Source organism: Variovorax endophyticus, from assembly GCF_025376855.1.
Lineage (GTDB): Bacteria > Pseudomonadota > Gammaproteobacteria > Burkholderiales > Burkholderiaceae_C > Variovorax.
The window spans coordinates 1-112,123 of record NZ_JAHUTH010000013.1 but is presented as its reverse complement, the minus strand read 5'-3'; the positions used below and the strand labels follow the sequence as shown (position 1 = coordinate 112,123).

Genomic DNA, 112,123 nt, shown 5'->3' with positions numbered 1-112,123 from the left:
ACGAGACCGGGTTGCCGACCTTGTTGCTCTTCGACGGATTGCTCAGCAGCCGGATCGTCGAGGGATCGAACTTCTGCGCCGCCTGCCGCTCGGTCGCCACCGTGCGCTGCACCGTCTGCATGGTGCTGGTGCGCGGGCCGCCGCGGGTGTTGGGCAGCACCACCGGGTCGACCTCGGTCAGCGAGTTGTTCTCGCCGTCCACGTCGAGGTCGAGCCGGAAGTTGTAGATGTGCTGGTGCGTGGTGCCGACGATGTGGTGGTCGAGCAGCGTGCCGTAGCGCGTGTCCTCGGCGGCGGTCGCGTCCTGCATGGTGCGCGACTTCACGCCCTTCACGGCCTCGATGCCGGTGGCGCCCGCGTTGATGCCGATGGTGCCGTTCTCGGCGAACACCCAGTCGAACAGGTAGTCGTAGTTGCCCACCGTGCTGATCCAGCGCACCACCAGTTCGCGCCGCTCGGTACTCACGTTGGGCTTGCCCATCTCCTGGTGCTTGAACTCGGGATCGGCATAGCGCTCGAAGACCGCGATCGCGCGCGGCACCTTCACGGGCGCGCCGGTGTAGTCGGCCAGCGTGGCATCGAGCAGCACCGCGTTCTGCGGCGCGTCCTTCTCGGGCTCGATCGGCGAGGTCAGCGTGCCCATGCCGTACTCGCCCGAGTCGAGGTAGGCCTTGAAGTACCAGCCGGTGTCGGGGTCGCCGTAGGGCACGATCATTCCGCCCAGCGAGCCCTCGTACATCACCTTGCGCCTGGTGCCCTTGTCGTTGTAGGTCACGGTCGAGAGCACCAGGCCCACGCGCGAGTCGAGCCGCAGGTGGAAGTCCCAGTTGCGCCAGTGCAGCATGTTGCCGGCGATGGTGTAGTTCTTGCCCTCGGGCTCGGTGATCTCCAGCGGCTTGGGCGCGGGCGTGCCGGCGCGGTCGCGGCCGTCGTAGGGCGTGGGCTTGAGCGGCACCGGCACCAGGCCGCCGTCCTCGATCTTCAGCACCTTCTTCTGCTCCAGGTCGACCACCGCCACCAGGCCCTCGATCGGGTGCGCCCAGTAGTTGCCGTCGCCCACGTCGAGGTAGCTCACCACCTTGAGCAGGCGGTCCTCCTGGCGCAGCGAATCCTTGCCGTCGAAGTAGCCCACGGTCAGCGGCGTGGCCACCACTTTCTTCACGTCGTCGATGCCACGCGTGGCGAGCGCCTTCGCATAGTCGGCGCTGGCCTCGATCGCGCTCTGCACGGTGGCGAAGTCGTCGAGCAGCACCATGCCGTGCGCGCCTTCCACCGGCTTCCACTCGAGCAGCCTGCGTGCCGCGAGGTCGATGCTGCCCTCGATCACCTTCTTGCCGTCGAGCGCGACGAAGCTCGCCTGCCGCGCGGCGCGCACCGGCTGGCCCGAGAGCGCGAAGGCCCAGACCTGGTCCTTGGGCGGGCGCTTCAGGGTGATTTCGGTGAAGCGCAGGCCGGGCTTGTAGTTGCCCGAGGCCTTGATCGTTTCGAGCGCGGCCTGGATCTCCTCGGCCGACAGCGGATTGAGCGGATTCGGCGTGCGCTCGACCACGAAGGTGCGGTCCAGGCTGGACTGGAACACCTGGTTGATGAAGTCGTGCGGCACCCAGGCCGCGCCCTTGCGCAGCACCACCGGCACGTCGAGCTGCAGCGGCTGGCCGTTGATCAGCGCGGTCTTCGAGCCGGGCTTGATGCGCACCAGCGTGCCGTTGCGCGCCACCGTGTAGACGTTGGCGAAGCTGTCGAAGCGCACGGTGGCGCCGAAATCCTCGACCGTCTTCTTGAGCGGCACCATGTGGGCCGCGCCGCCATGGGCCTGGGCGCCGCCGGCCGCGAGCGGGCCGAGGGCCAGCGCGAGCGCGGTGGCAAGAAGGGTGCGGGTGGTGCCGCGGACCGGCGTTCGATGGTGGCTGCTGCGCATGGCCTGCTTTTCCCTTTTCTTCGCGTGTTGTCTGAAACGACGACGAAGTTAAGGGCGCGACCCATACGGCGGTTAGCCGGATTCGGCAAGCCAGCGCGCACGCGTGGCGGAAGGCAGCTCGCCGAACAGCCGGCTGTAGTCGGCCGCGAAGCGCGACAGGTGCCAGAAGCCCCAGCGCGCCGCCACGTCGCCGATGCTGTCGCGCCGGTGCGTCTGCAGTTCGCGCCGCACCCGGTTCAGCCGCATCACGCGCAGGTAGGTCACGGGGCTCAGGTGCACCACGTCCTCGAAGGCGTACTGCAGCGCGCGGCGCGACACGCCGGTGGCCGCGCAGAGGTCGGGCACGCTGATGGCCTCGTCGGCATGGGCGCGCATGTACTCTCGCGCCAGCGCCACGATGTGGCGCCGCGCCACCGTGCCGGGCGGCAGCCGGGTTTCGAAGGCGTCGCAGCCGATGCAGTGCAGCACCGCGTCGGCCAGCGACAGCGACAGCATGTGGCGCGCCGCCGGCTGCTCGAGCTGCGCGAGGTTGCCGCGCGCCAGCGACAGCGCGGCGCCCAGCAGCTTCGACAGCTCGCTCTCGTCGAAGCCCGGCTGGCGCACCGGCGCCGGCTCGGGCAGGCGCAGCTCGAAGTCGGCGCCGAACAGCGTGGCCGCGAGCTCGGCCAGCGGCGCGGTGTCGATGCACACCGCCATCAGGTCCATGCCGGCGCCGGCCAGCAGTTCGAATTCGCGCTGCGGCGACAGCGCGATCAGGCGCCGGCCCTCGATCTCGTGGCCGCAGTACCAGCTGCCGCTGCCCGCGACCTCGGTGACGGCGAACGAGACCGTGCCCGGGCGGCCCTGGCCGTTCTGCAGCAGGGTCTGGTTCGCATGCTCGTGGAAGACCTGGACGAAGCCCAGGTGCAGGTCCTCGGACAGGCCCTCGAAGCGGCCGTTCGACAGCTGCTCGTAGTGCTGGTCCCAGTGGTCCAGGCTCGAGGCCTGTGCCTGGGCCTCGGCGTTCAGGTGGCGGGAGAAGTAAAGCTCGGTCATGGTCGGCGCGGACGCTGGCACGGCGGCCGTCGTCGAGCCGACGAGCAGGAACCGTGCCGATCAGCGCGCAGTCTGCGGGAAGCGGGGGCGCTTGACCATCTTGCTTACCCTCGGTTCGGCCGGTGCCTCATTCGGGCTGGAGCCCGATGTCCTTGACCAGCGCGCCCCAGTCGCGCAGGTCCTGGCGCAAGGTCGCGGCGAACTGCTCGGGCGTGTTCTGCGGCAGGTCGGTGAAGTTGAGCTCGCGCAGGCGCTGCACCACGGCCGGGTCCCGCAGCGCGCGGTTCACCGCCTCGTTGAGCTTCTTCACGATCGCCGGCGGCGTCTTCGCGGGCGCCAGCACGCCGTACCAGGCATAGGTGGTGAACGGGTAGCCGGACTCGGTCATCGTCGGCACCTCGGGCAGCATCGGGATGCGCGAGGGCCCGCTGTTGGCCAGCGCCCGGAGCCGGCCGGCGCGCACCAGTTCCACCGTCGAGGACATGTCGGCGAAGGCCGCCTCGACCTGGCCGCCCATCAGGTCCTGCACGCAGGGGCCGCTGCCCTTGTAGGGCACGTGCTCGATCACCAGGCCGGCCTGCTTCTTGAGGCTTTCCATCGCCAGGTGGCCGCCCGAGCCGTTGCCCCACGAGCAATAGCTGAGCTTGTCGGGCCGTGCCTTGGCATAGGCGACGAAGTCGGCCAGCGTCTTCACCGGCAGGTCGTTGCGCACCAGCAGCAGGTTGCCGCCGCGGCCGATCTGCGCCACCGGCGCGAAGTCCTTCACCGGGTCGTAGGGCAGCTTGCGGTAGAGGCTGGGGTTCACCACCATCGCGGCGGCGTAGGTGAACAGCAGCCGGTAGCCGTCGGGCGCCGCGCGCGCCACCTGCTCGGTGCCGAGGATGCCGTTGGCGCCGGGCCGGTTGTCGACCACGAAGGGCTGCTTGAGCGACTTGCCCAGCGCGTCGGCGACCAGCCGCGCGATGGTGTCGGTGCCGCCCGCGGCGGCCGTGGGAACGACCAGTGTGACGGGCTTGTCGGGATAGGCCTCGGCGCCCTGCGCGGCGGCCGTGGCCAGCAGGCCGGCGAGGCCGGCAAGGAACAGGCCGGTGCGGAGAAGGGATGCGGTCATGGGTATGCGGGTCCTCGGGAAGTCATTGGATACCGAAGCGCGCCTGCGTGCCCTGCTCGAGCATGTCGGCGCTCACGCGGTAGAGGTTGCGCGACACGTAGCTGGGCACCTGGCGCGCGCGCTCGCGCAGCCATTCGGCCTTGAGCGCGCGCGCCTCGGCCAGCTCGGGCGCGTCGCCGCGCGCGGTGGCCAGCAGGTCGATCACGTGCAGCGCGAGCTGCCATTGCCCTTGCTGCGCGAGCGCGCGCGCCCGCGCGATCAGGCCGGCCTTGTCGGTGATGGCCTCGGCCACGGCCTGGCCGATGGCCTCGGGCGGCTCGGGATGCAGGCTGGTCGGGTTGCGGTCCCACCAGCCGTTCTCCGAGCGGTAGATGTCGCGCACGATGTAGGCCGGGTCGCCGTAGGTGGGCTTCATCCAGTCGACCGCGAACAGTTCGTCGGGGCAGCGGATGCGCGCCAGCAGCTCGCGCTCGTTGAGGCCTTCGTTCATCAGCCGCACCACCTCGGCGCGCAGCCAGCGCAGCGCGCGCGCCGTGTGGGTGAGCACGTGCCGCACCTGGTCCTCGCCCTCGAGCGTGGCGCCGAACTCGCGCACCGCCTTGCGCGCGCCGAGCGCGGCCAGCGCCTCGAGCGTGTCGGCCCAGCGCACCGTGTCGCGCAGGGTGCGAAAGGGCGTGCCGATGTTGGGGATCGAGTCGATCAGCGCCGCGCCGCCGTAGAGCACGCGCTGCGCGGGGCTCCACAGCGCGATCGCGTCGTCGGTCTCCGAGGGCGCCCAGCGCAGCTCGACGGCGCGCTCGCCGTGCCCGATGACCAGCCGCTCGTCGAAGGTCTCGGTCGGCGCATGCATCGACAGCCGCTGCGCGAAGAAGCCCGCGGGCCGGTTGAACTGGATCTCGGCCATGCGGTGCTGCAGTGCCTCGGTCTCGCGGTAGCGCGCGAGGCGCCGCGGCACGTTGCGGTGCGCGATCACGCGCGGCGGCGCGTCGCCGCGCCGCGCCGCATGGGCGAGCCACATCGGCACGCCGGCGTTGTAGCCCACATGGCCGTGGCTGTAGCACAGCGCATGCAGCGGCGCGTCGCTGAGTTCGCGCACCGCGTCGATCATGCCCCGCGTCACCGAGCCGCCCGGGCCGGCGTCGATCACCACCAGGCCGACATCGGTCTCGGCCACGAAGGACTGTCCCTGCCCGCGCAGGATGTGCAGGCCCGGCGCCACCGTCTCGGTGCCGCTGCCGACGATGAGGAAGGGCTTCTCCTGTTCCTGTGTGTTGCTCATGCGTCGTCTCCCAGTCGTTGAAGCGGCGGCAGCGCATAGCGGCCGTCGAGCATTTCCGCGCGCGGCACGTAGGCGCGCAGGCAGAGGTAGAAGGCGCCCGCGGGCGCGGGCAGCCAGTTCGCGCGCGCCGCCTCGTCCGCGGGCGCCGCATGCTGGATGCGCAGCGTGAGGCCGCCGTCGGCGTCGTGGCGCAGCGCCGGCGTGCGGTCGCCGATGGCGTAGCGGTCGATCGGGTTGTCGACCAGCATGCAGTCGCGGCTGTCGTACAGGGTGAGCGACCAGAAGGCCTCGACCGGCGGCAGCTCGCCGGGCCCGAAGCGCAGCGTGTAGCAGTGGCTGCCGTGCAGCGCGCGGCCCGCGGCGTCGTGCCAGGCGAGCGGGTAGGTGGCCTCGCGGCTCTCGAGCATGCCGATGTACTTGAGCGCGACCAGCGCGCGCATCCGGTGGTCGTCGCCGAAGCTGGCCTCCACCAGCGGCATGGCCACCCAGCCGCTGGCGGCCGCGCGGCCCGCTTCCGTGGCGCGCAGCCGCGGCAGCACGCGGGCGATCGCATCCTGCAGCAGGTCGCGCTGCGTGCCGTCGAGCGCGCCGGCCTCGGGGTGCAGGCCGAGCGCGGCGTAGCGCGCGAGCCGGTCGGCATCGCGCGCGGGCGGCGGGTTCTCGCGCAGCGCGCGCTGCACCTGCGCCGCGAAATGCGCGGCATCCGGCGCCGCCTTCGGGTCGCAGGCCGGGTCGAAGGCCATGGGCCGGGGCGCCGCGCCGGCCTGCCAGTCGGCCAGCGTGCGCACCACGAAGCCGTCCTGCAGCGCATGCACCGCGGGCAGGTCGTGCGGCCCGTCGACCAGGATGCGGCCGATGACCCAGAGCCAGCGCGTGGGTGCCTCGATGCGCGCGCCGGGCGTGTCGAAGGCGGGCGGCAGCTCGCCGCGCCAGCCCGGCGGCACGAGCACGAAGGAACGCGCCGCCGTGCCCGTGAGCCGCTGGCCGATGTGGGCGAAGGGGTTGGTATGGAAGTCGAGCAGGCCCAGCACGTAGTAGCGCCCCGCGGTGTCGGGGACGTCGATCACCAGCGGGCCCGCGCCGAGGTCGAGCCAGGCGTTGGTGTAGAGCGTGTCGTTGTTCGGCGTCACGACGCGGCTCTTGCCCGGCCCCAGCAGCTTGCGCGCATGGGTGAACACGTTGCACCAGCGTTGCGGCGCCGGTGCCTCGCCGGCGGTCTCGCAGCGTTGCGGCGAGGTGGCCGCGCGCATGCGGCACATCTCGTACAGCGGCCAGGCGTAGACCACGGCCTCCTCGGCCAGGGCATCGAGCCCGGCGTCGATCGTTGCTGCCATGCCGTCAGTCCTCCCGCGGCTGCAGGGCCGGGATGCGCCAGGCGCGCACGCCTTCGCGCGGGTGGTACATGCGCAGGATCAGGTAGAAGCGGCCGGCGGGCGCGGGCAGCCAGTTGGCGGCATCGGCGGGCCGCGCATGGCCCAGCACCAGTTCCAGGCTGCCATCGGCACCGCGCGCGAGGCCCTGCGTGCGGTCGCCGATCGCATGGCGGCCGATCGCGTTGGGATAGAGGAAGCGGTCGCTGTCGTAGAGCGTCACCGACCAGAAGGCGTCGGCCGGCGGCATGTCGTCGGCCTCGAAGCGCATCGCGTAGCGGCGCCGGCCGTCGAGCGGCTCCAGCTTCGCGTCGTGGTGCGAGGCGGCGTACACGGCCTCGCTGGTGGCCAGCGCGCCCAGGCCCAGGTAGGCGGTGCGCGCGCGGCCGAGGAACTCGTTGCCGTAGCGGCCGGTGGCGGGCGTCATGGCCCAGGCCTTGGGCCGGTGGTGCCGGCCCACCGCGCCGACCGCGCGCACGCCCTCGGCGAAACCTTCGACTAGGCCCTCGCGCAGCGGCGCGTCGAGCGCGTCCCACGCGAAGCCCGCGTCGGGCCGCAGCCCGGCTTGGCCGAACCAGGCCACCAGGGCGCGGTCCTCGACGCGGCCCGGCGCCTCGGCGAGCGCCTGGCAGAGGTTGGCGAAGAAGCGCGGCGCGACCTGCGCGGCCGGCTCGCCGTTCTCGAAGGCGGCCGCCATGGCGTCGACCGGTTCGCCGACCCAGCGTTCGATCGCCGCCGGGCGGCCGCGCGGCACCGTGCCGGGCGCGGGCGCGAGCCGGATCTCGGACTGCAGCGCGCGCGCCGCGGGCCAGTCGGCCTCGTCGCCGACCAGGATGCGGCCGATCAGCCACACCAGGTCGGTCGGGCAGCGCACCACGCGGTGCGCGGCCAGCGCCTCGGGCACCGTGCCGCCCGGGCCCACGAGCACCACGGTCTCGCCCGCGGGATCGCAGTTGCGCGGCCCGAGGTTCTCGAAGTTCTCGGTGTAGGCGTCGTACAGCGGCAGCACGAAATAGCGCCCCGGATGGCGCGCGGCCGCGGGCACGCTCAGCAGCATCGGGCCGTCGGCCAGGTGGATCCAGGCGATGGTGTAGAGCAGGTCGTTGGCCGGCGTCACCACGTCGCGGTCCTCGTGGGTCGAGGGGCGCGGCGCATGGTGCAGCGTGTTGATCGGCGCGCGCACGTCCGAGCCGGCCGAGGTGCCGATGCGGCGTTCGGCGCGCGGCGCGGTCTGCAGCGCGCAGGTGCGATAGGTCTCGGTCAGCGGATAGCCGTAGACGAAGGCGGCGAGGCCGATCGAGCGCGCGAGCGCCTGGCGCGCGGCGTCGACGGTGGCCTGGGAGGCGGGAGCATTCATGGGGACGAAACCTCTTGGCTGGTGGCGATGAAGGAAGGGGAAAGAAATCAGTCGAGCTTCACGCCCGTGGCCTGCGTGAGCCGCAGCGTCACGGGCAGGAAGGCGCGGTAGGCGGCGCTGGCCTCGGCTGGCAGGTTGCCCACGGGCTCGGCGCCGAGTTCCTCGATGCGGCGCGCGACCTCGGGCTGGTGCACCACCGCGGCGACCTCGCGCCCGAGCCGCTCGACCACCGCGTCGGGCGTCTTCGCGGGCGCCATCAGCGAGGTCGGCCCGGTCAGCGCGTAGACCTCGTCGGCGAAGCCCTGCTCGGCGAAGGTCGGCACCTCGGGCAGCGCCTTGGCGCGGCGCGGCCCGGCGACCGCGAGCGCGCGCAGCTTGCCGGCCGCGATGTAGGGCTGCAGCGTGGCGATCGAGCCCACGGTCAGCTGGATCACGCCGCCGATCAGGTCGATCGCCATCGGGCTCTCGCCCTTGTAGGGCACGTGCAGCGTGCGCAGGCCGTAGGCGCGGTCCATGTAGACCTGGATCTGGTGCGGTTGCGTGCCCGGGCCCCAGGAGCCCATCGCGTACTTGCCGGGCGCGGCCTTCAGCACCGCGATCAGGCCGGCGACATCCTTGGCCGGCACCGAGGGATGCACCGCGAGCACGGTGCGCGTGGTGGCGATGTCCGAGACCATGCGCAGGTCGGTGCGCGGGTCGTAGGGCAGCTTGCCGTAGAGCACGATGTTGGCCGTGACCGGGCCCGGCACCGTCAGCAGCAGCGTGTGGCCGTCGGGCGCGCTCTTGGCGACGTAGTCGGTGCCGATGATCCCGCCCGCGCCGCTGCGGTTCTCGACCACCACGGGCTGGCCCAGCCGCTTCGACAGGCCCTCGGCGACCAGCCGCGCGAGGATGTCGGAGGAGCCGCCGGCCTGGTACTGCACGACGATGCGCAGCGGCTTCGACGGGAATTCGGCGCGGGCGCCGGCGGCCGCGAAGGCCGCGAGCGCGCACAGCAGCAGGCGTCGTTTCGAAAGCGTCATGCGATGCCTCCTTCCGCCGGCGACGGGTCGCGGCCCACGATCAGCGCATCGACCGCCACGCAGCCGCCCTCGGCCTGCGGCCGCGCGATCAGCGGATTGATCTCGGCGCTCGCCAGCGAATCGCCGGCGCGCAGCGCGAAGTCGGCGAGCGCGCACAGCGCATCGGCGATCGATGCGAGGTCGACCGGCGCCTTGCCGCGCGCGCCGTCGAGGATCGCGAAGGCGCGCAGCTCGCGCACCATCGCCAGCGTGTCCTCGCGCGTGACCGGCAGCACGCGCAGCGCCACGTCGCGCAGGGTCTCGACGTGGATGCCGCCGAGGCCGAACATCAGCACCGGCCCGAACACCGGGTCGCGGTGCACGCCCGCGATGCATTCGACGCCGCCGCTCGCCATGCGCGCCACCAGCGCACCGTCGAGCCGCGCCTCGGGCCGCGCGCTCAGCGCATGGTCGCGTGTGCGCTCGAAGGCCGCGCGCGCCTGCGCCGCGCCGCGCAGGCCGAGCGCCACGCCGCCGACGTCGGACTTGTGCGGGATGTCGGCGCTCACGATCTTCAGCGCCACGGCACCGCCGAAGGCCTCGGCCGCCGCCGCGGCCTCGTCGGCGCTGCGCGCCACGCGGTGCGCGACCACCGGCACGCCGGCCGCGGCGAGCAGCGCGAGCGCCGCGGGCTCGGCCATCGCGCCGGGCGCGAGCGCGATCGGATCGCCGGCCGGGCGCGTGTCGGTGGCATGCGGCGCATCCGTCTTCAATCCCGAGAGCGCGGCGATGGTGCGGATGCCGTCCGACGGATCGGCGAACACCAGGCAGCGCAGGCCTTCGAGCTCGGCGCGGCGTTCGGGCGAGAGCAGCGTGCTGATCGCGAGCAGCGTGTCGGGATAGGCCGCGCGCAGCGACGCCACCAGCGCGCGCAGCGTGGGCCAGAACGCATCCGACGCGCCCGCGGCCGCGAGGAAGCCCATCCACGAGGCGAAGCCGCGGTCGTCGAGCATCAGGCGCGCGCTGCGCTCGAGCAGGCTCATGTCGTTGGTCACCTGGCCCGTGATGTCGACCGGGTTGCGCGGCGCCGCGAACGGCACCCACTCGCGCAGCGTGGCCTGCGCGGCCTCGCCGAGCGGCTGCACGTCGAGGCCCTGCGCCGAGGCGTCGTCGGCCATCAGCGCGCCCACGCCGCCCGACAGCGTGAACAGCCCGATCGAGCGGTCGCGCGGCCGGCCGGCCACGGCGGCGCTGTGCGCCAGGTCGAAGAACTCGCCGAGGCTGCGCGCGCGCAGCACGCCGTAGCGGCGGAACACCGCGTCGTACACCGCGTCGTCGCCCGCGAGCGCCGCGGTGTGCGAGGCCGCCGCCTGCGCGCCCAGCGCGGTGCGGCCGACCTTGACCATCACCACCGGCTTGCCCGCGGCCTGCGCGAGCGCCAGCGCGGCGCGCAGCCGGGGGCCGTCGCGGCAGCCTTCCATGTAGCCCATGATCACGTCGGTGGCCGGGTCCTGCGCGAGCCAGGCCAGGCAGTCGGCGAACTGCAGGTCGGCCTCGTTGCCGGTGGTGGCCCACAGCGACAGGCCGACGCCGCGCTCGCGCGCCATCGCGTAGGCATAGGCACCGAAGGCGCCCGACTGGCTCACCAGCCCGATGCGCCCCGGCGCCACGCGGCCCACGCCGGGCGCGGGCGAGAAGGTGGCGTAGACCTTGTGCGCGATGTTCATGAAGCCCAGGCAGTTGGGCCCGATGAGCCGCAGGCCGGCCGCGCGGGCCTTGGCGCCGAGCCGCGCCTGCGCGGCCGTGCCTTCGGCGCCGGTCTCGGCGAAGCCCGAGGAGAACAGCACCACGCCCTTGACCTTCGCTTCGATCGCGTCGTCGAGCGCCGCATCGACCAGCGCGGCCGGCACCGAGAGGATCGCGAGATCCACCGGCTCGCCGATGGCGCGCAGGCTGGGCCAGGCCCGCAGCTCCTGGATGCGTTCGGCGTTCGGGTTGACCGGGTAGAGCGCGCCGTCGAAGCCGAAGCGGCGCTGGTAGTCGACCGGGATGCCGCCGATCTTCTGCGGGTTGGAGGAGGCGCCGACCACCGCGATGGAACGCGGCGCGAACAGGGCCGACAGGGATTCGGTCTGGGAGCTGAAGAAATCCATGGAAGAGGCGACGAGGGGTTTCAGAAGTTGTGGCGGATGCCGGTCGCGAGCACGCGCACGCCGTTGCCGCTGTCGGGCGCGACCGCGACCGTGGCGAGCGTGGCCGAGGCGCCATGCCGGTTGAGCAGCCGCAGCCAGCGCGCGTAGAGCACGGTGCGCTTGCTCAGGTAGTAGTCGTAGCCCAGGGTCCAGGCCAGCTGCGAACGCTCGCTCGCGTCCACCTTGCGCTGCATGGCCTCGAACATCAGGTTCGAGGCCGGCGTGATGTTGTAGGTGAGGCCGAGGCTCGCGAGCTTCGCGCTCGGCACGCCGGGCAGGCTCGAGCTGTTGCGCACGTAGTTGGCGTAGAGCTGCAGCCCGATCGCCTCCCAGTCGTAGGCCGCGCTCAGCGCCTGGTAGGTGCTGGTGCTCGGCTCGGCCACGGGCGCGGCGGCCGAGCCCGAGCGCGCGCGCTGGAAGGCATAGCCCACGTAGTAGGGCTTGCGCCCCCAGCTGAGGCTGCCGCCGTAGAGCGTGCCGCTGCTGTGGCTCGCGGCGCTGGCCTCGCCGGGCGCATAGGCGATGTCGGCGTAGAAATCGGCGATGGCCGGCGTGCGGTAGCGCACCATGTTGCTGGCGCGCGCCGCGAAGGGCAGCAGGCCGGGCTGCGCGTCGGTGGCGGCCACCAGGTTGATCGGCGAGAACACCGAGTTCACGCCATAGGGATCGGCCTTGAACAGCGTATAGAACATCGGCGTGTACATGCGGCCCGCGTCGATCTGGCCCCAGGGCGTCGACAGGCCGACGAAGGACTGGCGCGTGAACGCGATCTCGGGACCGGCCAGCGTGCCCTTGCCGGTGTCGGGCGCGAAGCCGGCCTCGAGCGTGAAGTGGGCGTCGAAGCCGCCGCCCAGGTCCTCCGCGCCGCGAAAGCCGAGGCGCGACGCGGTCTGGCCGCCGTCCTCGAGCCGCGTCGAGGAGCTCGGGCCCGACTTCGCGTGGGCCAGGTAGAGGTCGGCGGTGCCGAAGATCGTCACGCTGCCCTGGGCGAGCGCGAGCGAGGAGGAGGCCGCGAGCGCGAGGCCCGCGGCGGCTGTCTTCTTCATGTCGTCTTGTCTCCGGTGAGGCTCGCCGCCCGTCGAGGGCGGCTGCCGCTTGTGTGCTTGTCGGTGTCCGGTGCTTACGATAGAAACGACCGCCCCCCGAATCTGTCAATGCGTTGACAGATTCCCGAACATCGCCGCAGGGAGAACCCGCTGACCCGACCGCGCAAGACCGCCGAACGAGATGCCGAGGAGAACGCCGCGCTGCTCGAGCGCGCGCTGCGCTGGAACGAGCTGTTCTCGCGCTGGCCCGACGCGCGCCGCGCCGAGCTCATGAAGTCGGCGCGCCTGGAGCGCTACGGCCGCCGCACGCAGGTGCTCGCGCACGACCGCCATCGGCGCGAGCTGCTGGTGGTGGTGTCGGGCTGCCTCGAGATCAGCAGCATGAGCCCGAACGGCCGCAAGTACGTGAACGCGCTGCTCGGCCCGGGCCAGGTGGCGCCGCTGGTGCGGCTGCTCGACGAGGTGCCGCTGGCCTACGACTACCACGCGCACGAGGATTCGGTGATCGTGCACCTGCCGAGCGACGCGGTGCTGGCGGTGCTCGATGCCGAGCCGCTGCTGTGGCGCGACGTGGCGCGGCTGGGCCTGCAGCGCCAGCGCCTGAGCATCGTGCTGCTGCAGAACCAGATGCTCAACTCGATCCACGGCCGGGTGGCCGCGGCGCTGATGAACCTGGTCCACTTCTACAACGGCCAGGGCGAGGACGGCGCGCCGCCGCTGGTGCGGCTGTCGCAGACCGACCTCGCGGCCATGCTCGGGCTGTCGCGCCAGACCGTCAACAAGGAACTGGGCCGGCTGGTGGAGGAGGGCGCGATCGACATGCGCTACAAGCGCATCCGTATCGTCGACGCCGAGCGGCTCGCGCGCATCGCGGCCGGGACCTGAATCAGGGGTGGATCTTCTCGCCCCTGGCGAGCATCTCGACGAACTGCGCGATGCGCCGCGCGCGGGTCTCGGGCTTCTTCGCGCTCTGGGTGCGGAACAGCACCGCGAAGCGGTTGCGCGCATCGAGCGCGGCGAAGAACTTCGCGGCCTTCCTGTTGGCGTCGAGCGCGGCCCGCAGGTCGGGCGGCACGGTTGCCACGCTCGAGGCCTCGTAGGCGGCCTCCCAGCGGCCGTCGGCCTTGGCGCGTTCCACCTCGGCCAGGCCGCCGGGCTGCATGCGGCCTTCCTCGATCAGCCGCAGCGCCTTGGCGCGGTTGATCTGCGACCAGGTGCTGCGCTTCGTGCGCGGCGTGTAGCGCTGCAGGAAATGCGTGTCGCTCTCGCTCTTGCGCTGGCCGTCGATCCAGCCATGGCACAGCGCGAGATCGAGCGCCTGCGCGGTATCGACCGAGGCGATGCCGCTGGCCTTCTTCGCGAGCCGCAGCCAGACGCCGGCATGGCTCGCGTGGTGGCGCTCGTACCAGCGCGCGAGCGCGGCGGCGTCGGCGCATTCGACCGGCGTGTCGTCGACGATGCGCTCGGCCGCGGTGGACGCCTTCTTCGCCGGAGCTTTCTTTGCTGCCGTCACGGCACCCACCAGTAGCGCAGCGCGTGGAAGAAGATCGGCGCCGCGAAGATCACCGAGTCGAGCCGGTCGAGCATGCCGCCGTGGCCCTCGATCATCGACCCCCAGTCCTTCACGCCGCGGTCGCGCTTGATGGCCGACATCACGAGGCCGCCGAAGAAGCCCATCAGGCAGATGGTCAGCGACATCAGCGCGGCCTGCCACGGGTTGAAGGGCGTGGCCCACGACAGCGCGGCGCCGAGCGCGGTGGCGCTCGCGATGCCGCCGATCAGGCCCTCCCAGGTCTTCGAGGGCGAGAGCTCGGGCGCCACCTTGCGCTTGCCGAACAGCTTGCCCCAGATGTACTGCAGCACGTCGCTGCCCTGCACCACGATCACGAGGAAGGCGATCAAGAGCAGGTTGCGGCCCTCGAAGCCCGGGATCTGCAGGGTGAGCAGCGCCGGCACGTGGCTGATGCAGAACACGCAGACCATCAGGCCCCACTGGATCTTCGAGGTGCGCTCGAGGAAGCGCCGCGTGTCGCCGCCCACGGCCGCGAGGATCGGCAGCACCAGGAAGGCATAGACCGGGATGAAGATCGAATAGAGGCCGTACCAGTCGATCCAGACCAGGAAGTACTGCACCGGCAGGCCGATGTAGAAGGCGGCCGCGATCGCGTGGTGGTCGCCGCGCCGGGTGTAGGCCAGGCTGATGAACTCGCGCAGCGCGTAGAACGAGATCAGGTAGAACAGCACGATCACGCCGCCCTTGCCGAAGGCGAAAGCGAGCCCGATCGCCGCCACCATCACCCACCAGGCATTGACGCGCGCGTTGAGGTTGTCGATCACCGAATGCGGCTGGCCGTGCGCCACGCGCCACTTGAGCACGGCGCCGATGCCCGAGGCCAGCAGCAGCACGCCGAGCACGCCGCCGAACAATTGCAGGGTGGTCTGCGCGAAGGGCGAGAGCTCGATCATGCGGCGCTCCCCGGGGTCGGCTGCGGCGTCTCGTCGAGGCGGTCGTACTCGGGCCGCAGGTCGAGCATGGCGGTGCGCGCACGCGCCAGGAAGCTCGGCTTGTCCTCGCCCTCGGCCAGCACGATCGGCGTGCCGAAGCGCACCGTGCAGGCCAGCGGGATCGGCACCAGCGTGCCCTTGGGCAGCACGCGCTTGAGGTTCTCGATCCACACCGGCACCAGCCGCACGTTGGGGCAGGCGCGCGCGAGGTGGAACAGCCCGCTCTTGAGCGGCAGCAGGATCTCGTCGCCGGTGTTGCGCGTGCCCTCGGGGAACATGATCAGCGAGTCGCCGGCCTCGAGCGCGGCCTTCATCTGCTCGACCGGGTTGTCGCCCTGGCCCGAGCCGTCGCGCCGGATCATCAGCGCGTTGAACACGTCGGCGCCGATGAACTGGCGCAGCTTCGAGGCCATCCAGTAGTCCAGCCCCGCCACCGGCCGCGTGAGCGCGCGCAGGTCGGGGGGCAGCGTGGCCCACAGCAGCACGAAGTCGCCATGGCTGGTGTGGTTGGCGAAGTAAAGCGTCTGCTCGGCCTTGGGGCTGGTGCCCGACCAGATGGCGCGCACGCCAGTCAGGAGGCCCGCGGCGCCGATGATCAGCTTGCCCGCGACCACGGCGAGCGCGCGGCGCACGATGCCGGACGAAGGTTCGGGGGAGGGAGCGTCGTTCAAGTGAGGTCCTGTGTCATGAGGGCGAGCAGGAACATCGCGCTCTGGCAGGCGACCACGATGGCGTGGCGCTGCAGCAGTTGGCGGGTGCCCTGCGCGCGGTCGGCCAGCGGCCGCGCGGCGGAAGAAGCGTCATTGGCGCGCAGCCCGAGCCGCGCCAGCGCCTGGTCGAGCGCCTCGAGCGTGGCGATGGTGCCGCGCGCGAGGTCGTCGAACAGTGCCTGATCGAGTCGCAGCCGGAACGCGAAGTAGCGCTCGAGCACGCCGAGGATGGCGACGGCGCCGAAGGCCATGCTCGGCGTGGTGGGCAGCGAGCGCAAGGTGAGCGCGAGCACGAGTGCCGCGATCGCGCTGAGCGCGAAACCCCAGAGGGCCAGCACGCCGGCCGCGCGCAGCAGGCCGGCGAGCGCGGCGCAGGTGGCGCGGTCGGTGTCATTCATGGGGCGCTGCTCCGGTGGTGACGGTGGGAGCGCCGAGCGGCGCGAGCGCGGCGAACCAGGCCGGCCGCAGCACGATCTGCGGCCGCGCGCGGCGCACCGCGGCTTCGGCCGTCGCCAGCCCGTCGGCGGCACTGGCCACGCCATGCGTGCCGAGCCAGGCGATGGTCGCGGCCGCGCTGCGCGAGAAGCCGAGCGCGCAGCAGACCCAGACGGGGCCGCCACGCGCGGCGCGCCGCTGGCCCTCGATCGCCGCGGCCGCGCGCCGCAGCCGCTGCGAGGGCGGCACCACGAGGTCGAGCAGCGGCACGCAGCGCGCGCCGGTGGCATCGCGCGGCACCTGCAACTCGGCGCTGAGGCTCACCAGCCGCGGCCGGCCTGCGGCCTGCCATTCGGCCGCCGTGGGCAGGCGGCCGAGCCAGAGCCCGGGCACCACCTCGGCCGCGGGCGGCAGGCCGCGCGTCCACAGCCGCGCGTTGAGCGCCGCGCCGAGCCGGTAGGGCGCGAACAGCCAGCGCGCGGCCCAGCCCGTGCGGCCCTGGCTGTCCATCTGGAAGCCGCGCGCGCCGAAGCCCGCGTAGTTGAGCGCCACCAGCACCAGCGAGGCCGCGGGCCAGGCCAGCCACAGCGCCCAGCCGCCGCCCCACAGCGCGAGCGCGAGGCAGGCCAGCGCGCCCAGCGCGTAGAACGCCGCGAGCTTCCAGCGTTGCGGATCGCGCGCGAGCCGCCAGGCGCGCGGCATCGAGACCGTGCGCCGCAGCGGCCACAGCCAGATGCAGAAGAGGCCCAGCAGCGCGCCGGTCGGGATGTCGATGAAATGGTGCTGCCAGGTGGTCAGCACCGAGGCGCAGATCGCGAAGGCCCACAGGTGCAGCACGATGCGCGCCCAGCGCGGCCGGATGAACTGCCGATACCAGTCCCAGAGGATCACCGCCAGCGCGATGTGCAGCGAGGGCGCCTGGTTGTAGGGCTGGTCGAAGCCGCGCAGCGCCGCGAACAGGAAGGCCGGCGCGCCCTCGACCGCGGGCTGGCCGAAGCTGAAGTGCAGCGGCCAGAGCACGAAGCAGGAGCAGGCGATCAGCGTAGCGCTGACGAGCCGGGCGCCGTGGCGGTCGAGCGTGTGGCGGTCGCGCGCGAGGAACAGCGACAGCGCGTAGAAGACGTTGATGGTCCAGTAGGGAAAGATGGTCCAGGGCCAGAACGGCACCTGGCGTTCCCAGGCGAAGGCCATCGAGGGCACCTGCGCGCGCGTGGTGGCCCACCAGTTGGCGAGGCCGTAGGTCAGGTAGAACAGCGGCCCCAGCAGCGCCAGCCAGCCGGCGGCGCGCTTCCAGGGTCTGGCCGCGAACCAGGCGCGCATGGCGTCGCTCAGTGCTCGGTGCGCCGGGCCAGCGAGACGGTGAAGATGCCCCACTCGTCGCTGCGCTGGTCGATCTTGCGGAAGCCCGCCTCCTCCACCAGCTGGTCCATCTCGACCTGCGTGCGGCGGCGCATCACCCAGGCCTCGCCCTGGCGGTGGCTGGTGAGCGCGCGCGCGATCATCTCGAGCTGCGGATGCCAGGGCTGGCCGGTGTAGACCAGGTAGCCGCCGTCCTCCACCGCGTCGCCCACGCCCGCGAGCGAGCGCCGCACCATCTCGTTGTCGGGGAACAGCTCGTACAGCCCCGACACCACCGCCAGCGTGGGCCGCGGCGTGACGCTCGCGAGGCTCATGCGGTCGAAGGCGTCGGCCTGCACGAACTGGGCGACGTCCTCCAGCCCCTTCTCGGCGATCAGCGCGCGGCCGTCGCGCACGTTGATCTCGCTGTAGTCGCGCAGCAGGATCGAGCTGGCCTTGACCGGGCTCGCGAGCACCGCGTCGAGCACGTAGCGGCCATGGCCGGCGGCGATGTCCATCAGCCGCACCTCGCGGTGCATCTCGGCCAGCCGCTCCATCGCGATGCGCAGCAGCTCCTCGACATGGATCTTGCGCTGCCGGATGCCGCGCCAGCCGATGGCGTCGAGGTAGTTGCGGTCGATGGCGCGGCCCATGGCGCCCTTGCCCTGCGCGACGTTGCGGTAGACGTAGTCGAGCGTGCTGCCCGAGTCGAAGCCGGTGTCGTGGCCCAGCTTCACGCCCTCGGACAGGCCGCCGCCGAAGCGCAGCCCGGCGCGCGTGAGCGACCAGTAGAGGCCGCGCGGCGACAGCGCGGGCAGCGGCGCGGCCAGCGCGCGCGATTCCTCGGCGGTCTCGCCCTCGAGGTGGGCGCCGCGGCGGTCGACCGGCGCGGGCGCCTCGTCGAACAGGCGCAGCACGAATTCGCGGATGGCCTGCACCGCGGGTGCGCGGTCCTTCTCGCCCAGCGTGTCGTGGAAGAAGCCCGGCAGCACCGTCTTGGTCTTGACCGCGCTGCCCAGCCGTTCGAAGAACTGGTGCTGCGGCTTGTGGTGCACCACCCAGTCGGCGCCCGAGATCAGCAGCTGCACCGGCAGCGTGATCGCGTTGGCGTCGGCCACCACGCGCTCGGCCGCCTCGTACAGGCCCAGCAGGATGTTGACCGCGATCGGCCGCGTGATCAGCGGGTCGCTCTCGTAGCTCGCGATGCGCGCGGGGTCGTGCGTGAGGAACCTGGCCTTGACGTAGCTGTTGACGAAGAACAGGCCGCGCAGCTTGTGCATCAGCGCCAGGCCCGGCCGCGCGAAGGGCACGTAGAGCTTGACCTTGAAGGCCGGCGAGGCCAGCGTGAGGCCGCGCACCTTGGGCGCGTAGTCGTGGGCCCAGGTCGCGGCCAGCACCGCGCCCACGCTCTGCGCGATCACGTGGATGTCGTGCTCGGCCACGCCGTGCGCGCCGACGATGTGCTGCACGAAGGTCTGCACGTCGCGCACCGAGGTGCCGAAGCTGGGGCTGTAGCCGCGCTGGCCCGGCGAGCGGCCGTGGCCGCGCGCGTCCCAGGCGAAGAAGTCGAAGTCGGGCAGGTCGAGCTCGTCGACCAGGTGCGCCATGCGCGCGCCGTGCTCGTGGCCGCGGTGGAACAGCACGATGGCGCCGCGCCGCGCGGGGCCGGTGGCCGGCCAGTGGCGGTAGAACAGCGACTCGCCGTCGTGGGTGCGGAACTGGCGTTCCGCGAGCGGTCGCCGGGTGATGGAAGACGGCGAGGCGCCGGTGTCGAAATCGGTGGTGTTGTCGTTCATTGAATCCCTGTTGTTTCTTTTAGCGTGGCGGCGGTCGCGCCTTCGGCTTCGGCGAGCGCGCGGCGCACGCGGTTGACCACGGTCCAGGCCACGAGCAGCGCCACCAGCGGCATCAGCCAGGCGGTCCAGCCCGGCAGCGGGCCGCCGAGCGCCACGTAGAGGCCGAGCGCGCCGAACACGAAGGCACGGTCGCTCTTGCCGAGCGGCCCATCGTAGCGGCGCGAGGCACCGACCGTGGGGCCGAGCGCGCCGGCGAATTCGCTGAGCCCGGCCAGCACGATCACGGTGCCGACCCAGAACGGGCTGAAGGGCTGCACCAGCACGAAGGGCAGGTACAGCGCGGCGTCGGAGACCACGTCGGTGAGTTCGTTGAGGAAGGCGCCAAGCCGGCTTTGCTGGTGGTGCTCGCGCGCCAGCATGCCGTCGATGGCATTGAAGGCCATGCGCACGAACATCCAGGCCGGGATCAGCCCGAAGGCCGCGAGCGAGGGCGCGGCCAGGTAGAGCCACAGCCCGAGGGCCAGCGAGACCGCGCAGGCGCTCAGCGTGACCTGGTTGGCGGTGACGCCCCGTGCATGCAGGCCGACCACGAGCGGCCGAAGCAGGGCCTGGAAACGCGGCTTCAGTTCGTAGATCGACACCGTCGTGATCCCCTCTTCATTCTGGTCGGGGCATTCTGCCAGCGCAGGCGAGCGCTCCTGTAGGCGCAGGTCCCGCCTGCAAAAGCCCGCGGAAACCCGCGAAAGGCCCTCGTGGCGCCGTGGCCGCGGGCCGTCCGCGGCGGCGGGGCAGCCACTAAACTCGCCGCACCCCCCGCGCCCATGACCATCCAGACCGACGACTTCGCCCCCGCCCCGCAACGCGTGGTGTCCGCCGCGCCCGCCTCGCCCAACGAGGAGGCGATCGAGCGGGCCCTGCGCCCCAAGCTGCTCGACGAGTACGTCGGCCAGGCCAAGGTGCGCGAGCAGCTCGAGATCTTCATCGGCGCCGCGCGCAAGCGCCGCGAGGCGCTCGACCACGTGCTGCTGTTCGGCCCGCCGGGCCTGGGCAAGACCACGCTGTCGCACATCGTCGCGGCCGAGCTCGGCGTGAACCTGCGCCAGACCTCGGGCCCGGTTCTCGAGAAGCCCAAGGACCTGGCGGCGCTCTTGACCAACCTCGAGCCCAACGACGTGCTGTTCATCGACGAGATCCACCGGCTGAGCCCGGTCGTCGAGGAAATTCTCTACCCGGCGCTCGAGGACTACCAGATCGACATCATGATCGGCGAGGGCCCGGCCGCGCGCAGCATCAAGCTCGACCTGCAGCCCTTCACGCTGGTGGGCGCCACCACGCGCGCGGGCATGCTCACCAATCCGCTGCGCGACCGCTTCGGCATCGTCGCGCGGCTGGAGTTCTACACGCCCGAGGAGCTCGCCCTGATCGTGCGCCGCAGCGCCGGCCTGCTCAAGGTCGAGACCGACGAGGCCGGCGGCTTCGAGATCGCGCGCCGCTCGCGCGGCACGCCGCGCATCGCCAACCGGCTGCTGCGCCGCGTGCGCGACTATGCCGAGGTCAAGGGCGACGGCCGCATCACCGAGGAGATCGCGCACAAGGCGCTGGCCATGCTCGACGTCGACCCGCAGGGCTTCGACCTGATGGACCGCAAGCTGCTCGAGGCCGTGGTGCACCGCTTCGACGGCGGCCCGGTGGGACTCGACAACGTCGCGGCCAGCATCGGCGAGGAGCGCGACACCATCGAGGACGTGATCGAGCCCTACCTGATCCAGCAGGGCTACCTGCAGCGCACGCCGCGCGGGCGCATCGCCACCCTGGCCGCCTACCGCCACCTCGGCGTGGCGCCGCCCTCGGGCCGCGCCGAGGGCCAGGACCTTTTCGGAACTTGAGAGACTTTTCAGCATGCACACCCATGACCTGAGCGCGTGGCAGCACGAGCACCACTTCGGCACCGACAACGAACGCGCGGAGCGCAGCACCCGGCTCGTGATGTGGATCACCGCCGCGATGATGGCGGTCGAGATCGGCGCCGGCTGGTGGTTCAACTCGATGGCGCTGCTGGCCGACGGCTGGCACATGAGCTCGCACGCGCTGGCCATCGGCCTCAGCGCCTTCGCCTATGCGGCCGCGCGGCGCTATGCGCGCGACCCGCGCTTCGCCTTCGGCACCTGGAAGATCGAGGTGCTCGGCGGCTTCGCGAGCGCGCTGATGCTGCTGGGCGTGGCGGCGCTGATGGTGGTGGGCTCGCTCGAGCGGCTGTGGTCGCCGGCGGCGATCCACTATCCCGAGGCGATCTCGGTGGCGGTGCTCGGGTTGCTGGTCAACCTGGTCTGCGCGCGGCTGCTGGGCGGGGCGCATCACCACCATGGGCATGACCACGGGCATGCGCACGACCATGATCATCACCACGCGCACGGCGAGCATGGCCACGACCTGAACCTGCGCTCGGCCTACATCCACGTGGTGGCCGATGCCGCCACCTCGGTGCTCGCGATCACGGCACTGCTCGGCGGCTGGTTCTACGGCTGGGCCTGGCTCGATCCCGCGATGGGCATCGTGGGCGCCGTGCTGGTCGCGGTCTGGGCCAAGAACCTGCTGAAGGAAACCGGCCGCGTGCTGCTCGACCGCGAGATGGACCACCCGGTGGCCGAGGAGATCCGCGAGGGCATCGAGACCGGCCTGGCCGATTCGCTCACGCGCGTGGCCGACCTGCACGTATGGCGCGTGGGCCGCGAGGCCTATGCCTGCGCGCTCACGGTGGTGACCCATTCGGCCACGCTCACGGCCGACCAGGTGCGGGCCTGCTTCTCGATGCACGAGGAGATCCGGCACTCGACGGTCGAGATCCAGCGCTGCCACGACTGACGCGACCGCCGGCGCACGGCGTCAGTCCGGCGGCCGCGCGTGCCGCACGATCAGCGTCTGCGCCACGTAGTAGGTCGCGAGCACCCACAGCTGCGCCAGCGGCAGCGGCGCCACGAAGCGGTTGGTCGCGAGCAGCGAGTCGCTCAGCATGAAGAAGCAGGCGCCCGCCGCCACCCAGCCCGCGGCGGCGTCGCGCAGCACGAAGGCCCGGCCCAGCGCCTGGGCCGCCATGCAGGCGATCACCAGCACGTAGAGCGCGACCGGGATGCGCAGCGCGGCCGGCAATCCGCCCAGCCACAGGAAGGCGTACATCGCCGCGCCGATCGCCAGCGTGACCGCCAGCGCCGCCGGCCGCGGGAAGAAGCCCACGCCGAGGCGGAACACGCCGATGTAGGCCAGGTGCGCGAGCAGGAAGCACACGAGGCCGGGCACGAACAGCGAGGCCGGGCCCATCAGCAGCACGTCGCCCGCGAGCGAGCCGACCAGGCCCGCGACCAGCAGCGCGTCGAAGCGCGTCATGCCGCCGGGCCGCGCCAGCGCGCGCCGCGCGGCGATGAAGACCGCGATCGCGAGCGCCAGCGGCTTGGTCGCGTGGTGCAGCCAGGGCAGGCCGAGCGCGGCGCTCGCGGTGGCCAGCGCGGCGGCTTCCACCAGCAGCGCCTCGGCGATCGAGAGCCGCCCCTGCAGCACGCCGCCGATGGCCCACAGCGCGGCGGTGAGCGCGGCCAGCCACACGCTCGAACGCGAGAGCGGCATGCCGTCGGAGAACCACAGGAACACCGCCACGGCCGCGAGCAGCAGCAGGAACTGCACGCCCGCGAACCACTGCGCGCCGCGGCCCACTTCGGGCTCGTAGCGCCGCACCTGCGCGATGTCGAAGGCCGGCTTCGGAAAGCGCGCCGCCACGTCGGCCGGCCGCCAGCCCGGCGGCTTGAGCCACACGCGCAGCTTGTCGGCCCAACTGCGCGCATGCCACGAATCCCTGGCCAGGCCCCAGTAGACCTCGGCGTTGGCCCACAGCGGATCCCAGCTCGCGAGCGGGCTGCGCGTGCCGTAGACGCAGCGCTCGTCCTCTTCCTTGAAGCTGCCGAACAGCCGGTCCCACACGATCAGGATGCCGCCGTAGTTGCGGTCGAGGTAGCGGTCGTTGACCGCGTGGTGCACCCGGTGGTTCGAGGGCGAGCAGAACCAGCGGTCGAACCAGCCGAGCTTGCCGACCTGCTCGGTGTGGACCCAGAACTGGTAGAGCAGGTCGACCAGCGAGACCACGGCGAACACCAGCGGCGGCATGCCCGCGGCCGCCATCGGCAGGTAGAAGATCCAGCCCAGCAGCGCGCCGCTCGAGGTCTGGCGAAGCGCGGTCGAGAGGTTGTAGTGCTGGCTCTGGTGGTGCACCACGTGCGCGGCCCACAGCACGGCCGACTCGTGGCCCATGCGGTGCAGCCAGTAGTAGCAGAAGTCGTAGAACACCAGCGCCAGCAGCCAGCCGTACCAGGTGGTCCAGAAGTCGGTGCCGGGGAACAGCGCCACGGCCGAGTACACCGCGGTGTAGATGCCGATGCGCAGCAGGCCGGTGAGCACCGCGCTGATCTGGCTCAGCATGCCCAGGCCGATGCTGTTGACCGCGTCGGCGAGGCGGTAGGTGTCCTGCCCCGTGCCGCGGCGCGCGCGCAAGCGGCCGACCGCGAACTCGATCGCGATCAGCAGGAAGAAGACGGGGGTCGCGAGGACGATGATCTGGCCGGGGCGCATCGCGCGATTGTGGGCCGCGCCTGCGTGGGGACGTCATCGGGATGTCACGCACTTGCCATGGCCGGGTCATGCGGGACCGCCAATCTATCGGTCCATGCAACGCGACGATGCTTTTCTGCGCGCATGGCGCGACACCGCGGTCCAGCCCCCCGAGGCGGAGGACGAGGACGTTTCGCGTCCGGTTCAGCGTTTCAGGACGCTGTGGATCTCCGACCTGCACCTCGGAACGCCAGGCTGCCAGGCGCGGGCGTTGCTGGACTTCCTCAAGCACACCGAGTGCGAGACCCTGTTCCTGGTCGGCGACATCATCGACGGCTGGCAGCTCAAGCGGCACTGGTACTGGCCGCAGGCGCACAACGACGTGATCCAGAAGCTGCTGCGCAAGGCGCGCAAGGGCACGCGCGTGATCTTCATCCCGGGCAACCACGACGAGTTCGCGCGCAAGTACCTCAATCACAACTTCGGCGGCATCGACGTGGCCGAGGAATGGATCCACGAGACCGCCGACGGCCGCAAGCTCTGGATCATCCACGGCGACCTGTTCGACGGCGTGATCCAGTGCGCCAAGTGGCTGGCCTACGTGGGCGACTCGCTCTACGAATTCACGCTCAAGCTCAACCGCCACCTCAACTCGCTGCGCGCGCGCCTGGGGCTGCCGTACTGGTCGCTGTCGAAGTACCTCAAGGGCAAGGTCAAGCGCGCCGTGAGCTACGTCGGCGACTTCGAGAACGCCGTGGCGCGCGAGGCCCGCAACCGCGGCGCGCAGGGCGTGGTCTGCGGCCACATCCACCATGCCGAGATGCGCGACATCGACGGCATCCTCTACTGCAACGACGGCGACTGGGTCGAGAGCCTCACGGCGCTGGCCGAGCATGCCGATGGACAGCTCGAGATCATCGAATGGTCGGCGCACATGCCGGTGCCGTCGAAGGTCGCGCCGGCGCGCGAGGCCGTGGCGGCCTGAGACCCGTCCCGTTCAGGGATAGGCCGCTTCGCACAGCGCCAGCACCTCGCCGCGCAGCCAGCGATGCGAGGCATCCTGGTCGAGCCGCGGATGCCAGATCGCCGAGACGTTGAAGGGCGGTGTCGGCACGGGCAGCTCGAAGTGCCGCAGGCCCAGGGCCGTGGCATGGCCGGGCGTGAACGGATTGCCGAGGCAGGAGTGCGGGACGACGGCCAGCAGGTCGGACTGCCGCGCGACCTGCATCGCGTGGGTGTAGGCCGGCACCACCATCGCCACCTGCCGCGACAGGCCGCGCGCGGCCAGCGCGTCGTCGACCGGGTGGTCCATCTCGCCGGCGCGCGAGGCCACCACGTGGCCGCAGGCCGCATAGCGTTCGGCGGCGATCTCCGCCTCGTCGAGCAGCGGATGGCCGCTGCGGCACACGCCCACGTAGCGGTCGCGGAACAGCCGGCGCGTGCGCAGTTCGGGCGCCGTGGTTTTCACCGTGCCGAGCTCCAGGTCGATCCCGCCTTCGCGCAGCGGCCGGGCGTCCCAGTCCGGCTTGGGCGCGAAGCGCAGCCGCACCCGCGGCGCGGCCTGCCGGATCCGCGCCAGCAAGGGCGCGGCGAGCAGGTCGATGAAGCCCTCGCCGGCGCGCAGCGTGAAGCACTGGTCGAGCGTGGCGATCTGCAGCGCATGGTCGGCCGGGGCCAGCGCGGCCTGTGCCTCGCGCGCCAGCGCCGGGATGCGTTCGCGCAGCTGCATCGCGTAGGGCGTGAGCACGAGGCCGCGGCCGGCCTGCAGCAAGAGCCGGTCGCCCGTGGCCTCGCGCAGGCGCGTGAGCGTGCGGCTCATGGCGGACACGCTGAGCTCGAGCCGCCGCGCGGCGCCGGTCACGCTGCCCTCGGTCAGCAGGGCATCGAGGGCGGGCAGCAGGTTGAGGTCGACGCGGGGCATGGCGCCAGCATAGGGCAGGAGCGGCCATGCGTGGCGTCTGGCGCAATCATTGGTTGCAGTCCAGGCGTCTGGTGCAAATGACAGGGCGTTCCCAGAATTCGAGGCATCGCAGCCAACAAGGAGCACGCCTCATGTCCCACCCACCACACAGCATCCTCGTCGTCGGCGCCTCGCGCGGCCTCGGTCATGCCATCGCGGCCGAATTCCTCAAGAAGGACTGGAAGGTCATGGGCACGGTCCGCGGAACGGCCCGCACCCTGCTGCACGATCTGGCCGACGCGCATCCCGGCCGCGTCGAGATCGAGTCGCTCGACATCACGGACCCCGGGCAGATCCAGGCCCTGCGCGAGCGGCTGGCCGACCGCCGGTTCGACATCCTGTTCGTCAATGCCGGCACCACCAATCCCGATCCGACCCAGACCATCGGCGAGGTCTCGACCGAGGACTTCGTGAACCTCATGGTCGCCAATGCGCTGAGCCCGATGCGGGTGGTGGAAAGCCTCGCGGGCAACGTCCCGCCGGAAGGCCTGATCGGCGTCATGTCGTCGGGGCAGGGCAGCATCGCCGACAACGAGACGGGCCAGCGCGAGGTCTACCGCGGCAGCAAGGCGGCGCTGAACCAGTTGCTGCGCAGCTTCGCGGCGCGGCAGGCCGGCACGCCGCGCGCCCTGCTGGCGATGGCACCCGGCTGGGTGCGCACCGAGCTGGGCGGGCCCGAGGGCCGGCTGACGATCGAGCAGAGCGTGCCGAGCCTGGTCGAAGTGATGCTCGCGAAGCGTGGGCGGCCCGGGCTCGAGTACCTGGACTACCGGGGGCGCACGGTGGCGTGGTGAGGCGGGTGCGCCGCGCTAGGGTTGCGCGCTGCCTTCGTTGAGCCTGCGACGTCCCAGCGGCGTGATGGCAAAGATCACCGCGGGGCGGCCATCCGGCCGTTCCGGACTCGGCAACTGCGCCTTGATCATCCCGGCGGCCTCCAGGACGATGGCGCTGCGGACGTCCTTCTCGTCGGCGATGACCAGCGGGAACGAGGCGTCTTCGATGCGGCGAAGAAGCTCCATGGGCATTTTCAGGTCTCCAAGGCTGTGACACAGACCGAATGCACGAAAAGTGACTCGAGCGTCGCGAAACAGACTTTACGTCTGGATGGCATTCATGCCGTGACTTTTGTCACATGGTGGCGCAATAATACGGGTTCACCATTAATACGCAGGTATCAACAAATGTCGGTTTTTACCTGCTGCCAATGCAGTGTGACCCACCTGAACCGGATCCAGCGCAGCACCTGGATGCGTTTCTTTCCCTGGCTGCGCGCCTACCAGTGCAGCCGCTGCGGCAAGGTTCAGCTGCTGTCGAAGCGGGCGGTCGACGAAGCGCTGGCGGCGCATACCTCGAGGGTTGCGCGCCATTCGGGGGGACGCCCCGCCGATCGAAAATCCCAGGGCCTTGGCGATGCGTCGAAGCGCAGTCCCGACATGAGTTGACGCGCCGGCAGGCGCCGAGGAAAAAGCCCCCAAAGAACCCCTCAAAGGAAAAGCCCGCTTGTCCAATGGACAGCGGGCTTTGCTTTGTGTGGTGGCTCTTCACGGACTCGAACCGCGGACCTGTGGATTATGATTCCATCGCTCTAACCGACTGAGCTAAAGAGCCGAGCCTGCGATTATAGCCCAGGCTTTTCACACAGTTCAACCACCGCGCGAAGCTTGTGCGCCCGGCAGCTTGCCGAGCTCCTCGGACACCAGCCGCACCACCAGCTTGTCGAGCGTCTGCACCGAATAGTTGCCCACGTCGTGCACGGTCTGCGTGCCCGGGCCGCTCGCGGGATCGGCGGCGTTCCGGTAGGTCAGGAACACGAAGCGCCCGCCGGTGTATTGCGCGATCTGGCGCTGGATGTATTCGCCCTGCCTGTCGAGGCCCGAGGCGCCCACGCTCAGCACCTTGATGCCCTTGCCGAGCGCGGCGACCATGCTGTCGTCGTACTGCGGGCCGGGGTAGTCCAGGTGCGGCGGCGCGTCGGCCAGCAGTATCACGAGCCGCGTGGTGTCGTCGCCGCGCCAGCTCATGCGTTGCACCGTCTCGTGCAGGGCCTCGTTCATCGCCTCGGGATAGTCGCCGCCGCCCGCGGCCTGCAGCGCGTCGAGCACGCCCTGGAAGGCATCGAGGTCGTTGGTGAAGTCGTGCCGGCGCACCACGAACTCGTCGTGGATGTCTCGGTAGGCGACGAGGCCGAAGCAGGTGTCGGGCCGGCTCGGCAGGCGCGCGACCTGGCCGGCGATGTCGCGCAGCGTGCTGCGCAGGCGGGCGATCTCGTCGCCCATCGAGCCGGTGGCGTCGATCAGGAACACCAGGTCGAGCTGCGCGCGCGCGGGACGGGCGCCGGGGCGCTCGAGCACCACGTCGACCGCGTTCTTCTGGCCGCGGCGCAGGAACGAGCTCGCCTGGCGGCCGTTCTTGCGCACGGTCACTTCGTAGACCGCGCTCGGCTCGGCATCGAAGGCCCTGGGATGCAGCCAGGCGCGCCCGCCCGCATCGGTGCGGGCCCACATCGCGGCGCCGTTCGCGGCCTGCACGGCGACCTCGGCATCGGGCACCACGTTGCCCTGCGCATCGCGCACCTGCAGCAGGTAGCGCTCGCCGACGTCGCGCTCGCGGTGCGCGACCCGGGTGCGCTGGCGGAAGGCCAGGTACTCGCCGAAGTCGGCGTTGTCGTCGACCATGCCAGCCGTGACGGGCTCGTTCGCGGGGCGTGGGGCGACGGCGATCGGGGCCGGGGCGGGCGGCGGCGGGGCCTCCATGGTCGACGGGCTTGCCAGCCTGGCGCTGGCGTCGGCCATGGGCGCCGTTCTGGACGCGAGGGCTTCCATGGCGGGCGCGGACCGCAGCGCCGGCTTGGCGACAGCTCCCACGACGGGCCGGTGCTGCGCGATCCGGCCGGTGCCCGGCGTCTCGCTGGTCTGGATCGGCCGCGCGCAATGCTTCGCCGATGGCGCCTCGAAGTTCGGCATCGCCGGTTCGATGCGGCGCGCCGGGGTCGCCGCTTCGGTCGCCGGCACGGCCGGGGCCGGCCAGCGCGCGGCGGTGGCGCCGTCGTCGCGGCGGATGGGCGCTTCGGTGGCGCCACAGGCGCCCAGGAACAGCGACGCGCACAACAGCGCGACGAGGGGGCGGCGAAGGCGAGAGGCTCGGATCGGGATCATGAAAGCGGCTCCGTGGAGTGATCGGTGCAGGCTGTTACGGCCCGCCGCCGCCAGCGGGGTTAAGCCGTTGCATCTTTTTTCGGGCCGCGCCAACCCCGCGCCGCGCAGCCATGCGTACAAGTCGGGGTGAGAATCCACCGATGTCCGCGCTGCCCCGCGCCCGTTCCGCCACTGCCAGCCCGGCCGCGCCCGAAGCGACCGGCCGCGACGCCATGCCCGACGATCAGCTGATGCTGGCCTACGCGCGCGGCGACGCCGCCGCCTTCGACGTGCTCTATGCGCGCCACGAGGGCGGTCTGTTCCGCTTCGTGCGGCGGCTGCTGGGCGCGCGGCTCGCGTCGCAGGCCGACGAGGTGTTCCAGGACACCTGGGTGCGGATCATCACGGCGCGCGAGAGCTTCTCGCCGCAGGGCGCGGCCTGGCGCACTTGGGCCTTCACGATCGCGCACAACCTCGCGATGGACCGGCTGCGCGTGAGCGGGCGCGAAGTCGCGCTGGACGGCCACGCGGGCGAGGACGACGAGGCCATTCCGGCGCTCGAGCGCGGCGTGCACGGTGCTTCGGACGACGTGGCCACCCATCCCTCGGCCGAGGAGCTCGCGTTCTGGCGCGCCGCGGGCCGGCGCCTGCTGGCCTGCCTCGACGAGCTGCCCGCCGAGCAGCGCGCGGCCTTCCTGCTGCACCACGAGGACGGCCTGACGGTGGAGGCGCTGTCCGCCAGCCTGCAGATCGGGTTCGAGACGGTGCGCAGCCGGCTGCGCTACGGGCTGCAGAAGCTGCGTGGCTGCATGGAACGCTACCTCGCGGTGCTGGAGGGCGCGCGATGAGCACGGGATTCGACGACGACGAGCTGCGCGACGCGCGCCTGCGCCGCGCGCTCGAGCATGCGCCGGACGCCGGGGCGCTGCCCGATCCGCGCACGCGCGAGGCGATCCGCAAGATGGCGCACAACCTCGCGGCAGCGACGCCGCCGGCCGCCGCGCCCACGGCGCAGCCCTGGCGGCGGCGGCTCTTCGGCGGCGGCGGCCCGCGCGGTCGCATGCCATGGAACGCGGCCTTCGCGACCTTGCTGGTGGTCGGCTTCGTCACCGTGCTGTGGCGGCAGGAGCCGGTGCCCGATGCGCGGCTCGATGGCGAGGCGCGCGTGGGTGGCGCGGCGGTGGAAGCGCCGCCGGCGCCCCCTCCCGCGCATGCCCCCGCGCCCGTCGAGCCTGCCGCTTCCGTCGCCGCCCCAAGCCCGGCGCCCGAGGCACCGACCGCCGACGCGGTGCGCAAGCAGGCCGAATCGGCCGTGGCGCCTCGGCGTGCGCCGACGCCCTTGCCCGAGAAGCGGCGCGCACCGGACGAGCCGGCGGCCAAGCCGCGCGAACCGGCCGCCGAGACCGCTCCGCTGGCGGCCGAATCGTTCCGCAAGAGCGAGAGCGAACGCGCCGCCGTCCGTCGCGATGCCGATGACGCGGCCGGCGCCCTCGCGCGGCCCGCGCCTCCGCCGCCCCTGGCGTACGCGCCGGCGCCGCAGGCCGAACTCGCTGCGCCTTCGGCGGCGCCGCGAGCACGCCTGGCGGCCGCGCCGAACGCCGCGTCGAGCGCCACGCCTTTTGCCGTGCTGGAGCGCTGGACCACCTGGTCCACGACGGACGACCCCGCCAGCGGCCACGCCCGCGATGCCATCGAGGCCTTCCCCGCGCTGCTGGGCGCGGTCGCGCGTTCGGCCACCGCGCCCGATGCGCCGCTGGCCGCGCCGGTCGAGACGCGCATCGCGCTCCATCGCGGCCGCAGCCTGGTCGCGGTGCTCGAGATCGCGGGCGACCAGGTGCGCTGGTCGCCGCAGCCCGGCGGCGCGGCCTTCGTCGGCACGCCGCCCGCGCAGGCGCTCGCCTCGCTGCGCGCCGCGCTCGAGCGCGCACGCGAAACGGCTTCGACGCCGCGGCGTTGAAAGCGTCGGGCTTCGGGGCAAAAAAAGCGGGCCGTCCGGCCCGCCCGCCCTCAGGCGTTCTTGAAGTCCGGCTGGCGCTTGGTCAGGAAGGCGTCCATGCCTTCCTTCTGGTCCTGCGTCGCGAACAGCGCATGGAACAGCCGGCGCTCGAACATCACGCCGTCGCTCAGGCCGCTCTCGAAGGCGCGGTTGACCGACTCCTTGGCCGCGATCACCGAGATCTGCGAGAAGCCGCAGATCACCAGCGCGGCGCCCAGCGCCTCGTCGGCCAGCTTCTCGAACGGCACCACGCGGCTCACGAGGCCCGCGCGCTCGGCTTCGGCGGCGTCCATCATGCGGGCGGTCAGCACCATGTCCATGGCCTTGCTCTTGCCCACCGCGCGCGGCAGGCGCTGCGTGCCGCCGGCGCCGGGGATCACGCCGATCTTGATCTCGGGCTGGCCGAACTTGGCGTTGTCGGCCGCGATGATGAAGTCGCACATCATCGCGAGCTCGCAGCCGCCGCCGAGCGCGAAGCCGGCCACGGCGCCGATCACCGGCTTGCGGATCGAGCGGATGGTCTCCCAGTTGCGCGTGATGTAGTCGCCCTTGTAGGTGTCGATGAAGCTGTACTTGGCCATCGCCGCGATGTCGGCGCCGGCCGCGAAGGCGCGCTCGCTGCCGGTGAGGATGATGCAGCCGATGGCGTCGTCGGCGTCGAAGGCCTTCAGGGCCTGGCCCAGCTCGGTCATCAGCGCGTCATTGAGCGCGTTGAGCGCCTTCGGTCGGTTGAGGGTGATGATGCCGACCTTGCCAGCTTCGGTCCGCACTTCGATGTTCTCGTAGCTCATGGTGTCTCCGGGGAAGGGAAGAAAAACGCGCTTCACTATACCCACCGTGCCGTGCGCCACCGTGGCACGGGGCTGCTGGCCGGTGCCTTCGCCCTTCCCGCTTCATGGCTTTATTGAGAATTGTTCTCAACTAGAATCCGCGGCCATGGAGTTCCCGATGCAAGAACATGCCGTGTTGCTGCGGGCCTATGCCCGCGTGCAGGAACGCTGCTCGCAGCTGCTGGCCGAGCAGGCCGCGCTGGTGGAGCGGCTGGAGGCGCAGATCGTGCGCCTGCGTGGCGCGCTGGTGGCGCGCGATTCGGCGATGGCGATGGTGCGCGAGGAGCTGGCCGCGCGCGCGGCCGTCGGCGCGGCCCTGCCCAAGCGGCTGCATGCGCTGCTCGCGCCGGGCGCCGCGCGCCGCCTGGCCGTTCCGGTGCAGGCACCGGTGCCCGCCGACCTGCGCGAGAAGGCCGTGCTCTGCGTGGGCGGCGACGAGCGCACGCCCTCGCTCGCGCGCCAATTGGTCGAGATCGCCGGCGGCCGCTTCCTGCACCTCGAAGGCACGGACGGCACCGACGATCCCGCGTTCGAGGCCAGCCTGCGCGCGGCCGACCTCGTCATCTGCCAGACCGGCTGCCTGAGCCACGATGCCTGCTGGCGCGTGCAGGACCATTGCCGCCGCACCGGCAAGCCCTGCGTGATGGTGGGCGAGCCGCAGCCCATCCATTTCGTGCGCCGCGAGACGGCCGAGGAGGCCGCGGCCGAACGGGCCTTGCCCGCGGGCTAAGCCTTCGTCGCCGCGATCGCCACCGGCGCCAGCCACTTCGAGACCCGGCCCGTGTCCTGCGCGAGCAGGCGCCAGGTCGTGACGCCCGTGGGCAGCACCAGCGGCAGCTTCACCAGCTTGCGGTCGCGCGCGACCAGCGCGGTGCAGCGCTTGCCCGCGCCGAGGTAGAGCGCGAGATCGTCGAGCCGGCCGATGCGCCAGCCCTGCGCGCTCTTGCGTCCCGCGGCCGGCAGCTCGATGCCGATCCATTCGTCGCCGGCCGCGAAGCCGGCCTTCTCGGCCGCGCCGCCGCGCAGCACCACCTTGACCTGCACGCTGCCGCCGCTTTCCGCCACGCGCAGGCCCAGCGTCTGCGCGGGCTGCGAGGGATCGTCGAGCGTGGCCACGCCGTGCAGGCGCAGCAGCTCGGACAGCGGCAGCTCGGCGGTCGAATGCACCCAGGCCGCGAGCTCGGCCGCATACGAGCGGCCACCGGCGGCCTCGAGCGCGGCCGCGATATCGGCCTCGCTCACCGGCCCGCCGCCGCTCGCGTTCCACAGGTGGCGCATCGCGTCATCGAGCGTGCCGCGGCCTTCGGCGCGCAGCTTGAGGTCGAGGCACAGCGCGACCAGCGCGCCCTTGGTGTAGTAGCTGACCGTGCCGTTGGGCGTCTGCTCGTCCTGCCGGTAGTACTTGACCCAGGCATCGAAGCTCGCGTCGGCCACCGACTGCACCTGGCGCCCCGGCGTCTGCTGCACCTGGTTGATGGTCTTGTTGACCAGCCGCAGGTAGGCCGCGTCGTCGATCAGTCCGGCGCGGCGCAGCAGCAGGTCGTCGTAGTAGCTGGTGAAGCCCTCGAAGAACCACAGCAGCTTCGTGTAGTTCTCGCGGCCGTAGTCGTAGCGCGCGAACTCGGCGGGCCGCAGCCGCTTCACGTTCCAGGTGTGGAAGTACTCGTGGCTGATCAGGCCCAGCAGCGTGACGTAGCCGTCTGCGGCCTTCTTCATGCCGAGCTGCGGCAGGTCGCGGCGGTTGCAGATCAGCGCCGTCGAATGGCGATGCTCGAGGCCGCCGTAGCCGTCGTCGACCGCGTTGAGCATGAACACATAGCGGTCGATCGGCGGCTTCGCTCCGCCGCGCTTGCCGACCTTGTCGCCGTGCCAGAAGCGCATCTCGGCTTCGCAGATGGCCTTCGTGTCGGCCAGCAGCCGCTCGCCGTCGAACGAGGCCGCGGCGCCCGCGACCACGAAGCGGTGCGGCACGCCGCCGGCCTCGAACTCGCCGCTCCAGAAGGCGCCGAGCTCGACCGGGCTGTCGGCCAGCTCGTCGTAGTCGGCCGCGAGGTAGCGGCCGAAGCCGTGGCGGTCGGTCTTCAGCGGCGGCAGCGCGGTGGCGCAGGACCAGGGCGCGGCGCCCTCGGGCAGCGCCGAGGCGGCGGGTGCGACGATCTCGAGCGCATGCGGCGCATCGGTCTGGCCCTCGACCCGCAGGCACAGGCTGGTGCCGTTGAAGAAGCCGCGCTCGGCGTCGAGCCAGGCGGTGCGCACCGAGTTGTCGTAGGCGCAGACCTTGTAGCGCAGCACCAGCGGCTGGCCGGCCGTGCATTCGACGCGCCAGCTGCACTTGTCGAGCTGCGTCAGCACCGGTGCCTTGCGCCGTCCCTGCGAGGCCTGCAGCCCCTGCAGGTTCTTGGCGAACTCGCGAACGAGGTAGCTGCCCGGGATCCACACCGGCAAGGTCAGCTGCTGCTCGGCCGCGGGGCGATCGATGGTGAGCGTGACCTCGAACAGGCGCGCATGCAGGTCGGCGCATTCCACGCGGTAGTGCACGCCGGGCGCGGCCACGGCCGCGGGCGCCGCGGCCGCGCGCCGCGAGGGGGACTTCGTCGCCATCAGCTGGCGGAGGCGGCGAGTTGCTTCTCGACCTGCTCGGCGGGCACGGCGCCCGGGGTGCGGGTGCCGTTGCTGTAGATCAGGGTCGGCGTGCCGGTGATGTTGTAGCGGCGGCCGAATTCGACGTTGCGCTGCAGCGCGGTCACGTCGCAGCTGCCGGGAGCGGTGGCCGGCCGGGTGCCCGATTCCATCCAGTCGCTCCAGGCCTTGCCCTTGTCCTTGCTGCACCAGATGTCGCGCGACTTGACGGTCGAATCGGGACCCAGCACCGGATAGAGGAACAGGTAGACGGTGACGTTGTCGACCGACTTCATGTCCTTCTCGAAGCGCTTGCAGTAGCCGCAGTTCGGATCCTCGAAGACCGCGAGCTTGCGCTTGCCGTTGCCGCGCACGATCTTGATCGCGTCCTTCACGGGCAGCTTGTCGAAGGCCACCTCCGACAGCTTCGCCACGCGTTCCTCGGTGAGGTTGCGGCGCGCGTTCACGTCGATCATGTTGCCCTCGAGCAGGTAGTTGCCCTGCTCGTCGGTGTAGTAGATCTGCGCGCCGTTGACGCGCACTTCGTAGAGGCCGGGCATCGGCGTCTTGGTGATTTCCTCGATGGCCGGGAACTGCGGGATGCGTTCCTTGAGGTTCTTGCGGATCTCGGCTTCGCCGGCATGGGCGCCGAAGGCCGCGAGGATCGCGAGCGACGCGAAGGCGGCGGGAAGCAGGTGGCGTGCGAGTGTCTTCATGGGTTCGAGGGAGTCGTTGTTCGGATCGTGCGGCGTCAGGCTTTCAGGCCCATGGCCTGCCGCGTGACCCAGTGCTTGACCAGGCGCGTGCGGTCGAAACCGCGCATGCCCCAGTTGCGCAGCGCGGGCAGCGGGCCCAAGCCGTGCGAGAAGAGTTGCTGCAGCCCGTCGGTGGCCAGGCTCATCTGCAGCACCTCGGTGCGGCGCGCGCGTTCGTAGCGGCGCAGCAGGCGCGGATCGCCCACGCTGCGCCAGTAGTCGCGCTCCTTGATGACGGCGGCCAGCGCGGCCGCGTCGGCCAGGCCGAGGTTCAGGCCCTGGCCCGCGAGCGGATGCACGGTGTGGGCTGCGTCGCCGGCCAATGCCCAGGTGCGCGGCGGCTGGCCGCTGGTTTGCGCCGCAGTCTGTGCGGAGGCAGGCAGGGTGCCGGTCCAGCGGTCGGCGATGGCGCGAGCCAGCGGCCAGGCGGCGCGCTCGCTCGCCAGCCGCAGCGCGCCGAAGGCCTGGTGGCTGGCCTCGGTCACGGCGGCATTGAATTCCTCGGCCGATTGCGCGAGCAGCGCCGGCGCGCGCAGCTGGTCGACCGACCACACCAGCGCCAGCCGGCGGCCGTGCACGCCGTCGAGCGGCAGCAGCGCGAACACCTCGCCCTTGTCGTTGAACCACTGGCGCGCCGTGCCCTCGTGCGACTGCTCGGCCTCGAGCCGTGCCGCGATCGCATGCTGCGGATAGCGCGTGACCGCGTAGCTCACGCCGAGCGCTTCGCGCGTGGCGCTGGCCTTGCCTTCGCAGACGACGGTGAGCGGCGCGGCGACCGGTTCGCTCACCACCTCGATCTGGGGCTGGAAGCGCACCGCGTCGGCCAGCTGCTTCTCGAGCGCCGGCACGTCGACGATCCAGGCCAGCGCCTCGACCTTCTGGCGTGCGGCGCTGAACTGCACGCGGCCACCCTCGTCGCCGTCGACCACCATCTCGCGCACCGGCGTGGCGCTGATGCCCTCGGGCCAGGCGCGCAGCGAGACCAGCAGTTCGCGCGAGGCGGCGTTGAGCGCATAGGCGCGGACGTCTTCCCGCTCGGCGGCGGCGGGCGGCGCCACCAGCGCCACGCGCACGCGTTCGCGCGCGAGCAGCAGGGCCAGCGTGCGGCCGACGATGCCGGCGCCGCGGATACAGACTTCGGGGGGGAGGGCCATCGCGGCATTGTAGGAGGAGGCTCCCGCGGCCGACCCCGTGGGGAAACCGGCCATTGGGGGTATGCCCGGAGCGAGGACAATCGAGCCCCCATCCGAGGAGCCCCCGTGACAGATTTCGATCTCCAGGCCACCATCGCGCGCCTGTTCGTGTACCCCGTCAAGTCGTGCGCCGGCGTCGAGCTGCCCGAAGCGCTGCTGACCGAGACCGGCCTCGAGTTCGACCGGGCCTGGATGGTGGTCGACGAAGAGGGCGAGTTCGTCACGCAGCGGCAGCTGCCGCGCATGGCGTTGATCAAGCCGCAGATGAAGCACACCGAGGTGGTGCTGCGCGCGCCCGGCATGCTGGCGCTGCACCTGGCCTTCGACCGGGTCGAGCAGCCGATGCGGGTGCGGGTCTGGAAGGACGAGGTCGATGCCTACGACATGGGCGACATCGCGGCCCAGTGGTTCAGCGACTTCCTCTCCGAGCCCGGCAAGCCGCGGAAGCTGCGGCTGGTGCGCTTCGATCCCGAGGTGAAGCGGCTGTCGAGCCTCAAGTGGACCGGCGGCATCGAGGCCCAGACCCAGTTCGCCGATGGCTATGCGCTGCTGGTGGCCAGCGAGGGCTCGCTGGCCGAGCTCAACGAGCGGCTGGCGCGCGACGGCCATGGCCCGGTGGGCATCGAGCGCTTCCGGCCCAACATCGTGCTGGCCGGCATCGAGTCGCACGACGAGGACCGCGTCGAGATGCTGCACGTGGCCAGCGGCGCCGACGGTTCGGCGGACGGCGCGCAGCTGCAGCCGGTCAAGCCCTGCTCCCGCTGCCCCATTCCCGACATCGACCCGGCCACCGCGCTCAGCAGCCCCGAGGTCAACGACACGCTGCGCACCTACCGCGCCGACCCGCGCGTCGACGGCGGCATCACCTTCGGCATGAACTGCATCGTGATCCAGGGCGTGGAGCAGATGCTCAAGGTCGGGCAGCCGGTGGGAGCGAACTACAAGTTCGAATGAACGGCTAGAAGGTCACGCCCGCGCACAGGATGATGTTCGCGTAGGGCGTGCATTCGCCCGTGCGCACGACTGCCTTGGCGCGCGCGCTCAGGCGTTTCAGTTCCTCGTGCGACACCGTTTCGGGCACGACCGCGAGCTGTCCCGCGCACCATTCGGGCAGTTCGCCCGTGGCGCGGCCCTCGACCGCCTCGCGCGCGAGCAGCGCGCGCTCGACCTGCAGTTCGCTCAGCACCGCCTTCAGCACCTCGGCCACGCGCGGCACGCCGGGCGTGAGCGCGAGGTCGATGCGGCGCGGGCCGTCGGGAATGGGCAGGCCGGCGTCGCCGATCACGAGCATGTCGCCATGGCCCATGGTGGCGATGACCTGGGACAGTTCGGAGTGCAGCAGGGCGGTACGTTTCACAGCGGAATCCAGTCGGGGGGCAGGGGGCTGCGCAGCACGGCCTCGCGCTGCGGGATGGAAGGCTGGGCGCCGGGCTGCTGGATGCACAGCGCGGCGGCGCGGATGCCCAGGCGCACGGCCTCGTCGAAGGACTGGCCCTCGCCGAGCGCGGTGGCGAGCGCGCCGAGGAAGGTGTCGCCGGCGGCCGTGGTGTCGACCGCCTGCACCACCAGCGCCGGATGGTGGCGCGCGCCGTCGGCATCGACCGCCACCGCGCCGCGCGCGCCGAGCGTGACCACCACGCGCGCGATGCCGCGCGCGCGCATCGCCTGCCCGGCGGCCGCGGCCTCCTGCGGGCTGTCGGCGCCCAGGCCGCTGAGCGTGCGCGCCTCGATCTCGTTGACCACCAGCGTGTCGATCTTCGGCCACAGGGGCTCGGCGATGGCCTGCACCGGCGAGGGATTGAGCAGCACCTTGCAGCCGGCCTCGTGCGCCACCGCGATCGCGCGCTCGACCTGCGCCATCGGGGTCTCGAACTGGGTCACGAGGAAGGCCGCGCCCGCGAGCCGGGTGCGCAGGTCCGCCGCGTCGAGGTCGACGCCGGCATTCGCGCCCGCGATCATCACGATGCGGTTCTGGCCGCTGTCCTCGACCATGATCAGCGCGGTGCCTGTCGGCTCGGCGGCATCGGTGCGCAGGGCCTCGGTGTCGATGCCGTCGCGTTCGAGCGCCTGGCGCAGCGCGCGGCCGTGGTCGTCGTCGCCCACGCAGCCGATCATGCGCACCTGCGCGCCCTCGCGCGCGCAGCTCACGGCCTGGTTGGCGCCCTTGCCGCCGGGGATGGTGGCGAAGGAGCGGCCCAGCAGGGTCTCGCCCGCGGCGGGCGCATGCGGCACGCGCAGCACCAGGTCCATGTTGAGGCTGCCGAGCACCACGATGCGCGGTGCCGCGGGGCGGGAGGAAGACGTCGGGCTCACGGGGTGCGGGACTTTCGGGTGTCGGCGGAAGAGGGGACGGATACCGGTGCCGCCGCGGGCGCTCCGGAATAGCGCGCGGTCGAGGCGCGCACGTGCAGCTCGGGCTGCAGCACCACCTTGCGCGCATCGCGGCGGCGGCCGCCCACGCGCTCGAGCAGCATGTCGACCGCCAGCGCGCCGATGCGCTCCTTGGGCTGGGCCACGGTGGTGAGCGGCGGGCTGGTGTAGGCCGAGAGTTCGATGTCGTCGAAGCCGACGATCGAGAGCTCGTCGGGCACCCGCACGCCGCTCTCGTGCGCGGCGCGCAGCGCGCCGATCGCCATCAGGTCGTTGCAGACGAAGACCGCCGAGGGAATGTCGTTGGTGCCGGCGCGCAGGATGGCGTGCATCGCCTCGTAGCCGCCCTGGCTGGTGAAGCCGCCGCGCCACAGCAGCGCGTCGGCGTCGCCGGTGCCGTGGCCGCTCTCGGCCAGCGCCATGCGCCAGCCCGCGATGCGCTGTTCGCTCGGCGACACGCCCTGCGGCCCGCCGATGCAGGCGATGCGGCGGTGGCCCAGCGACAGCAGATGGCGCACCGCGAGCAGGCCGCCCTGCATGTGGGCGGTCTCGACCAGGTCGCAGTGCGGATCGGCGATCTCGCGGTCGAGCAGCACGGTCGGCACCTTGAGGCCGTTGAGCTGCCGGGCCAGCGTGTCGTCGTCGCCGGTCGACACCACGATCAGCCCGTCGATGCGACGCTCGGCCAGCACCTGCAGGTACACGCTCTGGCGGTGCGGCTCGTCGTCGGTGTTGCACAGCACCAGCGTGTAGCCGGCGCCGAAGCAGCGGTCCTCGATGATGCGCACGATCTCGGCGAAGTAGGGGTTCGAGCTGTTCGGGATCAGCATCCCGAGCGTCGAGGTGGTGTTGCTCTTGAGGCTGCGCGCCATCGCGTTGGGCACGTAGCCGAGTTCGCGGATCGCGAGCTCGACGCGCTCGCGGCCCTTGGCGCTGACGTGGCGCGTGTCGTTGACCACGTGCGAGACGGTGGTGACCGACACGCCCGCGCGCAGTGCGACGTCCTTGATGGTGGCCATGGCCTGGGTGTTCCTGTTGCGGGTGCTGCTTCGTGGGGAGGGGAGCGTCAGGCCAGCCGGCGGTCGGCGCGGCGCTGGCGCAGGGTGTCGATGATCACCGCAACCACGATCACCGCGCCGGTGATGATGCGCTTGCTCGGCTCGCTGGCGCCGACCTGCGCCAGGCCGGCCTCGAGCACCGCGATGATCAGCACGCCGAAGAAGGTGTTGACCACCGAGCCGCGCCCGCCCATCAGGCTGGTGCCGCCGATCACCACCGCGGCGATCACCTGCAGCTCGATGCCCACGCCCGAGTTCGGATCGGCCGCCTCGAGGCGCGCCGACTGCATCAGCCCCGCCAGGCCGGCCAGCAGGCCCGTGACCGCGAACACCACGATGCGGATCGGCCGCGGGTCGATGCCCGCGAGGCGCATCGCCTCCTCGTTGGTGCCGATGCCCACCACGTAGCGGCCGAACACGGTGCGCGACAGCACCAGCTGGCCCACGATCACCAGCACCACCGCGAGCACGAAGGCCGCCGAGATGCCGCCGATCCACGGCGCCGCCAGGCCCGAGATGGCGTCGCCCACGTACTGGGTGCGCGAGTCGGTCACGAGGTAGGCGCCGCCGCGTACGGCCTCGAGCATGCCGAGCGAGACGATGAAGCTCGGCAGCCGCCAGGCCACCGACACGGCGCCGGTGATCGCGCCGCAGATCAGGCCCGTGGCCAGGCCCAGCAGCGCGGCCAGCGGCACCGGCAGGTGCCATTGCAGGATGGCGGCGGCGGCCACCGCCGCGCTGAGCGCCAGCACCGAGCCCACCGAGAGGTCGATGCCCGCGATGATCAGCACGAAGGTCATGCCCACGGCCATCACGGCCAGCGCGGGGATCTCGTTGGCGATGGTGACGAAGGTCTCCACCGTGAGGAAGTATTCGCTGAGGCTGCCGAACAGCCCGATCATGCCGAGCAGCACCACGGCCAGGCCGATGTAGGTGCCGAGCTGGCCCTTGAGGGAGCCGGCGCCGGCGGCGGGGGGAGCGGAAGCGGTGGTGGTCGTCATGGGGCGAAGGAGGATGAGGCTCAGGCGGCGGCCGCGAGAGCGTGGGCGGTGGGGGCTGCGGAGGTGGCGCGGCCGGTGTCGCCGAAGGCCGCGGCCAGGATCGACTGCTGGTCCCAGGCGCCGCGCTCGAACACCGCCACCAGGCGGCCGGCGTGCATCACGCCGATGCGGTCGCACATGGCCATGAGTTCGCGCAGGTCGCTCGACACCATCAGCAGCGCCTTGCCGGCCTCGGCCATGCGGTCGAGCTCGGCATAGAGGTCGGCGCGCGCGCCCACGTCGACGCCGCGCGTCGGCTCGTCGAGCAGCAGCACCTTGCATTCGCGGTGCAGCCAGCGCGCGAACACCACCTTCTGCTGGTTGCCGCCGCTGAGCGTGGCCACGCTCTGCTCCTCGCTGCGCGAGCGGATGCGCAGCGTCTGCACCAGCCGGCGCGCGATGCCGCGCTCGGCGGCCGCGCGCAGCCAGCCCAGGCGCGAGACCGCGCCGAGGTCGCTGAGCGTGGCGTTGACGCGGATCGATTGCGTCATCAGCAGGCCCTGCGACTTGCGGTCTTCGGTGACCAGGCCGATGCCGGCACGGATCGCCTGCATCGGCGAGCGCCAGCGGCCCGCGGCCGGTTGCTGCGCTCCGGGCCAGTGGAGTTCGATCGTGCCGCGCTCGGCCTTGTCGGCGCCGAACAGCAGCCGCACGAGCTCGGTGCGGCCCGAGCCCACGAGCCCGGCGATGCCCATCACCTCGCCCGCGCGCAGTTGCAGGTCGACATCGCGCACCGCGCTGCCGCGGCCGATGCCGTGCGCGCTCAGCATCGGCGCGCCGGCCACGCGGCGCGGGCGGCCATCGTGCTCGTGCACCGCGCGGCCGACCATGCGCTCGACCAGTTCGGATTCGCGCACGCCGGCCATCGGCCGCACGTCGACCAGCCGGCCGTCGCGCAGCACCGCCACGCGGTCGGCGATGCGCTGCAGCTCCTCGAGCCGGTGCGAGACGTAGACGATGCCCACGCCGCGCGCCTTCAGCAGCGCGATCTGCTCGAACAGATGCTCGGTCTCGCGCGGCGTCAACATCGCGGTCGGCTCGTCGAGGATCAGCACGCGGGTGTCGTCGAGCAGGTTGCGCGCGATCTCCACCATCTGCTGCTGGCCGATGCCCAGGCGCGAGACCGGCACGGCCGGATCGATGTGCGAGAGGCCGATCTTGGCCAGCTGCAGCCGCGCGGCCGCGTGCAGCTCGGTGCGCTGCAGCCAGCCCATGCGCTGCGGCAGCCGGTCGAGCAGCAGGTTCTCGGCCACCGTGAGCGTGGGCACCAGCCCGAGTTCCTGCATCACCATGCGCACGCCGTGCGCCTCGGCGTCGCGGCGCGAGCCCGGCTGGAACGGCGCGCCGCCCAGCAGCATCGTGCCGCGCGTCGGCGTGACGAGGCCGCAGACGATCTTGGAGAGGGTGCTCTTGCCGGCACCGTTCTCTCCGGTCAGCGCGAGCACCTCGCCGGCCTCCAGCGTGAGGCTCACGCCGTCGAGCACCGGCGCGGCGTAGTCCTTGCCGATGTCGTGGAGCGCGAAGAGCGGCGTGGCGGGGGTTGCGGACATGGGCGCCGGCAAGGGTGGTTTCTCGAGGTGTGTGACAGCGGTGAAAGAGGCGCGGTGCTTACTTCTTCGAGTCCTTGGTCACCAGCACCACGTCGGTCTTGATCTCGGCCGGCATGTCGGCTTGGCTCTTCTTGTCGGCGATCGCCTTCAGCGCGGTCTCGATGCCGAACACGGCCTGCTTGTCGGCGAACTGGTCGGCCGTGGCGAGCACGCGGCCGTCGGCCAGCATCGGCTTGATGGCACCGATGTTGTCGTAGCCCACCACCTGCACCTTGCCGGTCTTGCCCGCGGCCTTCACCGCCGCCACCGCGCCCAGCGCCATGCTGTCGTTGCCGGCCAGCAGGGCCTTGAGGTCGGGGTTCTCGCGCATCATGCCGGCGGCCACCGTGTTGCCCTTGTCGATTTCCCACTGGCCCGACTGCACGCCGGTCACGGTCATGCCGGCGGCCTTCATCGCGTCCTGGTAGCCGAGCGTGCGTTGCTGCGCATTGAAGGTGGTCGACACGCCTTCGATGATCCCGACCTTGTCGCCCGACTTCAGGCTCTTGGCCAGGTAGTCACCCACCAGCTTGGCACCGGCGCGGTTGTCGGGGCCGACGAAGGGCACCTGGATGTTCTTCTCCTTCAGCGCGGCCGCGTCGAGGCGGTTGTCGATGTTGACCACCAGGATGCCCTTGTCGATGGCGGCCTTGACCACCGGCACCAGCGCCTTCGAATCGGCCGGCGCGATCACCAGCGCATTGACCTTCTGCGCCACCATCTGCTCGACCATCTTGATCTGCGCGGCGGTGTCGGTCTCGTCCTTGATGCCGTTGGTCACCAGCGTGTACTTGCCCGAATTCGCCTTCTGGTGCGCCTTGGCCCCGTCTTCCATGGTGCGGAAGAACTCGTTGGCCAGCGACTTCATCACCAGCGCGACCTTGGGCTTGTCCTGCGCGAGCGCCGGCGAGGCGGCGAAGGTGCCCAGCAGGGCGAGGGCGGCGGCGGTCTGCACGGTACGGCGGGTGAACTTCATGGTGCGTGTCTCCTGAGGTGTGTTGGAACGAACGATGACCGATCTGGCGGCCCGGCGCCGATGGTACTGGACGAAAACGTTTGCGCAAACGTTTGCTTATGGGGTTTTCATCGGGTTTTACCCTGACCCGCCGGCCCTGTTTAGCCGCCTGCCCGAACCGCCGGGCGGGGCGCCTCGCCTAAAATCGCCGGTTCACCTGAGGACCCCCCATGAGCTTGAAGTGCGGCATCGTCGGCCTGCCCAACGTCGGTAAATCCACCCTTTTCAATGCGCTGACCAAGGCCGGCATCGCAGCGGAAAACTATCCCTTCTGCACCATCGAGCCCAACGTGGGCATCGTCGAGGTGCCCGATCCGCGGCTCGCCCAGCTCGCCGACATCGTCAAGCCCGAGCGCGTGGTGCCCGCCATCGTCGAGTTCGTGGACATCGCGGGCCTCGTGGCCGGCGCCAGCACGGGCGAAGGCCTGGGCAACAAGTTCCTGGCCCACATCCGCGAGACCGACGCCACGGTGAACGTGGTGCGCTGCTTCGACGACGACAACGTGGTGCACGTGGCCGGCAAGGTCGACCCGATCTCCGACATCGAGGTGATCCAGACCGAGCTGTGCCTGGCCGACCTGTCGACGGTCGAGAAGGCGCTGCAGCGCCACACCAAGGTGGCCCGCTCGGGCGACAAGGACGCGCAGAAGCTGGTCGGCCTGCTCGAGCGCTGCCAGGCCGCGCTCAACGAGAACAAGCCCGTGCGCGCGCTCGAGTTCACCAAGGAAGAGCTGCCGCTGGTCAAGAGCTTCACGCTGATCACCGCCAAGCCCGCGATGTTCGTGGGCAACGTGGCGGAGGACGGCTTCGAGAACAACCCCTACCTCGACCGCCTGCGCGAGTACGCCGCCAGGCAGAACGCGCCCGTGGTGGCGATCTGCGCCAAGATCGAGGCCGACCTGTCCGAGATGGACGACGAGGACAAGAAGATGTTCCTGGCCGAGATCGGCCAGGACGAGCCGGGCCTCAACCGCCTGATCCGCGCCGCCTTCAAGCTGCTGGGCCTGCAGACCTACTTCACCGCCGGCGTGAAGGAAGTGCGCGCCTGGACCATCCATGTCGGCGACACCGGCCCGCAGGCGGCCGGCGTGATCCACACCGATTTCGAGAAGGGCTACATCCGCGCCCAGACCATCGGCTTCGACGACTACATCGCCTTCAAGGGCGAGCAGGGCGCGAAGGACGCGGGCAAGATGCGCTCGGAAGGCAAGGAATACGTCGTCAAGGATGGCGACGTGATGAACTTCCTCTTCAGTTCCTGAGAAGAAGCCGCAGCAGCGGCAGCTTCGGCATCGGGGCCGGCCGGCCCCGGTGCCCGCGGGCCGGGATGCCGGGCCGCCGCGTCGCGGGTCCGACCCCGTCGATGCCTCTCCCGCTTCGCGCCTGCCAGCGCATCGGGCCGATTCCCTTCTTGTTGCAAAACCGGTTCGACCGGCGAGCGTGATTTGTTTCTCGGAAATTTGGATGTCTCCGAATTGATCGGGAAATCATGAAATTCCGCTTGTGTATTATTCCGGGCGATTTTTCGTCTTGCCGGATGGATTTCCTTTGAAATCCGTCGATTTCTGATTGAAATCGAAATCAAATTATCCAATTGTTTTTAAATTGGATTGATTTGAAATTCGCGGGGCTCCAGCCAGCGTGGCTGCGAGATTTCCCGCTTGGCAAGCCGGTCGAACAAGCATCCGGGAATAAAAAAGGGGGAATTCAATGAATCGAATCGCCGTGCGGTGGCTGGCCGCATGTCTCATGGCCGCGGGTTTTCAAATGGCCGCCGCGGCGCCGGCGGCGTCGGATGCGGTGTCCGACGAATTGCTCGGCGTCGCGGCCGAAGTGCTTCGGAAAACCGACACCGACCGGGTGAGCGAACTCTGGGATTCGGGCTCCAACGTGCTGAAGGCCCGCATGAACAAGACCGCCTTCATGCAGGCCACGAGAAAGGCGCGGCAGTCGATGGGACCGGTGGCCAGCCGCGACTGGTCGAGCGTGACGCGTCTCAAGTACCGCAAGGACAACGAGGACGGCTTTCCCGCGGGTCTCTATGCCAATGTCGTGTTCTCCACCGAGCTGGACAGCGGCAGGAAGGCCTCCGAAAGAATCAGCTTCGCGATGGAGAACAACCACTGGATCTTCACGGGGTATGCGATCGCGCGCGAGGCGCCGGACATGTACACGATGCCGGCCAAGCCCGCGATCCGGCCATCGCAGCCACCAGTGCCCACCGTACCTTCGGCGCCTTCCATGCCTTCGGCGTCAAGTGCCGCCGTTGCCGAGGTCGAAGCCGCCGTGCGCGGCTGGGCCTCGGCCTGGTCGGCCCAGGACATGGATCGCTACCTGGCGGCCTATGCGCCGGAGTTCACGCCGGCCCGCGGCCAGAGCCGCGGCAAATGGGAAGAAGAGCGCCGTGTCCGCATCACCGGCAAGTCGAGCATCGGCGTCACCCTCGAAGACCTGGTGATCAGCATCAACGACCGGACCGCGACGGCCCGGTTCCGGCAGAACTACCGCGCGGACAAGCTCAAGGAAGTGAGCCGCAAGGTGCTGGAGCTGCAACGCTCGGGCAACCAGTGGCTGATCCGCAAGGAAAGCACCGGCGGCTGACATCGGCGCGCACGGCCATGGCCTCGAACTTCAACGACGAGCTCTTCGCCCGGGTCGTGCTTGCCTCGATCCAGGCGAGCGAATGGATCATGCGCAGGGACGGCGTGCTCCCGCCACTGGGCATCGCGTTCCTCGGCGAGGCCGTCGACGGCCAGGTGGTCAATCCGCTCGAAGAGGAGGGGGCGCAAGATCTCGATGGCGAGCGGCTGCGGGAGCGCGTGCATCGGCGTCTTTGCGCCATCGCCGGCCGGCGCGACGATGTCGTCGCCGTCTCGACCCTCCTGTACCGGCGGGACCGGGGACGGGTCCATGTCCAGGTCGAGTTTCCCGGCGCGATGCTGCAGCCGCTGGCCTTTCCCGTGGCGAGGGTGAATGGCGTGTGGACCGTCTCGGACAGCTGGGAGCCGTTCCCTCACCGCATCGCGGCGTCCGTCCTTGCGCGCTGATCTCAGCGCGCCGCCTGCTGCTTGCCCCACACCACCGTGTTGTCCACCGCGTAGGCCGCGCACACCACCTTGCGTTGCGTGCAGCCCTTGAGATGCTCGGTCAGCGCGGCCGAGCTGGTGGCGGTGCCGAAGCGGCTGTCGCTGGTGATCAGGAAGGCGCGCGGCCGCGCCTGCAGCAGGAACTGGCGGTAGGCGACGCGGATCTGCCGCGGATCGGCGCCGACCACCGGCAGCGCGGCTTCGTCGGCGATGTCGGCATGGCCAGAGGGCACGGGCTCGCCGTTCGACTGCAGCACCACGCCCACGGTCTTGAGCAGCTCGCGCCAGGTCTCGCGCTCGGCCATCACGCGCTGCGGCAGTTCCATCACCCATTGCGCCGGATAGGCGAAGCCCAGGTTCGAGCCGCCGGGCGAGACGCGGTCGGTGACGCCGATCAGCCGGCCGTCGGTGTCGAAGAGGCCGCCGCCGCTCGAGCCCGAGGACACGGGCGCCGAGGTCTGGACGATCGGCAACTGCCCCGGCGCGCGCGGCCGCAGCGCCGAGATCAGGCCCTCGCTGAGCGTGCGCTCGAGGCCGTGCGGGCTGCCGATGGCGAACACGCGCTGGCCCACGCGCAGGCTGTCGGCCGGCGCGATCTCGACGGCATGCAATTGCAACGGTGTCTCGGTCATCAGCACGCAGAGGTCGCGCGTCGCATCGGGGTCGCGCAGGATGCTGCCGATCTTGATCGTGGTCTGTCCCTGCATCACGGTCACGGCCGCGGCACCGTCGACCACGTGGCAGGCGGTGGCCAGCGCGGTGGGCGTGACCGCCACGGCACTGCCCACGGTCACCTGGTTGTCGCCGCGGTCGCCCTTGACGGTCCAGACCGCGGGCGAGGCATGCTGGTAGAGCGCCTCGGGATCGAGCGCGGCCTGCGCCGGGCGGTGGGCAACGGCGGCCGCCGTGAAGAACAGCGCGAACATCGCGCCGCGCCAGCCCCCGTGCATGCGGCGCGGCGGGGGAGGCGTGGTGGTCGGTGTCATGCGGCCAGTGTAGGAAGCGGCTTCGAGCGCGCCTGTAGGCGACCGCGCTGACAGGGCTGCGCTTTGCCGCGCGTCACGCTAGACTGCCGCGCCCCGTCGCCCTCGCTTCATTCCAACCCTCGCCATGCTCACCGTCCACCACCTCAACAACTCGCGTTCGCAGCGCGTGCTCTGGCTGCTCGAAGAACTGGGCCTGCCCTACGAGATCGTCCACTACCAGCGCGATCCGAACACCATGTTGGCGCCCGCTTCGCTGCGCGCGGTGCATCCGCTGGGCAAGTCGCCGGTGGTGACGACCGAGGACGGGCTCGTGCTCGCGGAATCGGGCGCGATCATCGAGACCGTGATCGAGCGCTACGGCCAGGGCCGCCTCGCGCCCGCGCCGCTCACGCCCGAGGCGCTGCGCTACCGCTACTGGATGCACTTCGCCGAGGGCACGGCGATGTCGCCGCTCTTGCTCAAGCTGGTGTTCGACCGCATCGAGAGCAGCAAGATGCCCTTCTTCGCCAAGCCGGTGGCCAAGGCCATCGCCGCCAAGGCCAAGTCGGCGTTCATCCTGCCGAACATCGCGAGCCACCTCAACTACATGGAGGCCGAACTCGGCAAGAGCGAATGGTTCGCGGGCGATGCCTTCAGCGGCGCCGACATCCAGATGAGCTTCGTGGTCGAGGCCGCGCATGCGCGCGGCGGGCTCGATGCGAAACGGCCGAAGCTCATGGCCTGGCTCGCGCGCATCCATGCACGCCCCGCCTACCGGCAGGCGCTCGAGCGCGGCGGCCCGTACGAACTGCTGAACTGAGTCCCTCGCTCAGGACGGGAAGATGTAGAGCAGCGCCACCGTCATGCAGACGTAGCGCAGGAACTTGCCGATCGCCATGTAGGCCAGGCAGGGCCAGAACGGCAGCCGCAGCCAGCCCGCGACCGCGCACAGCGGATCGCCGACCAGCGGCAGCCAGCTCAGCAGGCAGGCCTTCGGGCCGAGCCGCTCGAGCCAGCCGAGCACGCGCACGTGGTGCTTCGAGTGCGAGTACTTGTCGGCCACCTTGTGCGCGCCGTAGCCCATCCACCAGTCGACCGCGCCGCCGAGCGTGTTGCCCACGGTCGCGACCGCGATCGCGGGCCAGAACAGCTCGGGGTTGAGCTTGAGCAGGCCGAACAGCACGGGTTCCGAGCCCACGGGCAGCAGCGTCGCCGAGATGAAGGCGGCGATGAACAGCGTGGAGAGGCCGTATTGCGGCAGCGCGAGAAGCGCGAGGAGTGCGTCGAGCCAGGCTTGCATAAGGTCGGCGCAGTATAGGCAGCGCGTTCGCGAGGCCGGGTCGGAAAAGGCGCCGCCGCGCATGGGATTTCCACCCGTGTTTACACCCGTACCAGCGGCGCGAATCGGCGCAAATCGTTTCAGTCACTGAAATGGCAGGTGGCTACAATCGTGCCTCATTTTTCAGCAGCCGACGCGCACAGCCTTCCTCCGTCATGACCTTGCAGATCGGCAACCACACGCTGGAGAACCGCCTGTTCGTCGCGCCCATGGCCGGCGTGACGGACCGGCCCTTCCGCATGCTGTGCCGCGCGCTCGGCGCGGGCTACGCGGTCAGCGAGATGGTGACCTCGCGCAAGGACCTCTGGAATTCGCTCAAGACCTCGCGCCGCGCCAACCACGACGGCGAGCCGGGCCCCATCGCGGTGCAGATCGCGGGCACCGACGCGGCCATGATGGCCGAGGCCGCGGTCTACAACATCGAGCGCGGCGCGCAGATCATCGACATCAACATGGGTTGCCCGGCCAAGAAGGTCTGCAACAAGTGGGCCGGTTCGGCGCTGATGCGCGACGAGCCGCTGGCGCTCGAGATCGTGAGCGCGGTGGTCGATGCCGCGCAGCCGCACGGCGTGCCGGTCACGCTCAAGATGCGCACCGGCTGGAGCATGGAGCACCGCAACGCGGTCAAGCTCGCGCGCGATTTCGAATCGGCCGGCGTGCAGATGCTCACGGTGCACGGGCGCACGCGCGAGCAGGGTTACAAGGGCCAGGCCGAGTACGACACCATCGCCGCCGTGAAGGCCGCGGTGCGCGTGCCGGTGGTGGCCAACGGCGACGTGCGTTCGCCCGAGAAGGCGCGCGAGGTGCTCGCGGCCACCGGCGCCGATGCGGTGATGATCGGCCGCGCGGCCCAGGGCCGGCCGTGGATCTTCCGCGAGATCGCGCACTTCCTCGACACCGGCACGCACCGCGCGCCGCCGCTGGTGGCCGAGGTGCGCCGGCTGCTGCTCGACCACCTGGTGGAGCACTACGCGCTGTACGGCGACTACAGCGGCGTGCGCACCGCGCGCAAGCACATCGGCTGGTACGTGCGCGCGCTGCCCGGCGGCGAGGAATTCCGTTCGCGCATGAACGCCATCGAGGACTGCGAGGCGCAGCTGCGCGCGGTCGGCGAGTATTTCGATGGGCTCGCGGACCAGATGGACCGCATCCCGCAGTACCAGGCGGCCGAAGAGCTGTCCGGCGAAGAGGAGGCGGCCTGCGCCGCCGATTGAGAGAAGAGAAGAAAAGCATGAGCAAGAAACACATCGAGGACTGCGTGCGCACCAGTCTGGAGAGCTACTTCCGCGACCTGCGCGGCACCGAACCCGACGGCATGTACGAGATGCTCGTGCGCGTGGTCGAGAAACCCCTGCTCGATGTCGTGATGACGCGCGCCGAGGGCAACCAGTCGAAGGCCGCCCAGTGGCTGGGCCTGAACCGCAACACGCTGCGCAAGAAGCTGGTCGAACACAAACTTTTGAAATGAACGAGAACGCACGGCGTAACGACACCATGGCCAAGACCGCACTGATTTCCGTCTCCGACAAGACCGGCATCCTCGAATTCGCGCAGGCGCTGCATGCGCTGGGCATCAAGCTGCTGTCCACCGGCGGCACCGCCAAGCTGCTGGCCGATGCCGGCCTGCCGGTGACCGAGGTGGCCGACCACACCGGCTTTCCCGAGATGCTCGACGGCCGCGTGAAGACGCTGCATCCCAAGATCCACGGCGGCCTGCTCGCGCGGCGCGACCTGCCGGCGCACGTGGCGGCCATCGAGCAGCACGGCATCGACACCATCGACCTGCTGATCGTCAACCTCTATCCGTTCGAGGCCACCGTGGCCAAGCCCGGCTGCACGCTCGAGGACGCGATCGAGAACATCGACATCGGCGGCCCGGCCATGGTGCGCAGCGCCGCCAAGAACTGGAAGGACGTGGGCGTGCTGACCGACGCCTCGCAGTACGCCGTGGCACTGGCCGAGCTCAAGGCCGACGGCAAGCTCAGCGACAAGACCAAGTTCGCGTTCTCGGTGGCCGCCTTCAACCGCATCGCCGACTACGACGGCGCGATCAGCGATTACCTCTCGGCGATCGACTTCGAGACCAGCCAGGGCCAATCGACGCCCACGCGCTCGCTGTTCCCGGCGCAGAGCAACGGCCGCTTCGTGAAGGTGCAGGACCTGCGCTACGGCGAGAACCCGCACCAGCAGGCCGCGTTCTACCGCGACCTGCATCCGGCGCCCGGTTCGCTGGTGTCGGCCAGGCAGCTGCAGGGCAAGGAGCTCAGCTACAACAACATCGCCGACGCCGATGCGGCATGGGAATGCGTCAAGAGCTTCGACGTGCCTGCCTGCGTGATCGTCAAGCACGCCAACCCCTGCGGCGTGGCGGTCGGCAAGGACGCGGCCGAGGCCTATGCCAAGGCCTTCAAGACCGACCCGACCTCGGCCTTCGGCGGCATCATCGCCTTCAACCGCACCGTCGACGCCGCCACCGCGCAGGCCGTGGCCAAGCAGTTCGTCGAGGTGCTGATGGCCCCGGGCTACACCCACGAGGCGCTCGAGGTGTTCCAGGCCAGCAAGGCCAAGCTCAACGTGCGCGTGCTCGAGATCGCGCTGCCGCCGGGCGGCGCCACCGACTGGGACAACGGCCGCAACGCGATGGACGTGAAGCGCGTCGGCTCGGGCCTGCTGATCCAGACCGCCGACAACCACGAGCTCGCGCTGTCCGACCTCAAGGTCGTGAGCAGGAAGCAGCCCACGCCGCAGCAGCTGCAGGACCTGCTGTTCGCCTGGAAGGTCGCCAAGTACGTGAAGAGCAACGCGATCGTGTTCTGCGCCGACGGCATGACCATGGGCGTGGGCGCGGGCCAGATGAGCCGTCTCGATTCGGCGCGCATCGCGAGCATCAAGGCCGAGCACGCGGGCCTGTCGCTGCAGGGCACGGCCGTGGCCAGCGATGCCTTCTTCCCGTTCCGCGACGGCCTCGACGTGGTGGTCGACGCGGGCGCCGGCTGCGTGATCCAGCCGGGCGGCTCGATGCGCGACCAGGAAGTGATCGACGCGGCCGACGAGCGCGGCGTGGTGATGGTGCTGTCGGGCGTGCGCCACTTCCGGCACTGAGCCGGGCGCGGTCCAAAAGACAAAGGCGGCCGATGGCCGCCTTTTTTCATGGGCCCGGGCGACCGCTCATTCGAAGCGGTACTTGAGCTGGAAGCTCAGCGCGCCATAGAGCCGGTTCTTGATCGTCGGCACGTAGGCGATGTTGAGGCCCCAGTTCTTGCCCTCGATCGCCGCGGTGGGGATCAGCGCCGGGAACCAGTTGCCGTTGCGGTAGTTGGGGTAGCCGTCGAAGCCGCCGACCACGGCGCCGAAGCGCACGCCGTGGAATTCGAAGGGCAGCACGTAGAGGCCGAGGTAGTGCGACTGGCGCCGGTCGCTGTTGTGGAAGGTGCCCAGCGTGACGCGGTAGACGTCGTTGAGCGGGTACTCGAAACCCAGGCCGGGGTTCTTGTTCTCGAGGCCCTTGTCGCGGTCGAAGTGGGCCGAGTAGAAGCCGACGTTGATCCAGGTCTTCTGGATCTCGAAGGGCTGGTCGAAGGTCGGCAGCGTGAAGTCCACCGACTGCGCGAGCGCCGGGCCACAGAGAAGGAGAGCGGCACTCAGGACCGGCAACTGGCGCAGGAATTTCATGGCTTGGACGTTCTGGAGATCTCGTGCGGCTCGAGGCTGGCCGCGATGGCTTCTTCCCTGGTGTCGCGCTCCGCGAAGCGCGGGCGCAATATACACGCCGCCGCTGTCATCGCCGTGGCACATGCCCGTGCGCATGCGGGCGGGCCGCCGCTCAGGCCGGCCGCGCCAGGTACTTGCGAAACAGCTCGGCCAGCCGCAGCGCGGCCAGCGACAGCGGCTTGCCGCGCGGCGAGACGATGCCCAGTTCCAGCGGCGGCACCGGCATCGCGAGCGGCACGCGCTCCACCAGCGCGTCATAGGGCGGCATCGTGAGCATGCCGGCCGGCCCCACCATCAGCGCGTCGCTGCGCGTCAACAGGCCCCAGCTCACGCCGAAGGAGGCGACCTCGATGCGGTGCTCGGGCAGCGGCAGGCCCTGCGCTGCGTACTGCTCGAGCAGGAAGCTGTGCTGGCTGCCCGGTGCCAGGTGCATCAGCCATTCGGCGCCCGCGATCTCCTCCCAGCGCGTGGCATGGCGCAGCGGATGGCCGCGCCGGCACAGCACGGCCATCTCGATCATGTCGAGCCGCTCGAACGCGAAGTCGGCATCGAGGGCCGAGGCCACCGGCCCCGCCACGGCGAAGTCGACCGCGCCCTCGCGCAGCAGCGGCAGCACCTGCGGGATCAGGCCGTCGAACAGCTTGAGTTGCGCCTGCGGCATGGCCTTGCGGAAGGCGCGCACCACCTCGGGCAGTACGCCGAGGAACACCATCGGCGTCACCGCCACCGCCACGCGGCCGTGCTGGCTGCCCTGCAGGATGCGGATGTCCTGGCGCGCGAGCTCGAGCTGCTGGTGCGCGAGCCGCGCGCGCACCGTGAGCTGGCGACCGGACTCGGTGAACTCGATGCCGCGCGAGCTGCGCAGCACCAGCTGCGCATCGACCTCGGCCTCGAGCTCGCGGATCGCCTTGGTCACCGCCGCCTGGCTCAGGTACAGGCTGCGCGCGGCGGCGCGGATGCTGCCGGTGTCGGCCAGCCGCAGCCAGGCCTTGAGCTGGTGATCCTTCATGCGGGCATTCTGCCGCCCGGCCGTGCGCGGGAATCTACCGACAAACGCAGGTTGTCATCGCGACAAGCGATTGTCTTTTGCGGCGCGGGCCCGGTTCCTAGACTTCGGCCACCAGCCGGCTCGTGGTGAACGGCGGGATTCCCCAAGAGGAGATGCTTCGTGCCTGCCCTGTCATTCGCATGGACCCGCCGTGCCGCTGTGGCCGTCCTGGCCGCCCTGGCCACGGCCGCGCTGGCCGCCTCGGCCCAGTACCCCGAGCGCCCGGTGAAATTCATCGTGCCCTATGCCGCCGGTTCCGGCGTCGACGTCGCGATGCGCCCGGTGGCCGACGCGATGGCGCGCGAACTGGGGCAAGCCATGATCGTGGACAACCGGCCCAGCGCGGGCGGCATCGTCGGTACGCAGGCCCTGGTGAGCTCGGCGAACGACGGCTACACGGTCGGCTACGGCAACCTCGTGACCCTGAGCATCAACCCGGCCTTCTTCTCGAAGCTGTCGTACGTGCCCGAGAAGGACCTGGTGCCGGTCGGCCTGATCTCGAGCAACGCCTACGTGCTGATCGTGCGCAAGGACCTGCCGGTGCGCAGCCTGCAGGAACTGGTCGCCTACGGCCGCGAGCATCCGGGCAAGCTGTCCGTCGGCACGCCCGGCATCGGCAGCGCGGGCCACCTGACCGGCGAGCTGCTGAAGACCGAGACCGGGCTCACGATGGTGCAGGTGCCCTACAAGACCGGCACCCAGGCGGTGGCCGACATGGTCAACGGCCAGCTCGACGTGACCATCGAGAACATCTCGGCGGTGCTGCCTTTCGTGCAGCAGGGCCGGGTCAAGGCGATCGCCGTGACCAGCGCGAAGCGCGCCGCGGTGCTGCCCGAGGTGCCGACCGTGGCCGAGAGCGGCGTGCCGGGCTTCGAGGTGGTGGCCTGGGGTGCGCTGATGGCGCCCGCGGGCACCTCGCGCAAGACGGTCGACCGGCTCAACACCGCGCTGCGCGCCGCGCTGGCCGACCCGGCCGTGGTGCGTGCCAATGCCGCGCTGTCGATCGAGGCATTGCCCTCGAGCCCCGAGGAGCTCAGCGCGCTGATGAAGCGTGAGAAGCCGCGCTGGGCCGAGGCGGTGCGGCGCGCGGGCGTCAAGGGCGACTGATCCATCCATCTTTTTCGAGGAGACAAGCCATGCAACCCTGGCAACTGGAGGCCGCCGAACTCGCGCGGCGCATCGCGGCACGCGAACTCTCGTGCGTGGAGGCGGTACGCAGCAGCCTGGAACGGCTCGAGGCCGTCAATCCGCGCATCAATGCCGTGGTCGACGGCGGCGCCGAGGAAGCACTGCAGGCCGCGCGGCAGGCCGACGCCGCGCTGGCCGGCGGCGAGGCCACCGGGCCGCTGCACGGCGTGCCGGTCACCATCAAGGTCAACGTCGACCAGCGCGGGCATGCCACCACCAACGGCGTGGAGGCCTATCGCAAGGTCGTGGCCGCGGAGGACAGCCCGGTGGTCGCGAACCTGCGGCGCGCGGGCGCGATTCCGATCGGCCGCACCAACACGCCCGCGTTCTCGATGCGCTGGTTCACCGACAACGCGGCCCACGGGCGCACCCTCAATCCGCACGACGCGGCGCTGACGCCTGGCGGTTCGAGCGGCGGCGCGGCGGCCGCGGTCGCGGTCGGCATCGGCGCGATCGCGCACGGCAACGACCAGGGCGGCTCGATCCGCTACCCGGCCTATGCCTGCGGCGTCTACGGCCTGCGCCCGAGCTTCGGCCGCGTGCCGGCCTTCAACCCGTCGGGCAGCGGCGAGCGGCCGCCGGTGGTGCAGCTCAGCTCGGTCCAGGGGCCGCTGGCGCGCAGCGTGCGCGACCTGCGGCTGGCCTTCGCCGCGATGGCCGCGCGCGACGCGCGCGACCCGTGGTGGGTGCCCGCGCCGCTCGAGGGCACGCCGCCGGCCGGTCCGCTGCGCGTGGCGCTGTGCACCGCGCTGCCCGGCTACGCCTGCGATCCCGAGGTGGCCGATGCCCTGCAGCGCGCCGCGCGCCGGCTCGAGGGTGCCGGCTACCGCGTCGAGCCGGTGGAGCCGCCGCGGCTGCGCGAGGCGGCCGAGCTGTGGCTCGCGCTGACCATGGCCGACAGCCGGCTGCTGGTGGAACCGGCGCTGCTGCGCGACGGCGACCAGACCATCCGCCAGGCCTACCGCGCGATGGACGCGCATGCGCCGTCGTTCGACACCGAGGCCTACATGCGCGCGCTGGCCGCGCGCACGGGGCTGATGCGCGACTGGGCGCTGTTCCTGCAGCGCCATCCGCTGCTGCTGATGCCGGTGTCGTGGCGCCGCCCGTTCCCGGTCGATGCCGACCAGCGCGGCGCGGCCGCGATGCGCGACTTGCTCGATGCCCAGAGCCCGCTGCTGGCGACAGCGATCCTGGGGCTGCCGGGGTTGTCGGTGCCGATGGGATTGCGTCAGGGCCTGCCCACGGGCGTGCAGCTCGTGAGCGATCGCTTCCGCGAAGACCTGTGCCTGGCGGCGGCCGAGGTGCTCGAGGCCGAGGCCGGGCCCATAGCGGCCATCGACCCGGCTTGAGCCTCCCGCTCAGCGCTTGCTGAAGATCTCGCGCGCCGCCTCGACGGTGGCCGCGATGTCCGCGTCGCTGTGCGCGGCGCTCACGAAGCCGGCTTCGTAGAGCGCGGGCGCGATGTACACGCCGCGCTCCAGCAGGCCGTGGAACAGCGCGTTGAACCGCGCGTTGTCGGTGGTCATCACCTTGGCGTAGTTCTGCGGCAGCTCGTTCATCAGGAAGAAGCCGAACATGCCGCCCTCGCTGTCGGCGCTGAAGGGCTGACCCTCGGCGGCGGCCGCGGCCTTCAGGCCGTCGACCAGCGCGCGGGTCTTGCGGCCCAGTGCTTCGTAGAAGCCGGGCCTGGCGATCTCCTTGAGCGTGGCCAGGCCGCAGGCCGTGGCCACCGGGTTGCCCGAGAGCGTGCCGGCCTGGTAGACCGGGCCCAGCGGCGCGAGCTGTTCCATGATGGCGCGCGGGCCGCCGAAGGCCGCCAGCGGCATGCCGCCGCCGATGACCTTGCCGAGCACCGTGAGGTCGGGCGCGATGCCCAGCACGCCTTGCGCGCCGTGCAGGCCGACGCGAAAGCCCGTCATCACCTCGTCGAAGATCAGCAGGGCGCCGTGCTGCGTGCACAGCGCGCGGCAGCGCTGGGCGAACTCGGGCGTGGCGCGCACGAAATTCATGTTGCCGGCGATGGCCTCGATCATCAGGCAGGCGATGTCGTTGCCGTGCAGCGCGAAGGCCTCCTCGAGCTGCTCCAGGTTGTTGTACTCGAGCACCAGCGTGTGCTGCACCACCTCGCTCGGCACGCCGGCCGAGGTCGGGTTGCCGAAGGTGGCGAGGCCCGAGCCGGCCTTGACCAGCAGCGCGTCGGCATGGCCGTGGTAGCAGCCCTCGAACTTGATGATGGTCTTGCGGCCGGTGGCGCCGCGCGCCAGCCGCAGCGCGCTCATCGCGGCCTCGGTGCCCGAGCTCACGAGGCGCACCATCTCCATCGACGGCACCAGCGCGAGGATGGCCTCGGCCAGCTCGATCTCGCGCTCGGTCGGCGCGCCGTAAGAGAAGCCCTCGAGCACGGCCTTCTGCACCGCCTCGACCACCGCCGGATGGCCGTGGCCCAGGATCATCGGGCCCCAGGAGCCGATGTAGTCGATGTAGCGCTTGTCGTTGGCATCCCAGAAGTAGGCGCCCTGGGCGCGCTGGATGAAGCGGGGCGTGCCGCCGACGGCCTTGAAGGCGCGCACGGGCGAGTTCACGCCGCCGGGAATCACGGCGCGGGCGCGCTCGAAGAGGATGTCGTTGCGATCGGAATTGGGCATCTGGAACGGGGGAAGTGGAATCAGTGGCGGGTGTCGTGGGGCGGCAGGGCGAAGTCGGGCACGTCGTCGCCGGGCTCGCCATCGTCCTCCTCGGGCTCGGGTTCGGCCCAGAACAGGCGGTCGGGCAGCACGTGGCCCATGCCGGGGCGGAAGCCCGCGTCGAGGCAGCGGTCCATGTAGGCCAGCGCTTCGGTGGTGGCGGCCACCAGGTCGGTGCCGCTGGCCAGCAGCGCGGCCAGCGCGGCCGACAGGGTGTCGCCGGCGCCCGAGAACACGGCCTCGAGGCGCTCGTACTTCTCGCTGGTCAGCACCGACTGCGGCGAGGCCAGCACGTTGTCGATGAACTGGTCGGGCAGCACCAGGCCGGTGACCAGGGTGTAGGGCACGCCGAACTCGCCGGCCGCCATCGCGATGTCGCGCGCGCCGGGCGGGCGCTCGCCGCTCCAGTCGGGCAGCAGCCAGCGCCACAGCGTGCTGTGGTTGCCGACCAGCACCGTGGTCTGGGGCAGCACCAGGTCGCGGAAGGCGTCGAGGTAGGCATCGATCTCGTTCTCGTCCCACCACGAGAGGTTGGGCATGTACGCCACCACCGGCACCTCGGGGTAGTCGGCGGCGGTCTCGGCGATGGTGCTCAGCGCCTCGGGCGTGCCGGCGAAGCCGACCTTGATCAGCTGCACCTCGACGTCCTCGAGGATGGAGCGGGTCTGCTCGGCGATGGCCTCCTCGTCGAAGGCGAAGTGGTCGAAGATCTCGGCCGTGTCGCGGGCGTAGGCACCGGTCACCACCGGCAGCATGTGGGCGCCCACCGATCCCATGGCCAGCCCGTCGCCGGCCAGGCCGCCGGCACCGCTCGGGTCGCTGGCATTGAACACCAGGACGCAAGGGGGATTCAGGTCCTGATCCGCCAATGCGCCGTCGTCGGGCAGGGGATCGTTAAGATCGCCCGGTTTGTCAACGCTGTCTGCTGGATGTAAGTGGAAGGTCATACGCCGGGCGGAATCCGCTGGATGGTGGCATGGGCGCGACGTTTACAGGGCGCCAGTGAGATACGCATAGATACACTCGTTGCATTTAATGAACAAGGACTTTAAGCTCCGATGAATACGAAAACTTGGATGTGCCTGATTTGTGGGTGGATCTATGACGAAGCGGTAGGTGTACCGGAGGACGGGATTGCGGCAGGCACGGCCTGGGCCGACGTTCCGATGAACTGGACCTGTCCCGAGTGCGGTGCGCGCAAGGAAGACTTCGAAATGGTTGAAATCTGAAAAGCATGGCATAGAGCTACGCGATCTGCGCCGGTGTACGGCGCGGCGGGCATCCAAGTCTCATGAGCAGGAGCTTTTGCAATGGGCCCGAATGGATCAGGTTACAAGGTGCTCGTCATCGACGACAGCAACACCATCCGGCGCAGTGCCGAGATTTTTTTGAAGCAGGGTGGTCACGAGGTTCTCCTCGCCGAAGACGGCTTCGACGCGCTCTCCAAGGTTAACGACCACAAGCCGCACCTGATTTTCTGCGACATCCTGATGCCGCGGCTGGACGGCTACCAGACCTGCGCCATCATCAAGCGCAACGCCCATTTCTCCAAGGTCCCGGTCGTGATGCTGTCGTCGAAGGACGGCGTGTTCGACAAGGCGCGCGGCCGCATGGTCGGATCGCAAGACTACCTGACCAAGCCTTTCACCAAAGACCAGCTGCTGCAGGCCGTGCAGCAGTTCGGCAACGTTTCACAGGAAGTGCAGTAAATGCCCATTCGAAAAATCCTCGTCGTCGACGACTCCAAGACTGAATTGGTGTTCCTGTCCGACCTGCTCCACAAGAACGGCTTCGCCGTGAAGACCGCCGAGAACGCCGAGGACGCCATGCGCCGCCTCGAGGAAGACCAGCCCGACCTGATCCTCATGGACGTGGTCATGCCCGGCCAGAACGGCTTCCAGCTCACGCGCGCGATCGCCCGCGATCCGCAGTACGCCGCGATCCCGATCATCCTGTGCACGAGCAAGAACCAGGAAACCGACCGCGTCTGGGGCATGCGCCAGGGCGCGCGCGACTACATCGTGAAGCCCGTGAACGCGCAGGAGCTGATGTCGAAGATCAGCGCGCTGAACTGAGCGCGGATCTGCCGAGCCCATGGCGAATCGCGACGCACTGAGAGCCTTCCAGTCCCGGCTGGCGAGCCGCCTGCAGGCCGCGCGCACCACCGGCGTGGCCGCGACCTGGCTCGCGGTCGAGGCGGGCGAGGGCAAGTACCTGTTCCCGCTCGGCCATGCCGGCGAAATCTTTCCCTGGACGCCGCCGCAGCCCGTGCCCTACACGGCGCCGTGGTTCCTCGGCGTGGCCAACCTGCGCGGCGGCCTCTACGGCGTGGTGCAGCTGTCGGCCTTCGCGGGCGGCGCGCCCAGCGGTCCGGCCGCCAGCGAAGCGGCCCGCATCCAGTCGCGGCTGGTCGCGCTCAACGAGCTGCTCGACGTCAACTGCGCGCTGCTGGTCGACCGGCTGGCGGGCTTGCGCGGCGTCGAGGCCTTCGCGGCCTCCGAGCCCCCGGGCGCCGATGCGCCACCCTGGGCCGGGCATCTCTACACCGACGCCGCCGGCGAACGCTGGCAGGAAGTCAACCTGCAGGCGCTGTCGCAGCAGCCCCAGTTTCTGAGTATCGGCGCCTAGCTGTCACAGGCGCCTGTGCACCCGACCACCACCTGAAGGACCGACCGTGAGCTCGATCGCCGACAAGTTCAAGAAATTACTGCCCGCCAGCGGCAACGACAAGGCCCGCGTCGATGGTTCGGGTTCGCTCGCGATCGACAACGTCGACACGGTGCAGGTCCCCGACGAAAAAACCGTGCGCATCGCGCGCGCGCCGGGCGACACGTCGTTCGGCGGCGCGCCGGCGGCCAGCTCGTTCAGCGAGGGCGGTGCCCTGGTCGACGGCGGCGAGGCCGCCAACGAGCCCGGCCGGCCCGATGCCAGCGCCGACCTGCTCGCGGACGACGGCCGCGCCGGCCAGAGCCCCGCGCGTCAGCAGCGCGTGCTCGCGATCCTGCTGGCGGTGGTGGTGCTCGCGCTGCTGCTGGTCGCCGGCCTCGCCATCCTGCGCGCCGAACGGCTCGCGCAGCAGGTGGCGGCCACCGGCCAGTCGCTGATGCAGTCGCAGCGCCTCGCCAAGTCGATCTCGCAGGCCCTGGTGGGCAGCGCGCCGGCCTTCACCGAGGTGAAGGACAGCGCCGACGACCTCACGCGCCGCGTCAACGGCCTGACCAACGGCGACGAGGCGCTGCGCCTCGAGGCCGTGGGCGAGGCCTACGGCGAGGACATGGGCAAGATCAATCCGCTGGTCGCGCGCGCCGACGCGAGCGCCAAGGCCGTGCTGGCCCAGCGCCAGATCCTGACCCAGGTGGGCGCCGCCCTGCGCGACATCAACCAGCAGTCGTCCACACTGCTCGAGATGACCGAGACCGTCGCCTCGCTCAAGATGCAGCAGAACGCCACGCTGCCCGAGATCTCGGCCGCCGGCCAGCTCGTGATGCTGACGCAGCGCATCGGCAAGTCGACCAACGAGTTCTTCACGGTCGAGGGCGTGAACCCCGACGCCGTGTTCCTGCTCGGCAAGGACCTGAACACCTTCCAGGAAACCACGCGCGGCCTGCTCGACGGCAATGCGCAGCAACGCTTCCCCGGCTCGAAGGACCCGCAGACGCGCCAGCAGCTCGAAGCCATCCTGAAGACCTACGAGCAGATGCGCACGCAGGCCTCGGCCATTCTGGGCAACCTGCAGGGCCTGGTGGCGGCGCGCGAAGCGCAGGCGTCGATCCTGACCGACAGCGAACCGCTGCGCAAATCGCTGGGCGAGCTGCAGGACAAGCTGTCGGCGCGCACCGGCCTGGGCGCCGGCACCATCGTGCTGCTGTTCGTGCTCTCGCTGGCCGCCCTGGCACTGGCCGGCGCCATCGGTTTCGTGCAGGTGCGCGAAGGCCGCGAACGCGCCGCCAACGCCGAGCGCGAACGTCTCTCGGCCGAGCAGGCCTCGGAGGAGGCCAGCCGCATCAACAACGCCAACCAGGCCGCCATTCTTCGGCTGATGAACGAACTGCAGACGGTGGCCGAGGGCGACCTGACGCAGGAAGCCACCGTGACCGAGGACATCACGGGCGCCATCGCCGACTCGGTGAACTACACGGTGGAAGAACTGCGGCTGCTGGTGGGCAACGTGCAGAACACGGCCACCCGCGTGGCGCTGACCACCTCGCAGGTGGAAAGCACCTCGACCGAGCTGCTGGCGGCCTCGACCGAACAGCTGCGCGAGATCCGCGAAACCGGCCAGTCGGTGCTGACGATGGCGGAGCGAATCAACGGCGTGTCCTCGCAGGCGCAGGAATCCGCCACGGTGGCGCGCCAGTCGCTGCAGGCCGCGTCCTCGGGCCTGCAGGCCGTGCAGAACGCCATCGGCGGCATGAACGCCATCCGCGACCAGATCCAGGAAACCTCCAAGCGGATCAAGCGGCTGGGCGAATCCTCGCAGGAGATCGGCGAAATCACCGAGCTGATTTCGGACATTACCGAACAGACCAACGTGCTGGCACTGAACGCCGCCATCCAGGCCGCGTCGGCCGGTGAAGCCGGTCGCGGCTTCTCGGTGGTGGCGGAAGAAGTGCAGCGGCTGGCCGAACGCTCCGCGGACGCCACGCGCCAGATCTCGGCGCTGGTGAAGGCGATTCAGACCGACACGCAGGACGCGGTGGGCGCCATGGAGCGCTCCACGCAGGGCGTGGTCGAGGGGGCCAAGCTGTCCGACAACGCGGGTACCGCGCTGTCCGAGATCGACCGCGTGTCGCGCCGCCTCGCCGAGCTGATCGAGCAGATCTCGCAGTCCGCGTCTCGCGAGGCCGATTCGGCCAACGTGGTGGCCGCCAACATCCAGCACATCTTCGCCGTGACCGAGCAGACCGGCGAAGGCACGCGGACCACCGCGCAGCAGGTGCGCGAGCTGTCGCAGATGGCCGAGGAACTGCGTCGTTCGGTGGCCCGTTTCAAGATTGCCTGACACAGAAGAACGGCGAGCATCCAAGGTGGCTATCCAATCCCCCGTCGCGGCCCCCCTCGCCGGCAATCCGCCGGCCACCGAAGACCTCGGGCCGCTGGCCTGGGTGCTCGGAGAAATCCAGAAGTCGCTCGAGAACGTCGGCAAGTCGCTGCGCCGCTTCGCGCGCGACGTCGGCAATGCGGCCGAGATCGAGAGCGGCCCGCTGCAGATGGCGCGCCAGCAACTGCACCAGGCCGTCGGCGCGCTGCAGATGGTGGGCCACAACGCGCCCGCGCTGGTGCTCGGCTCGATCGAATTCGCGGTGCAGGGCTTCGTGGCCGAACCGCAGCGCTGCACCGACAGCGCCGCGCTGAAGATCGAGCGCGCCGGCTTCGCCGTCACCGATTTCCTGCAGGCCCTGCTGGCCGGCAAGAACGTGTCCTCGATCGCGCTGTTCCCGCAGTACCGCGAGGTGCTCGAGCTGGTCGGCAACGAGCGCGTGCATCCGGCCGATCTCTGGAGCGCCAGCTGGCGCTGGGTCGAGATCCGTCCCGCGCTCACGCAGGCCTCGCTGGCCTACGATCCCTCGGTGCGCTCGCGGCTCGACCGCGAGGTGCTGCAGCTGGTCAAGACCGGCGACCCGCAGGCCGCGCGCCGCCTGCAGGCGCTGTGCCTGGGGCTCGGCCGCGGCGCGCTGCTGCCGCGCGTGGCCAGCTTCTGGACCCTGGCGGCCGGCTTCTTCGAGGCGCTGGCGCTGGGCCTCGTGCCCGCCGACAGCTACGTCAAGCGCGCCGCCTCGCGCGTGCTGCTGCAGTACGCCACGCTCGCGCGCGGCGACAGCGTGGTGTCCGACCGGCTCGGCCAGGACCTGCTCTTCTTCTGCGCCCAGGCCATGCCCACCGCGCGCGACGAAGCCGCCACCCTGCGCAGCGTGCGCACGGCCTGGGGCATCGCGCACGAGCAGCGCGTCGACTACACGGTCGAGCAGTTCGGCCGCTTCGATCCGCTGGTGCTGGCCCAGGCCCGCAAGCGCATCGAGACCGCCAAGGAGATGTGGTCCGGCCTTTCGGGCGGCGACATCTCGCGCACCCGCCAGGTGGCCGACACCTTCGCCCAGCTCGGCGAATCGCTGCACCGGCTGCATCCGCCGAGCGAGCCGATGGTGCAGGCGCTCGCGCATGCCGTCGATGCCTCGGTGCGCAGCGGCCAGCCGCCCGACACCGAGCTCGCGATGGAAGTCGCGACCTCCGTGCTCTACCTCGAGGCCGCGCTCGAAGACCTCGACCCCAGCGATCCGCAGCTCACCCAGCGCATGCTCAAGCTCGCCGGGCGCATCGAGCGCGTGCGCGCGGGCGGCCATTCCGAGCCGCTCGAGCCCTGGATGGAGGACCTGTACCGCCGCGTCAGCGACCGCCAGACCATGGGCACCGTGGTCGACGAGCTGCGCAGCCACCTGAGCGAACTCGAGAAGTCGCTCGACCAGTATTTCCGCCGTCCCGGCGAAAAGGGCCTGCTGCGCACCGTGCCGAGCCAGCTGCAGCAGATGCGCGGCGTGTTCTCGGTGCTCGGCCTCGACCAGGCCGCGCACACCGTGCAGCGCATGCGCGACGAGGTCGAGGCCATGGTGGGCAGCGCCTCGCCGGCCGACGAGATGGCCGGCTTCGATGCGCTGGGCAACAACCTCGGCGCGCTCGGCTTCCTGATCGACATGCTGGGCTATCAGCCGGCGCTGGCCAAGCGCCTGTTCGTCTTCGACGCCGAGATCGGCGAACTCAAGCCGCTGATGGGCCGCCAGGCCGCCGACGCCGAGGACGCCGAGAACGTGGCCGCGCCGGCCGCCGAGCCGTTGCTGAGCATCGAGGAGGTCGACGCGCAGATCGCTTCCAGGCTGGCCGCGCTGGCCACGCCGGCGCGCAAGACCAAGCCCTCGCCGATCGAGGAATTCAGCAGCAAGGCCGACAGCTGGACCGCCAAGATCGTCGGCCCGGCCGCGCTGCCCGACACCGAGGTCACCGAGCTCGAGGAAGACGACCTGCAGAACATCTTCCTCGACGAGGCGCGCGAGGTGGTGCACAACGGCCAGAACGCGATCGTCGCGCTCGGCGGCCGCCCCGACGACACCGACGCGCTCACGGTCCTGCGCCGCGCCTTCCACACGCTCAAGGGCAGCTCGCGCATGGTCGGCCTCACCGACTTCGGCGATGCCGCCTGGTCGCTCGAGCAGGTGCTCAACACCTGGCTCGCCGACCAGCGCCCCGCCACCCCCGAGCTGCTGGCCGGCACGCAGCAGGCGCTGCGCGACTTCGGCCTGTGGGTCGAGGACATCGCGGCCTCGGCGCCGCACGGCTGGCAGTCGGCCCCGTTCAGCCGCCTGGCCGAGGCCCTGCTGGCCGGCGAACCGGTGCCGACCGCGCCGCCGCGCGTGGCCGATGCCGAGGCACTCGCGATCGCGGCGCGCCAGATTGCCGCCGATCCCGTGCCGACCTCGCCGGCGCCGCTCGAGGAACTGCCGCCGCAGCCTTCGCTGTCGACCGCCGCCGCGCTCGCGCTGCCCGAGTTGCCCGACCTGCCGGACCTGTCGCTCGAACCGGCCGACGCCACCGACGTCTCCGACGTGCCGCAGGCCGAGGCGCGCACCGCCGGCCCGGAAGACGACGACTTCGTCTCCACCGACTTCCTCGATTTCGAGACCCGCGAGCCTTCGTCCACCGCGCCGGCACCGCTGCCGACCGCGCTCGGCGACGGCATCGACTTCGACTTCCTGGCGCCGATCGGCGCCACCGCCAAGGCGAGCGCGCCGGCCGAGGAGGCCGCGATCGAGGCCGCCGGCCTGTCCGAGCTGCCGTCCTCCGCGCTGTCGATCGACGCCGCGCAAGCCTCGGCCGAAAGTGCCGAAGCCCCCGCGCCGGCGTTGCCCGACCTCGACTGGACGCCCGAGCCGCTGCCGCTGCGCGAAGCCAGCGATGCCGGCACGGCCGTGCCGATGGACTTCCCCGAGATCCGGCTCGAGCCCGTGGAAGCTCCGGCCGAGTTCGCCCAGGCCGCCACGGTCGCGCCCGAGCCGGCCGCGCCCGAGACCGCCGCGCTGGTCGATGTCGCGGCCGAGGCCCTGCCGCTGGAGGCGCCTGCCGAGCCCGAAGAAGCGGGGCAGGCCGAAGCCGAGGCTGCGCCCGTCGCCGAACCCGAACCCGTGGCCGCACCGGCGCAACCGCTGGAAGTGGCCGTGGGCGGCAGCGCCGACGACCAGGTCAAGGTGATCGGTCCGCTGCGCATCGGCATCGCGCTCTACAACGTCTACCTCAACGAGGCCGACGAGTGGTCGCGCCAGCTCGCCACCGAGGTCGGCGAGTGGGCGCTGCAGCCCTACGAACGCGTGGCCGACTCGACCATCGCGCTGGCCCACTCGCTGGCCGGCAGCTCGGCCACGGTCGGCTTCCACAGCCTGTCGGGCATGGCGCGCTATTTCGAGGCCGCGCTGCAGCACCTGCAGATGCAGGGCAGCGGCACGCGCGAGCAGGGCATGGTGCTGGTCGCCGCGGCCGACGAGCTGCGCCGCCTGCTGCACCAGTTCGCGGTCGGTCTGCTGCGCGACCCCTCGCAGCAGACGCTGCAGGCGCTGCGCGACATCGCCGCGTCGCCGATGCCCTCGCCCTACGCCGAGGAACTCGCGCACGACGAGCCGCGCGCGCCGCTGCAGGTGGTGTCGCCGCAAGGCGGCGCCGACGTGGCACTCGACGACTCCGAGGACGCCATCGACCTGGCCGACGCGGTCGACGTCGACCTGTTCCCGATCTTCGAGGAAGAGGCGGCCGAACTGCTGCCGCAGCTCGGCGAGGCGCTGCGCCAGTGGTCGCACCATCCTGACGACGGCGCGCCGCGCACCTCGGTGCTGCGCACGCTGCACACGCTCAAGGGCAGTGCCCGGCTGGCCGGCGCGATGCGCCTGGGCGAGCGCGCGCACCGCATGGAATCCGAGATCGAGCTGCTGGGCACGCAGGGCCACGTCGACCGTTCCGACATCGAGAAGCTGCTGGTGCGGCTCGACACGCTGCAGTCCACCTTCGATGCGCTGCGCGCGGCCGACGACGCGACCCAGGTCGAACTCGCGCAGCGCGTGGCCGAGGCCACCGCGGCGCCCGTGCCCACCGAGCACCCCGAGCCCGCCAACGACGCCATCGCCGCGGTCGATGCCGACGCCGAGCCGGCGTCGGCCGCCACGCCCGCGCCGGTGCGTCCGGCCCCCGCCTCGCTCGCGCCGCTGCGCGCGCCGGTCGGCCAGGCCGTGCGCATCCGCACCCAGCTGCTCGACCGCCTGATGGCGCAGACCGGCGAGGTCATCATCACGCGCTCGCGCCTGGAGGCCGAACTCGGTTCGCTGCGCGGCTCGCTGGCCGACCTCACCGGCAACCTCGACCGCCTGCGCCAGCAGCTGCGCGACATCGAGGTGCAGGCCGAGAGCCAGATGCAGTCGCGGCTGGCCCAGGCCAAGGATTCGCAGCAGGGCTTCGACCCGCTGGAGTTCGACCGCTTCACCCGCGTGCAGGAACTCACGCGCATGATGGCCGAGTCGGTGAACGACGTGGCGACCGTGCAGCGCACCCTGCAGAAGACGGTGCAGGCGACGGAAGACGACCTCAGCGTGCAGGCGCGCCAGACGCGCGAACTGCAGCGCGGCCTGCTGCGCACGCGCATGGTGGAGTTCGAGGGCATCTCCGACCGCCTCTACCGCGTGGTGCGCCAGGCCACCAAGGACACCGGCAAGCAGGTGCGCCTCGACATCACCGGCGGCTCGATCGAAATGGACCGCGGCGTGCTCGACCGGATGACGCCGGCCTTCGAGCACCTGCTGCGCAACTGCGTGGCCCACGGCATCGAGGACGCCGCGCGGCGCGAGGCCGCGGGCAAGGACGCCAGCGGCCTGATCGTGATCGACCTCGCGCACGAGGGCAACGACGTGTCGGTGAGCTTCCGCGACGACGGCGCCGGCCTCGACCACGAGCGCATCGCCGAGCGGGCCCGCTCGCTGGGCCTGCTCGCGGCCGACCAGGCGCTCACGCCCGAGGAAGCCACCGAGCTGATCTTCCGGCCCGGCTTCTCGACGGCCGGCCAGGTGTCGGAACTCGCGGGCCGCGGCATCGGCATGGACGTGGTGCGTGCGCAGGTCGCCGCGCTCGGCGGCCGCATCGAGACGCGCAGCCAGCCGGGCCAGGGCACCACCTTCAAGCTGGTGCTGCCGCTGACCACCGCGGTGACGCACGTGGTCATGCTGCGCTTCGGCGAGGTGTCGATCGGCGTGCCGTCGAACCTGGTCGAGCTGGTGCAGCGCGTGAACGCCACCGACCTCGAGTCGGCCTACCTGCACGACACCCATCCGTTCGGCAGCGAACAGGTGCCGTTCTACTGGGGCGGCGCGCTGCTGCAGGCCTCGCCGCGCAGCGAGCACATCGCGGGCCGCACCAACACCCTGGTGATCGTGCGCAGCGCCGCGCAGCGCGTGGCGCTGCACGTCGACGAAGTGCTGGGCAACCAGGAAGTGGTGGTCAAGAACCTCGGGCCGCAGCTCGCGCGTCTGCCGGGCCTGGCGGGCATCTCGGTGCTGGCCTCGGGCGCGGTGGCGCTGATCTACAACCCGGTGGCATTGGCCGCGGTGCATGGCGAACAGGCGCGTGCGCGCCAGGCCGCCGCGCTGGCGCAGCCGGCGGTCGCGGCCCCGGTCGCCGAGGCGCGCGGCCCGCACGGCCAGGACCCGGCCGCCGCGCTGGCGCCGGTGGTGCCGCAGATCCCGCTGGTGCTGGTGGTCGACGACTCCATCACCGTGCGCCGCGTCACGCAGCGCCTGCTGCAGCGCGAAGGCTACCGGGTCTCGCTCGCGGCCGACGGCCTGCAGGCGCTCGAGCGGCTGCAGCAGGAGCGCCCGGCGGTCGTGCTGTCCGACATCGAGATGCCGCGCATGGACGGCTTCGACCTCGCGCGCAACATCCGCGGCGACGCGGCGCTGGCCGAGCTGCCGATCATCATGATCACCTCGCGCATCGCCGAGAAGCACCGCGACTATGCGCGCGACCTCGGCGTGAACCACTACCTCGGCAAGCCCTACTCCGAAGAAGAGCTGCTGCGGCTGGTGCGGGCCTACACCAGCGACACGGCGACGCTCGCGGCCGCCTGAGGCGCGCGCCCCACAAGAAAAAGCCCGGACGGCGAGGAGCCTCCGGGCTTTTCCCTTGGGGCTGCCGGCGCTACTTCTTCGCCAGCGTCTTGCTGCGTGCCACCGCGTAGCGCTGCAGCGTGCGCTCGCGCGCCTCGGCATGGTCGACCACCGGCACCGGGTAGTTCTCGCCGAGCTTCACGCCGGCGGCCTCGAGTTCCACCGGCGTCGCGGTCCATGGCGCGTGGATCGCGCCGTTCGACAGCCCCGCGAGCTGCGGCAGGTAGCGCCGGATGAACTTGCCGTCGGGGTCGAAGCGCTCGCTCTGCGTCACCGGGTTGAAGATGCGGAAGTAGGGCTGCGCGTCGCAGCCGCTCGAGCTGGCCCATTGCCAGCCGCCGTTGTTCGAGGCCAGCTCGAAGTCGTTGAGGTGCAGCGCGAAGTAGGCCTCGCCGCGGCGCCAGTCGAGTCCCAGGTCCTTGCACAGGAAGCTCGCCACCACCATGCGCAGCCGGTTGTGCATGTAGCCGCTCTGGTTGATCTGCAGCATGGCCGCGTCGACCAGCGGATAGCCGGTGCGGCCCTGGCACCAGGCCTCGAACAGCTGGTCGGCATGCTTGCCGTGGTGCCACTGGATCCGGTCGTACTCGGGGCGGAAGCTCTTCGACTCGCCCTTCTCGTGCACGTGCGGGAAGTGGGCCAGGATCTGGAAGTAGAAGTCGCGCCAGATCAGCTCGCTGAGCCAGGTCGCGGCGCCCGCGTCGCCCTGCAGCGAGAGCTGGCGCGCCACGCCCGCCACCTGCCGGATCGACACCGTGCCGAAGCGCAGGTGCACGCCCAGGTAGCTGGGCCCGCGCACCGCCGGATAGTTGCGCGCCGCCTCGTAGCGGTCGATGCGCTCGAAGAAGTCCTCGAACAGGATCGCCGCGCCGCGCGTGCCGGTCGGTATTTCGAGCGTGCCGAGGTTGCTCTTGGCGAAGCCCAGCGCCTCGAGCGAGGGCACGGGCGCGCGCCAGCCCTCGGGCGGCGGCGCCAGCGCGTCGGCATGGCCGCGGCTCGGGTAGGACTTGAGGAAGAAGTCGTCGACCTTGGCCAGCCAGGCCCGCTTGTAGGGCGTGAAGACCGTGTAGGGCTGGCCGGTCTTGGTCATCAGCTCGTCGCGCTCGAAGATCGTCGAGTCCTTGTGGGTGTGGAAGCTCACGCCCGCGTTGGCCAGCGCGCCGAACACGCCGGCGTCGCGCGCCAGCGCCTCGGGCTCGTCGTCGCGGTTGGCGAACACCGCCTGCACCTCGAGCGCGCGCGCCAGCGCCGGAATCTCCTCGGCCGCCGCCGCATGCCGCACGATCAGCCCGCCGCCGAGCGCGCGCAGTTCCTCGTCGAGCTCCAGCAGCGATTCGCGGATGAACTCCACCCGCCGGTCGACCCGCGGCAGGGGGGCGAGGATCGTGCTGTCGAACACGAACACGCAGACCACCTGGCGGCAGCTTCGCAGGGCGTGGTAGAGGGCCGCGTTGTCGTCCACGCGCAGGTCGCGGCGGAACCACATGAGCCCTTTGGGGTAGGTCTTGTCGACGGCCAGTAAAATCGGAGGCATATGGCTTCCGATTCTGCCCCGATGAACCTGACGCATCACTTTTTGATAGCGATGCCGGGCCTGGAAGACAAGACCTTCAACCGCAGCGTCGTCTACCTGTGCGAGCACAGCGAGCGCGGCGCCCTGGGCCTGGTCATCAACAAACCCAGCGACATCAACCTCAAGGTGCTGTTCGAGAAGATCGAGCTGCACCTCGCGCGCCCCGAGATCGGCGAGGCCCCGGTGTTCCAGGGCGGCCCGATGCAGACCGAGCGCGGCTTCGTGCTGCACGAGCCGGTCTTCACCGAGTCCGAGAAACCCGAGGAATCGGTCTACGCCTCGACCATGACCATCCCCGGCGGCCTCGAGATGACCACCTCGAAGGACGTGCTCGAGGCCCTGGCCACCGGCGCCGGCCCGCGCAAGGTGCTGGTCTCGCTGGGCTACGCGGCCTGGGGCGAGGGCCAGCTCGAGTCCGAACTGGCCGAGAACAGCTGGCTCACGGTCGGCGCCGACCCGGCCGTGATCTTCGACACCCCGATCGACCAGCGCTACGACAAGGCGCTGCTGCTGCTGGGCCTGGAGGCCTGGAAGCTCTCGCCCGACGCGGGGCATGCGTGAACGCCACGGCCATGCCCGACGCGCCAGCTTCCAGCCCCGTTCCCCCTCCCGTTCCCGCCCATTTCCAGAGCTTCCTGGCCTTCGATTTCGGCCAGAAGCGCACCGGCGTGGCGAGCGGCAACCGGTTGCTGCGCGGCGCCACGCCGCAGGCCACCATCAAGGCAGAGGGCGCCGATGCCCGCTTCGCCCAGGTCGAGGCGCGCATCCGCGAGTGGCAGCCCGACGCGCTGGTGGTGGGCGTGCCCTTCCATCCCGACGGCGCCGCGCACGAGAACACCCGGCGCGCGCAGAAGTTCGCGCGCCAGCTGCGCGGCCGTTTCAACCTGCAGGTGTTCGAGGTCGACGAGCGCTACAGCACCACCGAGGCGCTGTCCCAGGGCGCGCGCGATGCCGATGCCGCCTCGGCCTGCATCATCCTGGAGCAATTCTTGAGGAGTCTTCCGTGAGTTCCACCCCCGCCATTCCCGACGCCGAGGCGCTCTACACGCAACTGCTGGCCGGCGTCCGCGCGCTGCTGCGCCCCGACACCCGGCTGGTGGGCGTCACCTCGGGCGGCGCCTGGCTGGTCGAGCGGCTGCAGAAGGACCTGGGCCTGGCCGGCGCGCCCGGCGTGATCTCCTCGGCCATGCACCGCGACGACTTCGCGCGCCGCGGCCTCTCGGCCAGCGCGCAGACCGCGCTGCCCTTCGACGTCAACGGCGCCGACGTGCTGCTGCTCGACGACGTGCTCTACACCGGCCGCACCATCCGCGCCGTGCTCAACGAGCTGTTCGACTTCGGCCGCCCGGGCTGCGTGCGCCTGGCCGTGCTGGTCGACCGCGGCGGGCGCGAGCTGCCGGTGGCGGCCGACTTCGCCGCCACCACGCTCGCGCTGCCCCATTCGCAGTCGCTGGCGCTGGCGCGTGCCGACGACGGCGCCTTCAGCCTCCAGGTCGAGGAAAGCAAGTAAGCCATGCTCTACAAGCGCAATCCCCAGCTCAACAAGAACGGCGAGCTCATCCACCTGCTGTCGATCGAGGGCCTGCCCAGGGACATCCTCACCCACATCCTCGACACCGCCGCCAACTTCACGAGCGTGAGCGACCGCGAGGTGAAGAAGGTGCCGCTCCTGCGCGGCAAGAGCGTGTTCAACCTGTTCTTCGAGAACAGCACGCGCACCCGCACCACCTTCGAGATCGCGGCCAAGCGGCTGTCGGCCGACGTCATCAACCTCGACATCGCGCGTTCCTCGGCGAGCAAGGGCGAGTCGCTGCTCGACACCATCGCCAACCTCAGCGCGATGGCGGCCGACCTGTTCGTGGTGCGCCACAGCGAGTCGGGCGCGCCCTACCTGATCGCGCAGCACGTCGCGCCGCACGTGCACGTGGTGAATGCCGGCGACGGCCGCCACGCGCACCCGACGCAGGGGCTGCTCGACATGTACACCATCCGCCACTACAAGAAGGACTTCGCCAACCTCACGGTGGCGATCGTCGGCGACGTGCTGCATTCGCGCGTGGCGCGCTCCGATATCCACGCGCTCACCACCCTGGGCTGCGCCGAGGTGCGCGTGGTCGGCCCCAAGACCCTGGTGCCCGGCGACATGGCCGGCATGGGCGTGCGCGTGTGCCACACGCTCGAGGAAGGCATCAAGGACTGCGACGTGGTCATCATGCTGCGGCTGCAGAACGAGCGCATGAGCGGCGCGCTGCTGCCCTCGTCGCAGGAGTTCTTCAAGACCTACGGCCTCACGCCCGAGAAGCTGCAACTCGCGAAGCCCGACGCCATCGTGATGCACCCGGGCCCGATCAACCGCGGCGTCGAGATCGACTCGGCCGTGGTCGACGGCCGCCAGAGCGTCATCCTCCCGCAGGTCACTTTCGGCATCGCCGTGCGGATGGCCGTGATGAGCATCGTCGCAGGTAACGAAGCATGAACATACTGATCTCCAACGGCCGCGTGGTCGACCCCGCCTCGGGCACCGACAAGCAGGCCGACATCGCCATCGCCGACGGCCGCATCGTCGGCATCGGCGCCATTCCCGCGGGCTTCACCGCCGAGCGCACCATCGACGCCGCGGGCTGCATCGTCGCGCCCGGCCTGGTCGACCTCGCCGCGCGGCTGCGCGAGCCCGGCTACGAGCACGAAGGCATGCTCGGCAGCGAGATGGCCGCGGCCGTGGCCGGCGGCGTCACCAGCCTGGTGTGCCCGCCCGACACCGACCCCGTGCTCGACGAGCCCGGCCTGGTCGAGATGCTGACCTTCCGCGCCGGCAAGCTGCCGGGCGCGCGCCTGTTCCCGCTCGGCGCGCTCACGCGCGGCCTGGCCGGCGGCGTGCTGACCGAGATGGCCGAGCTCACCGAGCGCGGCTGCGTGGGCTTCAGCCAGGCCGATGTGCCGCTGGCCGACACCCAGGTGCTGCAGCGCGCGATGCTCTATGCGAGCACCTTCGGCTACACCGTGTGGCTGCGCCCGCAGGACCGCGACCTCGGCAAGGGCGTGGCCGCCAGCGGCGCGCTCGCCACCCGGCTCGGCCTCTCGGGCGTGCCGGTGGCGGCCGAGACCATCGCCATCTTCACCATCGTCGAGCTGATGCGCAGCACGAAGGCGCGCGTGCACCTGTGCCGCCTCTCGAGCGCCGCCGGGCTCGCGCTGGTGCGCGCCGCCAAGGCCGAGGGCCTGCCGCTGAGCTGCGACGTCAGCATCAATTCGCTGCACCTGGCCGACACCGACATCGGCTACTTCGACAGCCGCGCGCGCCTGAGCCCGCCGCTGCGCCAGCAGGGCGACCGCGACGCGCTCTCGGCCGCGCTGGCCGACGGCACCATCGATGCGCTGGTGTCCGACCACACGCCGGTCGAGGCCGATGCCAAGAACCTGCCGTTCGCCGAGAGCGAGCCCGGCGCCACCGGGCTCGAGCTGCTGCTGCCGCTGGCGCTGCAATGGGGCGAGCGCAGCGGCGCGGGCCTCGCGCGCGCGCTCGAGGCGATCACGAGCGCGCCCGCGCGGCTGCTGCCCGCGACCGAAGCCTGCGCCGGCATCGGCCGCATCGCCGTCGGCGGTCCGGCCGACCTGTGCATCTTCGATCCGTCCCTCGAATGGCAGGTCACGCCCGAGGCGCTGCGCAGCCAGGGCAAGTACACGCCCTTCGGCGGCTACGCCATGCAGGGCCGCGTGCGCCACACCCTCGTGGCCGGGCGCGTGGTGCACGGCTGAGCCGCCTCACGGCGCGCGACGACGACAACAACAGGAAGAAGGCGGTCGGGCCGATGCTGCATTCACTCAAGGCACTGCGCCGGCTGCTGCATGCGATCGCGCATGCGGTCGCCGGCTGGTGGACCATCCGCTTCACTTTCCCGAGCCTGTCGCAAGCCGAGCGCAACGCGCGCGTGCAGGCCTGGGCCGCGCGCATGCTCGAGATCATGGGCATCACCCTGCGCGTGCAGGGCACGCCGCCCGCGCACGGGCCGGTGCTCTTGATCTGCAACCACCTCTCGTGGCTCGACATCACGGTGATCCACGCGGCGCGCCACGTGCGCTTCGTGTCGAAATCCGACGTCAAGCACTGGCCGCTGATCGGCACGCTGTCGAGCGGCGCCGGCACGCTCTACATCGAGCGCGAACGCCGCCGCGACGCGCTGCGCGTGGTGCACCACATGACCGACGCGCTGCGCAACGGCGACATGATCGCGGTGTTCCCCGAGGGCACCACCAGCGACGGCCGCGGCCTGCTGCCTTTTCATGCCAATCTGCTGCAGGCCGCGATCTCCTCGGGCGCGCCCGTGGTGCCGGCCGCGCTGCGCTTTGCCGATGCCGCCACCGGCGAGACCAGCCAGGCGCCGCGCTACATCGACGACGACAACCTCGCCACCTCGCTGTGGAACACGCTGCGCGCGCCGCCGCTCCTGGCCATCGTGCGCTTCGGCGAGCCGCAGTCCTCGTACAGCCGCGAGCGCCGCACCTGGGCGCAGACGCTGCACGAGGACGTGCAGCAGCTGCGTCGCGACACGCACTGAGCGGGTCTTCCGTCAGCGGGCCTCGCGCAGCTTGCGCGAAACCACGACCGGCAGGGCGTCTTCGCGCCGCTCGCCGGGCACCACCAGCACGTCGGCCGTGGCCCAGCACAGCACGCGCTGCGCGATGCTGCCGAGGAGGAAATCGGCCAGCGCATGGGCGCGGCGCTTGCCGACCACGAGCAGCTCGGCGCGCGCGTGCTGCTGCTGCACCGTGGCCTGCCGCGCCGGGTCGCCGCGGCCGAGGGTCGACAGCACGCGGTTGCGCCGCGCGCTCGACGAATCGGTCAGCGAGAGCAGCCGTTCGCGCGCCTGCCGCTGGCAGTCGTGGCGGTAGGTCCGGATGGCGTGGTCCGAGACCTCGGCATAGCGCAGCCTGCTTTCGTGCAGCGTGTTGAGCGCATGGAACAGCTCGAGCGAAGCGTCGGCGTCGAGGCCATGGGCCAGGCTCACGAGCGCGCGCGACGCGGGCGTGAAGTCCACCGCCACCAGGATGCGGCCGTAGCGCTGCCGCGTGGCCAGCCGCGTCACCAGCACCGGGCAGCGCAGCTGCCGCAGCAGGCGCTCCACGGGCTGGCCCGCGAAGAAGGCGCCGGGCGAACGGTCGCGCTCGTGCCGCAGCACCACGAGGTCGGCGTGGCGCGCCTCGTCCACGATCTGCGCGAGGCCGCCGTCCGCCGCCGCCACCTGCTTGACCAGCACGCCGAAGCGCGCGCCCATGGCCCGGGCCAGGCCCGCGAGCGCGGTGGCCGCCTCGGCATGCGCGAGCGGTGCGAGGTTCGCGGGCGCGTACATGAGCTTGAGCAGCGCGCCATGGTCGGCCGCGAGCCGGGCGGCGCGCTCGACCGCGTGCAGGCTGCGCGCCGACAGGTCGGTGACGGCGAGGATGGATTGGAAGAAAGGCGTGCCGGATGCGGTATCGCCGCCGGGACGCACGTGCTCCCGCTGAGCCTGGGGTTGATGCATGACGCACTCCATTCGAAGCGCCCCCTCGATGTGATGGGGGCGCAGTCACGCGGGGCGAGGGCCCGGCGGTCGATGGGTTGCGTTGAAGGTGAAGAGAAAGAGGTGGACCGCCGGGCTCAGGAATGTGCGAGCGTTTGCGGGGTCGCTGCCGTCATCCATGCGCACGCCGGGGCACAGCCGCCGATACGGGGCGGCGCGGCGTGGAGCGACGGGTGAGCATGCATGCGGCGGAGTCTAGGCCGAATGCGAGCAAAGCCCGTTCAGTACCCGCACGGCCCTTGCCGGATTGAAGGGTGCATCCTCACCAAAAAAAAGCGCGCCCCGAGGGACGCGCATCGGTGCGCGAGGCACCGGAGGAGTAGAGGAAGAGCAAACGGAAAAAGGCGAGCGCGCGTCAGAGGATCCCGAAGATCTTGAGGCCGATGATCACGGTGATCGGCACGCCGCAGGCCCAGAGGATGAGGCTTTTCATGAAGGTTCTCCTGTGTAGTGAATGGCTTGCAGATTCACACGCGGCGAGGGCCGCGCATTGCAAGAGAACCGATGCACCGTGCGTGGGCAGGTGCCTACAGCCTCAGCCGCGGGAGACGCTGCTCTCGGCCGGCACGTAGCCGAGCCGGCGCGAGATCTCGAGCGCGCAGGCGCGCAGCGGCACCGCCACGCGGCCTTCCCAGTCGCTGTCGAAGGTGGCCTCGGGGCCCATCGCGGTGATGCCCAGCACGATGTTGTGCGTGGAGTCGAACACCGGCGCGCAGAAGGCGTCGATGCCCGGGATCGGCTGGCCCAAGGTGCGCGACATGCCGTGCATGCGCGTCTCCACCAGCAGCGCCTCGAGCTGCGACTGCGACAGCTCCTCGGTGCCGCGGCCGCCGGCCGGGCCGCGCAGGCGCGCGAGGTCGTCCACCATCATCTTCTCGACCACCTTGGGCGGCAGGTAGGCCGCGAACAGCCGGCCGGTGGCCGTGTAGGCCAGCGACATCACGGTGCCGGTGCGCAGGTTCACGTGCAGCGGATGGATCGGTTCCTCGAGCCGCACCACGGTCGGCCCGAAGTTGCCCCAGACCGCGACCGCGATGCTCTGCTCGGTTTCCGAGGCCAGCGCCTCGATCAGCGGCGAGGCCTCCTTGATCGGGTCGAGCCGCTGCAGCTTGGCCAGCCCGAGCTGCAGCGCCAGCGGACCCAGCTCGTAGCGGCCCGCGCTGTCCTGCACCACGAAGCCGACCTTGAGAAAGCTCACGAGGTAGGGATGGGCCTTGCCCACCGGCACGCCGGCGGCCTTGCCGAGGTCGCGCAAGGCCATGGGCGCGACATGCCGCCCGAGGGCGACGAGCAGCTGGGTTCCTATTTCGACGGATTGGATGCCACGTCTCGGCTTTTCCATGGGGCGCCCGGCGTGGGGGTTGAGAGTGGGGGCGAGTATAGCCATCAGGGTTTCTACTGATATTGTCGTGATCAATCGACGATGACTGATCATCTGATAGTAACTAAACGACTTGACCATATCAACATCGCTGCCTACACTCCGCCGCAACTTAAGTCCTACAGAAACAAGGCAGACAGGCAGAGATGGAACAGAACACGTTGGAATGCGATGTGCTCGTCGTCGGCAGCGGCGCCTCGGGCATGGCGACCGCGATCACCGCGGCGTCGCAGGGTTTGAAGGTGCTGGTGGTCGAGAAGGAGCCGCGCTTCGGCGGCACCACCGCGCGCTCGGGCGGCTGGCTGTGGATCCCGGGCACGCGCCTGGCCACGGAGCAGGGCATCCACGAGCCGGCGGGCGCCGCGCTCGAGTACATGAAGCACGAGACCACCACCCACTTCGACGCGGCGCGCGTGAGCGCCTTCCTCGAGATGGGCCCGAAGGCGATCGACTTCTTCACGCGCAACACCTGCGTGCAGTTCGACATGCCGGCGGTGTTTCCCGACTACCACGCCGAAGCGCCCGGCGGCCAGCAGGGCGGCCGCTCGATGGTCACGCGGCCGTTCGATGGCCGCGAACTCGGCAAGCGCGTGAAGCTGCTGGCGCCGCCGCTGCCCGAGCTCACCGTGTTCGGGATGATGTTGGGCTCGGGCCCCGAGATCAAACACTTCATGCGGGCCTTCAAGTCGCCGACCTCGTTCTGGTACGTGACCAAGCGGCTGACCCGCCACTTCCTCGACGTGCTGGGCCACGGGCGCGGCATGACGCTGACCAACGGCAATGCGCTGGCCGGCCGCCTGGCCAAGGCCGCGATGGACCTGGACATTCCCGTGTGGCTGTCGTCGCCCGTGAAGAAACTCGTGGTCGAGTACGACGGCGTTTCCGGCGCGGTGGTGCAGCACGAAGGCAAGAGCATGCGCGTGGTGGCCAAGCGCGGCGTGGTGCTGGCCTGCGGTGGTTTTCCTTATGACGTGGAGCGCCGCAAGCAACTGTTTCCGCATGCGCCCACCGGCAAGGAGCACTACTCGCCATCGCCTTCCACCAACACCGGCGACGGCCTGCGCCTGGCCGAAGCCGTGGGCGGCCGCGTCGACGGCACCATTCCGCACGCGGCGGCCTGGGTGCCCGCATCGGTCACCACGCGCCCCGACGGCACCAAGGGCGTGATGCCCCACTTCATCGACCGCGCCAAGCCCGGTGTGATCGCGGTCACGCCCAAGGGCCGGCGCTTCGCCAACGAAGGCAACTCGTACCACGACTTCGTGCAGGCCATGGTCAAGGCCTGCGCCGGCGAGCCCGAGGTCACGGCCTGGCTGCTGTGCGACCACAAGGCCTTGCGCGACTACGGCCTGGGCTGCGTGGCACCGGCGCCGCTGCCGATCGGCCGGCACCTCAAGAGCGGCTACCTGAAGCACGGCGCCAGCGTCGGCGAGCTCGCGAAGCAGATCGGCATCGCGCCCGAGGTGCTCGAGGCCACGGTGAAGGAATTCAACGACGGCGCGCGCACCGGCGACGACCCGCTGTTCGGCAAGGGCAGCAAGGCCTACAACCGCTATCAGGGCGACGCCAACGTCACGCCCAATCCCTGCGTGGCGCCGCTGGAGCACGGCCCCTACTACGCGATCAAGCTGGTGATCGGCGACATCGGCACCTTCGCCGGCCTGGTGGTCGACGAGAAGACCCGCGTGCTCGACGCCAACCGCCAGCCGATCAAGGGCCTCTACGCGGTCGGCAACGACGCGGCCAGCGTGATGGGCGGCAACTACCCGGGCGCCGGCATCACGCTCGGCCCGGCACTGACCTTCGGCTACGTCGCGGGCCTGCAGGTGGCGCAGGGCGCCACGGCGGCCGCCACGCTGCAGGTGGAGCAACGCGAAGCAGTGCCCGTGCGCCGCACCGCCTGAGTCCTCTTCCCTTCAACCACCCCCATTCATCAGAAGGAACCTTCCCGATGGCCTTTCCTCCCCACGTCGCGCCGCGCCTGCTCGAAGGCCGCCTCGCGCTGATCACCGGCGCCGGCCAGGGCAACGGCCGCGCGCTCGCGCTGGGCCTGGCGCAGGCCGGCGCGCGCGTCGTCGTCACCGACATGAACGAGGCCACCGTGGCCGAGACCGCGCAACTGGTGCGCGACGAAGGCGGCCAGGCCTGGTCCTTCGTGCTCGACGTGACCTCGCCCGAGGCCTGCCATGCGCTCGCGATACGCGTGGGCGAGGAGATCGGCGCCATCGACCTGCTGGTGAACAACGCCGGCATCATCATCCGCGAAGGCACCGCCAGCCCCAACGCCGCGGCCAACTGGAAGAAGACGCTCGATGTCAACGTGCACGGCACCTTCAACGTCACCCACGCCTGGCTCGGCGCGATCAAGGCCACGAAGGGCGCGGTGATCAACATCGCTTCCATCGCCGCCTACGCGGGGCAGGGCGCGAGCCTCGGCTATTCGCCCTCCAAGGGCGCGATCAAGATGTTCACCCAGTCGCTCGCGCAGGAGCTCGCGCCCTTCGGCGTGCGCGTCAACGCGCTCGCGCCCGGCGTGATCGAGACGCCGATGACCGCCGCCACGCGCGAGAACCCCCAGCGCCTCGAGTCCTTCATGACGCGCATCCCGATGGGCCGCGTCGGCCAGACCGAGGACCTCGTGGGCCCGGTGATCTTCCTCGCGAGCGACATGTCGCGCTACGTCACCGGCATCACCCTGCCGGTGGACGGCGGCTTCCTCGCGGTCTGAGCCCGCCTTCGCTTTTCGCTTTCCCGACCGTCAATCCTCCAGGAGACAAAGAATGAAGACCTTCCGTCTGTACAAGACCCTGCTCGCGAGCGCCGCCTTCTGCGCCTTCGCCGCCGGCGCCTCGGCGCAGGACATCAAGCTCGGCTACAACGGCGACCTCTCGGCCTCGCCCTCGGCACAGAGCGGCCAGGCCGCGGTGCTCGGCATGGAGGCCGCGATCGCCGACCTCAACGCCGCCGGCGGCGTGCTCGGCCGCAAGTTCACGCTGGTCACGCGCGACGACGTGTCGGCGCCGCCCAAGTCGATCCAGAACATGAGCGACCTGATCGACAACGAGAAGGTGGTCGCGGTGTTCGGCCCGACCAACTCGGGCAACGCCATGGCCTGGAAGCACATCGCCAACCAGAAGAAGATCCCGGTGCTGGGCAACGTGGGCTCGGGCACCGACATCACCAAGCCGATGAGCGCGGGCGCCGACAACTACATGTTCCGCGTCTCGATGGTCGACCGCGAGCAGGTCGCCGCGCTGATGGCCTACGTGAAGAAGAACACCGCCGCCTCGAAGGTGGTGGGCCTGATGGCCGAGACCACCGGCTACGGCCAGGGCGGCCTCAAGGACATGGAGGAGATCGCCAAGCTGCAGGACATCAGGATCGCGGCCACCGAGCGCTTCGGCGTCGGCGACACCGACATGACCTCGCAGCTGTCGAAGATGAAGGCCGCCAACGTCGACACCGTGGTGGTGTGGGCGCAGGGAACGCCGATCGCGCAGCTGGTGCGCAGCATGGAGAAGATCAACTACTTCCCGCTGACGCTGACCTCCTGGGCCGCCGACAACATCACCTTCTACGACGCGGCCGGCAAGGCGCTGGCCGAGAAGCCGATCTTCATGCGCACCGTGAGCGAGACCCGCACGCCCGCGCAGCAGAAGCTCTTCGACCGCATCGGCAGCAAGCTCAAGGCGCCGGGTTCGTTCTCGTTCGCGCTGCACGGCTACGACTCGGTGCTGCTGCTGGCGCAGGCGATGAAGCAGGCCAACGGCACCGACGGCGCCGCCGTGCGCGCCGCGCTGGAAGACCTCAAGACCCCGGTGCAGGGCGTGCTCAAGACCTACGAGAAGCCCTTCAGCAAGACCAACCACGAGGCGCTGACCGCCAAGGACCTGGTCTGGATCCGCTGGAAGGACGGCAAGCTGCTGCCCTACAGCGACGCGCTGATCCAGGGCCTGAAGCCGGCCGACTTCAAGCAGTAAGAGCAAAAAGGAAGCGAGGCCGACGCGCCCGCGCGGCGCCCGGCCTCGCCTCGCAACGGAGATACACACATGGTTGAAGCGCTCCTGCAGGCGCTCATCAGCGGGCTCGCCGTCGGCGGTGCCTATGCGCTGGTGGCACTGGGATTCAGCATCACGTTCACGACCACCAAGACGCTGAACTTCTCGCACGGCGAGTTCGTCTCGGCCGGCGCCTTCATCGGCATGAGCGCCCTGTTCCTGGTCCTGGGCAAGCCGCTGGCCTCCACCACCTTCGGCGACGCCGTGCCGGGCGCCGGCGCGCAGCTGTTCGCGCTGCTGGCGGCGCTCGGCGTGATGGGCCTTCTGGGCTGGCTGCTCTACGTGCTCGGCGTTCGTCCGTTCGCGGGCCGCCCCGGCATGGCCTGGGTGATGAGCACGCTGGGTTTCGGCGTGATCCTGCAGAGCGTGGGGCTCGCGATCTGGGGCCCGAAGCCGGTGGTGGTGCCCGCGCCCGTGGGCGACACCGTGATCCGCATGTTCGGCGTCGGCGTGCGGCCGCAGGAGCTGCTGACCCTGGGCGTGGCCGTGGTCGTGATGTTCGGCTTCGACCGCGTGATGAACCGCACCATGGTCGGCAAGGCCATGCGCGCGGTGGCGCAGAACGGCAACGTGGCGAGCCTCATGGGCATCAACACCAACGCCATGATGATCGGCGCCTTCGTCGTCAGCTCGGCGCTGGCGGGCCTGTCGGGCTTCCTGCTCGCGCCGATCGCGCAGGCCTCGCTGTTCATGGGGCTCACGGTCGGCCTCAAGGGCTTCTCGGGCGCGATGATCGGCGGCCTCAGCAATCCGCGCGGCTGCGTCATCGGCGGCTTCCTGCTCGGCGTGCTCGAGTCGATGGTCAATCTCTGGCAGGCGCAGTGGCGCGAGGTGGCGGTGTTCGCGCTCGTGATCCTGGTGCTGGCCTTCCGGCCCACGGGCCTGTTCGGCAGCCGCGCGGTGGAGAAGGTATGAAGCGCCTGGTCCATCCCCTGGCCGTGGTGGCGGTCGCCGCGGCGCTGATCGGCATCGTCTCGCTGCTCGGCAACGACTACTACCTGCGCATCGCCTTCATGATGTGCGTCTACTACCTGTGCGCGGCCGGCATGAACGTGCTGGTGGGCTACGCGGGGCAGAAGTCGCTGGGCCAGGCCGGCCTGTTCGCGGCCGGCGCCTACGGCGTTGCGCTCCTGACCTCGCGCACCGACATGGACCCCTGGCTCGCGCTGCTGCTCGCGGCCGTGATCTCGGGCCTGTGCGGCGTGCTGATCGCGCTGCCCTCGCTGCGCGTGAAGGGCCCCTACCTCGCGATGGTCACGCTGGCCTTCGGCATCGTGGTCGAGAAGCTGGTCGGCGAATGGACCGACGTGTTCGGCGGCGCGCAGGGCATCTACGGCATCCGCCCGCTGACCTGGAACGGCGCGCCGCTCGACACCACGCAGTGGGTGGTGCTGGGCATCGTGCTGAGCGCCGCGCTGCACCTGCTCTTGCGCAACCTGCTGCAGGGCCGCTTCGGCCGCGCGCTGCTGTCGCTGCAGGCCGACGAGATCGCCTCCTCGTCGGTGGGCGTGCGCGTCTACCGCGCCAAGGTCATGGCCTTCGTGGTCGCGGCCGTCACCTGCGGCATCGCGGGTGCGCTGGTGGCGCAGCAGAACCAGTACATCAATTCCGACTTCATCACCTTCCACCTGTCGATCTTCATCCTGCTGCTGGTGCTGTTCGGCGGCGCGGGCTCGATGTACGGCCCGATCGTGGGCGCGGTGCTGCTCACGCTGACCGACGCGCTGCTCGCGCGCTGGCCCTCGGCGCAGCATTTCCTCTACGGCTTCCTGCTGCTGTTCGCGCTCTACGTGATGCCCGGCGGCGTGGTGGGGCTGGTCGACAAGTGGGTGAGCCGCTCGCGCCACCGCGGCGAAGGCGCCGGCGGCCAGGGCGTGCCGGGGCAGATCGGCCCGGGCGGCGAGGGCGAGCTGCTGGTGGTGCAGGGCGTGACCAAGTCCTACGGCGGCGTGAAGCCCGCGCAGGACGTGTCGTTCAGCCTGCAGCGCGGCCACATCCATGCGCTGATCGGGCCCAACGGCGCGGGCAAGAGCACCATGATCAACATGCTCACGGGCGTGATCCAGCCCGATGCCGGCGCGATCCGCTTCCTCGGCGAAAACATCGTGGGCCGGGCGGCGCACGCGATCTGCTGCCTCGGCATGGGCCGCACCTTCCAGAACCTGCGGCTGTTCGCCGACCTCTCGGTGCTCGACAACGTGATGCTGGGCCGGCACAGCCGCATGAGCAACGGCTTCCTGTCGTCGCTCGTGGCCTGGCCCACGGCCGGCAAGCAGGAGCGCGAGACGCGCGAGCGCGCGCTGCAGTTGCTCGACCTGGTCGGCCTCGGCCACCTCGCGCACTGGCCCGCGGGCAGCCTGCCCTACGGCCTGCAGCGGCGCGTGGAGCTGGCGCGCGCGCTGGCCACCGAGCCGCAATTGCTGCTGCTCGACGAACCGGCCGCCGGCCTCAATCCGCAGGAGACCGCCGAGCTCGGCGAGCTGCTGCTGCGCATCGGCAAGTGCGGCGTCTCGATCCTGATGGTCGAGCACCACATGGACCTGGTGATGTCGATCTCGGACCACGTCATCGTGCTCGACTACGGCATCAAGATCGCCGAGGGCCGGCCGGCCGAGGTGCAGGCCAATCCGCGCGTGGTCGAGGCCTACCTGGGCGTCGACGACGACGAGGCCGATCGCGCGCCGCACGGCCTGCAGCCGCAGCCCGCCTGAGCGAAAGGACCCCCACCATCATGTTGAAGATCGAATCGGTGAAGGTCTCCTACGGCGCCATCGAGGCCGTCAAGGGCGTGAGCCTCGAAGTGCGCGCGGGCGAGGTCGTCACCATCATCGGCGCCAACGGCGCCGGCAAGAGCACCCTGCTCAAGAGCATCGTCGGCCTCGAGCCCGTGGCCCAGGGCCGCGTGCTGATCGACGGCAAGGACTGCACGCAGGTGCCGCCGCACCAGCGCGTGGGCCTGGGCGTGGCGCTGTCGCCCGAGGGCCGCGGCGTGTTCCCCGACCAGACCGTGCGCGAGAACCTGATGCTCGGCGCCTACTCGCGCCGCGCCGACAAGGCCTTCGTCGAGCGCGGCATCGAGCGCGAGTTCGCGCGCTTCCCGCGCCTGAAGGAACGCCAGCACCAGCCCTCGGGCACCCTGTCGGGCGGCGAGCAGCAGATGCTCGCGATCGCGCGCGCGCTGATGAGCGAGCCGCGGCTGCTGCTGCTCGACGAGCCCTCGCTGGGCCTCGCGCCGCTGATCATCCGGGACATCTTCGATGCCATCCGCCAGCTGCGCAGCTCGGGCCTCACCATCCTGCTGGTGGAGCAGATGGCCAAGCAGGCGCTCGGCGTGGCCGACCGCGCCTACGTGCTCGAGACCGGCTGCATCACGCTCGAAGGCTCCGGCCGCGAGCTGCTCGACAACCCCAAGGTGAAGTCGGCCTACCTCGGCACGCACTGACCCCAACGTCCAACCCTTTCCAAGGAAACCCAATGACCGCACCCGCCACCAAGAAATTCGCAAGCCAGGCCGACCTCGAGGAGAAGAAGGTCTCGTTCACGCGCCTCTCGGAGAACGCCTATGCCTACACGGCCGAGGGCGACCCGAACACCGGCATCTTCATCGGCGACGAGGCCGTGATGGTGGTCGACACCCAGGCCACGCCCGCGATGGCGCAGGACGTGATCCGCCGCATCCGCGAGGTCACGCCGCTGCCGATCAAGTACGTGCTGCTGTCGCACTACCACGCGGTGCGCGTGCTCGGCGCCTCGGCCTATTTCAAGGAGGGCGCCGAGCAGATCATCGCCAGCCGCGACACCTACGACCTCATCGTCGAGCGCGGCGAGCAGGACAAGGCCAGCGAGATCGGCCGCTTCCCGCGCCTGTTCCGCAACGTCGAGTCGGTGCCGCCGGGCCTGACCTGGCCCACCATGACCTTCGACGGCACCATGAGCGTGTGGCTCGGCAAGAAGCTCGAGGTGAAGATCGCGCAGGTGGGCCGCGGCCACACCAAGGGCGACACCATCGCCTACCTGGAAGACCAGAAGATCTGCTTCGCGGGCGACCTGGTCGAATACCAGAGCACCGCCTACGCGGGCGACTGCTACTTCCGCGACTGGCCCACCACGCTCGACCGCCTGGCCGGCTTCGGCTTCGAGAAGCTGGTGCCGGGCCGCGGCGCCGCGCTCGAGAACGCCACCGACGTGCGCAAGGCCATCGCCTCCACGCGCGCCTTCATCTCCGACGTCTACACGCTGGTCAACAACGGCGTGGCGCAAGGCAAGACGCTCAACCTGATCTACAAGGAGACCGTGGCCGCGCTGCGCCCGACCTACGGCCACTGGGTGATCTTCGACCACTGCATGCCCTTCGACGTGACGCGTGCCTACGACGAGGCCACCGGCCACGTGCATCCGCGCATCTGGACCGCGGAGCGCGACATCGAGATGTGGAACGCGCTGGAAAGCTGAGGTGAACCGCAGCGCGGCCGCGCCGGTCGCCACGCCGGCCTCGGTGCAGGGCTGGATGCTGCTGGCCATGGTGCTGTGGGGCGTCAACGTCTCGGCCGTGAAGGCGCTCACCGCCTCCTTCGAGGCGCTGCCGCTGGCGGCGCTGCGCATGGCGGTGGCCTGCGTCGCGCTCAGCGCCGTCGTGCTGTGGCGGCGCGGCGGGCTGCCGCTGCTCGGCGCGCGCCAGCTGGCCGCGATGGCCGGCTGCGCCTTCCTCATGGTGTACGCCAACCAGATCCTGTTCGCGCACGGGCTGCAGCGCTCCACCGCCACCAACGGCGCGCTGATCATGGCGCTGAGCCCGCTGGTGTCGGCGCTGATGGCCGCGCTGGTGTTCCGCGAGCCGCTCACGCCGCGCCGCCTGCTCGGCGTGGCGCTGGGCTTCGCGGGCGTGGCGGCCGTGGTGCTGAGCCATCCGGGCGCCACGCTCTCGCATGCCGGCCTCGGCGACCTGATGCTCGCGCTGTCGGTCATCAGCTTCGCGGTCGGCGGCGTCGGCGTGCAGCGGCTCGCGCGGCAGCTCGATCCGCTGTCGATGAGCTGGGTCATCTACCTGATCGGCACCGCGATGCTGATCGTGCATGCCGCGCTCGGGCCTTCGCGGCTGGGCGCGGCCCAGCTCTTTCCGGGTGCGTGGCCGTGGGTGCTGGTGCTGTTCTCGGGCGTGGCCGCGACCGCGGCCGGCAACCTGATCTGGAACCGCTCCATCTCCGTCATCGGCATCGCGCGCACCGCCGTGTTCCTCTACTGGGTGCCGGTGTTCGGCGTCGGCTTCGCAGCGCTGCTGCTGGGCGAGACGCTGACCGTCTGGCACCTGTTCGGCTTCGCCGCCGTGATGGGCGGCACCTGGCTCGGCACGCGGCCGGCCAGGTCCTCTTCCTGATTCATCCATGTCCGATCCGCTTCCCCTGCTGTTCCAGCCGCTGCGCCTGCGCGGGCTCGAGCTTTCCAACCGCGTCGTCATCTCGCCCATGTGCCAGCACGCGGCCGAGCGCGGCCATGCCACGCCCTGGCACCTGGTGCACCTGGGCAAGTTCGCGCTCGGCGGCGCCGCGCTGATCCTCACCGAGAGCACCGCGGTCGATCCGCGCGGGCGCATCGGCACCGCCGACCTCGGCCTGTGGAAGGACAGCCAGGTCGCGCCGCTGAAGGCCGTGGTCGATTTCGTGCACGCGCAGGGCGGCGCCATCGGCGTGCAGCTCGCGCACGCGGGCCGCAAGTCGGGCAGCGAGCCGCTGTGGGAAGGCGGCGCGGCATTGAGCGCGCAGACCATGGCGGCCGACGAGGAACCCTGGGAGCGCCTGGGCCCGAGCGCGCTCGCGGCCGGCCCGGGCTGGTCGGCGCCGCGCGCGCTCGGCCTCGACGAGATCGAGGCCGTGGTGCAGCGTTTCGTCGATGCCGCGCGGCGCGCCGACGCGGCGGGCTTCGACGTGGTCGAGCTGCATTTCGGCCATGGCTACCTGGTCGCGAGCTTCCTCTCGCCCAATGCCAACCGGCGCGACGATGCCTATGGCGGCAGCCGCGACAAGCGCATGGCGCTCGCGCTCGAGATCGCGCGCCGCGTGCGCGCCGCCTGGCCCGAGCACAAGCCGCTGTTCTGCCGTCTCTCGGCGGTCGACGGCACGCTCGACGGCTGGAACCTCGACGACTCGGTGGTGCTGTCGCGCGCGCTCGGCGACTGCGGCGTCGACGTCATCGACTGCTCCTCGGGCGGCCTCACCGAGGAGACGCGGGCCCTGCCCGTGCCGCGCGGCCTGGGCTTCCAGGTGCCGTTCTCGGCGCGCATCCGGCGCGAGGCCGGCGTGGTCACGCAGGCCGTCGGCATGATCGTCGACGCGCGCCAGGCCGAGGCCGTGCTCGCCGCCGGCGATGCCGACCTGGTCGCGCTGGGCCGCGAGGCGCTGTTCGATCCCTACTGGGCCCACCACGCCGCCGCCGAGCTCGGCGTCGATCCCGCCTACCGCCGCTGGCCCGTGCGCCACGGCGTGTGGCTCGCCAAGCGCGCGCCGGGCCTCGCGCGTGCGCGCGCCGAGGCGGCCGCCGCATCCAACGACAAGGAGACCTCCACACCATGACCGACGCCACCATCCCCCTGCGCATGGGCCTGATCCGCAAGAAGCCCGACTGGACCGACGAAGCCTTCCGCCACCACTGGCGCCACAGCCATGGCCCGCTGGTGGCGACGCTGCCCGGGCTGCGAAGCTACCGCCAGAACCTCGTGACCGACCGGCTGCAGCGCGGCATCGATTTCGCGCGCGGCCCGTGGGACTTCGACGGCTTCTCGCAACTCGGTTTCGATGCCGCGGCGCAGGCGAATGCCGCCTTCACCGACGGCGAGCTCGCCGCGCGCATCCGCGAGGACGAGCGGCACTTCCTCGGCGGGCTGCACATCGTGGGCGTGGCGCAGAGCACCGTCATCGCGCCGCCGGCCGGACCGCACCGCCTGCTCAAGCGCATCTCCACGCTGCGCCGCCGCACCGACCTCTCGGAGGACGATTTCCGCCGCGAGTGGAAGGTGCATGCCGACCACGTGCGCCAAATGCCCGGCGTGGGCGGCTACCGCCAGAACGTCGTGACCGCGCGCGAGTTCGACAAGGGCACGCCCTGCGGCTACGAGACGCTGCCGATCGACGGCATCGTCGAGCTGTGGTTCGAGAACACGGACACCTTGAACGCCGCCTTCGGCTCGGCGCAGGGGCAGCGCACGATGGCGCATGCGAAGAGCTTCCTGGCGGAGATCACGGCCTTCGTCGTGGAGGAATACACGGTGGCCTGAGTTCGTCGCGCCCGGGTCCTCCTTCCGATGGAGGGGCCATGACTTTAGGCACTGGTTCCCTCGACGGGCCTTCGTTAACTTCGCGCGCTCTGGCGAAAGCCGGGATCGCTTGTTAACGAAGGGAGAGAACGCGATGAAGACGAAATTTCTGTGGGCCGCGGTGGCATTGGCGAGCCTGGCCGCGTGCGGTGGCGGAGGAGGCGGTGGCGGCGTCGCGCTGCCGTTCACCGCCACGCCGCTTCCCGGGCAGCAGCCCAATCCGGAACCGAACCCCGAGCCCAATCCTCCCGAGCCGAACCCGGAACCCAATCCCGCGAACAGCTCGGCCGCCTGCTTCAACGAGGCCGACCTGCGCGAAGGCACGAAGCTGGTGGTGGAGCAGACCATCACTTCCGGCGACCAGACCCAGAAGCAGCGCGTGACCCGCCTGACCCGCGGCCGCGAGGTTTTCCGCGATGCGAGCGCGGTGGAGCAGTTGCGCACCGTCTTCAACTATTTCAACAGCAGCGAGGCGCAGGACCGGCTGTACCTGGACTTCGTCGACGGCAACATCGTGCGCTACGGCACCCGCAACGGCGGCACGGGCACGAGCGCCTATGCCTACAACGATCCGACGATCCGCACACCCGTGATGACGCCGGGCCAGACCATCGACGAGAACTACGTGGTCTGGAGCGTGGAGGGCGAGATCCGCAACGAACAGCGGGTCTCCGGCACGCGGACCTACGTCGGGCGCGAGAGCCTCGAGACGGCTGTGGGGACTTTCCAGACGTGCAAGTTCTCGGCCACCGTGCGCTTCCGGCAGATCGACGGCTCGGAGCTCACGCAGGTCCAGGAGAACTGGATCGCGGCCGAAGGCCCCTATCGCGGCCAGGACCTCAAGCTCGCGGTGCGTACCGGCGACGTCCTCGCGACCTTCGCGCCGACGCAGATCACCTACGAGCCCAAGTGAGCGGGGACCGCGGCGCGCCGCCCAGGTGCCGGCCGAGCGCCGCCGTCGGCAGCTCCACCGTGCGATGGATCGCCCAGGCGAGCCCGATCGCCAGCGCGAGCGCGAGCAGCGTCGCGGCGGCCGACCCTGCGCCGTGGGCCATCAGCCAGCGGATCGCAACGTAGCCCACCAGCGAATGCAGGACGTAGAGCGGATAGGAGATGTCGGCGAAGAAGTCCAGCAGGCGTCGGGGCCGGAAGCGGTCCCTGAGCAGATAGGCCGCCGCGAAGATCAGGAGCGCGTAGCTGTAGTTCGAGACCGCGCTCGCATGCTGCTCGAAGCGCGGGGTCTTCTTCCAGGTCTCCAGGAACACGTACATCACCACGATGGCCGACACCACCAGCGCGCGCGCCGGGATCCGGCGCACGAACGCGAAGTGGAACAGCGTGCCGATCAGCATGAACGGCAGGAACATGAGGTCCGCGCTCATGCCCGCGACGAAGAGCTGCCAATGCCCGATCGGCACCACGTTCCAACCCTTGGGCACGCTGCGCAGCGCGATGTACAGCAGCACCGCGAAGGCGGCGATGGTCCAGGTCGGCCAGCGCCGCAGCAGTGGCCACAGCAGCATCGCCACCAGGTAGAACTTGAGCTCGACGGCGAGCGTCCAGTTGACGAGGTCGGTCGTCAGGTGTCCGGTCTGGCCCTGCACCAGCAGCAGGTTCGCGAGCAGCTGGGCCGGATCCACGTGGAAGGCGAGCCCCCAGTGGAGGCTGGAGAGCCATACCGCGAGCAGCGAGACGGCACTGGCCGCCCAGTAGGTCGGGAAGATGCGCAGCAGCCGCGCGATCACGAAGCGCGCGCGGCCGAGCTTGTGCAGCGAGAACGGGATCACGAAGCCGCTGACGAGGAAGAACAGGGCCACGCCCAGCGGCCCGAGGCTCAGCGTGGGAATCGAGAGCCATCGCTGCGATGCGGGCATGGCGCCCGTGGCTGGTGGCGCGAAGATGTACTGCGCGACCAGGTCGCGCTCGGTCCAGTAGGCCAGCGCATAGTGGCTGGCGATCACCAGCAGGACGGCCAGGCCGCGCAACTGGTTGGCGAAGGCGATCTTTCCCTGCGCGGGCGTCGTCATTGGATGGCTCGGGCCCCGGCGCGCTTCGCATGCTGGCCGGGTGCCTTCGCGAGACCTTGTCGTTTCGTGGGGTCGGCGCGATTCTAGTGTCGGGTCCTGTCGCTTCGCGGGCACAAGCGTCGCATGGGATGGAGAGGCCTCATGCCCGATGCATGCGCGCGCAGGTTCGTGGACAACCGCGCCGGCCTCGTTCCGACCCGAGCGGCGCCGCCCGCGCTCAGCGCCGGTCGAGCGCCGACAGGCGCGGATCCGCGGGATCGAACCCCCAGTCGCGCAAGGCCTCGTCGCCACCGCCGCGCGCCTCGGCCGGCGCACGGCCGGCGACGCTCGCGGTGCGCGAGAAGCGCGGCGCCGGCGCGGGCTGGCGCGCGCCATCGATGTGCACGAAGCTCTCGCGCGCCACGTGGTGCGCATGGCCCGGCACTTCGCCGAGCGACAGAACGGGCGTCACGCAAGCCTCGGTGCCGTCGAAGACCGCGCACCACGCATCGCGCGTGCGCGTGGCGAAGAGGTCGGCGAACCTGCGCCGCGTCTCGGGCCAGGCCGCGCGGTCGTGCTGCGGCGGCAGCGCATCGGGCGCCAGGCCCAGTCCCGCGAGCAGCGCGGCATAGAACGCGGGTTCGATGGCACCGACCGCCAGGTGCCGGCCGTCGCTGGTCTCGTACACGCCGTAGAAGGGGGCGCCGCCGTCGAGCAGGTTGGCCTCGCGGCGGTCCAGCCATTCGCCCGTGGCCACGCGACCCAGGATCGGCGCCATCAGCAGCAGCGAGCCGTCGACCATCGCCGCGTCGACGACCTGCCCCTGGCCGCTGGTGCGCGCCTCCAGCACGGCCGCCATCACGCCGAGCGCCAGCAGCATCGCACCGCCGCCGAAGTCGCCGACGAGGTTGAGCGGGGGCACCGGCCTGTCGGCCGTGCCGGTGGCATGCAGCGCACCCGTGAGGCCGATGTAGTTGATGTCGTGGCCCACGGCCCGCGCGAGCGGCCCGTGCTGGCCCCAGCCCGTCATGCGCCCGTAGACCAGCGCGGGCGATGCCGCCAGGCAGGCCTCGGGCCCGAGGCCCAGGCGCTCCATCACGCCGGGGCGGTGGCCTTCGAGCAGCACGTGCGCGTTGCGCGCGAGCGCGAGCACCGCGTCGCGCGCGGCCGGGTCCTTGAGGTCGGCCGTCACGCCGCGCCGGCCGCGCAGCACCGTCTCGTGCCGCGCGTCGCGCGCGATGCCCATGCCGGCCGGCGCGGGCCGTGCGATGCGCAGCACGTCGGCGCCCATGTCCGCGAGCATCATCGCGGCCCAGGGCACGGGGCCGATGGCGTCGAATTCCAGCACGCGAAGGCCGTGCAGCGGTCCCATGGCCGAAGTCCTTCAGCGCGAGAAATCGACGAGCACGCGGCCCGAGCTCGCGCCATCGAGCTGCCGTGCGCTGTGCTCCATCAACGCGCCCAGCGGGATGTGCCGCACATGCGGCAGCACGGCCGCCATGTCGGGTTTCCATTCGGCCGCGAGCTTCGCCCACAGGCGCCGCCGCTGCTCCACGGGCGCATTCGCCACGATGCCGAACAATTGCGCGCGCCGCATGATGAAGGGCAGCACGCTGCCCTCGTAGCTGTTGCCGGCCGCGTTGCCCACCGATGCCACGGCGCCGCCGTCGGCCAGCGAGCGCAGCAGCCATGACAGCATCGGCCCGCCGACGTTGTCGATGGCGGCCGCGAAGCGCGGCTTCTCCAGCGGGCGCTGCGGCGCGTCGAGCACGGCGGCGTCGATCACCTCGTGCGCGCCGATGGCGCGCAGCCGCTCCTCCTGCGCCATGCGGCGCGTGATGGCCGCCACGCGATAGCCGGCGCGCGCGAAGAGGGCCGTGCCCAGCAGGCCGACCGCGCCGCCCGCGCCGCTCATCGCCACGCTGCCCGCGTCGGGGGCGATGCCGAGTTCGATGAAGCGCTCGAGCGCCATCGCGGCCGTGAAGCCGGGCACGCCGATGACGGCGGCCTCGTGCGGCGTGAGTCCCTGCGGCACGGCCTGCACGTGCGCGGCGGGCACGCGCACGCAGGCGGAGAAGCCGCCATCGAACGCGATGCCGGTCTGGAAGCCGTGCACGAGCACGGCCTGGCCGGGCTCGAAGGCCGCCACCGATGACGCGAGCACCTCGCCGACCAGCTCGATGCCCGCCACGCGCGGGTACGACGTAATGATCTTCGCGCGGCCGTGCAGCGAGAGGCAGTCCTTGTAGTTCACGCCCGCATACAGGTTGCGCACCACGATCTCGCCCGCGGACAGATCGTCGAGCCGCAGGGTTTCCAGCCGGCTCCGGACCTGGCCCTCGGCGGTCTGGTGCGTGCGAAGGGCTTCGAATGTCTGGGGTATGGGCATGGGGCCATCTGACCAGCCGCGGACCGCATCCGCAAGCCGGTGTTTCGCCTGTCGAAACACGACTCGACCGCGCGCGCCGCGCGGCGCCACCATGCAGGCCCCCCGACCGGAGACCCACCCGATGACGACAGGCACACATGCCGCCCGACTGTTCGGCGATCACTTTCTCGAACGCCTGCAACCCGACGAGCAGGCCACGGTCCGACGCGTGCGCGACCTGTGCCGCGACACGCTCGGGCCGCGGGCCGACGCCGTCTCGCGCGAGGACCTGTTCGCCTGGGACACCTTCCGCACGCTCGCGCGCGAAGGCGTGATCGCCACCGCGTTCCCGCGCGAGTACGGCGGCACCGATGCGCGCCAGGCGCTGCGCATCCGCCTCATCGAGGAGCTGGGCCGCGTGTGCAGCACCTCGGCCTCGATGATCACGGGCACCGACCTGTCGAGCCGCGCCATCGTCGCGGGCGCGAGCGAGGCGCTGCGCCGCGAGATCGTGCCGCGGCTGTGCACCGGCGAGCTGCAGGCGGCCTTCGCGCTGACCGAGCCCGGCGCGGGCTCCGACGTGCGCGGCCTCGCGACCACGATCCGACGCGAGGGCGAGCGCTACCTCGTCACGGGCCGCAAGAAGTTCATCACGCGCGCGAGCACGGCCGACTGGTTCGCGGTGGTGGGCCGCGCCGAGGACGATCCCTCGGTGTTCATCGCGGTGCTGATGCCGCGCGACGCCGAGGGCTTCCGCATCGGCACGGAGGTCGACAAGCTGGGCTGGTTCGGCGTGCCGATCTCCTCGCTCGAATTCGATGCGGTCGAGGTGCCCGCCTCGCACCGCCTCGGCGCGGAGGGCGATGGCTTCTCGCTCGCGCAGGACGCGCTGCTGCGCGCGCGCATCGGGCATGCCGCGATGGCGCTGGGCCGCGCCATCGGCGCGGTCGAGATCGCGAGCCGCTATGCGAGCGAACGCACCGTGTTCGGCAGGCGCGAGGGCGAGCATCAAGGAGTGCAGTGGATGCTGGCCGACATGGTCACGCAGATCGAGGCCAGCCGCGCGCTGCTCGCGCTCACGGCCTACAAGTACGACACGGGCGCGAGCGACGTGTCGATCTTCGCGTCCATGGCCAAGCTGCAGGCCACCGACCTGTGCATGAAGGTCGTGACCGATGCGCTGCAGCTCACGGGCGGGCGCGGCTACCTGCGCGACTTTCCGCTCGAGCGCTTCTTCCGCGACGCCAAGCTCAACCAGATCGGGGAGGGCGCGAGCGAGGTGCACAAGACCGTCATCGGCCGCGATGTGATGCGCCGCGCGCCGCTGGCCGAGCGCAACCCCTGCCTGCGCGACGGGCCGCTCACCGACTACTGAAGGCTCAGATCACCTTCTCCGCGCGCAGCGCATCGAGCGTTGCGGCGTCCAGGCCGAACTCGCCATAGACCTCGGCGTTGTGCTCGCCGGTGTCGGGCCCGGTGCGCGGGATCGGCAGTTCGCGGCCGGGCACGCGCGGCACCACGCAGGGTGCGGGCAGGCTGCCGTAGTCGGGGTCGGGCAGCCGGATGATCGCCTCGCGCGCGCGGTAGTGCGGGTCCTGCTCGATGTCGGCGATGGTGAAGATCTTGCTGAAGGGAATGCCGGCCTCCTCGAGCCTGCGCTCGACGGTGTCGTAGTCGTGCGCGGCGAACCACTGGCCGAGCCCTTCGTCGAGTGCCACGAGGTTCAGTACGCGCGCGGGGTTGGTGGCGAAGCGCGGGTCGCCCGCCCACTCGGGCTTTCCGACGGCCGCGCACAGGCGCTGGAAGATCGGGTCCGACGACGCGACCACCGAGAAGTAGATGCCGTCGCGGCTGCGGTACATGTTCGAGGGCGCGGTGTAGCTCGCGCAGTTGCCCGCGGGCATGCGGACCGTGCCGAGCTGCTCGTGCTCCACGGGCAGCGGGTCGAGCAGGCGGAACAGCGCCTCGGTGGCGGCCAGGTCCACTTCGCAGCCGAGCGCCTGTGGGTCGCCGCGCAGGCGCGCCATTTCCGAGGCGATCGAGAACGCGCAGAACAGCCCCGCCACCGCATCGCCGACCGGGAAATTGCTGTGCAGCGGCGAGCCGCCGGCTTCGCCCGTGAGGTTGGTGAAGCCGCTCATGGCCTCGAAGATGCGCGCGAAGCCCGGCCGCGACTTGTAGGGGCCGGTCTGGCCGAAGCCCGTGAGCCGCACCACCACGAGCCGCGGGTTGGCGCGATGCAGCGTGGCCAGGTCCAGGCCCCAGCGGTCGAGCGTGCCGGTGCGGAAGTTCTCCACCAGCACGTCGAACTGCGTCACAAGCCGGAGCAGCAGCGCGCGGCCGGCGGGCTGGCGCACGTCGAGCGTGATGCCGCGCTTGCCGCGGTTGGCGATCTTCCACCACAGCGCCTTGCCGTCCTTCACGGGTTGCAGGCCGCGCAGTGCATCGCCGCCGCCGGGCAGCTCGAGCTTCACCACCTCGGCGCCCTGGTCGGCGCACAGCGTGGCGCCCAGGGGCGCGGCCAGCACGGTGGCCATGTCGAGGATGCGCACGCCCGAAAGGGCGCCGCGCGCGGGTCGTCGTGGGGTGTCGTCGGGGGAATGCAAACGTGGCTCCAAGGCCGGGGCGAAGGGCTCCGGGTTCGAGCCGGTTTTGCCAGACGCCACGCGGGCCAACAATCGCTGTTTCGCACAGCGAAACACCCTCCACGTTTCATTGACGCCCCATTTCGAACGGCCAATCATGCCCACACCAACGCGCACCACTTCACGCATGACAAGCATCGCGCTCCCGGGTCTCGTCGACCCGCACGACCTCACCGCCGACCGCCAGTTCTCGATGAACCTGGCGCGCGGCATGGAAGTGCTGCGCGTGTTCACCAGCGCCGACCCGGTGCTCGGCAACCGCGAGATCTCGGACCGCAGCGGCCTGCCCAAGCCCACGGTCTCGCGCATCACCTACACGCTCACCCTGCTGGGCTACCTGAGCCGCGACGGCGCCACGCAGAAATACAAACTCGGGCCCGGCGTGCTGTCGCTGGGCTACCCGCTGCTGGCCAGCATGCAGGTGCGCCAGGTCGCGCGTCCCATCATGGAAAGGCTGGCGCGCGAGACGGGCTGCTCGGTGAACCTGGGCATGCGCGACCGTTCGGACGTGGTCTACGTCGACACCATCCGCACCGACAACACCAACACCCACATGCCCGACATCGGCAGCACGCGCCCGCTGCTGGCCGCCGCGATCGGCCGTGCGCTGATGCTGGCCTGCACCGCGCCGGAACGCTCGGCCATCCTCAACCGGCTGCGGCTGCAGGACTCGGCCCTGTTCCAGCAGTTGCGCCCCGCGTGGGAAGCCGACCAGAAGCTCTTTGCCGCGCGCGGCTTCTGCCACTCGCGCGGCGACTGGAAGAAGGACATCCATGCCGTCGCCGTGCCCGTGCGCGTGCCGCCGCGCGAAACGCCGCTGGCGATGAACTGCACGCTCGCCACCTACCGATCGCCCGGCGAGCGCATGGAACGCAAGGTCGCGCCGCTGCTGCTCGATGCCGTGCGCCAGCTCGAAACCGCGCAGGGCCTGCGCTGAACCAGAAACCGGAACCTCGAACCCATGATCCGCAGCCCCGACAAGTTCAATGCCCTGCTCGCCGAAGTCCGCGACTTCATCCGCAACGAATGCATGCCCATCGAGGCCCAGGTCGATCGCGACGACCTCATCCCCGAGCCCGTGGTCGAGCGCATGCGCGCGCTGGGCCTGTTCGGCCACAGCATTCCCGAGCAGTACGGCGGCGCGGGTCTCACGAGCGAGGAGCTGTCGCTGGTGAACATGGAGGTCTCGCAGGCTGCCACCACCTTCCGCGCGCGCTTCGGCGGCAACACGGGCATCGCGTCCGAGTCGCTGGTGGTCGACGGCACGCCCGAGCAGAAGCAGCGCTGGCTGCCCGAACTGGCCAGCGGCCGTCTCACGGGCTGCTTCGCGCTCACCGAGCCCGAGGCCGGCTCCGACGCCACCGCGCAGCGGACCGTGGCGGTGCGCGACGGCGAGCACTACCGCATCACGGGCCGCAAGTGCTTCATCACCAATGCGCCCATCGCCGGCCTGTTCACCGTGTTCGCGCGCACCGATCCGCAGGCCAGGGGCGCGGCCGGCATCACGGCCTTCCTGGTCGAGCGCGACACGCCCGGCCTCTCGGCGCCCGCGGGCTATCGCAAGATGGGACAGCACGGCTCGCCGGTCGGCGAGGTGATCCTCGAGGGCTGCCGCGTGCACGAGTCGGCCATCGTCGGCGGCGTGCCGGGCCTGGGCTTCAAGACGGCGATGAAGGCGCTGAACAAGCAGCGCATCAATCTCGCGGGGCTGTGCATCGGGCCGGCCATCCGGCTGGTCGACGAGATGGTGGCGCGCGCTGCCTCGCGCCGGCAGTTCGGCCAGCCCATCGGCGAGTTCCAGCTGGTGCAGCAGATGATCGCCGAGAGCAACACCGAAGTGCATGCCGCGCGCGCGCTGCTGCTGGAGACGGCGCGCAAGCGCGACGACGGCGCCGACGTGACCATGGAGGCCTCGATGTGCAAGCTGTTCGCCTCCGAGATGTGCGGCCGCGTGGCCGACCGCGCGGTGCAGGTCTTCGGCGGCGGCGGCTACATCAACGACAACGTGGCCGAGCGCTTCTACCGCGACGTGCGGCTGTTCCGCCTCTACGAAGGCACGAGCCAGATCCACCTCACCAACATCGCGCGCCGCACCATGGCACGAGCCGGGCACCAGACCTGACAAGGTGTGAGCCGGCGGCGCGCGCCAGCCATCATCAACGGAGACAACCCATGACCCTCAAAGGCACCTTGCTGGCCGCGCTCCTCGCCGTCCAGTCGCTGGCAATGACCGCACCCGCGTTCGCGCAGGGCGACTACCCGAGCAAGCCGATCCGCATCATCGTGCCGTTCACCGCCGGGGGCGTGGTCGATTCGATCGCGCGGCTGGTGGGCGAACGGCTGTCGTCCAAGTACGGCCAGCCCGTCATCGTCGAGAACCGGACCGGTGCCGGCGGCTCGATCGGCACCGACTACGTGGCCAAGGCCGCGCCCGACGGCTACACGCTGCTGTGCGTGAGCCCCGGCCATGCGGTCACGCCGAGCCTGATCAAGGGCGTGGCGTGGAATCCCGTGCGCGACTTCCGCGCCATCGAGGGCTTCGGCGTGATCCCCAACGTGTTCGTGGTGCCGGCCGAGGTGCCCGCGAAGACCATGGCGGAACTGGTCGCGATGGCGAAGAAGGCCAATCCGCCGCTGACCTATGCGACGGCCGGCGTGGGCACGTCCAATCACCTGTCGGGCGAACTGCTGGCGCAGAGCGCGGAGCTCAAGCTCACGCACGTGCCCTATCGCGGCCAGCCCGATGCGCTCGGCGATCTGCTCGCGGGCCGCGTGACGATGATGCCGCTCACCGTGGCGCTGGCCGTGCCGCACATCAAGTCGGGCAAGCTGCGGCCGCTGGCCGTGACCACGAGCAAGCGTTCCGGCGCCTTGCCCGACACGCCCACGGTGGCGGAGTCCACGGGGCTGAAGGGCTACGACGTGGGCACGTGGTTCGGCTTCGTCGCGCCGGTGAAGACGCCCGATGCCATCGTCGCCAGGCTGTCCGCCGACGTGGCCGAGATCCTGGCCGATCCCGCGATGAAGCCCAAGCTCGACCTGCTCGGCCTCGAGGTGGCGCCGCAGGGCCCGAAACAGTTCGATGCCTTCATCGCGAGCGAGTACGACAAGTGGAGCAAGGTCATCAAGACGGCGGGCATCGAGGCGCAATGAGCGCCGCGAGCCCATCGCCCCTGCGGCCGCCGCTGTGCGAGCGGCTGGGCATCCGCCATCCGATCTTCGGCTTCTCGCACTCGGTGGAGGTGTGCGTGGCCATCGCGCGGGCGGGCGGCTTCCCGGTGCTGGGACTCGCGCGCGAGCTGCCGCACGAGATCCCGCACATCCTGGCCGAGGCCAGCGAACGCATGGCGGGCCTGCCGTACGGCATCGACCTGATGCTGCCCTCGCAGGTGCCCGACGAAGCCGCGAGCATCGAGAGCGTGCGCGCACAACTGCCCGCGCCGCATGTGGCCTTCGTCGACGGCCTGCGCGAGCGCTTCCAGGTCAAGCCGCCACAGCGGCCCAGCTTCTTCACGAGCCAGGTCCGCACCCGGGCGCTGTTCGACGCGCAGATCGAGGCCGTGCTCGACTCCGACGCGCGCGGCGTGGCCACGGCCATCGGCCTGCGCGCCGACCTCATCGAGCGCGCGAAGGCGCGCGGCAAGCTCACCTTCTCGCTGGTCGGCTCGGTGCGGCATGCGCGCAAGGCGCTCGACATGGGCGTGGAGGTGCTGGTGGCGCAGGGCTACGACGCGGGCGGCCACACCGGCACGGTCGGCACGCTGTCGCTGCTGCCGCAGGTCATCGCCGAGGCGGGCGAGGTGCCGGTGCTGGCGGCCGGCGGCATCGCCACCGGCGCGCAGGTGCTGGGCGTGCTGGGCATGGGCGCGCAAGGCGCCTGGCTCGGCACCTTGTGGATGGGCGCGAAGGAGAACCACACGCCGCCCGCGCTGCTGCGGCGGCTCATCGCCAGCGGCAGCGAGGACACGCTGATCACGCGCGCCCACAGCGGCAAGCCCTGCCGCGTGGTGCGCAGCGACTGGATCGATGCCTGGAACGAGCCCGGCGCGCCCGCGCCGCTGGGCATGCCGCAGCAGCAGGCGCTCACGGGCGACGTGTTCGCCTCGATGCACGAGTTCGACGACGCGCGGCTGATCTACGAGGCGGCCGGCCAGAGCGTGTTCGGCATCGAGCGGGAGACCACGGTGGGCGAGCAGATGGATGCGCTGGTTGACGGCATGCGGGGCGCGTGGGAGCGCATGTGGCGCTGGGACGCCCGATAGGGGCCGGCAGCGCGCGGGGCGGGCTGTTTTGTCCCACGTTTGTCCCGGTCGAAAAAAAAAGCCGTTGAAGATCAACGGCTTGGTGGTGCCTTCGACAGGAATCGAACCTGTATCTGAGTCTTAGGAGGACCCCGTTCTATCCATTGAACTACGAAGACGCTGGGCGGCTGGACTTTACCAGTTCGGCCGCTCCTTCCCGTGACGACGGGACTTCGTTCAGCGCAGGCCCACGCGCGAGGCGTGCCAGCGCAACGCGGCGGCGCGGGCCGGGTCGGTGGCTTCGATGCGGTCGGCGCGGCGTTGCAGGGCGCGCATCTGCTCGACCTCGGCGATCACCTTGTTCGGGCTCAGCAGGGTGCCCAGCAGCATGTCGGCCTCGTAGGCCAGCCTCCTGAGCACGACCGTGGCGCGACGCAGCAGCTTCGCGGGGACGGACGATCGGTCGAGGCTGGGCATGGCGGGAAGCTCCTGGGAAGAGAGGCACGGTGGACGGGGTGTCGATTTTATAGGGTTAACCCGAGGCCTCCCGAGGAGGTCGGGCCCGGCCCTCGCGGCGCGCCTCGTGCCGGTGCCGCGACCGCTCGCGGGGTGGGCTTACCCCGATACGGAATCTTCAAAAAATTGACCGCGATCAAGCCGGCGCGTTTCGCGCACGCGCACCATCGGCGCTGTTCGGATCCGGCTCAGACTCACTACAAAAGAGAGCGCACCTCTACAGCAGGAGACAACAGATGAAGCATTTCATTGCGCGCTTCGGCGCGTGTCGCGCACGAGTCCTGGCCACCGTCGCCGCCGCCGCGGTCATGGCCATCGCCACCCCCGCACAGGCCTGGGAACCGGCCAAGCCCGTCGAGTTCGTGATCCCCGCCGGTACCGGCGGCGGCGCCGACCAGATGGGCCGGCTGCTGCAGGGCATCGTCATCAAGTACAAGCTGATGAAGGAGCCGCTGATCGTCGTCAACAAGTCGGGCGGCGCGGGCGCCGAAGGCTTTCTCTCGGTGAAGGAGGCCAAGGGCGATCCGCACAAGATCATCATCTCGCTGTCGAACCTCTTCACCACGCCGATGGCCACGGGCGTGCCCTTCAACTGGAAGGACATGACGCCGGTGGCGATGCTGGCGCTCGACCAGTTCGTGCTGTGGACCAACGCCGAGCAGCCCTACAAGACGGCCGGCGAGTACATCGCCGCGGTGAAGGCGGCGGGCTCGAACAAGTTCAAGATGGCCGGCACCGGCTCGAAGCAGGAAGACCAGATCATCACGGTCGCGCTCGAGAAGGCCACGGGCACCAAGTTCATCTACGTGCCCTTCAAGGGCGGCGGCGAAGTCGCGGTGCAGCTGGTGGGCGGCCACGTGAACTCCACCGTGAACAACCCGATCGAGGCGGTGGCCCAATGGCGCGCGGGCAAGCTGCGCCCGCTGTGCGTGTTCGACGACGAGCGCATGCCTTTCAAGGCCAAGGTCACCGACACGCAGTCGTGGAACGACGTGCCCACCTGCAAGGAAGCGGGCGTGCCGGCCAAGTACACGATGCTGCGCGGCATCTTCATGGCGCCGGGCGTCAAGCCCGAGCAGCTGGCCTTCTACAAGGACCTGCTGACCAAGGTGATCGCCACGCCCGAGTGGAAGGAATACATGGAGAAGGGCGCCTTCAACCCGACCTTCATGACCGGCCCCGATTTCGAGAAGTGGCTCGCCAGCGCGGAGATCACGCACAAGACGCTGATGACCGAGGCCGGCTTCCTGGCCGCCAGCAAGTAGGCCAGCGGGCAGCGGCGGCCGGGCGCGCCGCCGCGATGCCTCGTTCGACGTGTGCATGCGCCCGCGCGGGCGCGTGCCGTCGCGCCCGGTTATTTCTCTCTCTGTCCAGACAACAACACGATGGGGGCTCCATGGAGCACGACGACAACGTATCCGACCCGGCCGCGCGCACGGGCGTGGCCACGAACAAGGTCGAGGCGGTGGTGGCATTGCTGCTGCTGGTGGCCGGCCTGGTGGTGGTCTTCGAAAGCCGCCGGCTCGGCGCGGGCTGGACCAGCGACGGTCCGGGCGCCGGCTATTTCCCGTTCTTCATCGGCCTGATCATCACGATCTCGGGCATCGGCATCCTCTACCAGTCGCTGCTGGGCAAGAACCGCAACACCGAGGTCTTCGTCGACCGCGAGCAGCTCAAGCGCGTGCTCTCGGTGCTGCTGCCGGCCCTGGTCTACGTGCTGGGCATCGCGCTGCTCGGGCTGTATGTGGCCTCGGCGGTCTACATCGCGCTGTTCATGGTGATCCTGGGCAAGTACTCCTGGGTCAAGGCCGCGCTCGCGGCGCTGGCCGTGAACACGCTGTTCTTCTTCATGTTCGAGGTCTGGTTCAAGGTGCCGCTGTTCAAGGGTGCGCTGGATCCGCTCTCGTTCCTCGGCTACTGACACCTCACGGAGCACAAGCGAAATGGAAGAAATCGGTGCCCTGATGCAGGGCTTCTCGGTGATCCTGACACCGACCAACATCGGCCTGATGTTCGTCGGGATCATCCTGGGCGTGCTGATCGGCGTGCTGCCCGGACTGGGCGGCGCCAACGGCGTCGCGATCCTGCTGCCGCTCACGTTCACGATGTCGCCGACCTCGGCGATCATCATGCTGTCGTGCATCTACTGGGGGGCGCTGTTCGGCGGCGCCATCACCTCGGTGCTGTTCAACATCCCGGGCGAGCCCTGGTCGGTGGCCACCACCTTCGACGGCTATCCGATGGCGCAGCAGGGCCGCGCGGGCGCCGCGCTCACCACGGCCTTCACCTCGTCGTTCGTGGGCGCCTTCCTCGCGGTGGTGATGATCACCTTCCTCGCGCCGCTGGTCGCGAAGTTCGCGCTGAAGTTCGGCTCGCCCGAGTTCTTCGCGGTCTACCTGCTGACCTTCTGCAGCTTCGTGGGCATGGGCAAGGGCTCGCCGTTCAAGATCCTGGCCTCGATGGCGCTGGGCTTCGCGCTCGCCAGCGTGGGCATGGACACGGTCACGGGCCAGCTGCGCCTGACCTTCGGCCAGCCCGAGCTGATGCGCGGCTTCGACTTCCTGATCGCGGTGATCGGCCTGTTCGGCATCGGCGAGATCCTGCTGTCGATGGAAGAAGGCCTGAAGTTCTCGGGCAAGAGCGCGAAGATCGATCCGAAGGTGGTGCTGCAGACCTGGAAGCAGCTGCCGCAGTACTGGATGACCTCGCTGCGCAGCTCGCTGATCGGCATCTGGATGGGCATCACCCCGGGCGGCGCCACGCCGGCCTCGTTCATGGCCTACGGCCTGGCCAAGAAGATGTCCAAGCGCGGCTCGAAGTTCGGCACCGGCGAGGCCGAGGGCGTGGTCGCGCCCGAGACCGCGGCGCACGCGGCCGGCACCAGCGCGCTGCTGCCGATGCTGGCGCTCGGCATCCCGGGCTCGCCGACCGCGGCGGTGCTGCTGGGCGGCCTGCTGATCTGGGGCCTGCAGCCCGGGCCGCTGCTGTTCGTGGAACAGAAGGACTTCGTCTGGGGCCTGATCGCCAGCATGTACCTGGGCAACATCGTCGGCCTGATCGTGGTGCTGAGCACGGTGCCGCTGTTCGCCTCGATCCTGCGCATCCCGTTCTCGATCATCGCGCCGGTGATCATCGTGATCTGCGCGATCGGTGCCTACACCGTGCACAACGCGATGCTCGACATCTGGTTCATGCTGGGTTTCGGCATCATCGGCTACCTGTTCAAGAAGCTCGACTTCCCGCTCGCGCCGCTGGTGCTGGCGCTGGTGCTCGGCGACAAGGCCGAGGACTCGTTCCGCCAGGCCATGCTGGTGTCGCAGGGCGACGTGATGATCATGTTCTCGAACCCGCTGGTCGGCGGCATCACCACCCTGGCGCTCACGCTGCTGTTCTGGCCGCTGATCGCCAAGCTGCTGGCGCTCTTCAAGCCGAAGAAGCCCGACGAGTTCGCCGTCGAGCGGCCGGTCGATTGAGCACGGAGGCCACGCCATGCCCGTCATCGCACTGACCCAGGAAATGGGCTCGCTCGCCAAGGACGTGTCGGTTCAGCTCGCCGAGGAGATGGGGCTGGAGCTGATGCGCCACGAGGTCATCGAGCGCGTCGCCGACCGCATGCAGGTCTCGACCAGCCTGATCGGCCGCCTGCGCGGCGGCAAGGCCGGTTTCGTCGAGCGGCTCACCGCCGACCGGCGCAGCCTCGCGCTCTACACGGCCGAGGAACTGTTCGCGCTGGCCGACCGCGGCAACGTGGTGCTGCGCGGCTGGGGCGCCACCTGCCTGCTGCGGCCGGTGCCGCACGTGGTGTGCGTGCGCATCACGCGCTCGCTCAAGAAGCGCATCGACTGGCTGATGACGCACCTGGAGACCGATGACGCCGAGTTCGCCGAGGCCGAGATCCGGCGCAGCGACGAGGCGCATGCCGCGCGCATGCATGCGCAGTTCGGCGTGAGCTGGGGCGACCCGGTGCTCTACGACCTGGTGTTGAACACCGACCGCCTCACGGTCGACAGCTGCGTGGCGCAGATCCGCGCGCTGGCGGCGCGGCCCGAGTTCGCCGAGACCGCGCGTTCGCGCGCGCTGCTGGCCAACATGGCGCTGGCGGCACGCGTGAAGGCGGCGCTCAAGGACGCAGCGGCCACGGCCGACATTCGCGTCACGGTGGAGGCCGACCATGGCCGCGTGAGCCTGCGCGGCATCGTGCTCGACGCGGACGAGCGCGCGCAGACCGAGGCCGTGACGGCCGCGGTGGAGGGCGTGGGCGCGGTGGACAACCAGCTGCGGCTGATGGCGACGACCCGGCGCTTCGCGTCGGCGAAGCAGACCTAAGGGCCTGGCGCGACCTCAGATCTTCCCGCGCTTGCGCAGCCGGCTCAGGGTTTCCGCGGAGAGATTGAGGTAGGACGCGAGCTCCTTGCTCGGGATGCGGTCCACGAGCTCGGGGTGCTTGCGCAGGAAACGGTGCACCCGGCCCGGCGCGTCCAGCAGGTGCAGCGTGATGGTGTGCGCCATGATCTCGCTCATGCCGCGCATCACGAGGAACTCGAACAGTTCCTTGGTCTGGGGATGGTGCGCCAGGAAGGTGGTCCATTCCTTCAGCGGCAGGCTCGCCACGCGGGCCTTGGTGACGCAGACGATGCCGTAGGGCGTGGGCGTGCCCAGGCGCATGGCCGCGTAGCTGGTCTCCATGTCGTTCTCGTCGGCGAAGCGCAGGATCATCTCCTTGCCCTCCGGGTTGCTCACCACCCGCTTGAGGATGCCGTCGAGGATGAAGTACTGCTCCATCTCCCGCACCCCCTGGTGCAGCAGGAAATCGCCCTTGTTGCCGTCGACGATCACCAGGTGAGCCTCGAGCTCGGCGCGCTCGCCCTCGTTCAGGTCCTTGAGCAGGATGTTCTGCCGGAGCTGGGCGCGAATGATGTTCTTCTCCGGGTGGTTTTCCAACAACGTCATGGTCACCGTCTTGCTCGATTTCGTCGCCTGCGGCGCCGCTTCATCGGGGGTCGGCGCCGTTTTCGGGAAAGTTGACCGAGGTCAACGGCCGAAAGGATGGCCCGAATCATAGTCGCGGCTCGGGCCTCGGCCATTCACCCCAGCAGAAGGAGAGACATGTCTTCAGTTAGCACAGCCAAAGAGGCGGCCACGACGCTCGACGAGGCGATCAAGCCCAAGAGCCGGCCAGCCAACGGCGCCGCCGACGACCAGCAACTCGTCGCGCGCGCCCTCCAGCAGATGACGCAGGAAGCGCCGGAAGCGGAAACCACCGATGGTTTCCACCTGGTGATCGACGCGCTGAAGCTGAACGACATCGACACCATCTTCGCGCTGCCGGGCATCCCGATCACCGACCTGACCCGCATGGCGCAGGCCGAGGGCATGCGCGTGATCTCGTTCCGCCACGAGCAGCACGCCGGCAATGCCGCCGCTGCCGCCGGCTTCCTCACGCAGAAGCCCGGCATCTGCCTCACGGTGTCGGCGCCCGGCTTCCTCAACGGCCTGACCGCGCTGGCCAACGCCACCACCAACTGCTTCCCGATGATCCTGATCAGCGGCTCCAGCGAGCGCGAGATCGTCGACCTGCAGCAGGGCGACTACGAGGAGATGGACCAGCTGGCGATCGCCAAGCCGCTGTGCAAGGCCGCGTTCCGCGTGCTGCACGCCGAGGACATCGGCGTGGGCATCGCGCGCGCCATCCGCTCGGCCGTCTCGGGCCGCCCCGGCGGCGTGTACCTCGACCTGCCGGCCAAGCTGTTCGCGCAGACGATGGACGCCATCAAGGGCAGGAACTCGCTGATCAAGGTCATCGACCCCGCGCCGCGCCAGATCCCGGCCGCCGATGCCGTGCAGCGCGCGCTCGACCTGCTCAAGGGCGCGAAGCGGCCGCTGATCCTGCTGGGCAAGGGCGCCGCCTACGCCCAGGCCGATGCCGACATCCGCGCGCTGGTCGAGAAGACCGGCATCCCCTACCTGCCGATGTCGATGGCCAAGGGCCTGTTGCCCGACACGCATGCGCAGTCGGCCGCCGCCGCGCGCTCCTACGTGCTGCAGGAAGCCGACGTGGTGCTGCTGGTGGGCGCGCGCCTGAACTGGCTGCTCTCGCACGGCAAGGGCAAGACCTGGGGCCAGGACAAGGGCGCCAAGCAGTTCATCCAGATCGACATCGCGCCGACCGAGATCGACAGCAACGTGGCGATCGCCGCGCCGGTGATCGGCGATATCGGCTCCTGCGTGGCCGCGCTGCTCGCGGGCATCGACGCCAGGTGGGCCAAGCCGCCGACCGAGTGGACCGGCGCGATCGCCGAGCGCAAGGACAAGAACCTGTCGAAGATGGCCGCCACGCTCGCCGCGCGTCCCTCGCCGATGAACTTCCAGAGCGCGCTCAGCGTGATCCGCGACCAGGTCAAGGCCCGGCCCGATGCGATCGTCGTCAACGAAGGCGCCAACACGCTGGACTTCGCGCGCAGCATCGTCGACATGTACGAGCCGCGCAAGCGCCTCGACGTGGGCACCTGGGGGATCATGGGCATCGGCATGGGGTTCGCCGTGGCTGCGGCCGTGGTCACGGGCAAGCCGGTGATCGCGATCGAGGGCGACAGCGCCTTCGGCTTCAGCGGCATGGAGGTCGAGACCATCTGCCGCTACAACCTGCCGATCTGCGTGATCGTGTTCAACAACAACGGCGTCTACCGCGGCACCGACGTGAACCCCAGCGGCACGCCCGACGTGGCGCCCACCGTGTTCGTGAAGAACGCGCGCTACGACAAGCTGATGGAAGCCTTCGGCGGCGTGGGCGTCCATGCGACCACCGCCGACGAGCTGCAGAAGGCCCTGACCGAGGCCGTCGCCACCGGTCGCCCGACCCTGATCAATGCCGTCATCGACGAGACCGCGGGCACCGAGAGCGGCCGCATCACCAGTCTCAACCCGGCCACGGCCAAGAAGAAGTGATTTCTTTCATTCCAGGAGATTCGACATGAGCAACAAACCTCTCAACGGCATCAAGATCATCGACTTCACGCACGTGCAGGCAGGCCCCGCCTGCACCCAGCTGCTGGCCTGGTTCGGCGCCGACGTGATCAAGGTCGAGCGCCCCGGCGCCGGCGACGTCACGCGCTCGCAGCTGCGCGACATCCCCGACGTGGACGCGCTGTACTTCACCATGCTCAACAGCAACAAGCGCTCGCTGACGCTGGACACCAAGCAGCCCGAGGGCAAGGTGGTGCTCGAGAAGCTGATCAAGGAATCGGACGTGCTGGTCGAGAACTTCGGCCCCGGTGCGCTCGACCGCATGGGCTTCAGCTGGGAACGCATCCAGGAACTGAACCCGAAGATGATCGTCGCCTCGGTCAAGGGCTTCAGCGACGGCCACCACTACGACGACCTGAAGGTCTACGAGAACGTCGCGCAGTGCGCGGGCGGCGCCGCCTCCACCACCGGCTTCTGGGACGGCCCGCCGACCGTGAGCGCCGCGGCGCTGGGCGACAGCAACACCGGCATGCACCTGGCGATCGGCATCCTCACGGCCATCATCGGCCGCGAGCAGACCGGCAAGGGCCAGCGCGTGGCCTGCTCGATGCAGGACGCCGTGCTCAACCTGTGCCGCGTGAAGATGCGCGACCAGCAGCGCCTGGATCGCCTGGGCTACCTCGAGGAATACCCGCAGTACCCGCACGGCACCTTCAGCGACGTGGTGCCGCGCGGCGGCAATGCCGGCGGCGGCGGCCAGCCGGGCTGGGTGCTCAAGTGCAAGGGCTGGGAGACCGACCCGAACGCCTACATCTACTTCACCGTGCAGGGCCATGCCTGGGCCCCGATCTGCGACGCCATCGGCAAGCCCGAGTGGAAGACCGATCCCGACTACATGACCGCCAAGGCGCGCCAGCCGCACATCACCGACATCTTCGCGACCATCGAGGGCTGGCTGGCCGACAAGACCAAGTTCGAGGCGGTCGACATCCTGCGCAAGTTCGACATCCCGTGCGCGCCGGTGCTGACGATGAAGGAACTGCTCAACGACGAATCGCTGCGCAAGAGCGGCTCGATCGTGGAAGTGCCGCACAAGGAGCGCGGCACCTACTTCACCGTGGGCAGCCCGATCAAGTTCTCGGACCTCAAGCCCGAGATCACCGGTTCGCCGCTCTTGGGCGAACACACCGACGACGTGCTGGCCGAGCTCGGCTACAGCCAACAGCAGATCGCCGCGCTGCACGAAGCGAAGGCAGTCTGAGCCAGGCGTTCCCCCGGGGCTTTTCCAGTCCACGAAGCGCCGGGGGGCGCGGTATTTCGGATGCGTCGAGGCGGGAGGCCAGCATGCAAGCTTCAGTGGATTTCAGGCAGCTCGTCGAAGGGGCGGGCGATGCCATCATGGTGTGCGATGCGGCCGGGGCCATCGTTCTGTGGAACCCCGCGGCCGAACGCATCTTCGGCTTCACCGAAGCCGAGGCGCTGGGTCGCTCGCTCGACCTCATCATTCCCGAGCGCCAGCGGCAGCGCCACTGGGACGGCTACCACAAGACCATGGACACCGGCATCACCAAGTACGGTGCCGATCTGCTGCGCGTGCCGGCCCTGCACAAGGACGGCCGCACCTTGTCGATCGCCTTCACGGTGTCGATGCTGTTTTCGCCGCAACGCCAGGTCTCGGGCATCGTCGCCATCGTCCGCGACGAGACAGCCCGATTTGCGGAAGAGCGCAAACTGCGCGCTCGTCTGCTAGAAGCGGAAACCACGATCAAAGAAGGAGACAGTCGATGAGTCAAGCGCTGGAGGGTGTCCGCATCCTCGATTTCACCCACGTGCAATCCGGCCCCACCTGCACGCAGCTGCTGGCCTGGTTCGGCGCCGACGTCATCAAGGTCGAGCGCGCCGGAGAAGGCGATGCCACGCGCGGCCAGCTGCGCGACATTCCCGGTGTGGACAGCCTCTACTTCACGATGCTGAACCACAACAAGCGCTCGATCACGCTCGACACCAAGAACCCCAAGGGTCGCCAGGTGCTCGACGAGCTGATCAAGACCTGCGACGTGCTGGTCGAGAACTTCGCGCCCGGCGCGCTCGACCGCATGGGCATCACCTGGGAACACATCCAGAAGCTCAACCCGCGCATGATCGTGGCCTCGGTCAAGGGCTTCGGCCCCGGCAAGTACGCCGACTGCAAGGTCTACGAGAACGTGGCGCAGTGCGCCGGCGGCGCGGCGTCGACCACCGGCTTCGAGGACGGCCCGCCGATGGTGACGGGCGCCCAGATCGGCGACAGCGGCACCGGCCTGCACCTCGCGCTCGGCATCCTGGCGGCCCTGTTCCAGCGCAACAGCACCGGCCGCGGCCAGAAGGTGCTGGCGCCGATGCAGGACGCGGTGCTCAACCTGTGCCGCGTGAAGATGCGCGACCAGCAGCGGCTGGAACGCACGGGCACCATGCACGAATACCCGCAGTACCCCGACGGCAAATTCGGCGACGCGGTGCCGCGCGCGGGCAATGCCTCGGGCGGCGGCCAACCGGGCTCGATCCTCAAGTGCAAGGGCTGGGAGACCGACCCCAACGCCTACATCTACTTCATCACGCAGGCGGCCGTGTGGCCGGCGGTGTGCAAGGTGATCGGGGAGGAAGGCTGGATCACCGACGAGGCCTACGCCACGCCGGCCGCGCGCCTGCTGCACCTGAAGCCGATCTTCGCGCGCATCGAGCAATGGACCATGACCAAGGACAAGTTCGAGGCCATGGACATCCTGAACCAGTACGACATTCCGTGCGGGCCGATCCTCTCGATGAAGGAGATCGCCGCCGACGAATCGCTGCGCGAGACCGGGACCATCGTCGAGGTCGACCATCCCACGCGCGGCAAGTACCTGACGGTGGGCAATCCGATCAAGCTGTCGGACAGCCCCACCGAGGTGAAGCGCTCGCCGCTCCTGGGCGAGCACACCGAGGAAGTGCTGATGCAGCTGGGCTACGGCCTGGAAGACGTGGCGGCGCTGCGCGCCGAACGCGTGATCTGACGACGAAGAACGCGGCGCGGTAATTCCGCGCCAATTCGAACGAATCTGCAATCGATTCGCCAATGGCATTGCCGGCGGCGAAGGGATTCGTTCGTCTTATTTTCTTGAATTGAATTGGAGTCATGCATAACTCCAAATGAATGCTCTCAATAAAATAGTTTGACTGTTATTTATCGTTCTGCACTTCTACAGTTTGAACATGCCGGCAAGTCATTCAATTCACCGCACGGCAGTCATTCGAAAGGAGCAGACCATGCAGAACCTCACGCCCGTTCAATACTGGCTCGATGAAACCGAACGCAATGCCTACAACGCCGCCTTCTACGAATTGGGGCTGCGCTGGCACTGGGACCGCCAGACCTATTGCGACCTGATGGGCACGGCGCAGGAACCCGAAAAGCGCATCGGCCATTATCTCGAGGCGAATCATCCGCATCTGCTGCGCGCCTACGACGCCGCATTCCTGGCCGATGCGATCGAACAGAAGAAGGAAGCCTACAAGCGCCGCGAAGGCGAAGGTTCCGCGCCGCTGTCGAAGCGCCATTTCAATTGGGCCGAATGCCGCGGTGCCGAACTCGGCGCCTGAATTGCAATTGAATAAATCAAATCACGGCTGATCCGATGAACATCCACGAATACCAGGGCAAGGAAGTGTTGCGCCGCCATGGCGTGGCGACGCCGCGCGGTTTCGTCTGCCGCACGAGCGACGAGGCGGCCGATGCCGCCGCCCGGCTCGGCGGGCGTTCGTGGGTGGTGAAGGCGCAGATCCATGCGGGCGGCCGCGGCAAGGGTGGCGGCGTGAAGCTGGCCTGGTCGGGCGCGGAAGTGCGCCGCCATGCGCAGGCGCTGCTCGGCATGACGCTGCGCACGCACCAGACGGGGCCCGAGGGCCGGGTGGTGAGGCAACTGCTGATCGAGGAGGGGGTGGAGATCGACCAGGAGTTCTACCTCGGGATGGTGGTCGACCGCGGTGCGCGGCGCGTGGCGCTGATTGCGTCGAGCGAAGGCGGGATGGACATCGAGGAGGTGGCCGCGCGCTCGCCCGAGAAGATCCACACGCTGTTCATCGACCCCGAGACGGGGGTCAAGGCAACCGAAGCCGATGCGCTGGCCCGCTCGATCGGGCTCGCGGGCCGCGACGTGGTGCAGGCGCGCGAGTTCATGCAGAAGCTCTACCAGGCCTTCGATGCGAGCGACGCTTCGCTGGCCGAGATCAACCCGCTGGTGCGCACGCGCGACGGCCGGTTGATGGCGCTCGACGCCAAGCTCAGCTTCGATCCGAACGCGCTGTTCCGCCAGCCCGAGATCGCCGCGATGCGCGACCTCGACGAGGAGGATCCGACGGAGATCGAAGCCTCGAAGTTCGACCTGTCGTACATCTCGCTCGACGGCGACATCGGCTGCCTGGTCAATGGCGCGGGCCTCGCGATGGCGACGATGGACGCGATCAAGCTCTATGGCGGATCGCCGGCCAACTTCCTCGACGTGGGCGGTGGCGCGAGCGTGGAGAAGGTCACCGCGGCCTTCCAGCTGATGCTGCGCAACCCGCGCCTGAAGGCGGTGCTGGTCAACATCTTCGGCGGCATCATGCGCTGCGACGTGATCGCCCACGGCATCGTCGCCGCGGCACGCGAGACGGCTCTGTCGGTGCCGCTGGTGGTGCGCATGAAGGGCACGAACGAGGACCTGGGGCGGACCATCCTCGCGCAGTCGGACCTTCAGATCATCGGGGCCGAGGACATCGGCGAGGCGGCTCGGCAGGCGGTTGTCGTGGCTCGGGTTCCTAAGGGGCAGCGATGAATTGCTGCCGCTTTTTTCAACGGGCTTTTTGTCGTTCGTTGCGGGCTCGCGCCGACGGGGTACTCCCCTCCGCGAATGTCCCCCGCCCTTCGGGCTCCTCCTTTATTTCGCTGCGAGGAGCACCCCATCGGCGCGCGCCAGACGCGCTGCGCTTGATCGGCCGGCACGACCCGAGCGCCTCCGTGCACAGGGCAGTGGGTGCTTCCCGCAGCGAAATAAAGGAG

The 112,123-nt window shown here is 70.3% G+C and carries 102 protein-coding genes and 2 tRNA genes (1 of these 104 cut by a window edge); 57 read left to right on the top strand and 47 right to left on the bottom strand.

Annotated elements, in window-relative coordinates:
- The 9 genes from tynA to KV106_RS18440 all read right to left on the bottom strand — a co-directional run.
- Positions 1-1,918: the 5' portion of a primary-amine oxidase gene (gene tynA, locus KV106_RS18480; RefSeq protein ID WP_261211565.1), read on the bottom strand. Its footprint begins 386 nt before the window's first position; the window shows 1,918 of its 2,304 coding nt (coding positions 1-1,918); the start codon lies at positions 1,916-1,918; its stop codon lies off the left edge, out of view.
- A gap of 72 nt (positions 1,919-1,990) precedes the next feature.
- On the bottom strand, positions 1,991-2,953 hold the full coding sequence (locus tag KV106_RS18475) for a helix-turn-helix domain-containing protein (RefSeq protein WP_261211564.1): 963 nt from the start codon (positions 2,951-2,953) through the stop codon (positions 1,991-1,993).
- 127 nt (positions 2,954-3,080) lie between these two features.
- The gene (locus KV106_RS18470; RefSeq protein ID WP_261211562.1) at positions 3,081-4,064 is read right to left on the bottom strand and encodes a Bug family tripartite tricarboxylate transporter substrate binding protein; all 984 of its coding nucleotides are present in this window, start codon (positions 4,062-4,064) and stop codon (positions 3,081-3,083) included.
- 22 nt (positions 4,065-4,086) lie between these two features.
- Positions 4,087-5,343 (bottom strand): alkyl sulfatase dimerization domain-containing protein, encoded by a 1,257-nt coding sequence (locus KV106_RS18465; RefSeq protein ID WP_261211561.1) that lies wholly within the window; start codon positions 5,341-5,343, stop codon positions 4,087-4,089.
- Positions 5,340-6,677, bottom strand: a complete 1,338-nt coding sequence (locus tag KV106_RS18460; RefSeq protein WP_261211560.1) for a DUF1254 domain-containing protein — start codon at positions 6,675-6,677, stop codon at positions 5,340-5,342. Before KV106_RS18460 ends, KV106_RS18465 begins: the two co-directional genes overlap by 4 nt.
- Before the next feature lie 4 nt (positions 6,678-6,681).
- The gene (locus KV106_RS18455) at positions 6,682-8,070 is read right to left on the bottom strand and encodes a DUF1254 domain-containing protein (RefSeq protein WP_261211559.1); all 1,389 of its coding nucleotides are present in this window, start codon (positions 8,068-8,070) and stop codon (positions 6,682-6,684) included.
- 47 nt (positions 8,071-8,117) lie between these two features.
- On the bottom strand, positions 8,118-9,092 hold the full coding sequence (locus KV106_RS18450; RefSeq protein WP_261211557.1) for a Bug family tripartite tricarboxylate transporter substrate binding protein: 975 nt from the start codon (positions 9,090-9,092) through the stop codon (positions 8,118-8,120).
- Positions 9,089-11,224, bottom strand: coding sequence for an acetate--CoA ligase family protein (locus KV106_RS18445; RefSeq protein ID WP_261211556.1), 2,136 nt, complete (start codon positions 11,222-11,224; stop codon positions 9,089-9,091). Before KV106_RS18445 ends, KV106_RS18450 begins: the two co-directional genes overlap by 4 nt.
- Positions 11,225-11,244: 20 nt before the next feature.
- The gene (locus KV106_RS18440) at positions 11,245-12,309 is read right to left on the bottom strand and encodes a porin (protein WP_261211555.1); all 1,065 of its coding nucleotides are present in this window, start codon (positions 12,307-12,309) and stop codon (positions 11,245-11,247) included.
- Positions 12,310-12,579: 270 nt separating this feature from the next.
- Between KV106_RS18440 and KV106_RS18435 the strand changes: the two genes are divergently transcribed.
- On the top strand, positions 12,580-13,194 hold the full coding sequence (locus KV106_RS18435) for a Crp/Fnr family transcriptional regulator (RefSeq protein WP_261211554.1): 615 nt from the start codon (positions 12,580-12,582) through the stop codon (positions 13,192-13,194).
- Position 13,195: 1 nt separating this feature from the next.
- On the opposite strand, the gene KV106_RS18430 is transcribed toward KV106_RS18435, so the two are convergent.
- The 7 genes from KV106_RS18430 to KV106_RS18400 are packed head-to-tail and all read right to left on the bottom strand — an operon-like array spanning position 13,196 to position 19,734.
- Positions 13,196-13,822 (bottom strand): YdeI/OmpD-associated family protein, encoded by a 627-nt coding sequence (locus KV106_RS18430; RefSeq protein ID WP_409976536.1) that lies wholly within the window; start codon positions 13,820-13,822, stop codon positions 13,196-13,198.
- Positions 13,819-14,775, bottom strand: coding sequence for a phosphatidate cytidylyltransferase (locus tag KV106_RS18425; protein WP_057590780.1), 957 nt, complete (start codon positions 14,773-14,775; stop codon positions 13,819-13,821). The genes KV106_RS18430 and KV106_RS18425 overlap by 4 nt, the downstream gene beginning before the upstream one ends.
- Complete coding sequence (locus KV106_RS18420) at positions 14,772-15,485, bottom strand: lysophospholipid acyltransferase family protein (protein ID WP_261211552.1); 714 nt, start codon at positions 15,483-15,485, stop codon at positions 14,772-14,774. The genes KV106_RS18425 and KV106_RS18420 overlap by 4 nt, the downstream gene beginning before the upstream one ends.
- Positions 15,482-15,922: a hypothetical protein gene (locus tag KV106_RS18415; protein WP_057590781.1), complete on the bottom strand. Its 441-nt coding sequence runs from the start codon at positions 15,920-15,922 to the stop codon at positions 15,482-15,484. Before KV106_RS18415 ends, KV106_RS18420 begins: the two co-directional genes overlap by 4 nt.
- A complete protein-coding gene (locus KV106_RS18410; RefSeq protein WP_261211551.1) occupies positions 15,915-17,279 on the bottom strand; it encodes a phosphatase PAP2/dual specificity phosphatase family protein in 1,365 nt (454 codons plus the stop codon). The genes KV106_RS18415 and KV106_RS18410 overlap by 8 nt, the downstream gene beginning before the upstream one ends.
- An 8-nt stretch (positions 17,280-17,287) precedes the next feature.
- The gene (locus tag KV106_RS18405; protein WP_261211549.1) at positions 17,288-19,093 is read right to left on the bottom strand and encodes a bifunctional alpha/beta hydrolase/class I SAM-dependent methyltransferase; all 1,806 of its coding nucleotides are present in this window, start codon (positions 19,091-19,093) and stop codon (positions 17,288-17,290) included.
- Positions 19,090-19,734, bottom strand: coding sequence for a CDP-alcohol phosphatidyltransferase family protein (locus KV106_RS18400; protein WP_057590784.1), 645 nt, complete (start codon positions 19,732-19,734; stop codon positions 19,090-19,092). The genes KV106_RS18405 and KV106_RS18400 overlap by 4 nt, the downstream gene beginning before the upstream one ends.
- A gap of 180 nt (positions 19,735-19,914) precedes the next feature.
- On the opposite strand from KV106_RS18400, the gene ruvB reads away from it, so the two are divergent.
- Both ruvB and dmeF read left to right on the top strand, forming a co-directional pair.
- Entirely contained in the window at positions 19,915-20,979 is a 1,065-nt protein-coding gene (gene ruvB, locus KV106_RS18395; RefSeq protein WP_057590785.1) for a Holliday junction branch migration DNA helicase RuvB, read from the top strand.
- A gap of 13 nt (positions 20,980-20,992) precedes the next feature.
- Positions 20,993-21,955 carry a CDF family Co(II)/Ni(II) efflux transporter DmeF gene (gene dmeF / locus KV106_RS18390; RefSeq protein WP_261211548.1) on the top strand — a complete coding sequence of 321 codons (963 nt, stop codon included), beginning with the start codon at positions 20,993-20,995 and terminating at the stop codon, positions 21,953-21,955.
- A 21-nt stretch (positions 21,956-21,976) separates the two neighbouring features.
- Here the strand turns inward: dmeF and KV106_RS18385 are convergent, their stop codons facing one another.
- A complete protein-coding gene (locus KV106_RS18385) occupies positions 21,977-23,707 on the bottom strand; it encodes a lysoplasmalogenase family protein (protein WP_261211546.1) in 1,731 nt (576 codons plus the stop codon).
- A gap of 94 nt (positions 23,708-23,801) precedes the next feature.
- Between KV106_RS18385 and KV106_RS18380 the strand changes: the two genes are divergently transcribed.
- Complete coding sequence (locus KV106_RS18380; protein WP_057596912.1) at positions 23,802-24,671, top strand: UDP-2,3-diacylglucosamine diphosphatase; 870 nt, start codon at positions 23,802-23,804, stop codon at positions 24,669-24,671.
- Between the two features lie 12 nt (positions 24,672-24,683).
- On the opposite strand, the gene KV106_RS18375 is transcribed toward KV106_RS18380, so the two are convergent.
- Positions 24,684-25,607 (bottom strand): LysR family transcriptional regulator, encoded by a 924-nt coding sequence (locus KV106_RS18375; RefSeq protein ID WP_261211545.1) that lies wholly within the window; start codon positions 25,605-25,607, stop codon positions 24,684-24,686.
- A 131-nt stretch (positions 25,608-25,738) separates the two neighbouring features.
- Here KV106_RS18375 and KV106_RS18370 point away from each other — a divergent pair, with 131 nt between their 5' ends.
- The gene (locus KV106_RS18370) at positions 25,739-26,440 is read left to right on the top strand and encodes an SDR family NAD(P)-dependent oxidoreductase (RefSeq protein ID WP_261211544.1); all 702 of its coding nucleotides are present in this window, start codon (positions 25,739-25,741) and stop codon (positions 26,438-26,440) included.
- A gap of 15 nt (positions 26,441-26,455) precedes the next feature.
- On the opposite strand, the gene KV106_RS18365 is transcribed toward KV106_RS18370, so the two are convergent.
- Complete coding sequence (locus KV106_RS18365) at positions 26,456-26,671, bottom strand: hypothetical protein (protein ID WP_057596915.1); 216 nt, start codon at positions 26,669-26,671, stop codon at positions 26,456-26,458.
- A gap of 18 nt (positions 26,672-26,689) precedes the next feature.
- Between KV106_RS18365 and KV106_RS18360 the strand changes: the two genes are divergently transcribed.
- A complete protein-coding gene (locus KV106_RS18360; RefSeq protein ID WP_261211542.1) occupies positions 26,690-27,088 on the top strand; it encodes a hypothetical protein in 399 nt (132 codons plus the stop codon).
- A gap of 89 nt (positions 27,089-27,177) precedes the next feature.
- Here the strand turns inward: KV106_RS18360 and KV106_RS18355 are convergent.
- Positions 27,178-27,254, bottom strand: a tRNA-Met gene (locus KV106_RS18355).
- A 35-nt stretch (positions 27,255-27,289) separates the two neighbouring features.
- Entirely contained in the window at positions 27,290-28,801 is a 1,512-nt protein-coding gene (locus KV106_RS18350) for a vWA domain-containing protein (RefSeq protein ID WP_261211541.1), read from the bottom strand.
- Positions 28,802-28,941: 140 nt separating this feature from the next.
- On the opposite strand from KV106_RS18350, the gene KV106_RS18345 reads away from it, so the two are divergent.
- Together KV106_RS18345 and KV106_RS18340 are read left to right on the top strand one after the other, a co-directional pair.
- Positions 28,942-29,628, top strand: a complete 687-nt coding sequence (locus KV106_RS18345) for a sigma-70 family RNA polymerase sigma factor (RefSeq protein WP_057590797.1) — start codon at positions 28,942-28,944, stop codon at positions 29,626-29,628.
- Positions 29,625-30,737, top strand: coding sequence for a hypothetical protein (locus KV106_RS18340; protein ID WP_261211540.1), 1,113 nt, complete (start codon positions 29,625-29,627; stop codon positions 30,735-30,737). The genes KV106_RS18345 and KV106_RS18340 overlap by 4 nt, the downstream gene beginning before the upstream one ends.
- A gap of 50 nt (positions 30,738-30,787) precedes the next feature.
- Here KV106_RS18340 and KV106_RS18335 read toward each other — a convergent pair whose 3' ends face one another.
- Positions 30,788-31,567: an enoyl-CoA hydratase gene (locus KV106_RS18335; protein ID WP_019656299.1), complete on the bottom strand. Its 780-nt coding sequence runs from the start codon at positions 31,565-31,567 to the stop codon at positions 30,788-30,790.
- A gap of 157 nt (positions 31,568-31,724) precedes the next feature.
- Between KV106_RS18335 and KV106_RS18330 the strand changes: the two genes are divergently transcribed.
- Positions 31,725-32,336 (top strand): DUF2325 domain-containing protein, encoded by a 612-nt coding sequence (locus tag KV106_RS18330; RefSeq protein WP_261211539.1) that lies wholly within the window; start codon positions 31,725-31,727, stop codon positions 32,334-32,336.
- On the opposite strand, the gene KV106_RS18325 is transcribed toward KV106_RS18330, so the two are convergent.
- Genes KV106_RS18325 through KV106_RS18315 form a run of 3 tightly spaced genes read right to left on the bottom strand, consistent with a single transcriptional unit; the run spans position 32,333 to position 36,134 of the window.
- Positions 32,333-34,207: a M61 family metallopeptidase gene (locus tag KV106_RS18325; RefSeq protein WP_261211537.1), complete on the bottom strand. Its 1,875-nt coding sequence runs from the start codon at positions 34,205-34,207 to the stop codon at positions 32,333-32,335. The two genes, KV106_RS18330 and KV106_RS18325, sit on opposite strands and share 4 nt — an antisense overlap.
- Positions 34,207-34,941, bottom strand: coding sequence for a DsbC family protein (locus KV106_RS18320; RefSeq protein ID WP_261211534.1), 735 nt, complete (start codon positions 34,939-34,941; stop codon positions 34,207-34,209). The genes KV106_RS18325 and KV106_RS18320 overlap by 1 nt, the downstream gene beginning before the upstream one ends.
- Positions 34,942-34,976: 35 nt before the next feature.
- On the bottom strand, positions 34,977-36,134 hold the full coding sequence (locus tag KV106_RS18315; protein WP_261211531.1) for an FAD-dependent monooxygenase: 1,158 nt from the start codon (positions 36,132-36,134) through the stop codon (positions 34,977-34,979).
- 105 nt (positions 36,135-36,239) lie between these two features.
- Here KV106_RS18315 and KV106_RS18310 point away from each other — a divergent pair, with 105 nt between their 5' ends.
- Positions 36,240-37,127 (top strand): MOSC domain-containing protein, encoded by an 888-nt coding sequence (locus KV106_RS18310; protein ID WP_261211529.1) that lies wholly within the window; start codon positions 36,240-36,242, stop codon positions 37,125-37,127.
- Positions 37,128-37,131: 4 nt separating this feature from the next.
- Here KV106_RS18310 and rbsD read toward each other — a convergent pair whose 3' ends face one another.
- From rbsD to KV106_RS18280, 6 genes are read right to left on the bottom strand one after another with little or no spacing between them, the layout of a single operon-like run.
- The gene (gene rbsD, locus KV106_RS18305; RefSeq protein WP_209543692.1) at positions 37,132-37,530 is read right to left on the bottom strand and encodes a D-ribose pyranase; all 399 of its coding nucleotides are present in this window, start codon (positions 37,528-37,530) and stop codon (positions 37,132-37,134) included.
- Entirely contained in the window at positions 37,527-38,486 is a 960-nt protein-coding gene (gene rbsK / locus KV106_RS18300) for a ribokinase (protein ID WP_261211528.1), read from the bottom strand. Before rbsK ends, rbsD begins: the two co-directional genes overlap by 4 nt.
- A complete protein-coding gene (locus KV106_RS18295; protein ID WP_057590802.1) occupies positions 38,483-39,562 on the bottom strand; it encodes a LacI family DNA-binding transcriptional regulator in 1,080 nt (359 codons plus the stop codon). The genes rbsK and KV106_RS18295 overlap by 4 nt, the downstream gene beginning before the upstream one ends.
- A 47-nt stretch (positions 39,563-39,609) precedes the next feature.
- Positions 39,610-40,602 carry an ABC transporter permease gene (locus KV106_RS18290; RefSeq protein ID WP_057590803.1) on the bottom strand — a complete coding sequence of 331 codons (993 nt, stop codon included), beginning with the start codon at positions 40,600-40,602 and terminating at the stop codon, positions 39,610-39,612.
- 20 nt (positions 40,603-40,622) lie between these two features.
- The gene (locus KV106_RS18285) at positions 40,623-42,191 is read right to left on the bottom strand and encodes a sugar ABC transporter ATP-binding protein (RefSeq protein ID WP_261211527.1); all 1,569 of its coding nucleotides are present in this window, start codon (positions 42,189-42,191) and stop codon (positions 40,623-40,625) included.
- 58 nt (positions 42,192-42,249) lie between these two features.
- Positions 42,250-43,206, bottom strand: coding sequence for a sugar ABC transporter substrate-binding protein (locus KV106_RS18280; RefSeq protein ID WP_057590804.1), 957 nt, complete (start codon positions 43,204-43,206; stop codon positions 42,250-42,252).
- A 209-nt stretch (positions 43,207-43,415) separates the two neighbouring features.
- Here KV106_RS18280 and ychF point away from each other — a divergent pair, with 209 nt between their 5' ends.
- The 3 genes from ychF to KV106_RS18265 all read left to right on the top strand — a co-directional run bounded on the left by ychF (position 43,416) and on the right by KV106_RS18265 (position 46,292).
- Positions 43,416-44,507, top strand: coding sequence for a redox-regulated ATPase YchF (gene ychF, locus KV106_RS18275; protein WP_057590805.1), 1,092 nt, complete (start codon positions 43,416-43,418; stop codon positions 44,505-44,507).
- A gap of 448 nt (positions 44,508-44,955) precedes the next feature.
- On the top strand, positions 44,956-45,846 hold the full coding sequence (locus tag KV106_RS18270) for a DUF4019 domain-containing protein (RefSeq protein ID WP_261211526.1): 891 nt from the start codon (positions 44,956-44,958) through the stop codon (positions 45,844-45,846).
- 17 nt (positions 45,847-45,863) lie between these two features.
- Positions 45,864-46,292 (top strand): hypothetical protein, encoded by a 429-nt coding sequence (locus KV106_RS18265; RefSeq protein WP_261211525.1) that lies wholly within the window; start codon positions 45,864-45,866, stop codon positions 46,290-46,292.
- Positions 46,293-46,294: 2 nt separating this feature from the next.
- Here KV106_RS18265 and KV106_RS18260 read toward each other — a convergent pair whose 3' ends face one another.
- Complete coding sequence (locus KV106_RS18260; protein WP_261211524.1) at positions 46,295-47,317, bottom strand: S1C family serine protease; 1,023 nt, start codon at positions 47,315-47,317, stop codon at positions 46,295-46,297.
- Positions 47,318-47,441: 124 nt separating this feature from the next.
- Here KV106_RS18260 and KV106_RS18255 point away from each other — a divergent pair, with 124 nt between their 5' ends.
- A complete protein-coding gene (locus KV106_RS18255; protein WP_261211523.1) occupies positions 47,442-48,116 on the top strand; it encodes a glutathione S-transferase family protein in 675 nt (224 codons plus the stop codon).
- A 9-nt stretch (positions 48,117-48,125) separates the two neighbouring features.
- Here KV106_RS18255 and KV106_RS18250 read toward each other — a convergent pair whose 3' ends face one another.
- Entirely contained in the window at positions 48,126-48,596 is a 471-nt protein-coding gene (locus KV106_RS18250; RefSeq protein WP_057590809.1) for a YqaA family protein, read from the bottom strand.
- A 194-nt stretch (positions 48,597-48,790) separates the two neighbouring features.
- On the opposite strand from KV106_RS18250, the gene dusB reads away from it, so the two are divergent.
- Genes dusB through purH form a run of 3 tightly spaced genes read left to right on the top strand, consistent with a single transcriptional unit; the run spans position 48,791 to position 51,737 of the window.
- Complete coding sequence (gene dusB / locus KV106_RS18245) at positions 48,791-49,849, top strand: tRNA dihydrouridine synthase DusB (RefSeq protein WP_057590810.1); 1,059 nt, start codon at positions 48,791-48,793, stop codon at positions 49,847-49,849.
- A 17-nt stretch (positions 49,850-49,866) separates the two neighbouring features.
- Positions 49,867-50,103 (top strand): Fis family transcriptional regulator, encoded by a 237-nt coding sequence (locus KV106_RS18240; RefSeq protein WP_057590811.1) that lies wholly within the window; start codon positions 49,867-49,869, stop codon positions 50,101-50,103.
- Between the two features lie 26 nt (positions 50,104-50,129).
- Positions 50,130-51,737, top strand: coding sequence for a bifunctional phosphoribosylaminoimidazolecarboxamide formyltransferase/IMP cyclohydrolase (gene purH, locus KV106_RS18235; protein WP_261211521.1), 1,608 nt, complete (start codon positions 50,130-50,132; stop codon positions 51,735-51,737).
- A 66-nt stretch (positions 51,738-51,803) separates the two neighbouring features.
- Here purH and KV106_RS18230 read toward each other — a convergent pair whose 3' ends face one another.
- A complete protein-coding gene (locus tag KV106_RS18230) occupies positions 51,804-52,307 on the bottom strand; it encodes a hypothetical protein (RefSeq protein WP_057590812.1) in 504 nt (167 codons plus the stop codon).
- Between the two features lie 151 nt (positions 52,308-52,458).
- A complete protein-coding gene (locus tag KV106_RS18225; protein ID WP_261211519.1) occupies positions 52,459-53,355 on the bottom strand; it encodes a LysR substrate-binding domain-containing protein in 897 nt (298 codons plus the stop codon).
- A 159-nt stretch (positions 53,356-53,514) separates the two neighbouring features.
- On the opposite strand from KV106_RS18225, the gene KV106_RS18220 reads away from it, so the two are divergent.
- Both KV106_RS18220 and KV106_RS18215 read left to right on the top strand, forming a co-directional pair.
- Positions 53,515-54,501 (top strand): Bug family tripartite tricarboxylate transporter substrate binding protein, encoded by a 987-nt coding sequence (locus KV106_RS18220; RefSeq protein ID WP_261211518.1) that lies wholly within the window; start codon positions 53,515-53,517, stop codon positions 54,499-54,501.
- Between the two features lie 29 nt (positions 54,502-54,530).
- Positions 54,531-55,931 carry an amidase family protein gene (locus tag KV106_RS18215; protein WP_261211517.1) on the top strand — a complete coding sequence of 467 codons (1,401 nt, stop codon included), beginning with the start codon at positions 54,531-54,533 and terminating at the stop codon, positions 55,929-55,931.
- Positions 55,932-55,940: 9 nt separating this feature from the next.
- On the opposite strand, the gene hemL is transcribed toward KV106_RS18215, so the two are convergent.
- On the bottom strand, positions 55,941-57,227 hold the full coding sequence (hemL, locus tag KV106_RS18210; protein ID WP_261211516.1) for a glutamate-1-semialdehyde 2,1-aminomutase: 1,287 nt from the start codon (positions 57,225-57,227) through the stop codon (positions 55,941-55,943).
- Positions 57,228-57,247: 20 nt separating this feature from the next.
- Entirely contained in the window at positions 57,248-58,213 is a 966-nt protein-coding gene (thiD, locus tag KV106_RS18205) for a bifunctional hydroxymethylpyrimidine kinase/phosphomethylpyrimidine kinase (RefSeq protein ID WP_057590816.1), read from the bottom strand.
- Positions 58,214-58,324: 111 nt separating this feature from the next.
- Here thiD and KV106_RS18200 point away from each other — a divergent pair, with 111 nt between their 5' ends.
- From KV106_RS18200 to KV106_RS18175, 6 genes are all read left to right on the top strand, one after another.
- The gene (locus tag KV106_RS18200) at positions 58,325-58,495 is read left to right on the top strand and encodes a rubredoxin (protein WP_007838397.1); all 171 of its coding nucleotides are present in this window, start codon (positions 58,325-58,327) and stop codon (positions 58,493-58,495) included.
- A gap of 81 nt (positions 58,496-58,576) precedes the next feature.
- The gene (locus KV106_RS18195) at positions 58,577-58,975 is read left to right on the top strand and encodes a response regulator (protein WP_057590817.1); all 399 of its coding nucleotides are present in this window, start codon (positions 58,577-58,579) and stop codon (positions 58,973-58,975) included.
- The gene (locus tag KV106_RS18190) at positions 58,976-59,341 is read left to right on the top strand and encodes a response regulator (protein WP_057590818.1); all 366 of its coding nucleotides are present in this window, start codon (positions 58,976-58,978) and stop codon (positions 59,339-59,341) included.
- A 19-nt stretch (positions 59,342-59,360) separates the two neighbouring features.
- Positions 59,361-59,894, top strand: coding sequence for a chemotaxis protein CheW (locus KV106_RS18185; RefSeq protein ID WP_057598084.1), 534 nt, complete (start codon positions 59,361-59,363; stop codon positions 59,892-59,894).
- A 46-nt stretch (positions 59,895-59,940) separates the two neighbouring features.
- Positions 59,941-62,268 carry a methyl-accepting chemotaxis protein gene (locus KV106_RS18180; RefSeq protein WP_057590820.1) on the top strand — a complete coding sequence of 776 codons (2,328 nt, stop codon included), beginning with the start codon at positions 59,941-59,943 and terminating at the stop codon, positions 62,266-62,268.
- A gap of 25 nt (positions 62,269-62,293) precedes the next feature.
- A complete protein-coding gene (locus tag KV106_RS18175) occupies positions 62,294-68,413 on the top strand; it encodes an Hpt domain-containing protein (RefSeq protein WP_261211509.1) in 6,120 nt (2,039 codons plus the stop codon).
- A 70-nt stretch (positions 68,414-68,483) separates the two neighbouring features.
- On the opposite strand, the gene KV106_RS18170 is transcribed toward KV106_RS18175, so the two are convergent.
- On the bottom strand, positions 68,484-69,986 hold the full coding sequence (locus tag KV106_RS18170; RefSeq protein WP_261211508.1) for a cryptochrome/photolyase family protein: 1,503 nt from the start codon (positions 69,984-69,986) through the stop codon (positions 68,484-68,486).
- Here KV106_RS18170 and KV106_RS18165 point away from each other — a divergent pair, their 5' ends adjacent.
- The 6 genes from KV106_RS18165 to KV106_RS18140 are packed head-to-tail and all read left to right on the top strand — an operon-like array spanning position 69,987 to position 74,581.
- Positions 69,987-70,586, top strand: coding sequence for a YqgE/AlgH family protein (locus KV106_RS18165; RefSeq protein ID WP_057590823.1), 600 nt, complete (start codon positions 69,987-69,989; stop codon positions 70,584-70,586).
- An 11-nt stretch (positions 70,587-70,597) separates the two neighbouring features.
- A complete protein-coding gene (ruvX, locus tag KV106_RS18160) occupies positions 70,598-71,032 on the top strand; it encodes a Holliday junction resolvase RuvX (protein WP_057590892.1) in 435 nt (144 codons plus the stop codon).
- On the top strand, positions 71,029-71,535 hold the full coding sequence (gene pyrR / locus KV106_RS18155) for a bifunctional pyr operon transcriptional regulator/uracil phosphoribosyltransferase PyrR (RefSeq protein ID WP_057590824.1): 507 nt from the start codon (positions 71,029-71,031) through the stop codon (positions 71,533-71,535). The genes ruvX and pyrR overlap by 4 nt, the downstream gene beginning before the upstream one ends.
- Positions 71,536-71,538: 3 nt before the next feature.
- A complete protein-coding gene (locus KV106_RS18150) occupies positions 71,539-72,501 on the top strand; it encodes an aspartate carbamoyltransferase catalytic subunit (RefSeq protein ID WP_057590825.1) in 963 nt (320 codons plus the stop codon).
- Entirely contained in the window at positions 72,498-73,781 is a 1,284-nt protein-coding gene (locus KV106_RS18145; protein WP_261211504.1) for a dihydroorotase, read from the top strand. Before KV106_RS18150 ends, KV106_RS18145 begins: the two co-directional genes overlap by 4 nt.
- Positions 73,782-73,834: 53 nt before the next feature.
- A complete protein-coding gene (locus KV106_RS18140) occupies positions 73,835-74,581 on the top strand; it encodes a lysophospholipid acyltransferase family protein (protein WP_057590827.1) in 747 nt (248 codons plus the stop codon).
- 12 nt (positions 74,582-74,593) lie between these two features.
- Here KV106_RS18140 and KV106_RS18135 read toward each other — a convergent pair whose 3' ends face one another.
- The gene (locus KV106_RS18135) at positions 74,594-75,544 is read right to left on the bottom strand and encodes a universal stress protein (protein ID WP_261211502.1); all 951 of its coding nucleotides are present in this window, start codon (positions 75,542-75,544) and stop codon (positions 74,594-74,596) included.
- A 574-nt stretch (positions 75,545-76,118) separates the two neighbouring features.
- Positions 76,119-76,925: an IclR family transcriptional regulator gene (locus KV106_RS18130; RefSeq protein ID WP_057590830.1), complete on the bottom strand. Its 807-nt coding sequence runs from the start codon at positions 76,923-76,925 to the stop codon at positions 76,119-76,121.
- 185 nt (positions 76,926-77,110) lie between these two features.
- On the opposite strand from KV106_RS18130, the gene KV106_RS18125 reads away from it, so the two are divergent.
- The 11 genes from KV106_RS18125 to KV106_RS18075 all read left to right on the top strand — a co-directional run bounded on the left by KV106_RS18125 (position 77,111) and on the right by KV106_RS18075 (position 89,241).
- Positions 77,111-78,868, top strand: coding sequence for an FAD-dependent oxidoreductase (locus tag KV106_RS18125; RefSeq protein ID WP_261211500.1), 1,758 nt, complete (start codon positions 77,111-77,113; stop codon positions 78,866-78,868).
- Between the two features lie 47 nt (positions 78,869-78,915).
- Positions 78,916-79,692 (top strand): SDR family NAD(P)-dependent oxidoreductase, encoded by a 777-nt coding sequence (locus tag KV106_RS18120; RefSeq protein WP_261211498.1) that lies wholly within the window; start codon positions 78,916-78,918, stop codon positions 79,690-79,692.
- Positions 79,693-79,744: 52 nt separating this feature from the next.
- Complete coding sequence (locus KV106_RS18115; protein ID WP_261211496.1) at positions 79,745-80,944, top strand: ABC transporter substrate-binding protein; 1,200 nt, start codon at positions 79,745-79,747, stop codon at positions 80,942-80,944.
- Between the two features lie 69 nt (positions 80,945-81,013).
- The gene (locus KV106_RS18110) at positions 81,014-81,937 is read left to right on the top strand and encodes a branched-chain amino acid ABC transporter permease (RefSeq protein WP_057590834.1); all 924 of its coding nucleotides are present in this window, start codon (positions 81,014-81,016) and stop codon (positions 81,935-81,937) included.
- Positions 81,934-83,733 carry a branched-chain amino acid ABC transporter ATP-binding protein/permease gene (locus tag KV106_RS18105; RefSeq protein WP_261211494.1) on the top strand — a complete coding sequence of 600 codons (1,800 nt, stop codon included), beginning with the start codon at positions 81,934-81,936 and terminating at the stop codon, positions 83,731-83,733. The genes KV106_RS18110 and KV106_RS18105 overlap by 4 nt, the downstream gene beginning before the upstream one ends.
- Positions 83,734-83,753: 20 nt before the next feature.
- On the top strand, positions 83,754-84,464 hold the full coding sequence (locus tag KV106_RS18100) for an ABC transporter ATP-binding protein (RefSeq protein WP_261211493.1): 711 nt from the start codon (positions 83,754-83,756) through the stop codon (positions 84,462-84,464).
- A 32-nt stretch (positions 84,465-84,496) separates the two neighbouring features.
- Entirely contained in the window at positions 84,497-85,474 is a 978-nt protein-coding gene (locus tag KV106_RS18095) for an MBL fold metallo-hydrolase (RefSeq protein WP_057590837.1), read from the top strand.
- Position 85,475: 1 nt separating this feature from the next.
- Positions 85,476-86,396, top strand: coding sequence for a DMT family transporter (locus tag KV106_RS18090; RefSeq protein WP_261211492.1), 921 nt, complete (start codon positions 85,476-85,478; stop codon positions 86,394-86,396).
- Positions 86,397-86,403: 7 nt separating this feature from the next.
- Positions 86,404-87,588 carry an NADH:flavin oxidoreductase/NADH oxidase gene (locus KV106_RS18085; RefSeq protein WP_261211491.1) on the top strand — a complete coding sequence of 395 codons (1,185 nt, stop codon included), beginning with the start codon at positions 86,404-86,406 and terminating at the stop codon, positions 87,586-87,588.
- Positions 87,585-88,289: an EthD domain-containing protein gene (locus tag KV106_RS18080; protein ID WP_057590839.1), complete on the top strand. Its 705-nt coding sequence runs from the start codon at positions 87,585-87,587 to the stop codon at positions 88,287-88,289. Before KV106_RS18085 ends, KV106_RS18080 begins: the two co-directional genes overlap by 4 nt.
- A gap of 133 nt (positions 88,290-88,422) precedes the next feature.
- Positions 88,423-89,241, top strand: a complete 819-nt coding sequence (locus KV106_RS18075) for a hypothetical protein (protein WP_261211489.1) — start codon at positions 88,423-88,425, stop codon at positions 89,239-89,241.
- Here KV106_RS18075 and KV106_RS18070 read toward each other — a convergent pair.
- The 3 genes from KV106_RS18070 to KV106_RS18060 all read right to left on the bottom strand — a co-directional run bounded on the left by KV106_RS18070 (position 89,222) and on the right by KV106_RS18060 (position 92,723).
- On the bottom strand, positions 89,222-90,355 hold the full coding sequence (locus KV106_RS18070; RefSeq protein ID WP_261211487.1) for an acyltransferase family protein: 1,134 nt from the start codon (positions 90,353-90,355) through the stop codon (positions 89,222-89,224). The two genes, KV106_RS18075 and KV106_RS18070, sit on opposite strands and share 20 nt — an antisense overlap.
- A gap of 217 nt (positions 90,356-90,572) precedes the next feature.
- Positions 90,573-91,706 carry a CaiB/BaiF CoA transferase family protein gene (locus KV106_RS18065; protein WP_057590842.1) on the bottom strand — a complete coding sequence of 378 codons (1,134 nt, stop codon included), beginning with the start codon at positions 91,704-91,706 and terminating at the stop codon, positions 90,573-90,575.
- A 12-nt stretch (positions 91,707-91,718) separates the two neighbouring features.
- The gene (locus tag KV106_RS18060; RefSeq protein ID WP_261211484.1) at positions 91,719-92,723 is read right to left on the bottom strand and encodes a YhdH/YhfP family quinone oxidoreductase; all 1,005 of its coding nucleotides are present in this window, start codon (positions 92,721-92,723) and stop codon (positions 91,719-91,721) included.
- Positions 92,724-92,844: 121 nt separating this feature from the next.
- Here KV106_RS18060 and KV106_RS18055 point away from each other — a divergent pair, with 121 nt between their 5' ends.
- A complete protein-coding gene (locus KV106_RS18055) occupies positions 92,845-94,077 on the top strand; it encodes an acyl-CoA dehydrogenase family protein (RefSeq protein WP_261211483.1) in 1,233 nt (410 codons plus the stop codon).
- Between the two features lie 4 nt (positions 94,078-94,081).
- Here KV106_RS18055 and KV106_RS18050 read toward each other — a convergent pair whose 3' ends face one another.
- Positions 94,082-95,308, bottom strand: a complete 1,227-nt coding sequence (locus KV106_RS18050; RefSeq protein ID WP_261211481.1) for a CaiB/BaiF CoA transferase family protein — start codon at positions 95,306-95,308, stop codon at positions 94,082-94,084.
- A 166-nt stretch (positions 95,309-95,474) separates the two neighbouring features.
- Between KV106_RS18050 and KV106_RS18045 the strand changes: the two genes are divergently transcribed.
- From KV106_RS18045 to KV106_RS18030, 4 genes are read left to right on the top strand one after another with little or no spacing between them, the layout of a single operon-like run.
- On the top strand, positions 95,475-96,284 hold the full coding sequence (locus KV106_RS18045; protein ID WP_057590846.1) for an IclR family transcriptional regulator: 810 nt from the start codon (positions 95,475-95,477) through the stop codon (positions 96,282-96,284).
- A gap of 24 nt (positions 96,285-96,308) precedes the next feature.
- Complete coding sequence (locus tag KV106_RS18040; RefSeq protein WP_261211477.1) at positions 96,309-97,469, top strand: acyl-CoA dehydrogenase family protein; 1,161 nt, start codon at positions 96,309-96,311, stop codon at positions 97,467-97,469.
- A 50-nt stretch (positions 97,470-97,519) separates the two neighbouring features.
- On the top strand, positions 97,520-98,500 hold the full coding sequence (locus KV106_RS18035; protein ID WP_261211475.1) for a Bug family tripartite tricarboxylate transporter substrate binding protein: 981 nt from the start codon (positions 97,520-97,522) through the stop codon (positions 98,498-98,500).
- On the top strand, positions 98,497-99,609 hold the full coding sequence (locus KV106_RS18030) for an NAD(P)H-dependent flavin oxidoreductase (RefSeq protein WP_261211474.1): 1,113 nt from the start codon (positions 98,497-98,499) through the stop codon (positions 99,607-99,609). Before KV106_RS18035 ends, KV106_RS18030 begins: the two co-directional genes overlap by 4 nt.
- Before the next feature lie 83 nt (positions 99,610-99,692).
- Here the strand turns inward: KV106_RS18030 and KV106_RS18025 are convergent.
- Positions 99,693-99,767 (bottom strand) — tRNA-Arg (locus tag KV106_RS18025).
- A 58-nt stretch (positions 99,768-99,825) separates the two neighbouring features.
- The gene (locus KV106_RS18020) at positions 99,826-100,065 is read right to left on the bottom strand and encodes a hypothetical protein (RefSeq protein WP_172705324.1); all 240 of its coding nucleotides are present in this window, start codon (positions 100,063-100,065) and stop codon (positions 99,826-99,828) included.
- A 275-nt stretch (positions 100,066-100,340) separates the two neighbouring features.
- Between KV106_RS18020 and KV106_RS18015 the strand changes: the two genes are divergently transcribed.
- The 4 genes from KV106_RS18015 (at position 100,341) to KV106_RS18000 (ending at position 104,430) form a co-directional block, all read left to right on the top strand.
- Positions 100,341-101,369: a Bug family tripartite tricarboxylate transporter substrate binding protein gene (locus KV106_RS18015; protein WP_261211473.1), complete on the top strand. Its 1,029-nt coding sequence runs from the start codon at positions 100,341-100,343 to the stop codon at positions 101,367-101,369.
- A gap of 131 nt (positions 101,370-101,500) precedes the next feature.
- Positions 101,501-102,025 carry a tripartite tricarboxylate transporter TctB family protein gene (locus KV106_RS18010; protein WP_057590850.1) on the top strand — a complete coding sequence of 175 codons (525 nt, stop codon included), beginning with the start codon at positions 101,501-101,503 and terminating at the stop codon, positions 102,023-102,025.
- Positions 102,026-102,047: 22 nt separating this feature from the next.
- On the top strand, positions 102,048-103,577 hold the full coding sequence (locus tag KV106_RS18005) for a tripartite tricarboxylate transporter permease (protein ID WP_261211472.1): 1,530 nt from the start codon (positions 102,048-102,050) through the stop codon (positions 103,575-103,577).
- A gap of 16 nt (positions 103,578-103,593) precedes the next feature.
- On the top strand, positions 103,594-104,430 hold the full coding sequence (locus KV106_RS18000) for a cytidylate kinase family protein (RefSeq protein WP_261211471.1): 837 nt from the start codon (positions 103,594-103,596) through the stop codon (positions 104,428-104,430).
- A gap of 15 nt (positions 104,431-104,445) precedes the next feature.
- On the opposite strand, the gene KV106_RS17995 is transcribed toward KV106_RS18000, so the two are convergent.
- The gene (locus KV106_RS17995) at positions 104,446-105,054 is read right to left on the bottom strand and encodes a Crp/Fnr family transcriptional regulator (RefSeq protein WP_057590853.1); all 609 of its coding nucleotides are present in this window, start codon (positions 105,052-105,054) and stop codon (positions 104,446-104,448) included.
- A 156-nt stretch (positions 105,055-105,210) separates the two neighbouring features.
- Between KV106_RS17995 and oxc the strand changes: the two genes are divergently transcribed.
- The 6 genes from oxc (at position 105,211) to sucC (ending at position 111,899) form a co-directional block, all read left to right on the top strand.
- A complete protein-coding gene (gene oxc / locus KV106_RS17990; RefSeq protein ID WP_261211467.1) occupies positions 105,211-107,049 on the top strand; it encodes an oxalyl-CoA decarboxylase in 1,839 nt (612 codons plus the stop codon).
- A 25-nt stretch (positions 107,050-107,074) separates the two neighbouring features.
- On the top strand, positions 107,075-108,328 hold the full coding sequence (frc, locus tag KV106_RS17985) for a formyl-CoA transferase (RefSeq protein WP_057590855.1): 1,254 nt from the start codon (positions 107,075-107,077) through the stop codon (positions 108,326-108,328).
- Positions 108,329-108,411: 83 nt separating this feature from the next.
- Entirely contained in the window at positions 108,412-108,855 is a 444-nt protein-coding gene (locus tag KV106_RS17980; protein WP_057590856.1) for a PAS domain-containing protein, read from the top strand.
- A complete protein-coding gene (gene frc / locus KV106_RS17975) occupies positions 108,852-110,099 on the top strand; it encodes a formyl-CoA transferase (RefSeq protein ID WP_057590857.1) in 1,248 nt (415 codons plus the stop codon). Before KV106_RS17980 ends, frc (KV106_RS17975) begins: the two co-directional genes overlap by 4 nt.
- 253 nt (positions 110,100-110,352) lie before the next feature.
- Entirely contained in the window at positions 110,353-110,685 is a 333-nt protein-coding gene (locus KV106_RS17970; RefSeq protein WP_057590858.1) for an HAD family hydrolase, read from the top strand.
- Positions 110,686-110,720: 35 nt separating this feature from the next.
- Positions 110,721-111,899, top strand: coding sequence for an ADP-forming succinate--CoA ligase subunit beta (sucC, locus tag KV106_RS17965; protein ID WP_261211465.1), 1,179 nt, complete (start codon positions 110,721-110,723; stop codon positions 111,897-111,899).
- Positions 111,900-112,123 lie beyond the last annotated feature (224 nt).

Coding starts and splice junctions, on each gene's coding strand:
- KV106_RS18475 (WP_261211564.1), bottom strand. CDS start 2,953: ATGACCGAGCTTTACTTCTCCCGCCACCTGAACGCCGAGGCCCAGGCA.
- KV106_RS18470 (WP_261211562.1), bottom strand. CDS start 4,064: ATGACCGCATCCCTTCTCCGCACCGGCCTGTTCCTTGCCGGCCTCGCC.
- KV106_RS18465 (WP_261211561.1), bottom strand. CDS start 5,343: ATGAGCAACACACAGGAACAGGAGAAGCCCTTCCTCATCGTCGGCAGC.
- KV106_RS18460 (WP_261211560.1), bottom strand. CDS start 6,677: ATGGCAGCAACGATCGACGCCGGGCTCGATGCCCTGGCCGAGGAGGCC.
- KV106_RS18455 (WP_261211559.1), bottom strand. CDS start 8,070: ATGAATGCTCCCGCCTCCCAGGCCACCGTCGACGCCGCGCGCCAGGCG.
- KV106_RS18450 (WP_261211557.1), bottom strand. CDS start 9,092: ATGACGCTTTCGAAACGACGCCTGCTGCTGTGCGCGCTCGCGGCCTTC.
- KV106_RS18445 (WP_261211556.1), bottom strand. CDS start 11,224: ATGGATTTCTTCAGCTCCCAGACCGAATCCCTGTCGGCCCTGTTCGCG.
- KV106_RS18440 (WP_261211555.1), bottom strand. CDS start 12,309: ATGAAGAAGACAGCCGCCGCGGGCCTCGCGCTCGCGGCCTCCTCCTCG.
- KV106_RS18435 (WP_261211554.1), top strand. CDS start 12,580: ATGAAGTCGGCGCGCCTGGAGCGCTACGGCCGCCGCACGCAGGTGCTC.
- KV106_RS18425 (WP_057590780.1), bottom strand. CDS start 14,775: ATGATCGAGCTCTCGCCCTTCGCGCAGACCACCCTGCAATTGTTCGGC.
- KV106_RS18415 (WP_057590781.1), bottom strand. CDS start 15,922: ATGAATGACACCGACCGCGCCACCTGCGCCGCGCTCGCCGGCCTGCTG.
- KV106_RS18410 (WP_261211551.1), bottom strand. CDS start 17,279: ATGCGCGCCTGGTTCGCGGCCAGACCCTGGAAGCGCGCCGCCGGCTGG.
- KV106_RS18405 (WP_261211549.1), bottom strand. CDS start 19,093: ATGAACGACAACACCACCGATTTCGACACCGGCGCCTCGCCGTCTTCC.
- ruvB (WP_057590785.1), top strand. CDS start 19,915: ATGACCATCCAGACCGACGACTTCGCCCCCGCCCCGCAACGCGTGGTG.
- dmeF (WP_261211548.1), top strand. CDS start 20,993: ATGCACACCCATGACCTGAGCGCGTGGCAGCACGAGCACCACTTCGGC.
- KV106_RS18385 (WP_261211546.1), bottom strand. CDS start 23,707: ATGCGCCCCGGCCAGATCATCGTCCTCGCGACCCCCGTCTTCTTCCTG.
- KV106_RS18380 (WP_057596912.1), top strand. CDS start 23,802: ATGCAACGCGACGATGCTTTTCTGCGCGCATGGCGCGACACCGCGGTC.
- KV106_RS18375 (WP_261211545.1), bottom strand. CDS start 25,607: ATGCCCCGCGTCGACCTCAACCTGCTGCCCGCCCTCGATGCCCTGCTG.
- KV106_RS18370 (WP_261211544.1), top strand. CDS start 25,739: ATGTCCCACCCACCACACAGCATCCTCGTCGTCGGCGCCTCGCGCGGC.
- KV106_RS18365 (WP_057596915.1), bottom strand. CDS start 26,671: ATGCCCATGGAGCTTCTTCGCCGCATCGAAGACGCCTCGTTCCCGCTG.
- KV106_RS18350 (WP_261211541.1), bottom strand. CDS start 28,801: ATGATCCCGATCCGAGCCTCTCGCCTTCGCCGCCCCCTCGTCGCGCTG.
- KV106_RS18345 (WP_057590797.1), top strand. CDS start 28,942: ATGTCCGCGCTGCCCCGCGCCCGTTCCGCCACTGCCAGCCCGGCCGCG.
- KV106_RS18340 (WP_261211540.1), top strand. CDS start 29,625: ATGAGCACGGGATTCGACGACGACGAGCTGCGCGACGCGCGCCTGCGC.
- KV106_RS18335 (WP_019656299.1), bottom strand. CDS start 31,567: ATGAGCTACGAGAACATCGAAGTGCGGACCGAAGCTGGCAAGGTCGGC.
- KV106_RS18330 (WP_261211539.1), top strand. CDS start 31,725: ATGCAAGAACATGCCGTGTTGCTGCGGGCCTATGCCCGCGTGCAGGAA.
- KV106_RS18325 (WP_261211537.1), bottom strand. CDS start 34,207: ATGGCGACGAAGTCCCCCTCGCGGCGCGCGGCCGCGGCGCCCGCGGCC.
- KV106_RS18320 (WP_261211534.1), bottom strand. CDS start 34,941: ATGAAGACACTCGCACGCCACCTGCTTCCCGCCGCCTTCGCGTCGCTC.
- KV106_RS18315 (WP_261211531.1), bottom strand. CDS start 36,134: ATGGCCCTCCCCCCCGAAGTCTGTATCCGCGGCGCCGGCATCGTCGGC.
- KV106_RS18295 (WP_057590802.1), bottom strand. CDS start 39,562: ATGGCCACCATCAAGGACGTCGCACTGCGCGCGGGCGTGTCGGTCACC.
- KV106_RS18290 (WP_057590803.1), bottom strand. CDS start 40,602: ATGACGACCACCACCGCTTCCGCTCCCCCCGCCGCCGGCGCCGGCTCC.
- KV106_RS18285 (WP_261211527.1), bottom strand. CDS start 42,191: ATGTCCGCAACCCCCGCCACGCCGCTCTTCGCGCTCCACGACATCGGC.
- KV106_RS18280 (WP_057590804.1), bottom strand. CDS start 43,206: ATGAAGTTCACCCGCCGTACCGTGCAGACCGCCGCCGCCCTCGCCCTG.
- ychF (WP_057590805.1), top strand. CDS start 43,416: ATGAGCTTGAAGTGCGGCATCGTCGGCCTGCCCAACGTCGGTAAATCC.
- KV106_RS18270 (WP_261211526.1), top strand. CDS start 44,956: ATGAATCGAATCGCCGTGCGGTGGCTGGCCGCATGTCTCATGGCCGCG.
- KV106_RS18265 (WP_261211525.1), top strand. CDS start 45,864: ATGGCCTCGAACTTCAACGACGAGCTCTTCGCCCGGGTCGTGCTTGCC.
- KV106_RS18260 (WP_261211524.1), bottom strand. CDS start 47,317: ATGACACCGACCACCACGCCTCCCCCGCCGCGCCGCATGCACGGGGGC.
- KV106_RS18255 (WP_261211523.1), top strand. CDS start 47,442: ATGCTCACCGTCCACCACCTCAACAACTCGCGTTCGCAGCGCGTGCTC.
- KV106_RS18250 (WP_057590809.1), bottom strand. CDS start 48,596: ATGCAAGCCTGGCTCGACGCACTCCTCGCGCTTCTCGCGCTGCCGCAA.
- dusB (WP_057590810.1), top strand. CDS start 48,791: ATGACCTTGCAGATCGGCAACCACACGCTGGAGAACCGCCTGTTCGTC.
- KV106_RS18240 (WP_057590811.1), top strand. CDS start 49,867: ATGAGCAAGAAACACATCGAGGACTGCGTGCGCACCAGTCTGGAGAGC.
- purH (WP_261211521.1), top strand. CDS start 50,130: ATGGCCAAGACCGCACTGATTTCCGTCTCCGACAAGACCGGCATCCTC.
- KV106_RS18230 (WP_057590812.1), bottom strand. CDS start 52,307: ATGAAATTCCTGCGCCAGTTGCCGGTCCTGAGTGCCGCTCTCCTTCTC.
- KV106_RS18225 (WP_261211519.1), bottom strand. CDS start 53,355: ATGAAGGATCACCAGCTCAAGGCCTGGCTGCGGCTGGCCGACACCGGC.
- KV106_RS18215 (WP_261211517.1), top strand. CDS start 54,531: ATGCAACCCTGGCAACTGGAGGCCGCCGAACTCGCGCGGCGCATCGCG.
- hemL (WP_261211516.1), bottom strand. CDS start 57,227: ATGCCCAATTCCGATCGCAACGACATCCTCTTCGAGCGCGCCCGCGCC.
- thiD (WP_057590816.1), bottom strand. CDS start 58,213: ATGACCTTCCACTTACATCCAGCAGACAGCGTTGACAAACCGGGCGAT.
- KV106_RS18200 (WP_007838397.1), top strand. CDS start 58,325: ATGAATACGAAAACTTGGATGTGCCTGATTTGTGGGTGGATCTATGAC.
- KV106_RS18195 (WP_057590817.1), top strand. CDS start 58,577: ATGGGCCCGAATGGATCAGGTTACAAGGTGCTCGTCATCGACGACAGC.
- KV106_RS18190 (WP_057590818.1), top strand. CDS start 58,976: ATGCCCATTCGAAAAATCCTCGTCGTCGACGACTCCAAGACTGAATTG.
- KV106_RS18185 (WP_057598084.1), top strand. CDS start 59,361: ATGGCGAATCGCGACGCACTGAGAGCCTTCCAGTCCCGGCTGGCGAGC.
- KV106_RS18170 (WP_261211508.1), bottom strand. CDS start 69,986: ATGCCTCCGATTTTACTGGCCGTCGACAAGACCTACCCCAAAGGGCTC.
- KV106_RS18165 (WP_057590823.1), top strand. CDS start 69,987: ATGGCTTCCGATTCTGCCCCGATGAACCTGACGCATCACTTTTTGATA.
- ruvX (WP_057590892.1), top strand. CDS start 70,598: ATGCCCGACGCGCCAGCTTCCAGCCCCGTTCCCCCTCCCGTTCCCGCC.
- KV106_RS18150 (WP_057590825.1), top strand. CDS start 71,539: ATGCTCTACAAGCGCAATCCCCAGCTCAACAAGAACGGCGAGCTCATC.
- KV106_RS18145 (WP_261211504.1), top strand. CDS start 72,498: ATGAACATACTGATCTCCAACGGCCGCGTGGTCGACCCCGCCTCGGGC.
- KV106_RS18140 (WP_057590827.1), top strand. CDS start 73,835: ATGCTGCATTCACTCAAGGCACTGCGCCGGCTGCTGCATGCGATCGCG.
- KV106_RS18135 (WP_261211502.1), bottom strand. CDS start 75,544: ATGCATCAACCCCAGGCTCAGCGGGAGCACGTGCGTCCCGGCGGCGAT.
- KV106_RS18130 (WP_057590830.1), bottom strand. CDS start 76,925: ATGGAAAAGCCGAGACGTGGCATCCAATCCGTCGAAATAGGAACCCAG.
- KV106_RS18125 (WP_261211500.1), top strand. CDS start 77,111: ATGGAACAGAACACGTTGGAATGCGATGTGCTCGTCGTCGGCAGCGGC.
- KV106_RS18120 (WP_261211498.1), top strand. CDS start 78,916: ATGGCCTTTCCTCCCCACGTCGCGCCGCGCCTGCTCGAAGGCCGCCTC.
- KV106_RS18115 (WP_261211496.1), top strand. CDS start 79,745: ATGAAGACCTTCCGTCTGTACAAGACCCTGCTCGCGAGCGCCGCCTTC.
- KV106_RS18110 (WP_057590834.1), top strand. CDS start 81,014: ATGGTTGAAGCGCTCCTGCAGGCGCTCATCAGCGGGCTCGCCGTCGGC.
- KV106_RS18105 (WP_261211494.1), top strand. CDS start 81,934: ATGAAGCGCCTGGTCCATCCCCTGGCCGTGGTGGCGGTCGCCGCGGCG.
- KV106_RS18100 (WP_261211493.1), top strand. CDS start 83,754: ATGTTGAAGATCGAATCGGTGAAGGTCTCCTACGGCGCCATCGAGGCC.
- KV106_RS18095 (WP_057590837.1), top strand. CDS start 84,497: ATGACCGCACCCGCCACCAAGAAATTCGCAAGCCAGGCCGACCTCGAG.
- KV106_RS18085 (WP_261211491.1), top strand. CDS start 86,404: ATGTCCGATCCGCTTCCCCTGCTGTTCCAGCCGCTGCGCCTGCGCGGG.
- KV106_RS18080 (WP_057590839.1), top strand. CDS start 87,585: ATGACCGACGCCACCATCCCCCTGCGCATGGGCCTGATCCGCAAGAAG.
- KV106_RS18075 (WP_261211489.1), top strand. CDS start 88,423: ATGAAGACGAAATTTCTGTGGGCCGCGGTGGCATTGGCGAGCCTGGCC.
- KV106_RS18070 (WP_261211487.1), bottom strand. CDS start 90,355: ATGACGACGCCCGCGCAGGGAAAGATCGCCTTCGCCAACCAGTTGCGC.
- KV106_RS18065 (WP_057590842.1), bottom strand. CDS start 91,706: ATGGGACCGCTGCACGGCCTTCGCGTGCTGGAATTCGACGCCATCGGC.
- KV106_RS18060 (WP_261211484.1), bottom strand. CDS start 92,723: ATGCCCATACCCCAGACATTCGAAGCCCTTCGCACGCACCAGACCGCC.
- KV106_RS18055 (WP_261211483.1), top strand. CDS start 92,845: ATGACGACAGGCACACATGCCGCCCGACTGTTCGGCGATCACTTTCTC.
- KV106_RS18045 (WP_057590846.1), top strand. CDS start 95,475: ATGACAAGCATCGCGCTCCCGGGTCTCGTCGACCCGCACGACCTCACC.
- KV106_RS18040 (WP_261211477.1), top strand. CDS start 96,309: ATGATCCGCAGCCCCGACAAGTTCAATGCCCTGCTCGCCGAAGTCCGC.
- KV106_RS18035 (WP_261211475.1), top strand. CDS start 97,520: ATGACCCTCAAAGGCACCTTGCTGGCCGCGCTCCTCGCCGTCCAGTCG.
- KV106_RS18030 (WP_261211474.1), top strand. CDS start 98,497: ATGAGCGCCGCGAGCCCATCGCCCCTGCGGCCGCCGCTGTGCGAGCGG.
- KV106_RS18020 (WP_172705324.1), bottom strand. CDS start 100,065: ATGCCCAGCCTCGACCGATCGTCCGTCCCCGCGAAGCTGCTGCGTCGC.
- KV106_RS18015 (WP_261211473.1), top strand. CDS start 100,341: ATGAAGCATTTCATTGCGCGCTTCGGCGCGTGTCGCGCACGAGTCCTG.
- KV106_RS18010 (WP_057590850.1), top strand. CDS start 101,501: ATGGAGCACGACGACAACGTATCCGACCCGGCCGCGCGCACGGGCGTG.
- KV106_RS18005 (WP_261211472.1), top strand. CDS start 102,048: ATGGAAGAAATCGGTGCCCTGATGCAGGGCTTCTCGGTGATCCTGACA.
- KV106_RS18000 (WP_261211471.1), top strand. CDS start 103,594: ATGCCCGTCATCGCACTGACCCAGGAAATGGGCTCGCTCGCCAAGGAC.
- KV106_RS17995 (WP_057590853.1), bottom strand. CDS start 105,054: ATGACGTTGTTGGAAAACCACCCGGAGAAGAACATCATTCGCGCCCAG.
- oxc (WP_261211467.1), top strand. CDS start 105,211: ATGTCTTCAGTTAGCACAGCCAAAGAGGCGGCCACGACGCTCGACGAG.
- frc (WP_057590855.1), top strand. CDS start 107,075: ATGAGCAACAAACCTCTCAACGGCATCAAGATCATCGACTTCACGCAC.
- KV106_RS17980 (WP_057590856.1), top strand. CDS start 108,412: ATGCAAGCTTCAGTGGATTTCAGGCAGCTCGTCGAAGGGGCGGGCGAT.
- frc (WP_057590857.1), top strand. CDS start 108,852: ATGAGTCAAGCGCTGGAGGGTGTCCGCATCCTCGATTTCACCCACGTG.
- KV106_RS17970 (WP_057590858.1), top strand. CDS start 110,353: ATGCAGAACCTCACGCCCGTTCAATACTGGCTCGATGAAACCGAACGC.
- sucC (WP_261211465.1), top strand. CDS start 110,721: ATGAACATCCACGAATACCAGGGCAAGGAAGTGTTGCGCCGCCATGGC.